The organism is Polyangium jinanense (assembly GCF_028435365.1).
The window spans coordinates 1-103,659 of sequence record NZ_JAGTJJ010000039.1 but is presented as its reverse complement, the minus strand read 5'-3'; the positions used below and the strand labels follow the sequence as shown (position 1 = coordinate 103,659).

Annotated in this window: 85 protein-coding genes and 2 tRNA genes; 41 read left to right on the top strand and 46 right to left on the bottom strand. The window is 69.2% G+C overall.

Annotated features, from left to right (window positions below; translation table 11 throughout):
* Window positions 1-180: 180 nt before the first annotated feature.
* Window positions 181-1,593: a sigma 54-interacting transcriptional regulator gene (locus KEG57_RS38955; RefSeq protein ID WP_272422294.1), complete on the top strand. Its 1,413-nt coding sequence runs from the start codon at window positions 181-183 to the stop codon at window positions 1,591-1,593.
* Between the two features lie 9 nt (window positions 1,594-1,602).
* Window positions 1,603-2,280, top strand: coding sequence for a hypothetical protein (locus KEG57_RS38950; RefSeq protein ID WP_272422293.1), 678 nt, complete (start codon window positions 1,603-1,605; stop codon window positions 2,278-2,280).
* Here KEG57_RS38950 and KEG57_RS38945 read toward each other — a convergent pair.
* Both KEG57_RS38945 and KEG57_RS38940 read right to left on the bottom strand, forming a co-directional pair.
* Window positions 2,258-3,619, bottom strand: a complete 1,362-nt coding sequence (locus tag KEG57_RS38945; RefSeq protein WP_272422292.1) for a tetratricopeptide repeat protein — start codon at window positions 3,617-3,619, stop codon at window positions 2,258-2,260. The two genes, KEG57_RS38950 and KEG57_RS38945, sit on opposite strands and share 23 nt — an antisense overlap.
* Window positions 3,620-3,621: 2 nt before the next feature.
* Complete coding sequence (locus KEG57_RS38940) at window positions 3,622-6,390, bottom strand: serine/threonine-protein kinase (RefSeq protein ID WP_272422291.1); 2,769 nt, start codon at window positions 6,388-6,390, stop codon at window positions 3,622-3,624.
* A gap of 153 nt (window positions 6,391-6,543) precedes the next feature.
* Here KEG57_RS38940 and KEG57_RS38935 point away from each other — a divergent pair, with 153 nt between their 5' ends.
* A complete protein-coding gene (locus KEG57_RS38935; RefSeq protein ID WP_272422290.1) occupies window positions 6,544-7,167 on the top strand; it encodes a hypothetical protein in 624 nt (207 codons plus the stop codon).
* On the opposite strand, the gene KEG57_RS38930 is transcribed toward KEG57_RS38935, so the two are convergent.
* On the bottom strand, window positions 7,164-7,415 hold the full coding sequence (locus tag KEG57_RS38930; protein ID WP_272422289.1) for a hypothetical protein: 252 nt from the start codon (window positions 7,413-7,415) through the stop codon (window positions 7,164-7,166). The two genes, KEG57_RS38935 and KEG57_RS38930, sit on opposite strands and share 4 nt — an antisense overlap.
* A gap of 944 nt (window positions 7,416-8,359) precedes the next feature.
* Here KEG57_RS38930 and KEG57_RS38925 point away from each other — a divergent pair.
* The 4 genes from KEG57_RS38925 to mtnC all read left to right on the top strand — a co-directional run bounded on the left by KEG57_RS38925 (window position 8,360) and on the right by mtnC (window position 11,770).
* Window positions 8,360-8,974, top strand: coding sequence for a methylthioribulose 1-phosphate dehydratase (locus tag KEG57_RS38925; RefSeq protein ID WP_272422288.1), 615 nt, complete (start codon window positions 8,360-8,362; stop codon window positions 8,972-8,974).
* A 179-nt stretch (window positions 8,975-9,153) separates the two neighbouring features.
* Window positions 9,154-10,443 (top strand): porin, encoded by a 1,290-nt coding sequence (locus tag KEG57_RS38920; RefSeq protein WP_272422287.1) that lies wholly within the window; start codon window positions 9,154-9,156, stop codon window positions 10,441-10,443.
* A 50-nt stretch (window positions 10,444-10,493) separates the two neighbouring features.
* Entirely contained in the window at window positions 10,494-11,078 is a 585-nt protein-coding gene (locus KEG57_RS38915; protein WP_272422286.1) for a 1,2-dihydroxy-3-keto-5-methylthiopentene dioxygenase, read from the top strand.
* A complete protein-coding gene (gene mtnC, locus KEG57_RS38910) occupies window positions 11,072-11,770 on the top strand; it encodes an acireductone synthase (RefSeq protein WP_272422285.1) in 699 nt (232 codons plus the stop codon). The genes KEG57_RS38915 and mtnC overlap by 7 nt, the downstream gene beginning before the upstream one ends.
* On the opposite strand, the gene KEG57_RS38905 is transcribed toward mtnC, so the two are convergent.
* Window positions 11,771-12,706 (bottom strand): alpha/beta fold hydrolase, encoded by a 936-nt coding sequence (locus tag KEG57_RS38905; RefSeq protein WP_272422284.1) that lies wholly within the window; start codon window positions 12,704-12,706, stop codon window positions 11,771-11,773. It abuts the gene before it with no gap.
* 322 nt (window positions 12,707-13,028) lie between these two features.
* Between KEG57_RS38905 and KEG57_RS38900 the strand changes: the two genes are divergently transcribed.
* The gene (locus KEG57_RS38900) at window positions 13,029-13,457 is read left to right on the top strand and encodes a hypothetical protein (protein ID WP_272422283.1); all 429 of its coding nucleotides are present in this window, start codon (window positions 13,029-13,031) and stop codon (window positions 13,455-13,457) included.
* A gap of 354 nt (window positions 13,458-13,811) precedes the next feature.
* Here the strand turns inward: KEG57_RS38900 and KEG57_RS38895 are convergent, their stop codons facing one another.
* The 4 genes from KEG57_RS38895 to KEG57_RS38880 form a co-directional block, all read right to left on the bottom strand.
* On the bottom strand, window positions 13,812-15,233 hold the full coding sequence (locus KEG57_RS38895) for a proteinase inhibitor (RefSeq protein WP_272427047.1): 1,422 nt from the start codon (window positions 15,231-15,233) through the stop codon (window positions 13,812-13,814).
* A 230-nt stretch (window positions 15,234-15,463) separates the two neighbouring features.
* A complete protein-coding gene (locus KEG57_RS38890; RefSeq protein WP_272427046.1) occupies window positions 15,464-16,900 on the bottom strand; it encodes a cytochrome P450 in 1,437 nt (478 codons plus the stop codon).
* A gap of 58 nt (window positions 16,901-16,958) precedes the next feature.
* Window positions 16,959-17,714, bottom strand: a complete 756-nt coding sequence (locus KEG57_RS38885) for an SDR family oxidoreductase (protein ID WP_272427045.1) — start codon at window positions 17,712-17,714, stop codon at window positions 16,959-16,961.
* A gap of 9 nt (window positions 17,715-17,723) precedes the next feature.
* Window positions 17,724-18,128, bottom strand: a complete 405-nt coding sequence (locus tag KEG57_RS38880) for a 6-pyruvoyl trahydropterin synthase family protein (RefSeq protein WP_272427044.1) — start codon at window positions 18,126-18,128, stop codon at window positions 17,724-17,726.
* Window positions 18,129-18,236: 108 nt separating this feature from the next.
* Here KEG57_RS38880 and KEG57_RS38875 point away from each other — a divergent pair, with 108 nt between their 5' ends.
* Together KEG57_RS38875 and KEG57_RS38870 are read left to right on the top strand one after the other, a co-directional pair.
* Window positions 18,237-18,881, top strand: coding sequence for a MarC family protein (locus KEG57_RS38875; RefSeq protein ID WP_308215661.1), 645 nt, complete (start codon window positions 18,237-18,239; stop codon window positions 18,879-18,881).
* Window positions 18,882-18,940: 59 nt separating this feature from the next.
* On the top strand, window positions 18,941-20,953 hold the full coding sequence (locus KEG57_RS38870; RefSeq protein ID WP_272427042.1) for a hypothetical protein: 2,013 nt from the start codon (window positions 18,941-18,943) through the stop codon (window positions 20,951-20,953).
* A 58-nt stretch (window positions 20,954-21,011) separates the two neighbouring features.
* Here the strand turns inward: KEG57_RS38870 and KEG57_RS38865 are convergent, their stop codons facing one another.
* The 7 genes from KEG57_RS38865 to KEG57_RS38835 all read right to left on the bottom strand — a co-directional run bounded on the left by KEG57_RS38865 (window position 21,012) and on the right by KEG57_RS38835 (window position 28,352).
* The gene (locus KEG57_RS38865; protein ID WP_272427041.1) at window positions 21,012-22,364 is read right to left on the bottom strand and encodes a pyruvate dehydrogenase complex dihydrolipoamide acetyltransferase; all 1,353 of its coding nucleotides are present in this window, start codon (window positions 22,362-22,364) and stop codon (window positions 21,012-21,014) included.
* 6 nt (window positions 22,365-22,370) lie between these two features.
* Window positions 22,371-23,357 carry a pyruvate dehydrogenase complex E1 component subunit beta gene (locus KEG57_RS38860; RefSeq protein WP_272427039.1) on the bottom strand — a complete coding sequence of 329 codons (987 nt, stop codon included), beginning with the start codon at window positions 23,355-23,357 and terminating at the stop codon, window positions 22,371-22,373.
* Entirely contained in the window at window positions 23,354-24,334 is a 981-nt protein-coding gene (gene pdhA, locus KEG57_RS38855) for a pyruvate dehydrogenase (acetyl-transferring) E1 component subunit alpha (RefSeq protein ID WP_272427038.1), read from the bottom strand. Before pdhA ends, KEG57_RS38860 begins: the two co-directional genes overlap by 4 nt.
* An 82-nt stretch (window positions 24,335-24,416) precedes the next feature.
* Window positions 24,417-24,917: a hypothetical protein gene (locus KEG57_RS38850; protein WP_272427037.1), complete on the bottom strand. Its 501-nt coding sequence runs from the start codon at window positions 24,915-24,917 to the stop codon at window positions 24,417-24,419.
* Window positions 24,914-26,188 (bottom strand): putative metal-binding motif-containing protein, encoded by a 1,275-nt coding sequence (locus KEG57_RS38845; protein ID WP_272427036.1) that lies wholly within the window; start codon window positions 26,186-26,188, stop codon window positions 24,914-24,916. The genes KEG57_RS38850 and KEG57_RS38845 overlap by 4 nt, the downstream gene beginning before the upstream one ends.
* Window positions 26,189-26,200: 12 nt before the next feature.
* A complete protein-coding gene (locus KEG57_RS38840) occupies window positions 26,201-27,610 on the bottom strand; it encodes a serine/threonine protein kinase (RefSeq protein ID WP_272427035.1) in 1,410 nt (469 codons plus the stop codon).
* Window positions 27,611-27,623: 13 nt separating this feature from the next.
* Window positions 27,624-28,352, bottom strand: coding sequence for a CPBP family intramembrane glutamic endopeptidase (locus KEG57_RS38835; protein ID WP_272427034.1), 729 nt, complete (start codon window positions 28,350-28,352; stop codon window positions 27,624-27,626).
* Between the two features lie 24 nt (window positions 28,353-28,376).
* Here KEG57_RS38835 and KEG57_RS38830 point away from each other — a divergent pair, with 24 nt between their 5' ends.
* Window positions 28,377-29,159 (top strand): prolipoprotein diacylglyceryl transferase family protein, encoded by a 783-nt coding sequence (locus KEG57_RS38830; protein WP_272427033.1) that lies wholly within the window; start codon window positions 28,377-28,379, stop codon window positions 29,157-29,159.
* Here KEG57_RS38830 and KEG57_RS38825 read toward each other — a convergent pair.
* The 3 genes from KEG57_RS38825 to KEG57_RS38815 are packed head-to-tail and all read right to left on the bottom strand — an operon-like array spanning window position 29,065 to window position 30,772.
* Window positions 29,065-29,460 carry a hypothetical protein gene (locus KEG57_RS38825; protein ID WP_272427031.1) on the bottom strand — a complete coding sequence of 132 codons (396 nt, stop codon included), beginning with the start codon at window positions 29,458-29,460 and terminating at the stop codon, window positions 29,065-29,067. The two genes, KEG57_RS38830 and KEG57_RS38825, sit on opposite strands and share 95 nt — an antisense overlap.
* 5 nt (window positions 29,461-29,465) lie before the next feature.
* A complete protein-coding gene (locus tag KEG57_RS38820) occupies window positions 29,466-30,545 on the bottom strand; it encodes a hypothetical protein (RefSeq protein WP_272427030.1) in 1,080 nt (359 codons plus the stop codon).
* A gap of 20 nt (window positions 30,546-30,565) precedes the next feature.
* Entirely contained in the window at window positions 30,566-30,772 is a 207-nt protein-coding gene (locus KEG57_RS38815; protein WP_272427029.1) for a hypothetical protein, read from the bottom strand.
* Between the two features lie 244 nt (window positions 30,773-31,016).
* On the opposite strand from KEG57_RS38815, the gene KEG57_RS38810 reads away from it, so the two are divergent.
* Complete coding sequence (locus KEG57_RS38810; RefSeq protein ID WP_272427028.1) at window positions 31,017-32,420, top strand: serine/threonine-protein kinase; 1,404 nt, start codon at window positions 31,017-31,019, stop codon at window positions 32,418-32,420.
* A 443-nt stretch (window positions 32,421-32,863) separates the two neighbouring features.
* On the opposite strand, the gene KEG57_RS38805 is transcribed toward KEG57_RS38810, so the two are convergent.
* Together KEG57_RS38805 and KEG57_RS38800 are read right to left on the bottom strand one after the other, a co-directional pair.
* Window positions 32,864-33,421 carry a hypothetical protein gene (locus tag KEG57_RS38805; RefSeq protein WP_272427027.1) on the bottom strand — a complete coding sequence of 186 codons (558 nt, stop codon included), beginning with the start codon at window positions 33,419-33,421 and terminating at the stop codon, window positions 32,864-32,866.
* Window positions 33,422-33,516: 95 nt separating this feature from the next.
* A complete protein-coding gene (locus KEG57_RS38800; RefSeq protein WP_272427026.1) occupies window positions 33,517-34,266 on the bottom strand; it encodes a hypothetical protein in 750 nt (249 codons plus the stop codon).
* A gap of 69 nt (window positions 34,267-34,335) precedes the next feature.
* Between KEG57_RS38800 and KEG57_RS38795 the strand changes: the two genes are divergently transcribed.
* Window positions 34,336-35,211, top strand: coding sequence for a hypothetical protein (locus tag KEG57_RS38795; RefSeq protein WP_272427025.1), 876 nt, complete (start codon window positions 34,336-34,338; stop codon window positions 35,209-35,211).
* A 27-nt stretch (window positions 35,212-35,238) separates the two neighbouring features.
* On the opposite strand, the gene KEG57_RS38790 is transcribed toward KEG57_RS38795, so the two are convergent.
* The 3 genes from KEG57_RS38790 to KEG57_RS38780 all read right to left on the bottom strand — a co-directional run bounded on the left by KEG57_RS38790 (window position 35,239) and on the right by KEG57_RS38780 (window position 40,756).
* On the bottom strand, window positions 35,239-36,138 hold the full coding sequence (locus KEG57_RS38790; RefSeq protein ID WP_272427024.1) for a nucleotidyl transferase AbiEii/AbiGii toxin family protein: 900 nt from the start codon (window positions 36,136-36,138) through the stop codon (window positions 35,239-35,241).
* On the bottom strand, window positions 36,135-38,186 hold the full coding sequence (locus KEG57_RS38785; RefSeq protein ID WP_272427023.1) for a DUF4365 domain-containing protein: 2,052 nt from the start codon (window positions 38,184-38,186) through the stop codon (window positions 36,135-36,137). Before KEG57_RS38785 ends, KEG57_RS38790 begins: the two co-directional genes overlap by 4 nt.
* Window positions 38,187-38,509: 323 nt before the next feature.
* On the bottom strand, window positions 38,510-40,756 hold the full coding sequence (locus tag KEG57_RS38780; protein ID WP_272459432.1) for a prolyl oligopeptidase family serine peptidase: 2,247 nt from the start codon (window positions 40,754-40,756) through the stop codon (window positions 38,510-38,512).
* Window positions 40,757-40,830: 74 nt separating this feature from the next.
* Here KEG57_RS38780 and KEG57_RS38775 point away from each other — a divergent pair, with 74 nt between their 5' ends.
* Window positions 40,831-41,529: a glutathione S-transferase N-terminal domain-containing protein gene (locus KEG57_RS38775; RefSeq protein WP_272427021.1), complete on the top strand. Its 699-nt coding sequence runs from the start codon at window positions 40,831-40,833 to the stop codon at window positions 41,527-41,529.
* A gap of 10 nt (window positions 41,530-41,539) precedes the next feature.
* Complete coding sequence (locus KEG57_RS38770) at window positions 41,540-43,078, top strand: hypothetical protein (RefSeq protein ID WP_272427020.1); 1,539 nt, start codon at window positions 41,540-41,542, stop codon at window positions 43,076-43,078.
* A gap of 336 nt (window positions 43,079-43,414) precedes the next feature.
* Here the strand turns inward: KEG57_RS38770 and KEG57_RS38765 are convergent, their stop codons facing one another.
* Window positions 43,415-44,071 carry a phosphoribosylanthranilate isomerase gene (locus tag KEG57_RS38765; RefSeq protein ID WP_272427019.1) on the bottom strand — a complete coding sequence of 219 codons (657 nt, stop codon included), beginning with the start codon at window positions 44,069-44,071 and terminating at the stop codon, window positions 43,415-43,417.
* A gap of 261 nt (window positions 44,072-44,332) precedes the next feature.
* Between KEG57_RS38765 and KEG57_RS38760 the strand changes: the two genes are divergently transcribed.
* Window positions 44,333-45,280 (top strand): M15 family metallopeptidase, encoded by a 948-nt coding sequence (locus KEG57_RS38760; RefSeq protein ID WP_272427018.1) that lies wholly within the window; start codon window positions 44,333-44,335, stop codon window positions 45,278-45,280.
* 70 nt (window positions 45,281-45,350) lie between these two features.
* Here KEG57_RS38760 and KEG57_RS38755 read toward each other — a convergent pair whose 3' ends face one another.
* Together KEG57_RS38755 and KEG57_RS38750 are read right to left on the bottom strand one after the other, a co-directional pair.
* Window positions 45,351-45,977, bottom strand: coding sequence for a hypothetical protein (locus KEG57_RS38755; protein ID WP_272427017.1), 627 nt, complete (start codon window positions 45,975-45,977; stop codon window positions 45,351-45,353).
* Between the two features lie 336 nt (window positions 45,978-46,313).
* On the bottom strand, window positions 46,314-47,936 hold the full coding sequence (locus tag KEG57_RS38750) for a PKD domain-containing protein (RefSeq protein WP_272427016.1): 1,623 nt from the start codon (window positions 47,934-47,936) through the stop codon (window positions 46,314-46,316).
* A gap of 683 nt (window positions 47,937-48,619) precedes the next feature.
* Between KEG57_RS38750 and KEG57_RS38745 the strand changes: the two genes are divergently transcribed.
* The 3 genes from KEG57_RS38745 (at window position 48,620) to KEG57_RS38735 (ending at window position 51,902) form a co-directional block, all read left to right on the top strand.
* A complete protein-coding gene (locus KEG57_RS38745) occupies window positions 48,620-49,135 on the top strand; it encodes a putative immunity protein (RefSeq protein WP_272427015.1) in 516 nt (171 codons plus the stop codon).
* Window positions 49,136-49,352: 217 nt separating this feature from the next.
* A complete protein-coding gene (locus KEG57_RS38740; RefSeq protein WP_272427014.1) occupies window positions 49,353-50,036 on the top strand; it encodes a hypothetical protein in 684 nt (227 codons plus the stop codon).
* A 675-nt stretch (window positions 50,037-50,711) separates the two neighbouring features.
* Window positions 50,712-51,902, top strand: a complete 1,191-nt coding sequence (locus KEG57_RS38735; RefSeq protein ID WP_272427013.1) for a M48 family metalloprotease — start codon at window positions 50,712-50,714, stop codon at window positions 51,900-51,902.
* 3 nt (window positions 51,903-51,905) lie between these two features.
* Here the strand turns inward: KEG57_RS38735 and KEG57_RS38730 are convergent, their stop codons facing one another.
* Complete coding sequence (locus KEG57_RS38730; protein WP_272427012.1) at window positions 51,906-53,048, bottom strand: S8 family serine peptidase; 1,143 nt, start codon at window positions 53,046-53,048, stop codon at window positions 51,906-51,908.
* On the bottom strand, window positions 53,048-54,211 hold the full coding sequence (locus KEG57_RS38725) for a Stp1/IreP family PP2C-type Ser/Thr phosphatase (RefSeq protein ID WP_272427011.1): 1,164 nt from the start codon (window positions 54,209-54,211) through the stop codon (window positions 53,048-53,050). The genes KEG57_RS38730 and KEG57_RS38725 overlap by 1 nt, the downstream gene beginning before the upstream one ends.
* A 184-nt stretch (window positions 54,212-54,395) precedes the next feature.
* On the opposite strand from KEG57_RS38725, the gene KEG57_RS38720 reads away from it, so the two are divergent.
* Entirely contained in the window at window positions 54,396-55,148 is a 753-nt protein-coding gene (locus tag KEG57_RS38720; protein WP_272427010.1) for a hypothetical protein, read from the top strand.
* A 391-nt stretch (window positions 55,149-55,539) separates the two neighbouring features.
* Entirely contained in the window at window positions 55,540-56,844 is a 1,305-nt protein-coding gene (locus KEG57_RS38715; protein ID WP_272427009.1) for an FHA and sigma-54 interaction domain-containing protein, read from the top strand.
* On the opposite strand, the gene KEG57_RS38710 is transcribed toward KEG57_RS38715, so the two are convergent.
* The 3 genes from KEG57_RS38710 to KEG57_RS38700 form a co-directional block, all read right to left on the bottom strand.
* The gene (locus tag KEG57_RS38710) at window positions 56,814-58,127 is read right to left on the bottom strand and encodes a tetratricopeptide repeat protein (RefSeq protein ID WP_272427008.1); all 1,314 of its coding nucleotides are present in this window, start codon (window positions 58,125-58,127) and stop codon (window positions 56,814-56,816) included. The two genes, KEG57_RS38715 and KEG57_RS38710, sit on opposite strands and share 31 nt — an antisense overlap.
* A 95-nt stretch (window positions 58,128-58,222) precedes the next feature.
* Window positions 58,223-59,458: a hypothetical protein gene (locus KEG57_RS38705; RefSeq protein ID WP_272427007.1), complete on the bottom strand. Its 1,236-nt coding sequence runs from the start codon at window positions 59,456-59,458 to the stop codon at window positions 58,223-58,225.
* A 78-nt stretch (window positions 59,459-59,536) separates the two neighbouring features.
* Window positions 59,537-60,052, bottom strand: coding sequence for a YbjN domain-containing protein (locus KEG57_RS38700; RefSeq protein WP_272427006.1), 516 nt, complete (start codon window positions 60,050-60,052; stop codon window positions 59,537-59,539).
* On the opposite strand from KEG57_RS38700, the gene KEG57_RS38695 reads away from it, so the two are divergent.
* Entirely contained in the window at window positions 60,039-61,976 is a 1,938-nt protein-coding gene (locus KEG57_RS38695) for an N-acetylmuramoyl-L-alanine amidase (RefSeq protein ID WP_272427005.1), read from the top strand. The two genes, KEG57_RS38700 and KEG57_RS38695, sit on opposite strands and share 14 nt — an antisense overlap.
* 10 nt (window positions 61,977-61,986) lie before the next feature.
* On the opposite strand, the gene KEG57_RS38690 is transcribed toward KEG57_RS38695, so the two are convergent.
* Both KEG57_RS38690 and KEG57_RS38685 read right to left on the bottom strand, forming a co-directional pair.
* The gene (locus tag KEG57_RS38690) at window positions 61,987-62,595 is read right to left on the bottom strand and encodes a response regulator (protein WP_272427004.1); all 609 of its coding nucleotides are present in this window, start codon (window positions 62,593-62,595) and stop codon (window positions 61,987-61,989) included.
* Between the two features lie 61 nt (window positions 62,596-62,656).
* On the bottom strand, window positions 62,657-63,610 hold the full coding sequence (locus KEG57_RS38685; RefSeq protein WP_272427003.1) for an NUDIX hydrolase: 954 nt from the start codon (window positions 63,608-63,610) through the stop codon (window positions 62,657-62,659).
* A gap of 227 nt (window positions 63,611-63,837) precedes the next feature.
* Here KEG57_RS38685 and KEG57_RS38680 point away from each other — a divergent pair, with 227 nt between their 5' ends.
* Complete coding sequence (locus KEG57_RS38680) at window positions 63,838-64,200, top strand: TraR/DksA family transcriptional regulator (protein ID WP_153817702.1); 363 nt, start codon at window positions 63,838-63,840, stop codon at window positions 64,198-64,200.
* 86 nt (window positions 64,201-64,286) lie between these two features.
* On the opposite strand, the gene uvrA is transcribed toward KEG57_RS38680, so the two are convergent.
* Window positions 64,287-67,175, bottom strand: a complete 2,889-nt coding sequence (gene uvrA / locus KEG57_RS38675) for an excinuclease ABC subunit UvrA (protein WP_272427002.1) — start codon at window positions 67,173-67,175, stop codon at window positions 64,287-64,289.
* A gap of 247 nt (window positions 67,176-67,422) precedes the next feature.
* On the opposite strand from uvrA, the gene KEG57_RS38670 reads away from it, so the two are divergent.
* The 10 genes from KEG57_RS38670 to KEG57_RS38625 all read left to right on the top strand — a co-directional run bounded on the left by KEG57_RS38670 (window position 67,423) and on the right by KEG57_RS38625 (window position 77,127).
* Entirely contained in the window at window positions 67,423-68,373 is a 951-nt protein-coding gene (locus KEG57_RS38670) for a formylglycine-generating enzyme family protein (protein ID WP_272459431.1), read from the top strand.
* The gene (locus KEG57_RS55880; RefSeq protein WP_272426999.1) at window positions 68,370-69,380 is read left to right on the top strand and encodes a formylglycine-generating enzyme family protein; all 1,011 of its coding nucleotides are present in this window, start codon (window positions 68,370-68,372) and stop codon (window positions 69,378-69,380) included. Before KEG57_RS38670 ends, KEG57_RS55880 begins: the two co-directional genes overlap by 4 nt.
* 166 nt (window positions 69,381-69,546) lie before the next feature.
* Window positions 69,547-69,620: transfer RNA gene (locus tag KEG57_RS38660), tRNA-Ile, on the top strand.
* A gap of 29 nt (window positions 69,621-69,649) precedes the next feature.
* Complete coding sequence (locus tag KEG57_RS38655; protein WP_272426998.1) at window positions 69,650-70,417, top strand: zinc ribbon domain-containing protein; 768 nt, start codon at window positions 69,650-69,652, stop codon at window positions 70,415-70,417.
* A 36-nt stretch (window positions 70,418-70,453) separates the two neighbouring features.
* Window positions 70,454-71,698 (top strand): serine/threonine-protein kinase, encoded by a 1,245-nt coding sequence (locus KEG57_RS38650; RefSeq protein ID WP_272426997.1) that lies wholly within the window; start codon window positions 70,454-70,456, stop codon window positions 71,696-71,698.
* 131 nt (window positions 71,699-71,829) lie between these two features.
* A complete protein-coding gene (locus tag KEG57_RS38645; RefSeq protein WP_272426996.1) occupies window positions 71,830-72,324 on the top strand; it encodes a hypothetical protein in 495 nt (164 codons plus the stop codon).
* A gap of 21 nt (window positions 72,325-72,345) precedes the next feature.
* On the top strand, window positions 72,346-74,700 hold the full coding sequence (locus KEG57_RS38640) for a PrkA family serine protein kinase (protein ID WP_272426995.1): 2,355 nt from the start codon (window positions 72,346-72,348) through the stop codon (window positions 74,698-74,700).
* Window positions 74,701-74,725: 25 nt separating this feature from the next.
* Window positions 74,726-75,499 (top strand): TatD family hydrolase, encoded by a 774-nt coding sequence (locus KEG57_RS38635; protein WP_272426994.1) that lies wholly within the window; start codon window positions 74,726-74,728, stop codon window positions 75,497-75,499.
* Between the two features lie 39 nt (window positions 75,500-75,538).
* Entirely contained in the window at window positions 75,539-76,861 is a 1,323-nt protein-coding gene (locus tag KEG57_RS55875; protein WP_272426993.1) for an energy transducer TonB, read from the top strand.
* 189 nt (window positions 76,862-77,050) lie between these two features.
* A tRNA-Met gene (locus KEG57_RS38625) sits at window positions 77,051-77,127 on the top strand.
* A gap of 909 nt (window positions 77,128-78,036) precedes the next feature.
* On the opposite strand, the gene KEG57_RS38620 is transcribed toward KEG57_RS38625, so the two are convergent.
* From KEG57_RS38620 to murJ, 4 genes are all read right to left on the bottom strand, one after another.
* Complete coding sequence (locus KEG57_RS38620) at window positions 78,037-79,626, bottom strand: L,D-transpeptidase (protein WP_272426992.1); 1,590 nt, start codon at window positions 79,624-79,626, stop codon at window positions 78,037-78,039.
* Between the two features lie 60 nt (window positions 79,627-79,686).
* Window positions 79,687-80,109 (bottom strand): DUF2231 domain-containing protein, encoded by a 423-nt coding sequence (locus tag KEG57_RS38615; protein WP_272426991.1) that lies wholly within the window; start codon window positions 80,107-80,109, stop codon window positions 79,687-79,689.
* A gap of 126 nt (window positions 80,110-80,235) precedes the next feature.
* Window positions 80,236-80,838, bottom strand: a complete 603-nt coding sequence (locus tag KEG57_RS38610; RefSeq protein ID WP_272426990.1) for a protein-tyrosine phosphatase family protein — start codon at window positions 80,836-80,838, stop codon at window positions 80,236-80,238.
* A 16-nt stretch (window positions 80,839-80,854) separates the two neighbouring features.
* Window positions 80,855-82,459 (bottom strand): murein biosynthesis integral membrane protein MurJ, encoded by a 1,605-nt coding sequence (gene murJ / locus KEG57_RS38605; RefSeq protein WP_272426989.1) that lies wholly within the window; start codon window positions 82,457-82,459, stop codon window positions 80,855-80,857.
* A gap of 43 nt (window positions 82,460-82,502) precedes the next feature.
* Between murJ and KEG57_RS38600 the strand changes: the two genes are divergently transcribed.
* Both KEG57_RS38600 and KEG57_RS38595 read left to right on the top strand, forming a co-directional pair.
* The gene (locus KEG57_RS38600) at window positions 82,503-84,266 is read left to right on the top strand and encodes a zinc metalloprotease (RefSeq protein ID WP_272426988.1); all 1,764 of its coding nucleotides are present in this window, start codon (window positions 82,503-82,505) and stop codon (window positions 84,264-84,266) included.
* Between the two features lie 123 nt (window positions 84,267-84,389).
* Window positions 84,390-85,337, top strand: a complete 948-nt coding sequence (locus tag KEG57_RS38595) for a type 1 glutamine amidotransferase family protein (RefSeq protein WP_272426987.1) — start codon at window positions 84,390-84,392, stop codon at window positions 85,335-85,337.
* A 376-nt stretch (window positions 85,338-85,713) separates the two neighbouring features.
* Here the strand turns inward: KEG57_RS38595 and KEG57_RS38590 are convergent, their stop codons facing one another.
* The 3 genes from KEG57_RS38590 to KEG57_RS38580 all read right to left on the bottom strand — a co-directional run bounded on the left by KEG57_RS38590 (window position 85,714) and on the right by KEG57_RS38580 (window position 91,263).
* A complete protein-coding gene (locus KEG57_RS38590; protein WP_272426023.1) occupies window positions 85,714-86,889 on the bottom strand; it encodes a hypothetical protein in 1,176 nt (391 codons plus the stop codon).
* A complete protein-coding gene (locus KEG57_RS38585; RefSeq protein ID WP_272459430.1) occupies window positions 86,886-89,636 on the bottom strand; it encodes a hypothetical protein in 2,751 nt (916 codons plus the stop codon). The genes KEG57_RS38590 and KEG57_RS38585 overlap by 4 nt, the downstream gene beginning before the upstream one ends.
* Before the next feature lie 91 nt (window positions 89,637-89,727).
* Complete coding sequence (locus KEG57_RS38580) at window positions 89,728-91,263, bottom strand: O-antigen ligase family protein (protein WP_272459429.1); 1,536 nt, start codon at window positions 91,261-91,263, stop codon at window positions 89,728-89,730.
* Between the two features lie 84 nt (window positions 91,264-91,347).
* On the opposite strand from KEG57_RS38580, the gene KEG57_RS38575 reads away from it, so the two are divergent.
* Together KEG57_RS38575 and KEG57_RS38570 are read left to right on the top strand one after the other, a co-directional pair.
* A complete protein-coding gene (locus KEG57_RS38575) occupies window positions 91,348-91,944 on the top strand; it encodes a polysaccharide biosynthesis/export family protein (RefSeq protein ID WP_272426019.1) in 597 nt (198 codons plus the stop codon).
* A gap of 237 nt (window positions 91,945-92,181) precedes the next feature.
* A complete protein-coding gene (locus KEG57_RS38570; RefSeq protein ID WP_272459428.1) occupies window positions 92,182-93,972 on the top strand; it encodes a M4 family metallopeptidase in 1,791 nt (596 codons plus the stop codon).
* Between the two features lie 52 nt (window positions 93,973-94,024).
* Here KEG57_RS38570 and def read toward each other — a convergent pair whose 3' ends face one another.
* Together def and KEG57_RS38560 are read right to left on the bottom strand one after the other, a co-directional pair.
* Window positions 94,025-94,618, bottom strand: coding sequence for a peptide deformylase (gene def, locus KEG57_RS38565; protein WP_272459427.1), 594 nt, complete (start codon window positions 94,616-94,618; stop codon window positions 94,025-94,027).
* A 20-nt stretch (window positions 94,619-94,638) separates the two neighbouring features.
* The gene (locus KEG57_RS38560; protein WP_272459426.1) at window positions 94,639-95,631 is read right to left on the bottom strand and encodes a hypothetical protein; all 993 of its coding nucleotides are present in this window, start codon (window positions 95,629-95,631) and stop codon (window positions 94,639-94,641) included.
* A gap of 50 nt (window positions 95,632-95,681) precedes the next feature.
* Between KEG57_RS38560 and KEG57_RS38555 the strand changes: the two genes are divergently transcribed.
* Window positions 95,682-96,761: a glycosyltransferase family protein gene (locus KEG57_RS38555; RefSeq protein ID WP_272459425.1), complete on the top strand. Its 1,080-nt coding sequence runs from the start codon at window positions 95,682-95,684 to the stop codon at window positions 96,759-96,761.
* Here the strand turns inward: KEG57_RS38555 and KEG57_RS38550 are convergent, their stop codons facing one another.
* Both KEG57_RS38550 and KEG57_RS38545 read right to left on the bottom strand, forming a co-directional pair.
* Window positions 96,762-97,859 carry a hypothetical protein gene (locus KEG57_RS38550; RefSeq protein WP_272459424.1) on the bottom strand — a complete coding sequence of 366 codons (1,098 nt, stop codon included), beginning with the start codon at window positions 97,857-97,859 and terminating at the stop codon, window positions 96,762-96,764.
* Window positions 97,856-98,119 (bottom strand): hypothetical protein, encoded by a 264-nt coding sequence (locus KEG57_RS38545; RefSeq protein ID WP_272426008.1) that lies wholly within the window; start codon window positions 98,117-98,119, stop codon window positions 97,856-97,858. Before KEG57_RS38545 ends, KEG57_RS38550 begins: the two co-directional genes overlap by 4 nt.
* Before the next feature lie 561 nt (window positions 98,120-98,680).
* Between KEG57_RS38545 and KEG57_RS38540 the strand changes: the two genes are divergently transcribed.
* Window positions 98,681-101,095: a DUF2169 family type VI secretion system accessory protein gene (locus KEG57_RS38540; protein ID WP_272459423.1), complete on the top strand. Its 2,415-nt coding sequence runs from the start codon at window positions 98,681-98,683 to the stop codon at window positions 101,093-101,095.
* A 77-nt stretch (window positions 101,096-101,172) separates the two neighbouring features.
* Entirely contained in the window at window positions 101,173-101,346 is a 174-nt protein-coding gene (locus tag KEG57_RS38535) for a hypothetical protein (RefSeq protein WP_272426006.1), read from the top strand.
* A 3-nt stretch (window positions 101,347-101,349) separates the two neighbouring features.
* Here KEG57_RS38535 and KEG57_RS38530 read toward each other — a convergent pair whose 3' ends face one another.
* Window positions 101,350-102,126 (bottom strand): Stp1/IreP family PP2C-type Ser/Thr phosphatase, encoded by a 777-nt coding sequence (locus KEG57_RS38530; protein ID WP_272426004.1) that lies wholly within the window; start codon window positions 102,124-102,126, stop codon window positions 101,350-101,352.
* Window positions 102,127-102,187: 61 nt separating this feature from the next.
* Between KEG57_RS38530 and KEG57_RS38525 the strand changes: the two genes are divergently transcribed.
* Complete coding sequence (locus KEG57_RS38525) at window positions 102,188-103,570, top strand: aldehyde dehydrogenase family protein (protein ID WP_272426002.1); 1,383 nt, start codon at window positions 102,188-102,190, stop codon at window positions 103,568-103,570.
* The last annotated feature ends 89 nt before the right edge of the window (window positions 103,571-103,659 follow it).

The window sequence follows — 103,659 nt, the reverse complement described above, 5'->3', positions numbered from 1 at the left end:
ACTGCGCATCGCGCAGTTCGTCCCCAAATGGTCCAGGGCTTGCCCTGGTTCGGGTCGAGGGGCGAACAGCCCCCGCGGGGTCCGGGGCAGCGCCCCGGCGCGACGCCTCTCGATGCTGACGCGCCGCTTCCTCCGGCCTTCGTTTTCTCGTAGCCTGCTTCTTCGGAGAACACGAACAGGATGGGTCAGGTGGATCGGCAGGAGCAACGAGGGACGCTCGAGCTCGTGGTGTATGCCGCGGGGGACGAGGCCGCGGCGACCGTCCTGCCGAAGATGGGCAGCGTCACCATCGGGCGTGGAGAGGGCAACGACGTGCGTATCGATGATGCGTCTGTCTCGCGCCGGCATGCTGTGCTCCACGTTGGGCCCTCGCTTCGCATCGAGGACAAGGGCAGCGCGAACGGCACGTTCGTGCGCAAGAGCGAGGACAAGGGCAGCGCCGTCGAGACCCGCCGCGTGCATCGCATGCCCGGCGAGACGTTCGCTGTCGAGCTCGGGGATTGTATCGTCCTTGGCTCCGTCATCGCCGTCGTCCGGCGCGCGCGGCACGAGGAGGGGCCGAAGGCCACGGACGAGGCGCGGCGTGGGGCCACGAGCCACGTCGTCGTCGCGGATCCTGGCATGCGCGCGCTCCATGAGGAGGCGCGCAGGGCTGCGGGATCGCCGTTCAACGTGCTTTTGCTCGGCGAGACGGGCGTCGGCAAGGAGATCCTCGCGCGGGCCATTCACGAGGCCTCGCCGCGGCGGGGCAAGCCGTTCGTGGCCGTGCACTGCGCCGCGCTCAGCGAGACCCTGCTCGAGAGCGAGCTCTTCGGGCACAAGAAGGGCTCGTTCACCGGCGCGACCGAGGACAAGAAGGGGCTTTTTGAAGCGGCTGACGGCGGCACCGTGCTCCTCGACGAGATCGGCGAGCTCTCGCCTTCGGTGCAGGTCAAGCTCCTGCGCGTGCTCGAAGATCGCGCGGTGCTCCGGATCGGCGCGGTCGCGCCGCGGCCTGTCGACGTGCGGTTCATCGCGGCCACGAACCGGGATCTCGAGGCCGAGGCCTTGCGCGGCACGTTCCGGCAGGACCTCTTCTACCGGCTGAACGGGATCACCTTCGTCGTGCCGCCGCTGCGCGAGCGGAAGACGGAGATCACCCAGCTTGCCGCGTTTTTCCTCGAGGACGCGTGGAAGAAGCTCGAGCGCAAGGGCGTGCCTTCCATCGCGAACGAGGCGCGGGAGCTGCTCGAGCGGCACGCGTTCCCGGGCAACGTGCGCGAGCTGAAGAACGCGATGGAGCGGGCCGCGGTGCTCTGCGCGGGCGACACCGTGCTCCCGGAGCACCTGCCGCCGCGGATCGCGCGGTCGTCGGGGCCGCCGTCGGGCAGGGCCGTGACGCCCGCTGCGGAGGTGCCGATGGCGACGCAGCGGATCACGGAGCTCGACGTGAGCGAGGCGCAGAAGCGGCTCGACGAGAAGCAGCGGATCCTCGACGCGCTGGAGAAATGCGCCCACAACCAGACGCGCGCGGCCGAGATGCTGGGGATCTCGCGGCGGACGCTCGTGTCCCGGCTGGAAGAGTACGATCTGCCGCGGCCGAGGAAGAGGTAAGGGGGGGCGATGGCGGAACGGGGGCGCTTCTCCCAGCGGGTGATCCTCGGGCTCCTCAGCTTGGGCGCGCTGCTCGGCGCGTATGGGGACGGCGCGGGTGGCGCTCCTGAGCCTGCGTCGCTCCGGCCGGAGACGCCCCCGGCGGGTGGGGCGGGCGGCAGCGGCGGGCTCTGCGAGGGCGAGATCCGGCGTTGCAAGAACAACCCCACGCAGCTCTGCGACTGCGGGTACATCTGCCCGGACAAGGATTGCTTGCCGGCGCCGCCGCATTGCGAAGAGGACACGGATTGTCCGAGTGGGTCGTGCAACGGCGGCAAGTGCAAGTGCAGTCGGATCCCTGGGATCGACGAGTGCAATCCGCGGCTTTCGGACGGTCATACGTATACGTGCAGCGGCGAGGGCTTCTGCGTGCAGCTCCCCGATCAATGCCAGGGGGACGGGACCGCGTGCGGCGTCGATGGGGTCTGCCGTCGTTCGCAGTGCTACGAGCGTTGCTCGTCGGATGTCGATTGCCCGGCGAGCCTCGTCTGCAAAAAGGAACGATTCTGCGGTCCCACGCTCGTGCCGGACGGCCCGCCGCAGATGTATTCGTGTGCGGCAGGGGGCGGCGAGGAGGACGGGGGAGGCGCGTGGCTGTTCGTGATCGTCGGGATGGCCGCGGCGATCAGGGCAAGAAGCCGAAGGTGAGCTGAGGGATCCAGAGCTGCATGAGGCCGTGCGCGGTCTGCAGCCCTTGCCCGGACACGTCGGCCACGGTCTCCGGCGCGCAGGCGACGCCATTGTCGCCGGCGGGCGGGCAGGACGCCTGCGCGTCGAAGGCGCGACCATTGAAGATATTTCCTTGCGCCAGGAAAAGGATGTAACCGAGGGACAAACCCACGCGGATTCCGCCGAACTTCGCCTCGATACCGACCTCCGGCATGAGGAACGTGGGCGCCGAGCGGAGGACGGTGCTCGTGCCCGTGAACATGAGCGGCGAGGCATGGCCACGATCGTCGCGGCCGACGCCGCTCACCGGATCGGAGGATTGCGCGGCGACGAGGCCGAGGGATCCGCGGAAGACGGCCTTCCACCGCGGCCCGAGGTCGAGCCGATAGCCGACCGCCGGCCCCATGAACGGGCCGCGCAGGGAGAGCCTGTGCGAGAGCGTGTACGTGACGGTCGAGATCCCGTCCGGGACCGGGACGTCCCGCGTGAGCGTGCGCTCGAACGTCGATTCGACGGAGAAGAAGCCGGTGAAGAGCTCGACGGAGACGTTGTTCGCCGTGATGTAGCCGCCGCGCGCGCCGGTGAGGAATCCGCTCGCGAAGGGGCAATGGTCCGTGCAGACGCTCTGGGCGTCGCGCTCGGCATTGCTATCCATGGAGCCGCCAAGCGTGGGGCCGCCGAAGGCCTGCGCGAACCAGCCCTGCGAGCGCGCAGGGGGCGGGGGCGGTTGCCCCGCGCCGACCACGATGCGCAGCGATTCGCCGGCCGGGAGGTCGTGATCGAGCAGCACGGCCCTTCGGTTGACGCGCACGGTGTGGCGGCCGGCGGGCAGGTACAGTGGGCATTCGCGCGGCAGGGGGCCGATTTCTCGTCCGTCGACGTAGAGGGCGCCCTCGCCGTCGACGACGTGGAGCGTGGCGACGAGGCCGCGCAGGCGCCGCACGTCGTCGATGAGCGCTTTTTGCTCCTCGGGCGTGAGCTCGCTGCGGAATCGATCGAGGACCTCTTCGTAAAGCGGGATCGCCTCCGCCGCGCGGCCGAGCTTGTCCAGGCAAACAGCGGCGTTTTTCGTGTTCGATTTGCGCGGGAGGATGTCGCGGGAGGCGAGGTAGCGGGCGAGCGCGCGTTCGAGTTTGCCCTCGCCTTCGAGCGCGCGACCCTCCTGGAAGAGCTTCTGCGCATGGGCCTTGTCCGCGGGCGAGAGTGTGCGCGGCGGCGGGTAGGGGCCGCAGGCCGACGCGGGGCGCGGGGCGAGGAGCGCGGCGGCGCCGAGGAGCATCGCGAGGCCGATTCCGAGGGCGTTTCGGGAGGCGCGCATCACTAGAATTCGTCGTCCGGTTTCGTGACGGGGCCTTTCGCGTCCGCCTTCGAGGTCGCGGGGACCGGGGCGCCGGTCGGGGTCGACGCGGTCGCGTCCGGCGCGGACGTGCTCGCCGGCGTCGGGGTCGACGTCGTGGCCGCCGGCGTGGGCGAGGCCGGCTTCGGGATCGGGCTTCCGCCCTGCGCCACGTTCGCGAGGACGGGCTGGGACGCGGGGTTCGTGGACGGGGACGTGGCGGCCTGCGGGTCGGGCTGCGTGGGCCCGGAGAGCGTCTTCTGGATGCGCTCTTCGAGGTCCTTGTTCAGCGCCGCCGTCGCGCGGACCTCTTCCAGGAGTTTTGCCTTTTCCTTGTCGTTCCGCTCGGCCTCGGCGCGCTCCATCTGCTCGCGCTCGAGTTTTTCCTGAGCAGCCCGCTCCTCCGCGCGCACCGCCCGCACGTACCCGAGCCCGCCGACGACGATCGACGCCGCGACGATCGCCCCCGCGGTCGCCGCGAGCACCCTGCCGCGCCGCGAGACGCGCACGCTCGCCTGGATGAACCGCTCGGCCGCCGCCGACAACCGGACCGTGTTCGTCCGCTGGAGCTCCTTCGCGAACTCGAGCCTTCGCCCTCGCCAGAGCGTGGCGCTCTCCGCGTCGCGGGCGAACCGCGCGGCGTCATGCTCGATCTCCTCGGCGAGCATCCGATCGCCCTTCGCCTCGGCGATCCACGACGCGAGCCGCCCCCAGCGCGAGAGGAGCGCCTCGTGCGCGAGCGTGACCGAGGCCCCGGGCCCCTCGGCCGGCACGACGAGCCGCGCCTCGCCGAGCGCTTCGATCACGCGGCGCGCCCGCGTCCCCGCGATCGCCGCGAGCTCGTCCACGCTCATCACACGCCGCGTTCCCTCGGCCGTCGTGAGCGCGAGCAAGACGGCGCGCGCCGCCTCGATCGAGCCCTCCTCGGCCTGCTCCATCGACGCGAGCACCGCCTCGGCATGCCGCTCGAGCGCGCCCTCGACGCCGCCCACGGCCGTGAGCGCCGAGCGCAAGAGCAGCTTCTTTCCCTTGTCGCGCGCGTTCCAGAGCTCGGTCAGCGCGAACTCGACGAGCGGCATCGCGCCCGCCGTCGCGTCGATCCCCGCGAAGAGCTCCTCCGCGAGCGCGGCGTCCTCGAGCGCGTAGCCGTACGACGCGAGCGCGCGCTCGACGCTGTCGCGCCAGTACGTCGGCGAGAGCGGCTCCACGCGGCAAAGGCCTCGGGCCATCGTGTTGCCGAGATCCCCCATCGCGAGGAGCAGATGCAAGAGATCACTCCGCGCCGCGACGATCGCGCGCACGCCGGGCAAGGGCTGCGTGCCGATGCGCACGAGCAGGGCCGCCGCTTCTTCGCGGCTCTCGCCCGAGGAGGTGGTGACGAGTTCTTCGAGTTGATCGACGAAGAGGACGATGCCCCGCTCCTCCTCGCTCGCGCGCCGAGCCATGGCCTCGCAGAGCGGGCCCGGCGCGAGCGTGGCGGCGTTCGGGAGGAACGGCGCGAGCGCGGCGGCGATCGCGGCGCGCGGATCACGGCCAGGCTCGGCGATGGCCGTGTCCCACACCTCGGGCCAACCCACGATCCCGCCCTCGGCGAGCGCCGGCAAGATGCCCGCGCGCGCGAGGCTGGATTTCCCACTGCCCGAGGGGCCGACCAGCGCGACGAGCCCGCGGCCGCGGCAGAGCTCGATCGCCGCCGCGACCTCGGGCGTGCGGCCGAAGAAGACGTCGCGATCGCGCGCTTCGAAGCGGCGAAGGCCCCGGAACGGGCCTTCGTCCTCGTCGGGCAGGACGCGCGCGCGGCCCGCGAGATCGCGACGGATCTGCTCGAAGTGGTGCGCGACCCACGAGGCCCGCGGAGGCCTGTCTTCGGGGCGCGGCGAGAGCAGGTGATCAATGAGCGCGGCGAGCGCGCGGGGGACGCCCTCGATGCGCGCGGCGAGCGGCAGAGGTCGCGTGTACCCCGTGAGCACGCCGGGATCGAGCGCGCCTTCGTCGCCGATGCGCTCGGCGGGCAGCGCGCCCGAGAGGCAACGATGCAGCGTGACGCCGAGCGCGTAGAGATCACTCGCGGCCGAGGGCGGCGCGCCCGCGCCGAAGACCGCGGGATCGATGTAGCCGTACGTGCCCGTGATGCGGCCCGAGATCCGCGCGGTCGCGGCGAGCGCGCGTGGCGTCATGCCACTGTCCGGCCCGGCCGGGATCACGTCCTCGACGGCGGCCGGGGTCGAGGACGCCGACGCGATGCCGAAATCGATGAGCTTGTACGCGCCGCCGGCCTCCTCGACGATGTTGCTCGGCTTGACGTCGCGGTGCACGAGGCCTGCACCGTGCACCGCGGCGAGCGCGGAGGCGATGGCCACGCCGACGCGCAGCGTCTCGTCGACGGAGAGCTTTCCTTCGGCCTCGATCCGGTCTTCCAGCGATCGCCCGGCGACATGCTCCATCGCGAGGCCCATGACCCCGGCCGCTTCGTCGACGGCGAGCGCGTAGAAGCGCACCACGTTCGGGTGCTCGACGCGGCAGAGCGCGCGCGCCTCTTCGAGGATGCGGCTCCGATCGTTCGCGTTCACGTCGAGCGAGAACAGCTTGACGGCCGCCGTGCGCAGCTCGGCCTTGCCGTAGGTCTCGCGCGCGAGCCAGACCGGCGCGTATCCGCCCGCGCCGAGCTGCTCGACGAGGACGAAGGGGCCGATGCGCCTCTGCTCCGGGGGGCGCGTGATCAGGCTCGAAAGGGCCGGGTCGAGGGTCTCCAAGGGTCTTCGTGACGAGCGCCGCGGGGTGCATCCACGGAGCGCGCCGGCCCCGAGGATGCCCGACCCGCGTCGAGGCGTAAAGGGAAGGGCCGTGAGCGAGCCAGCACGAAGCCTTTCCTTGCATGCTCGGGGCGGGTTAGCATCACGTCGCCGATGTCCTCGAAGCACCACTCTGCGATCCTCGTTCGCCTCCTCGTGCCCTTCGCGGGGGCGCTCTCGTTCGCGTGTGTCGGGTGTGTGGAGAACACCGCGGGCGACATGGCGCTCGCCGAGGTGCAGAAGCTCAAGGCCGAGACGCGCGCGACCGAGGCGCGGCTCGCGGCGCTCGAGGGGCGGCAGATGTACGTCGGGCAGCAGCTCTCCTACCTCGCGGGCGTCATCGGCGAGGTCGGGCGCGAGGCCGCGGCGAAGGCGGAGTTGGTCTCGCGCAGGCAGGACGAGGTCGCGCAGAACCTCGAGCGGCTCGAGCGGGCGGGGATCGAGCGCGAGCGCGCGCGCGCGGCAGCCGAGTCGCCGCAGACGATCGTGGCGCGGGCGCAGGCGATGATCGACGCGGGTCAGATCAAGGCGACGGTGAAGAACGGGCGGACGAAGCTCGAAGCGGTGGAGGGGGCCGCTCCGGCTTCTCCGTCGATTCCGCCGCCTTCGCCCCCTGTGGCTCCGACCCGGAGCTTGGAGCTTGAAGACCCGTGGGCCGGGCAGCGCAAGCCGACCGCGCCGGCATCGCCGCCCGTGAAGCCCACGGGCCGGCGGATGTCGGACGACCTAGGTTTCTAGGCGCTTCCGCCGGACGACGTCCACATCGTCGGCGCGGCTTCGGGCGCCTCGGTGAGGCCGCGCAGCACGCGCAGCGCGTGGGAGAGCGTGCCCCAGAGCGCCTCGTAGGCCGCGGGTTCGAGCCGGATCGAGGTCGCGCCGAGGTGGATCGAGATCACGTTGCACTGCGGGCAGTGGTCGACGCGGGCGACGGGACCGCGCGAGAGCGTCACGGGGGCGCAAGGAGAGGCCTTCGCGGGACAAGACATGGTCGTGCTCCTGGGGTCTGGGCTCGGGTGTCGGTGCTCGTTGAAAATGAAAGTGATGTTCAATATCGATACAGGGCCAAGGTCGACCTGTCAAGCGATCTCGTGCGGACGCTTGCTGATTCAGTCCTCGTCGTCGGGAGGCGCTGCTCGGCGGGCTGAGCATGGGTCTCATCTGGGAGCCGCTTCGCTGGGGCGTTGCCCCAGGCCCCACCGGGGCTATCCGCCCCTGGACCCGGGGCCTGCGCAAGCGCTGGACCCGGGGTCGATGAACTGCGCGATGCGCAGTTCATCGAACAGGCCAGGTCAAGACCAACGACGACCCTGCCCATCAAGACTGCGGCGCTGACGATTCAACGGCAACGTGCCCGTCGCCGGCGTGGAACGCACCTCCATGGTCTTGCCAGCAGCCTGTTGGAAGAACTGCGCTTCGCGCAGTTCTTCCACGAACGGTCCAGGGCTTGCCCTGGTTCGGGTCGAGGGGCGAACAGCCCCCGCGGGGCCCGGGGCAGCGCCCCGGCGCGACGCCTCGCGATGAGACCAATGCTCAGGCTCGGCGGGGGAGGGGGGAGGAGCGACGCCGGGGCCGGGGCGCTCGCCGCAGCGGAAGTGCTCGTATTCGATGCCTCGTGTCGCCGATCCACCCGTACAACAGGCCCCGCACGAGGTGGACCGGCTCGTCCATCGTCGGCGAATCGAGGTGGACACCGGCGAGGGAGATCCCGAGGAACAACGCGGCGAGCCACGGAATGCGACGCTTTGGGAGGGCTTCGAGCGTGGAAATCGGCAAGAGCGGCCGAGCGACCGGGGGCCGCCCCATTCCTGTGGAAATCTCTGCGTGGACGCAGCGAGGCCAGCAAAGTCGACCGGGATTGACAAGCGAGGAGCTCCCCGGCGCCGGGCATGCCAGGGCTTGCTCGCGTTGCCCCGGCCGGGTAGGGTCGAGCGTGCAGGAACATCGCCTCCCCGAGTCCGCTGCGGCCACCTTGCTCTCGCTCGCGAGTCGTTGCCATGCGCGAGGCTGGGCCCTGGCGACGAGCGGTAATTTTTCGGTCCGCCTCGACGCGCATCGCTTCGTCATCACGAAGAGTGGCCTCGACAAGGGCGCGCTTCGGGCCGAGGACCTGCTCGTCGTCGACCTCGAAGGAAACGCCCTCACCGAGGGCCGTCCCTCGGCCGAAACGCCGCTCCACGCGCAGATTTACCGGCGCCGCGCGCGCGTGACGGCCGTCGCGCACACGCACTCTGTCGCTGCCACCGTCCTGTCACGCGCGCTCGTCGCGGAGGGGTACGTCGTCCTCTCCGGCTTCGAGATGCTCAAGGCCCTCGTCGGCGTGAACACGCACGAGACCTCGATCCGCCTGCCCATTTTCCCGAACGATCAGGACGTCCCGCGCCTCGCCGCGCAGGTCGACGCGGAGCTCGGCGGCGACGACTGCGTCTACGGCTACCTCCTCGCGGGGCATGGACTCTACACGTGGGGCGATACGCCGACCGAGGCGGCGCGGCACGTGGAGGCGATCGAGTTCCTCCTCGAGTGCGTCCTGCACGGCAAGCGGTGAGCGCGCCTCGCCGTTCTCCCGGCGCGCCGTCTCTTTCCGTCATGGAATCTTCGCAGTTCTGTAATGGAAGCAAACGAAACGGTAACATCGTCGCGACCGAGTCGTAACGAGTTCGTCACGCGAGTCGCCTAGCGTGGAGCGCACACGAGAAAGGCCGGGACGCCCCCGGAATCCTTCCCATGTCGCTCGCACGTCTGGCCGCGCGTTCGGTCTTCGGCGCGGTTTTTTGTCTTCCTCTGCTCCCGCGTGTCGCCGCGGCGGATGTCCCCGCCGCGCCCCGATCGGAGATCGCGCTGGCCACGATCCCGCCCGCGGAGCCCGCCGCGGTCAAACCCGCGCCGAAGCCCGCGGCCAAGTCCGAAAAGCCGAAGCCCGGCGAGAGCGCGGGCAAGGCTTCGCAGCACTGGTACGACAAGATCAAGATCCGCGGCTACTCGCAGGTCCGGTACAACCAGCTCGGCGTGACGAACGAGCGGCTCGTCAACACCCAGGGCGACCGCTCGATCGGCAAGGACGGCGGCTTCTTGATCCGCCGCGCCCGCCTGATCCTGCAGGGCGACGTGCACGAGCGCGTCTTCGTGTACATCCAGCCCGATTTCGCGAGCGTCGTCTCCGACCAGTACCACGTCCCCACGCTGCGCGACTGGTACGCGGACATCGCCCTCGACAAGAAAAAAGAATTCCGCTTCCGCGTCGGGCAGTCGAAGGTGCCGTACGGCTTCGAGAACATGCAGTCGAGCCAGAACCGCGCGCCGTTCGATCGCTCGGACGCATTGAACAGCGCGGTCAAGGACGAGCGGGATCTCGGCCTCTTCTTCTACTGGGCGCCCGAGCGCATTCGCAAGCGGTTCAAGTCGCTCGTCGACGACGGGCTCAAGGGCTCGGGTGATTACGGCGTCGTCGCGCTCGGCGTCTACAATGGCCAGACCGCGAACCAGAAGGAGCGGAACGACACGCCGCACGTCGTCGGTCGTGTCACCTGGCCGTTTCAGATCGGCAAGCAGATCGTGGAGATCGGCGCCGGTGGCTATGCCGGCAAGTTCGTCGTGAAGACCTCGGACGACGTCACGGCGCCCGACGAGATCCGCGACATCCGCGCCCACGCCTCGTTCGTCCTGTATCCGCAGCCGATCGGCCTGCAGGCTGAATACAACATCGGCCGCGGGCCGGAGCTCGTGGGCGATCGCGTCGTCGAGCGGCCGCTCCACGGCGGGTACGTCATGGCCATAGCCAAGATCGGAAGCTTCCTGCCCTACGTGCGCGGCGTGCTCTACGACGGCGGACGCAAGTTCGAGACGAACGCGCCCCATTACAAGGTCCGCGAGCTGGAAATGGGCCTCGAGTGGCAGCCCATCCCGGCCGTCGAGGCCACGGCCGCCTACACGATCGCCGAGCGCACCTACCCCGAGCCGCCTTACCCGCAGGAGAGCGGGCGTCTCGTTCGCTTGCAGATTCAGGTGAATTACTGAGCGCGTGAACGGGCTTGCAGCGAGGATCGGTTTGGGTCGATCCTCCAGGGGTGAGCTCGATCCACGTTTTTCGGGAAAACGCTCCCGGAGCGCTCGTCCGCGCCTCGCAGGACCACGCCGAGATCGCGGCGATCCTGCGCGACGTGGGCGTCCGCTTCGAGGCCTGGGAGGCTTCCTTTTCGTTCACGCCCTCCGCCACCGCGGAGGAGATCCTCGCGGCCTACCGCGAGCCCATCGAAACACTCTGCCGCGAGGGCGGTTATCCTTCGGTCGACGTCGCCCGCCTCTCGCCGGCGCCGAACGATCCGAGCTCGGCCGAGAAGGCTCGGGCAGCGCGCGGAAAGTTCCTCGAGGAGCACACGCACGACGAGGACGAGGTCCGCTTCTTCGTGCACGGCGCCGGCGTGTTTTACCTGCGCCTCGCCGGGCAGGTGCTCGCGGTGCGTTGCGAGCGGGGCGATCTGATCTCGGTCCCCGCCGGCACGCGGCACTGGTTCGACATGGGCACGCAGCCCGACTTCTGCGCGATTCGTTTCTTCGGCACGCCCGCGGGCTGGATCGGAAACTTCACGGGCGACGAGATCGCGCGGCGTTTCCCCGACGCCGACACCCTCGAGCGAGGCGCGCCGTGGTGAGGCGCATCGTCACGGACATCGAGGGCACCACCACGTCGATCGCCTTCGTGACGGACACGCTCTTCGTTCACGCGCGAAGGGCGCTCCCGGCGTTCGTCCGGACGCACCTCGGCGAGGCGCGCGTCACCTCGGCGCTCGATGCGGCGCGGGCGGAGGCGGGGCAACCGGACCTGTCCGACGAAGCCGTGGTCGCGCTCTGGCTCCGGTGGATCGACGAGGATCGCAAGGCGACGTCGCTCAAGGCGATCCAGGGCATGATCTGGGAGGAAGGTTATCACGCGGGGGCGTATCGATCGCACGTGTACCCGGACGTCCCCGGCGCGCTCGCGCGGTGGAAGGCGCGCGGGATCGGGCTTTCGGTGTTCTCGTCCGGGTCGGTCCTCGCGCAGAGGCTCCTCTTCGGGCACACGATCGAGGGGGATCTTTCAGGCCTCTTCGACGGCTGGTTCGACACGACGACCGGCAAGAAGGCCGATCCCGCGTCCTACGCGCGCATCGCGGCCGCGCTCGACGCCCCACCACACGAGGTGCTCTTCCTGTCGGACGTGAAGGCCGAGCTCGACGCCGCGCGCGCCGCCGGCCTGCTCCGCGTCGGGCTCGCGCGGGACGGCGCTTCGCCTTTCGCGGATCACCCGACCGCGCGGTCCTTCGACGACATCGTGATCGAGGGGGACGCGGTGCTCGTGCGCTGACTACCGGGCGAGCTTGCGGGCGAGCCACTCCGCAGCGTCGCGGGTCACCTCGTCCCGATTCGTCTCGTTGAACAGCTCGTGACGCGCGCCCGGGTAGACGCGGTACGTCACATCGGAAAGACCCGCCTTCGCGTACGCGTCGAGCAGCCCGCGCAGGTTCTTCGTCCGCTCGTGGACCGGATCCTCCGAGCCCGCGACCACGAACACCGGCAGGTCCTTCCGGATCCGCGCGAGAGCGTCCGGGTGCGCGAGCGAGGGCATCGCGCCGAGGAGCTGCACCCATAACGTCGTGGTCGCCGGGAAGCCGCACAGCGTGTCGGCGACGTACTTGTCGACCTCGGCCGCGTCGCGCGACAGCCAGTCGTAGGGCGTGCGGTTCGGGCTGAAGGTGCGGTTCCACGCGTCGAACGACATCCCCTGGATCACCGCGCTCTTGCCGCGCTCGCCGAGCCGCGCGCGCTCGGCCTTCGCCACGAGCACGCCCGCGCGCGCCATCATGCTCGGCGGTCCGTTGGTCCCCGAAAGGATCACGGCGGCGAGCTTCTTGCCCTCCTCGGGCAGGACGCCCTGCGCGATGAGCGAGCCCATCGAATGGCCAAGCAGCGCCTGCGGAAGGCCCGCGTAGGCGGTGCGGGCGCGCGCGAGGAGGCCTCGCAGGTCCGCAACGACGCGGCCGAAGCCGTCGCCCGGGCCGAAGTAGCCGAGCTCGTCGCCGGACTTGGCGGTGCGCCCGTGGCCGCGGTGGTCGTGGGCCTCGACGACGAGGCCGCGCGTGGTGAAGGCCTCGGCGAGGCGCGTGTAGCGGGCGCCGTGCTCGCTCATGCCGTGCGACACGTGGACGACGCCCAGGGCTCGCATGCCCTCGTCGGGGGAGAAGACGTGCACGAAGATCGGCTTGCCGTCATCGGCGATCCATTCGAACGAGGAGGTACGCATCGGGCGGCGGCCGTTCTACACATGGTCCCGGGCGGATGGGAAGAACGAGTGTGTCCCGGGCGAGAAGGTCCCGTCCGTGAAAGAACACTTGCGGTGGTCAAAAATTCCCGCTAGAGGCTCGCCCGCCCGATCTTCCGAGCTCGTCCCCGTGTGGCGCTTTCGCCCCGACCCCGGGGGCTCGGATCGTGCAGAGGAGCAGGTAGACCCCGCGATGCGATCCAAATCAGCCGATCCGACCGATGGTCAACGTAAGCCCCGCCGCGGTCGTGAGAAGTGGGTACGGCGGTGGGGCCGGATCGAGCGGGACGACCTCGAGGCACTCGTGGCAGAGCTCGAAGGGGGCGGCGAAGAGGACGAGATGGCAGCCGCCTCGGCGGCATGGCTCGACGCCATCTCGAAGGTATCGGGGGCAATTCTCTGTGGCGCGACGCTCGTCACGGAGACATATCTCGTGGGGCCTTTGCCGACCGGCGAGGAACTCGCAAAGTTCGGATGCAAGAGCGTTCGTGACGGCCGGATGATCGAGGTGTTCCAGGCGTTCGACGAGGGCGGGCTCGATGACCGAGGCCCCTACGCCGTGACGCACCGGGAGCGCGATTGGTCAGCATTCGGCGCGGCGCGCGCCTTCGTGGACTCGGTCGGGCCGAAGAACGCAGTGCGCGCGCTCGAAGCGTGGCACGAAGCGAAGACCGGGCAGCGCAATGCAGCGCGCCCCCGCCCGCCGGTCGTCATCGAGGTTGTCCGGGCGTAACCCGTAGCGTAGCGCCGGGGTTTCACCCCGGACCCCGACCAGGGGTTATCCACCCCTGGACCCGGACCAGCGCAAGCGCTGGACCCGGGGTCGATGAACTGCGCGATGCGCAGTTCATCGAACAGGCCGAGTCAAGACCGGCGACGATCCCGCCAGTCAAAACCGCAGCGCTGGTGTGTCTACTCGTCTCGGCTGGCAACGCCGCTCGTGGTCTTGCCCCGGGCCCGTCGGATAAACCGCGCATCGCGCGGGTTATCCGCCCTCGGTCCAGGCCGTGCCTGGTCCGGGGTGCAGGGGGCGGACAGCCCCCTGCTGGGGTGCGGGGCAACGCCCCGCTCCGCTCCGCGCCGCGCGTCAAAGCGGGACGTTGAACAGGCACCGCGTGATCGGGATGCCGACGTCTGCCCACACGTACAGATAGTATTTCGTGCCCGGGACGAGCTTTTCTGGGCTCCCCTCTGCGGGATGGCCCTGCTTTGTATTCGGCAGGATTTCGCCGTAGGTGATACCGCTCTTCACAGGCGCGGCGGACCATGGAACGTCGAGCCGCCAGAGCGTCCCCTCGGGCAGGTCGAGGTTCGGCGGCGCGCCTGGGTTCTTCGCGTCCGCTGATAAAATGTAAACGTAACGGGCGTCCCCGCCGGTCCACGTGATCTTGCCGGCGGCGTCCACGCCCTGGCCGGCATCACAATCGCTCGGCACGTAAAGACTCTGCTCGTACAGCGGCCCGCCGAAGGGCGTTTCGCTCGCAAAATCTTCCTTCTTGAATCCGCGCCGGAGGAGCTCGCCCTCGAAGAAAGCGACCATTCGTGCCGGGTCCGTGGTCGGAAGGCCGGCGACGTCGCGGGAAAACCCGTTGTTCTCGTCCGGCGGATAGGCGCCGAGTGCGGCTGAGGAGACCCAGCCGGCGGCGAGTGCGAGGCCCGTCGGATAGAAGCTGTCGGTCCAGATCGGGCCGGCCTCGATGTACCAGTTCGACGGACCCTCCGCGGGCGCGGCCTTCTCCGAGTGGCAACACACGCAGCCGCATGCCTCCACCTGCTCCGTCACCCAGGCTAGCTCGCCGAGCCATTGCGGGTCCGAGAGACGCGGATCGTCGTCGGGGGTCTTGAAATCGGAGGGCGGGGCGGGCCAGTAGGGGCGCTGCGTGAGGACCGGCTCGCAGGACGCGTAATCGGTGAACGCGCGGCCGGGCTCGGTACAGCCCGAGATCGCGCCGAACGTGCAGACCTTGCCGCCGTTCTCACCCGCGGGCTCGCCGGCTTTCGGGTCCACACAGACCTGCGTGGGCCACTGGAAGACCGATCCTTCCGGATCGGGATTGCCTGGCTCGTCGATCACGCCTTCACATGCGTCGGGCAGGAACTTGCCGCCGCCGAAGAGCTCGCAGCCGCGCTGGGTCGAGGCGCACTGGGCTGCGTCTTCGCCGGGGAAGACGATGCTGTATTCGTCGTCCTTTCCGCCGTCGAGCACGCATCGGCCGAGCGTCTTTGGATAGGCGCAAGCTTCGGCTTTCGTGAAGGTGGAATTCGCGAGCGCCTTGCAATCGGCCTCGGCGGTCTCGGCGGACCAGCCCTTGCCGGTGTAATCGCGGCACTCCTCGGCCTGGGTGAAGGGGCTCGTGTAGATGCAACGACCGGGCGCCACGGCGGCGGGCTCCGGGGCGGGTGCGGCTTCCTCCTCGGCCTTCTGGCAAGCGCCCAGGCCTCCGAGGGACGAAACGAGGAGCGCTGCGCCCAGCATCACGTGCGGAGAACGGAGGAGCTCTTGCTTCACGGTCGGTACTCCTGAACCTGGCCTTCGAACGAAGGGTAGTTGTGTCCCTGCTCGCTATTTTGTGCAGCGAACGTTCTATGGAATATCGTTTGTTCATGTGTTGTGCAAGCTTTGTTGAAACTTTTGTGTAGACAACGTGCGCAAGGATACGTATGCATCCCGGAAGCGCGGGGCGAAAGGGGGGAGCTACAGAGGGGAGGGTGGAGGCGGGGCGGCGGGCGGAGAGGGCGTCAAGCGCTGCGGCGGCGAACTCGCGCCCAGACGCCGCCTTTCGGGCGGAGCGTGGCGAACGTCTCGGGCTCGACGTCTTGCGGCTCGACCTCGAAGGACAAACCACGCATCAACGTGGCGAGCACGACGGGCCCTTCCATCAGCGCGAAATGGTTCCCGATGCACACGCGCGGCCCCACGCCGAACGGGATCCAGGCCGATTTCGGGCGTTTCGCCTCGTTCTCCGGGGTGAAACGGTCCGGATCGAACCTCTCGGGATCGGCGAAGCAATCCTTCCGGTGGTGCATGCCGTAGACGTTCATGAAAAAGACGGTGCGCTCGGGGAAGCTGTGGCCGCCGAGCTCGACGCGCTCGAGCGAGCGCCGCGGGAGCACGATGACCGGCGGATAGAGGCGCAGCGCCTCCTTGAAGACACGCGTCGTGTAGGCGAGCTTTTCGGGGTCGTACGAGGTCGGGCCCTCGGGGCCGAATGCGTCGGCCTCGGCCTGCACCTTCGCCCGCGCGGCGGGGTCGCGCGAGAGCAGGTAAAACGACCAGGCGAGCGCGGTCGCCGTGGTCTCGTGCCCCGCGATGAACAGCGTATTCGCTTCGTCGCGGATCTGCTTGTCGCTCATGCCCTCGCCGCCGAGATCGGCGTCGCGCGCATACAGGAGCCGCGTCAGCAGGTCATTTCGATCGGCGCGACTCGCGCGGCGGTCGTCGATCATGGCCTGAATACGTTTGTCGAGGACCTCGAGCGCGCGCACGATCTTGGGATCGTTCCGGCCGGGCATGAAGATCGGCGTATCGAGCGCGGCGCGGGCGCGGACGCGGACATCCTCGAGCCACGGCGGGAGTTTTCCATCGAGGACCTCGGTCATCCCGATGGCCGAGATCTGCAGCGTCATGTACGGCCGACCCATGTGGTTGTTCACCCAGCCGAGCGCGATGGTGAGCGCCTCGCCGAGCTCGTCGGCCTCGTCGAAGGTTCGCGCGTCGAAGAGGGCGCGGCCAACGACGCTCATCGCGACCCGCGTCATCTCGGCGGCGAGATCCGTGCGCTCGCCCTCGCGGAGCCGCTCGCGGACGCGCAGGGCCTCGCCGTTCATCGCGCTGACGTAGGTCTGGAGTTGCGTCGGGTGGAAGAGCGGCGAGAGCAAGCGGCGCTGGCGTCGCCAGAGATCGCCCTCGCTCGTGAAGAGGCCCTGGCCCGCGAGATCGTGGAGCAGGATGCGGATGCCGGGGGATTTTTCGAAACTACGCGCCTTCTCCACGAGCATCTCGTGCGCGGCCTTTGGGCCGTTCACGAAATAGAAGGTGCGATGGAGCATCCGGGCCGCGACGACGTCGCCCGTGTTGGCGACGCGCCGGAAGAAGGGCAACCGGTCGCTCTGGAAATGGTGGGCATGGCCGAGCAGGTTCTCGCCGGGGGCCGTGGGGATCGCCGTCGGGGTCATGCCCCTCGATAACACAGATCGCCGGCCGCACGGCGCCCGCCGCGTGGGCCTACGCCGATCAATCCGGCGACGAATCCGACGTCGGCGTGGCCCAGCCGAGGTGCTGGCCCCCATCGACCGCGATCATCTGCCCCGTCACCGCGCGCGCCGAAAGCAGGTAACGGACCGCGTCGCAGACGTCCTCGGGCGTGGCCCCGCGGCGGAGCGGCATGCTCTCGCATTGCGCGGCGAACTGCTCGGGGGTCTGTCGCGTGCTCGGGAGCGTCGGCCCGGGGCCCACCGCGTTCACCCGGATGCGCGGCGCGAGCGCGAGCGCGAGCGATTGCGTGAGCGCCCAGAGCCCGGCCTTGCTCACGGTATACGTCGTGTAATGCGGGCTCAGGTTCCAGACACGCTGATCGAGCACGTTCACCACCGCGCCCTCCACGCCCTCGGGCAAGCCCCGCGCGAATTGCTGCGTGAGCACGAAGGGCGCCCGCAGGTTCGCCTCCATGTGCAGGTCCCACGTCTCGCGCGTGGCCGTCTCCGGCGTGTCGTACTCGAACGTCGAGGCATTGTTCACGAGGGCCACGAGCGGCCCCACGAGCAGAGCCGCACGATCCACGAGCGAGCCCGTCTCCGCCTCGTCCGCGAGGTTCGCCGGGACCGCCGCTGCGCGCCCGCCGGCCGATTCGATGGCGGCGACGAGGCTCTCCGCGTCCTCGCGGGATCGATGGTAATGGACCGCCACGGAAAAACCGTCGCGCGCGAGCATCATCGCAATCGCGCGACCGATCCGCTTGCCTGCGCCGGTGACGAGGGCTGCCTTGCTCATGGGAAAACCCTAGCGCTCTTCGTACGTCGCGACGGCCGTGTCCGTCTCGTAGAAAGACACGGCCGTGACGGGCGCGCCGTGCGCGCGGAGGTGATCAAAAATGAGCTTGGCGAAATTCTCGGCGCTCGGATTCACCGGGAGCGTGACGAAAGCCTCGCCCGCCTGCTTCAGGAAGGGAATGACGGGGTCGTCCTCCCGCAGGATGAGGCGGTGGTCGAACTGCGCGAGGATCCAATCCTTGCCGGCCTTCTCGATGTCGAAAAAGTCCGCGACGAACCCTTTGCGGTCGAGCGTGGGCGCCGAGAGCTCGATCGCGACGCGGGCGTTGTGGCCGTGGATGCGGGCGCAAGGGCCCTCGTAGTCGAGCAGGCGGTGGCCATAACAAAACCGCACTTCTTCGGTCACGCGGAACATGGGAAGGGCGAGATACCGCGGTGTCCGCCCCACGTCAACCCGCGCCGGGGGCCCGATGAGGCTGGCGCCTCGCCAGTTGCGGGTCTATAGCGAGCGCATCCGTAGGATGTGCCCTTGACCGATCTCGTGACGTTTTTCTTCGTCGCCCTTTCGGCGGTGTTCTTCGTGGTCGACCCGATCGGCGTCGTGCCGATTTTCCTCGCCATCACGTCGAACGATCCGCCCGAAAAGATCCGGCAGATGGCGCGCCGCGCCTGCTTCACGGGCTACTTCCTCCTCATGACGTTCGCGATCTTCGGCGGCGTCATTTTCAAGATCTTCGGCATCAGCCTCGGCGCCTTCCGCGTGGCGGGCGGGCTCCTGCTCATGCTCACCGCGCTCGACATGCTGCGCGCCAAGCGCCCGGGGACCCGCACCTCGCCCGAAGAGACCGAGGAGAGCGCACGCAAGGAGGACGTGGCGCTCGTGCCCCTCGCCATGCCCCTGCTCGCCGGCCCGGGCTCCATCGCCAGCGTGATGGTGCTCATGTCCCAGGGCAACACGCGGAGCCTCCTCTACGCCGTGCCCGTCCTTCTTGCCGTCACGATCACGTTTGTCGCGGCCTATTTCATCCTGCGCGCGGCCTCGCTCGTGCAACGTGTCCTCGGGCAGAGCGGCGTGGCGATCCTGGAGCGCGTGATGGGCCTCATCCTCGCGGCCATCGCCGTGCAATTCGTGGCCGACGGCGCGCGCGATTTGCTGCGCACCCCTTGACGATCACCGTTAAGCCATGTTTTCTCCCCTACGCCCTTATCCTTACAGGGAGGCATGACATGAGCGGTCGACGTGGGACTATCTTCGGGGTGGGCTTCGTAGCGTTGCTTGCGCTTGCGGGGTGCAAGGACGAGGTGACGGGCGGTGGCACCGGCGGGACCGGCGGCACGGGCGGCAGCGGAAACGGCGGCACGGGCGGCATCGGGACGGGCGGCACCGGTGGCATCGGGACGGGCGGCACCGGCGGCGAGGGCGGTGGCACGGGCGGTAGCGGAAACGGCGGCAGCGGCGGCGGCGGCCCCGCGGCGTGCGTCGCGGCCGAGAAGCTCGACCTGCTCTTCGCGATCGACAATTCGCGCAGCATGGCCGACAAGCAGAACATCCTGGCCCGCGCGATCCCGGACATCGTGCAGGGCGTCATCAACCCGCCTTGCATCGACGCGTCGGGCGTGCCCGTGCCCGCGGGGCAGCAGCCGAGCGTGCCCACGGACTCCTGTCCGCCTGGTACGTTCCGCGCCTTCGAGCCGATCTCCGACATTCACATCGGCGTCATCAGCTCCAGCATCGGCGGCCACGGCGCGGATTCGTGCCCGAACGTGGATGCGAACAGCTTCGAGTGTTCGCCGAACCCGAACACGACGAACAACGACAAGGGGCACCTGCTCTCGCGCCTGGATCAATGCGGCGGCGCGGATGTGCCGACGTACGCGAACAAGGGCTTCCTCGCCTGGGATCCCAACCAGCAGCTCAACCCGCCGGGTGAGGGCCAGGTCGACGACGGCATGGGCGGCGGCCTCGTGCCGGCGCTGCGCGACATGGTCATCGGCGTCGGGCAGATCGGCTGCGGCTACGAGTCGCAGCTCGAGAGCATCTACCGCTTCCTCGTGGATCCCGAGCCCTACGAGAGCATCTCGGTCGTGAACAACAGGGCGGTGCCCGACGGCATCGACACCGTGCTCCTGCAGCAACGCGCGGAGTTCCTGCGGCCGGATTCGCTGCTCACCGTGCTCATGCTGACCGACGAGAACGATTGCTCGACGAAGGAATACGGGCAGTTCTATTACGTCAACCAGCTCCGCGTCGGCGCGACGAACGTGCGGATGCCACGCGCGCGGCAGGAATGCGCGGTCAATCCGAACGATCCGTGCTGCAAATCGTGCGGCCAGGACCCGGGGCAGTGCCCGGCCGATCCGTCGTGCCAGGACCCGAACGGCGGCGTCGCGCTCTACACGACCCAAGAGGACGACATCAACCTGCGCTGCTGGGACCAGAAGCGCCGCTTCGGCATCGATTTCATGTATCCGATCGACCGGTACGCGCAGGCGTTCAGTCAGGCCACGATCACGAACCGGGCCGGCGAGCTCGTGCCGAACCCGCTCTTCTCGGACCTCGACCCGAACGACAACATCACGGCGATTCGCGGGCCCGAGAAGGTGCTCATCAGCGGGCTCGTGGGCGTGCCCTGGCAAGACGTGGCGCGCGACCTGAGCGACATCTCGAAGGGCTTCAAGACCGCGGCCGAGCTCGCCGCGCCGCTCGACGCGAGCGGCATGACGACCTGGGACGTGATCCTCGGCGAGCCCGCAGACCATGTGAAGCCGCTCGATCCGCACATGGTCGAGTCGAGCCTGCCGCGCGTCGGGACGAACCCGATCACCGGTGACGTGCTCGTGAACGGGTCGAACCCGGGCGGGAACCCGATCAACGGCAACGAGTGGACGATCGACAACAACGATCTGCAATACGCGTGCATCCTGCCGCTCCTGCCCGGCGAGCAGCGCGACTGCTCGAACCCGAGCGTGACGGCGTGCGATTGCTTCGAGCCGAACAACGACAACCCGCTCTGCGAGGTCGACCCCGCGACCGGCGGGCGCACGCTCCAGGTCCGCGCCAAGGCCTATCCGGGCCTCCGGCCGCTCTCGCTGTTCCGGGCGCTCGGGGATCAGGCGGTGGTCGGCTCGGTTTGTCCGGCGAACCTCGACGACCTCGCGTCGCCGGCGTTCGGCTATCGGCCGATCGTGCGGTCCGTGGTCGATTGGCTCACGCGCCGCAACTGCCAGAACCAGCCGTGATTCGATAGATGGCAAAGAGGGTGCGCCCCGCGTCGGGGGCGCACCCTCGCTCGCCTCGTCAGGAGACGAGGATCTGCATCGGGCGCTCGATGAGCGCCCGCAGCGCCTTCAGGAACGTCGCGCCCACGGCGCCGTCGATGACGCGGTGATCGCAGGAGAGCGTCATCGCGAGGCGGCGACCGGGGACCACGGCATCACCCTTCACGACGGGCTCGCGCCGCACCTGACCGACGGCGAGGATCGCGCCCTCGGGCGGGTTGATGACCGCGGAGAACTCGTCGATCCCGTACATGCCGAGGTTCGAGATGGAGAACGTGCCGTTCGCCATCTCCTCGGGCTTGAGTTTTTTCGCTTTGGCGCGCGAGGCGAGGTCGCGGATCTCCGCGGCGATGGTGGTGATGCTCTTCTTGTCGGCATCACGCACGACGGGCGTGACGAGGCCCTCGGACACGGCGACGGCGACCGAGATGTCGACGCGGCGATGCACGAGAATGGCGTCGGGCGTATATTGCGCGTTGCACTCGGGGACGCGGTGCAATGCAATGGCGCAGGCCTTGACGAGCAGATCGTTCAGCGAGATCTTCGCCGCATCCTTGCCGGGCTCCGCGGCCGCGGCGAGCTCGGCGTTGATCTGCTCGCGCAGGGCATTCAGCGGATCCGCGTCGACGTCGATCGTCAGATAAAAATGCGGGACCGTCTGCTTCGACTCGACGAGCCGCCGCGCGATGGCCTTGCGCATCATGCTGAGCGGACGCACCTCGGGCGCGAGGAGCTCGCCCGGCGCGGCGGCGACGGGCGCCGGAGCGGCGGCTGCAGGCGCGGGGGCCGGGGCAGGCGCGGCCTTCGGGAGCGCGTCGAGGTCGCGGGCGACGATGCGGCCGCCCGGACCCGAGCCCGTCACGCCGGCGAGGCTCAGGTCTCGCTCCCGAGCGAGCTTGCGGACGTACGGAGAGGCTTTTACGCGCCCAGGCTCGCCCGCAGGCGCGGGAGCGGCCGCAGGCGCGGGAGCGGGAGCGGGGGCGGGCGCCGGAGCGGCAGCGGGTGCGGGCGCGGCCGCAGGTGCGGGAGCGGGCGCAGGCGCAGGCGCGGGAGCCGCCTCGGCCTTCGGAGCCGGGGCCGGGGCCGGTGCGCCGCCGCCGCCCGCCTTCGCGACGAGCGCGGCGATGTCCTCACCCGCCGCGCCGATGATCGCCACGGGTTGTCCGAGGCGCACGACGCTGCCTGCGGGCGTCAGGATCTTGAGGATCGTGCCCTTGTCGAAGGACCGATACTCCATCGTCGCCTTGTCGGTTTCGACCTCGGCGAGCAGATCGTCGACGCCGATCGTGTCCCCTTCCTTCTTGTGCCAGACGCTGATCTGTCCCTCCTCCATCGTGGGGGACAGCTTCGGCATTTCGAGAATCTTGGCCATGACCGATCAGCCCTTTCGGTACAGCACCTGGCGGACCGCGTCGGCGATCCGATCGGGTTGCGGCAGGACGTACTGCTCGAGCTTCGCGTTGTACGGCATGGGTACGTCGCGGAACGTGACGCGCAGGATCGGCGCGTCGAGCTCGTCGAAGGCGAGCCGCTGGATGCGGTCGACGATCTCGCCGCCCACGCCGCCATACGGCCAGCCCTCGTAGGTGAGCACCGCGCGGTGCGTCTTCTGCACCGTCCGCACGAGCGCTTGCTCGTCGAGCGGACGCAGCGATCGGAGATCCACGACCTCCGCGTCGATGCCCTCCTTTTCGAGCTGCGCCGCGGCCTCGAGCGCCACGTGCACCGGGCGACCGTACGCGATGATCGACACGTCCTTGCCCTCGCGCGCGATGCGAGCCTGGCCCATCGGGACGAGGACATCCGGATCGTCCGGCACTTCGCCCTTCACGTTGTAGAGCGTCTCGCTCTCCATGAAGAGCACCGGATCTTCGTCGCGGATCGCCGTCTTGAGCAGGCCCTTCGCGTCGGCGGGCGTCGCGGGAGCCAAAACCTTCAAGCCGGGAACGTGCGCGTAAAAGTGCTCCATCGCGTGCGAGTGCTGCGAGCCCACTTGCCGCGCCGATCCGTTCGGCGCGCGCAGCACGATGGGCACGTGGAGCTGGCCGCCCGACATCTGTCGGATCTTCGCCGCGTTGTTCAGGATCTGATCAAACGCGACGGCGGAGAAGTTCCACGTCATGTACTCGACGATCGGCCGGAGTCCGACCATCGCCGCGCCGATCGAGATGCCCGTGAAGCCGCTCTCCGTGATCGGGGCGTCGATCACGCGCTTCGGGCCGAAGCGCTCGAGCATGCCCTCGCTCACCTTGTACGCGCCCTGGTACGCGCCGACCTCCTCGCCGATGAGGTAGACGCGCTCGTCGCGCTCCATTTCCTCGATCATGGCGGCGCGAACCGCCTCCCTGTAGCGCAAGACGGTCATCGCGCGAATGCTCCCTTGTAGGTGGTCGCCTCGAGCAGCTCGGGCCCCGGCTCGGGGCTCTCTTCGGCGAAACGAATGGCGTCCTCGATCTCGGCCTCGATCTCGGCCTCGATCTTCTGCAGCGCCTCTTGATGGCCTTTTCCTTCGAGCTCCGCGCGCGAGACCATGAGCGGGTCCTTGCGCTTGCGCTCTTCGAGCTCGTCCGGCGTGCGGTACTTGCCCGGATCGCTCATCGAGTGGCCGCGGAAGCGATACGTGCGCACCTCGACGAGCGTGGGCTCGCTCGTCGTGCGCGCGCGGTCGATCGCCTCGCCGATGCGGTCGTGGACCTCGAGCACGTGGTGCGCGAAGAACCGATCACGCGCCATGCCGTAGCCCACGGCCTTGAGCGAGACGTCTTCGACCGAGAGCGTGCGCGAGAGCGACGTGCCCATCGCGTACTCGTTGTTCTCGACGACGATCACGATCGGCAGCTTCCAGAGCGCCGCGAGCGACATGCCCTCGTGGAAGTCGCCGATGCTCACCGCGCCCTCGCCGAGGAAGACGATCGCGACGCGACCATCCTCACGGTACTTCGAGGCGAACGCGGTGCCGACGGCGAGCGGGACGTGGCCGCCCACGATGCCGTAGCCGCCGAGCATGTTGTGCTCGGCGTCGAAGAAGTGCATCGAGCCGCCGAGGCCCTTCGAGCAACCCGTGACCTTGCCGAAGAGCTCCGCCATCGCCGCGCGTGAAGTCATCCCGCGTGCGAGGGCGAGGCCGTGGTCCCGGTACGTGGTGATCGCGTAGTCTGTCGGCTCGAGCGATGCGACGGCGCCGACGGCCACCGCCTCCTGGCCGATGTACAGGTGGAGAAAGCCACCGATCTTGCCCTGCGCGTAAGCGCGCGCCGCTTCTTCCTCGAAGCGGCGGATCTGAAACATTTTTCGATACAGGGCGAGGTGGAGCTCGTCGGAATGTTGGCGCGTCGTGGTCATGAGGTGATCGCGGCCTCCCGCCCCGCGAGCGTGTCCTCCGCGGGCGTGCTTCTGTCAAGTCCCGGGTTTTCGCTGTGCTGCGTCATCCGCACGTTTTCCCGCAGCTCGTCCGGATACAACCTGCCAAGGATTCGAGCGCGGAGACAGCTTCGGTCGTCGCCTCCATCGGGCAGGCTTTGACGGCGCAGCCGTCGAAGTCCGACTCGGAAGGGGAGAGACAACCCGCCGTGCGCGCGCAGTTCCAGAGCGCGTCGCACGGCGTCCCTTCATCGCATGCGAGCGCCGCCGCGCAACACTGGCCGTAGACGCAGGCGTCGCACGCGGTCATGCCCGTGGTCGGATCACACGACGAACCCCCGCCCGCGCCGCCCTGGCCGCCTGCGCCGCCTTCACCGCCCGCGCCGCCCTGGCCGCCTGCGCCGCCATCGCCGCCCGCGCCGCCCTCACCGCCATCGCCGCCCGCGCCGGGGAACAACGGGCCCTCTTCCTCGGAGCCGCAGCCGTAGGGCAGGGCGACCACGAGGGCCGTCGCGAAGAAGAGCCAAGTCGTCTTGCGCATCATGTGCCTCGTTCCGGTTTTCATCGTGCCTTCCTCGCCCTTCGCGCGAGCCGCGCCGCGAGCGCCGCCACGAGCCCGAGGCCCGCGAGCGCGAACCCGCCCTGGGCCGCGGGCGCGAGCGAGCAGCCGCCGCGGTACTCGACCGTCTCGGGCGCGGCGGGCGCGCCGCCGTCGGTCGTCGGGCCCGCGTCGGGCGAGACCTCCGAGTCGCACTTGCCGGCCTGGCAAATGAGGCCCCCCGGGCACGTCGCGTCCTCGTCGATCTCGTTATTGCAGTTGTCGTCGATGCCGTTGCAGGTCTCGGGCAGGCCCGGCGCGATCTTGTCGTTCGTGTCGTCGCAGTCGGTCTCGCCGCACAGGATCGAGCGCGCCCCGTCGGCGTCGAAGTCGGTGCACTCGACGTTCTGATCGTCGAACTCGTTCGTGCCCTGATCTCCGATGCCCGTGGAACAACCCTCGGACGCCGGCCCGCCGTTCACGTCGATGACGCCCACCGGCGGCGACGACACGCTGCTCGCGTGGATGCGCACGATGCCGCCGCCGCCTGAGCCGCCGACGCCGACCGTGCCGATCCCGCCGGCGCCGCCCTTCGCCGTGATCTTCGCCTTCGTCTGCCAGTCGATGACGTAGGCGTCGAGGATCACGTGGCCGCCCGCGCCGCCGCCCGCGCCGATGTTGGAGAGCACGTTGCCGTTCGCGCCGTTCGCCGCGATCGTCCCGTTGATCTCGATGCGCGTGGCTTGCAGCCAGACCCCGCCGCCGCCGTTGCCGCCGCTCGCGCCCATGCCGGGCGTCGAGCTGCCCGAGCCGCCCGCGCTGCCGAGGTCGAGCATCGAGGGGGTGCCGTAGGACGAGCCGCCGAGGCCGAAGGGACCGCCGCACAGGGGCGCCTGGGTCGTCCCGTCGCCGCCGCCGCCGAAGTACGCGCCGCCGCCGCCCGCGCTGTTCCCGTTCACCTGACCGCCGCCCATGCCCTCGCCGGGCAGGCCCGCCTTGCCGGGATGACCCGAGCCCGTGGCGTCGATCAAGCCGTCGGACTCGATGATGATGCGGTTGGCGCGGATGTGCAGGCGTCCCGTCGAGGGCCCCGTGCCCTTGGCGAGCACGCGGAGCACGGCGCCGCTCTTGATGGTCAGGATGTTGAAGTCGTTCGTGATGTTGCCCGGGAGCGTCGCCGGTTGACCCGTGTTCTCCACGGTGAGCGACGGCGCGGCGAAGGCCGCGCTCGGGATGCTGAGCAGCAGCGCCGCGGGTAAGGCGGCTCTGATCGGAAAAGCAAAAGAACGCATGATCATGGCGAAAGGCCTCTACGGTTTGGCCGGCGCGGGTGCGGCCTGCGAAGCGGCCGGCGCCGGGGAAGCGGGAAGGGCGGAGGGCGCGCTCGTGGGGCTCGCCGACGGGGCGCTCGTGGGCGACGCAGAGGGCGCGGCCGATCCCGAAGGCGCAGGCGCGCTCGCGTCGAGGCCCGCGTCCGTCGCGAGCTCGGGCCCCGCGTCGGCCTCGGCCTCCGGGGGATCCTCGCTCGCCGCGCTCGAGGGCTCGACGCGCGGGCGCGAGGTGCGCGGCTGCGGCGTGGACACGGTCGGGCGAGGTTTGTCGGCCGAGGCGGGCGGGGGGACGTCGGTGGAGGCGCTCGCCGAGGGAAGCGCGCGCCGGTTCTGGGCTTCGCTGTCGTCGTGGAGCGCGAGCCGCACGAGCAGCGTGGCCGTGACCGCGACGACGACCATGCCGATCAGCACTTGCCCGCGCTTGCGCTCGGACGGCAGCTCTCCTGCGGCGTGCGGCATCGCCTCGTGGTGGATGGACGCGGCCGTCACGCGGCCGGGCGCGCTCGGCGCGGTGGCGCGGGGCGCGGGCGTCTCCACGGCGGGCGCGAGCGCCTCGGCGAGGGCTTCGCCGAACGCCGCGCAGCTCTCGTAGCGATCGTGCGGCGCCTTGGCCATCGCCACGGCGAAGACGTCGTCCACGGCGGCGGGCAGGCCGCGGCGCGTGGCCAAGCGGTTCGGCGGATCCCGCGCGATTCGCGCGGCCACCTCGACGGCGTCGTCGCCGGGGAACGCGCGTTCGCCGAAGAGCGCTTCGTACAGCGATGCAGCGAGAGAAAACTGATCACTCGCGGGGGAAAAGTTCTTCCCGCCGAACGTCTCGGGCGCGCTGTAGGCGGGTGTGCCCATGAGGCCGCCTGCGTGCGTGAGCGTCGAGTCGGGGATCTTGGCGATGCCGAAGTCCGCGATCTTGCCGCCGGTGCGCGAGAGGATGATGTTCTCGGGCTTGATGTCGCGGTGGAGGATGCCCTCGCCGTGCGCGAACGTGAGCGCGCTCCCGAGCTCGCGCGCGAGCCGCGCGGCCTCGCCGGCTGGCATTGCGCCGGCCTTCAGGCGTTGCTTGAGCGTCGGCCCTTCGACGTACTCGAACACGAGGTAGAGCCCGAAGCGCCCGTCCTCGCCCATGTCGTGCAGCGTGACGAGGTTCGGATGCGCGACGCGTGCGGCGGCGCGAGCCTCGTGGCGCATGCGGGCGAGCAGGCCCTCCCGCACGTCGCGCGGGATCAGGAGATCGCCGCGCAAGAGCTTCACCGCGACATCACGACCGAGCACGGGATCGTGGGCGCAGAGCACGCGGCCCATCGCGCCTTCGCCGACGAGGCGTAAGACCTCGTAACGGCCGATGATGCTGGGCAGCTCGAGATCGGGCTGGGAGGCTTGGGGCTCGGGCACGCGCTCGACGGTTTTAGCCGCCAGAGGCGAGCGAGGGAAGGGCGGATACGCTTCGAGCGACGAACAGATCGAGGCTCGCGCCGAGCGTCCAGTGAAGCAGGAAGGGCCCGAGCATCGAGCGACCCCGGAAGGCGAGGGCGCCGAAGACAAGGCCTCCCGGAACGGTCAGGAGGACCTCCAGAGCGGGCTTGCCCACGTGCACGAGGGTGAACGGCAGAAGGTGCAGCACGATCGCGGCAGGTCCGCCGAGATCCCGCGCGAGGCCCACGACGAGCAGACCTCGAAAGAAGAACTCCCAGGCGAAAAACGCGGCGCCCCACATGGCGATCCACCCGAACCACCCGAAGAGCCCGGAGATCCCCGCCGTGTGGGCTCGGTAATGCGCGGCGACGCCAGGCACACGCGCGAGGATCGCGGCGCCGATCACCACGAGGGGCAAGAGCCCGATCGTGATCGTCCCCCAGCGCCGCGCGTCGCCGAACCCGAGCCCGAGGTGCGCGGGTTTGGGAAGGCCCCCGATCCTGGCGAGGGCGAGCGGCGCGGCGAACAGCAGCACCACGTGGGCCAGGACCCAGCCGGCGTGCCTTTGCATGCGCGGGTCGAGCAGCGTCGCGATCGGCCGCACGAGCAAGCTGCCGATGGCCATGCCCTCGAACCGGAGGAGCGCGAGGAGCGCGCAGGCGACAGCAAAGACGAGCGCCGCGCGCGCCGGGGATCGCGAGCTCGTGCCTTCCTCGCGCATGCCGTGGCATCGTAGCAGTCTCGCGTGATCCCCTGGTTCAAGTTTCCCGCCTTGCCGTTCGGCCTCCACGGGTTCGGCCTCTTGCTCACGCTCTCGGTGATCGTGAACCACCTCGTGCTCGTGCGGCGCGCGCGTGCCCTCGAGCTCGGTTCGAAGGGGGCGATCGAGGCGCTCGCGATCGGCACGGTGGCGGCGGCGATCGGCGGCGCGTACGGCGTGGGGAAGCTCGTGGGCGGAGGCGGGACGCTCTCGTCGGCGGGCGGTTGCCTCGGGGCGATCGTGGGCCTCGTGGGGCTCGCGCGGGCGCTGCGGATGCCCGTGCTCGCCGCGGCCGACGCGGCCACGTACGCGTTTCCCTTCGGATGGATTTTTGCGCGCGCGGCTTGCGCGTTCGCGCATGATCATCCGGGCCGGCTCTCCTCGTCCTGGCTCGCCGTGCAGTACCCGGGCGGCGCGCGCTTCGACCTCGGCTTGCTCGAGTGGATGGCGACGCCGCTGCTCGTCGTGCTCGTCGTGCTCGCGTCGCGTCGCGCGTCGCGCCCGGGCGTGGTGACCGGCGTGCTCGCGGTCGCTTATGGAGCCCTGCGTCTGGGCTTGGATTTTTTGCGCGCGGAGGACGGGCGTTTCTCGGATCCGCGGTGGCACGGGCTCACGGCGGCGCAGTGGGTTTGCCTCGGCGTGATGATCCCGGTCGGGATCGTCTTGCTCCTGCTCAAGGCCACCCCGTCGCCGCCCGCAGCGCTTGCCCAAGCAGCGAGCTCACCGCGTTCGCCGCGATCGCCCACCCGAACGCCCTCCGCGCCGTGATCCCCGCCTTCCAGAAGTACGCCGCTTCCACCGCCACGGCGAACCCCTCCGCGAGGACCCCGTACCCGAGGTAGTACCCGAGCTCCCCCAGCACGAACCGCCGATCGGCGCTGATCGCCGCCACGTACAGCGACCTCCACAGGCTCGGCATGACGAACCACACGATCGGGTGCGTGATCGCGCTCGCGCCGAACGCGACGAGCGGCCGCACGCCGAGAGCGCGCCGGTAGATCGGGACCTCGATCGCCTGCGTCAGGACGAACGCCACGCCGTACCGGGCGATCGCCTCCCCGGCCTGCATGCCCGTCAGGCGGCGGCCTCGGGCGGCGACCAGGCGCGGCGGCCTTCGGCCCAGAGGAGAGCGCCCGCGGCGAGCTCGAGATGGCCGTGGAAGAACGCGAGCCGCAGGTAACCGTCTCGCGCGGCGCCCGGACCGAAGAACGCCCACACGATGAGCGCGACCGCGCCGATCGCCGAGAGCCAGAGGATCCACCCGCCGATGTCCCCCGTGAGCGCCCGGAAGCTCTGCCGGTAGGAGCGCGGCGTCTTGCTCGGTCGATCGTCCTCCGGCATGAGCCGGAGCCAGACGATGTAGTGTGTCGCCTGCGCGAACGCGTAGAGCACGACGAACCGCGCTGCGAATGGTCCCGTCGGCATGGGGCTCAGGGTCCACGAGAGGTAGCGCATCCCGAGCCCCGTCCAGCGCGCCTCCGCGCCCCCGCTCCACGCGAGCAAGGGCTCTGCCGCGCCGAGCAAAAGCGCCGCCGTGCCCGCCGCGAAGAGCGCGATCGGCACGAGGTGCAGGCGCGTCTTCCGTGGCCGCCAGGCCCACCAGATCACGACCGCGACGAGGTTGTGCAGGTGCGCGAACGCAAGGTCGGCGAGCCATCCGGCGCGCCGCGCGAGCAGGAACAACGCGCCCACCACGGAGAGTCCGATGAGCCTTCGTGACCACGACGTCCGCGCCACACAGAGCGCGAGCGCCGCGCCGACGAGGCCCCCGCGCACCCCGAAGCCGAGGCCCGCGGCGAGGATGCCCGCGCCGATCGCCGCGAGCACGAGCGGCCGCCGATGCAGGCCCGGCCGCGCCACGAGGTAGCGCACATCCGCGAGCACGTGCGGGATGCCCCAGACGAGCGGCCCCAGCACGAGCATCACGACGGGCCACGACGAGGCCAGGAAAAACGCGGCGACGATGAGCACCGAGCCGAGGACGGCGACACGGCGCTCGCGATCGGTGAGCAGCGAGCGCGAGAGGAAGGGGCCGAGCAGGCGCAGGCCGAGGCGGCGCAGGTGATCGAGGCCCGCGAGCGGGGCGTCGAGCGGTGGCGCCGGGATCGCGGCGACCGAACCGACCAGCTTATGAAATCGCCCTTCCCCTTCCATACGACGCCCTCGCCATGTCCTCAGATCGGGCGCACGTCGCCCGGAGTGGGGAGCGCAGGCCGCTTGCTCATGGCTCCGTCGGGTGCGTCCTCGCCGGCGTCCACGGGCGCCGGCGGATCCGGCGGCGGTCCATCGTTGCCCAGACACATGTCACGAGCGCCGAACCCCGCACCCACGAGCGCGAAAAAGCTGAGGCGCGACCCCCACTGCAAGAAAGAAGCCTTCATGAAATCCCCTCGACGGGCCAAGCCAAGAACGGGGTGCGCCGGCCCAGGCTGCACCCTCTCTGCTTATAGACGATTTCTGACCTCCGAGCCCCGTCCCGCGCGGAAGCGGCAAGAACCCCGCGCAAATCCCCCCTCTTTCGCGAGGGATCGGGGCAGGGGATGAGGACGAACCGACACGTGGGGCGGGTTGTTCTAGGCTCGCGCGGGCGGTGAGCGTAACCTTCCCGGCGAGACCCGACCGTTCATGAAAGCCGGCACCAGGATCGGTGGAAAATACCGCCTCGTGCGCCCCCTCGGGGAGGGGGGGATGGGCGTCGTATGGGCTGCAATCAACGAGCTCACCGAGCGTGAGGTCGCGCTGAAGCTCCTCCGCGGTCTCGACGCCTCGGAGGACGCGCGTCTCCGGCTCCTGCGCGAGGCGCGCGCCTGCGGCCGCATCGTCCACCGCAACGTGGTCGAGATCTACGACGTCGGACAAACCGACGCAGGCGATCCGTTCCTGGTGATGGAGATGCTGAGCGGCGAGACGGTGGGCGAGAAGCTCCAGCGCGAGCGCAAGATCGCCCCCGTCGTGGCGCTGCGCATCGCCGCCGAGACCGCGCGTGGCCTCAAGGCCGCGCACGCGGCGCGCGTCATGCACCGCGACCTGAAGCCTTCGAACCTCTTCCTCCACGAGGAGCCCGGCGGCGAGGCCCCCGTGCTCAAGATCCTCGACTTCGGCGTGAGCAAGACGCTGCAGCAAGGCGCAGACTTCACGGCCACCGGCAAGACGATGGGCTCGCCGGCGTACATGAGCCCCGAGCAAGTGCGCGGGCTGAAGACGGTCGATCACCGCACCGACCTCTGGTCCGTCGGCGTCGTGCTCGCCGAGATGCTGAGCGGCCGCCGCGTCTTCCAGGGTCTCACCCCCTACGGCGCCGCCGCCGAGGTTCTCTCCGGTCGGATCCGCGGTTTGTCGGACCTGATGCCCGACGCAGACCCGCGCATCGCCGCCGTGGTCGATCGCTGCCTGCAGCGCGACGTCGACAAGCGGTTCGCCTCCGCCGACGAGCTGCTCGACGCCCTGACGCCGCTGCTCGGCGACGACCGTCCCGGCCTGCCCCCCGCAGCGGCGATCAAGGCCGCCAGGCCCTCGTCGATCGCGCCGGCGCCGCCGCCCCTGCCGGTCATCACCGACCCGGGCATGAGCACCGAGGAGGTGACGCCGACCGACTTCACGCCGCCGCCGATGATGGACGATACGTCGCAGTACGCAGTGCCGCTCGACATGCGTGACACGGTGCGCCCAGCGCCGATCAGCATGCCTCCGTCCGGCGCGCACGGGCTGCCCATCCTCGGGCGTGACTCAGCGCCACCGGACAGCGCGGACCTGACGCACACCGACGCAGTCCCGGCCGGGCTCGCCGCGGCAGCCGAGGAGGCGGCCGCATCGCCATCGGGCGCGGTGCCCGTCGTGCTCTGGGACGAATACCTCCGCAAGAAGGCCGAGGAGGTCCCAGACGCGCCGCTCGCCGCAGACGCGGAAGGTTCTTCGCAAGACGCCGCGCTCGCAGAGGCGGCGCCAAAGAGTCGAGGCGTCATCTATGCCGCCGCTGGGCTCATGCTCGTGGCGCTCGTGGCGTTCGCGGCGGTGATGATGGCGCGGTAGCGCTGGGGCGTTGCCCCAGGCCCCACCAGGGGTTGTCCACCCCTGGACCCGGACCAGCGCAAGCGCTGGACCCGGGATCGATGAACTGCGCTTCGCGCAGTTCATCGAACAGACCCCATGGGCCAACCGGCCCACCCCCTCGCATGAAACTCGGTCACGCCGGGCGGATGAGCGGAAGGCGCTCGGGCGCGAGTTTCATGGCAGGCCAGGTCAAGACCAACGACGACCCTGCCAGCCAAGACAGCAGCGCTGACCTTTCGACGGGAGCGTTGTCCCTGGTCTTCCAACGGGCCCGTTGGAAGAACTGCGCATCGCGCAGTTCTTCCACCCCGAGTCCAGGGCTTGCCCTGGTTCGGGTCGAGGGGCGAACAGCCCCCGCGGGGTCCGGGGCAGAGCCCCGGCGCGGCGCCTCCAACACGACACCGTTGCGCCTCAAACCATCGTCAGCCTGCGCAGGCGGGGCACCTTTGGCGCACGAGGTCCTCGGCTTTGCGCACGCGATCCTTTGCGCTTGCGCATCGTGCGTCGTCCTCGCCGGCGAGGTCGCAGAGGTGGGTGGCGGCGCGGCCCATCGACTGCAGGGCGCGGCATGCGGTCATGCATGGATCGTCTGACACGGGCGTGGCCTCGTCTGCGCTGGGCGCCTCGGCGCGCTTTGCTTCGGTCTCGACCTTCCGATCGGGATGCGCGGGCGTGATGGCCGTGGGCGCGGGCGTCGGCGTGAGGGGCGGCGGTGCGGGCGGCGGTGCGGCGAAGGTAGGCTGCGTCCCGGTTGTTGCCTGCTGCGCCATGGCTTGCATGGGGGGGGTTGGGTACAGGCCGAGTGCGGAGTGCACCTCGCGCTCGGCTTGATCGAGTGCGGCTGCTGGGTCTTGGGGGGGTGCACCGGTTGCGCCTGGGGAGGGCACGCTGCCGCCGCAGCCGAGGGCGAGGAGGGGCGCGGCGAGCGAGGCCAGAACGAGAGCGACAATCCGTGTGGCGCGGCGGGGCTTGCGATTCATGCGGTCTCCACGGTGGACGTTCGGCGCGCTGGATCCGGCTCACCTGTGCGGTTGGCCTCGGCCGGACAACGCGCGGGCCCTCTGCACCTTACAGGTCAGAGTGCGCTTCGTGCGCCGGACTCGTGTAGCTCGAGCAGCTCCTTCGTCACGGCGGCGCTGCCTCGTGTGCCCTCGGAACGGACGAACCCGGTGATGGGCACGGCGGGGTGACGGAAGACTGTCTCCTTCGTCTTCACGCCGCCTTCCTCGTGCTCGGCCTCGTACACGAAGCAGCCTTGGAACAGACCGGCCGTCACCTTCGCCTCCTTGCGCTCGACCTTTGCGAAGTCCGGCGGCGGGTTCAGGATCGCGGCGAATTCCTCGACGCTTTCGGCGGCTTTTAGAATCGCGTCCCGCGGCTCGGTTTGCTCCTGCACCGGGCCGGTATCGGCCTTCGTCCGCATCTTGCGGATCGCGTTCTTGTCGAAGCCTTTGCTTGCTGCGTTCTCCACCAGGAACTGGGAGATCGTCGTGCCGGTCGGCGTGTTCGCCTCGATCTCGTACCAGAACGCCTCGCCTTCTTTGCCCACGATTCGCACGAAGACCTGGGACGGCGGCACGCCCTTCGACTCCACGGCGAACCGGATCCACTGGCCCACGGCGAGCGGCTTCAGCGCGAAAGACTCGGCTGCCGGGTACTCCTGCACGGGGCGCGCGGCCCTCTTCTCCCGTGGCTTGGTGGTCGACGGCTTCGTCTCGGGGGCTTCCTGGGCGGGCGCTTTCTCCGGGCTCTCTTGCTTGTTCTGGCAGCCGAGCGCGACGAGCGCGAAGAGCAACGAAAGCGAGTGCATCGGGATCCGCGTCATCGGGGAGGAAGGAAGCACGACGCGGAAGGAAATGGCAAGCGAGACGGGCCTACGATAGGCTCGCTGCTCATGTCCTTGCCCGATGGTTATTCGCTTCTCCGCGCCGAGGAGAAGCTCGATGCGCTCTGGGCCCGCGTGAGCTCCGATCCGTACCCGGAAGGCGCGCTCCCCACGAGCGTCCCGGGCCCCTGGGGGCGGCGCAAGCTCTTCAGCACCGCGTTCAACCGCGGCTCGTTCGAGCTCTCCGGCGACGAGCTGCCGCCGGATCGCCCGAAGCTCGTGCACACGTATGGCACGTGCGCGCGCGTGACCCTGAAGATCACGGCAGAGCTTCCGTATACCGGCGTCCTCGCGAAGGGCGGATCCGCGCTGCTCCGCTTCTCGGATGCGAAGGGCGGCGGCAGCTTTGCGCCCTCGATCGCGCTGAAATTCTTCGTGACCGGCAAGCCTTCGCTGAACTTCCTCGGGCTGCCGAACGACTATCGCGAGAAGGGCGACCTGCGCTGCTTCTCCAGCGTCTATTGCAACTCCACCGTGCCGGCGAAGGAGTTCGATACGAAGCTCGTGCAGGCCGCGTTCCAGAAGGCCGCGAACTCGCTCGGGGGCACGCGGCTTTACAGCGTGTACCTGCCGCTGCACCACCTCGCGGGCATGGGCGCGGACGGCGCGACGGCGGACAACCCCGTCGTGCCCGACCGTATCGAGTTCCACCCGACGGCGGAGGCGAAACGCGCCTGCCCGGATACGTCGGACTTCCGGCTCTCGCTCGGCCGCGTGCCCGCCGGGATCAAGCTCTTTGATGTGCACGTCGCGCCGAAGATCGACCAGCCGACCAAGCCCTTGGGCGAGCTCTGGCTCGACAGCGCGTTCGTCGCTTCCAAGTACGGCGACGAGCGGCTCTTCTTCGCGCATGACGTCGGGCCGACGACGCCTGGCCCGCATTGAGCGGAGGCGGGGAAGGAATACCCGCGTTCAGCGCGCGCGCCAGGTCCACGCGATGGGATCCCAGGTCCCGTCGTGGCCGGTGAGGATCGGATCGAGGAAGGCGCTCACGTGGGTGAAGACGGCTTCGAGCGTCGGCCACGGGAGGGCGTTTTCGCGGGCAAGTCTTGCGTACGGCGCGGGCCAGCTTGCGGGCGGAGCTGGCAGCGACGCAGGGGTCGGATGCACAGCGCGGAACGTGAATGTCGCCTCGATCGTGCGCCGGAGTGTGTCGCCATCGAAGGGGCCTGTCGTGGCGAGCAAGGCCATATCGGGCAGATCCTTGACGCGCGAGTTTTCCCGCGGCCTTGGCTGCGTGTATGCGTGCAGCTTCTCCGCGAGATGAACCTCGCGCGCGTACGCACGGATCTTCGTGGGTGGCAAGCCCGCGAATTGGAAGAAGTCGTTGCCGGTGCGCAGCTCGGGCGGCACGAGCATGCGATCCCCGAAGGCCACGTCGAGGCCGAACGGATCGCCGTAACGCTTGCCTGCGAGCCTCGTGTGGATCTGGAATCGAAGGCCCTCGTACACGATCCCTTCACCTTCGATGGTGGGATGATCGGCGTGTGGCAGCGCTTCGAAGACCAAGAAGTCGCCGAGATCGATGCGTCCTGCGGTCTGGACCTCGTCGAGCAGGTTTTCGGAGCGACCGTGCAAGGTCAGATCGACGTCTTTCGTCAAGCGAGCACGCGGAACGAGGAGCGCGAGCGCGACGCCGCCCTTCAGGATCGCGCGGTCGCCGAAGTGGCTGAGCAAGCGCGCGAGGAACCTGTCGAAGATGCAGCGCTGCCGGAAGGGCTGGACCTTGAGGCCAAGCGCCTCGGCTTCCCTTCGGATGCGGTCCTCGAGGGACTGCTTGAATGCATCCGCCGACCTGAACCTCGTGCTCATGCGGATTTGGCTCTCACGGCTTGAAGGGCCTGCGCCTCGGCCCTGCTGATCATGCCGCGCGTACGTGCCTGCGCGAGCGCTTGGTCGAGTAGATCTGGGGAGAGGTGGTCCTCGATGCAATCCAGGAGCGTCCGGTAAGGCTTCGTGAACGGGACAGGGCCCATCCAGGTGATCTCGGAGGGATCCACAGTACCGTGGTAAATGGCGACCTGGGGGCCGAGCTCCACGCCTTCGGGCATCTGGTATCCTGGTGGGAGCGTGATGTGCTGGCGGGCGGGGAGGATGTCTGAGAGCTCGTGAAGCGCGAGTGCCGTATCGTGCGAGAAGACGGCTTTCTTGTCGGTCAGGAGCCAGGTGACGACGAGGTCTTCGTGTTCGTTTGTCGGAGGGAACTGGACGAGGCGGAAGACGTTGCCGCCGCCGTAGGACTCGACGCGCTCCTCGATTTGGAGCTGGTCGGCGGAGGTGAAGCCCGCTTCGAGCGCCTGGGCGAGGGTGAAGTAGCCGGATTGGGCCGAGGCGATGTCGTAGAGGCGGTCGTGAGGCGGGGGCCAGTCGAGGAACTCAGCGACCAGTGAAACGTCATCGATGTGCAGGGGGACCGGTTTGCCCGTTGCGCGGGCTCGGGCCAGGGCGTCTCTCACCGCCGTCACCACGCGGTCGGGTTCCTGAACGACCTCCTTGACGCGACCCAGGGGTATCTCCACGCCGAGCAGGTTCATCTTGCAACCGTCGAGGTGCTGCACGACGTCAGGATTGGCTCGATCTGGTAGGGCATCGGCATCCGGTGAAACCATGAAGGACAGCCGCTTGCGCATCTGCACCCGCCCATTCCTGCATGCTTCGTAGAGAACCGCGATGCGCATCATCTCGTCGTGGGTGATTCCCTGGTCGAGATGGATGGAGTCGATTCCTTTGATGTAGGGCTCTAGGAAGGCAAGCTTTTCGAGCGTGTCGTGGAGTCCCTCGGCGACAGGATCAGCGGGAAGCGATGGGAGCGGCTGATCGAGGATCGTTTGCCCCGTTCGTTCGTCCACGACCCGGAGGCGGCTCCCCGGCTGATTGGCAGCAAAGAAAAAAGCCGCTGCCTCTCGTGCTTCCTGGATGGTCTTCCCGAAACGCGACATGCGGAAGGTGAAACTGCCGTCCGCGTCTTCGTTGCCAACCGCGATGAACGTAATGGTTCGACCCTGATGCTCGTTCGTGAGCGTCAGATGCTTGCGCCCCTGTTTCGTGGGCTTCAGTTCGATACCAGGTATCGAAGCCGTTACATTGCGAGCTCGAACCTCGACCCGCACGTTGAGGCTGACCACCCGTGTCGTCGGCGTGATCCTCACGCGCGTCGCAGGAGGGCGATCCCCATACATTCGACGGTGCCATTCCGGCATCTGGATCTGGGGCACGCCCAGCCCCTCGAAGGTCACCTCGTTGCCGCGATCCAGCGCTTCTCGGAACGCTTCGTAGGTGACCTTGTCCGTGAATCGAATGGTGCCCGTCATCTCCTCGTCGCGCACCCGGCCCGCGACGAGCGCCAGCGAATGATCCGCCACCGCCCACCGCAGCCGCCTCATTCCCTCGGCATCCGTTCCGTGCGCGGCCGGCACCTCCACCGTCACCGTCTCCTTCTTCCGCCACCCTTTTCCTTTCTTCTCCAGCGCTTCCAGGATCCGCGGCACCGTCTCCCAGTATCCCCGCCGCATCTCCACGTCCCAGATCACGAGCACCACGAGCTGCGTCTGTTTCTCCCAGTGCCGAAGATCCTTCGCATCGAGGCGGTACTTCAGCGTATCGGGCGTACGCTGCCCTTTTCGTTGCTCCGCGTCTCGCACGCTCTTGAGCTGCACGTAAAACGAGAGCCCCGTCGACTCGCCGCCGTCCCAGATCTGGACGTGAAAGTCCTCCCCGTAGTCCTTTCGCGGCCCCCACGGCTTCCAGCTCAGCTCGGCGAGGCGATCGATGAGCTGGCCGACGCTCCTCTGCTCCTGGTCGTCCGCTGCTCCCGAGCGCCGCTTCCCGGCCCCACCGCTCTCGCGCTTCCCAGTTTTCATCGGCCCGCCCACTCTACCACCACGGCGCGCCCAAGACCCGATCCCGCCGCCTGCCTCGCCGGCGAGCCCCCCGCCCTGATCCGACTCCGCCGCTTGCCTCGCCGACGAGACCCCGGTCCTGATCGGACCTGCTCCGGGGCCTCGCGGCCGAGACCCCCGCCCTGATCGGACTCCGCCGCTTGCCTCGCCGACGAGACCCCGGCCCTGATCGGACCTGCTCCGGGCCTCGCCGACGAGACCCCCGCCCTGATCGGATCTCCTCCGGGGCCTCGCCGACCACGCCCCCCGGGTGAACTTACGTCGTACCGAGATGTAGGTGCAGGTCAGCCGGGAGGCGTCACGCCGAGCTGCCAGAACAGGAACGAATACACGTCCGTCGCCTCCTCGATCTTCTTCGAGATCGGCTTGCCCGCGCCGTGCCCGGCTTTCCCTTCGACGCGCAGCAAAATCGGCTTGTCCCCGCCCGCCTCCGCCTGCAGCAGCGCCGCCATTTTGCGCGCATGCAGCGGATCCACGCGGCTGTCGCCCTCCGCCGTTGCGAAGAGCACGGCGGGGTAGGGCGTCCCGGGCTTCACGTTGTGATAAGGCGAATACGCCCGCAGCCACTCGAATTGCGTCGGATCCTCGGCCGAGCCGTATTCGGGGATCCAGAGCTTCGCGATCAAGAACTTGTGGTAGCGAATCATGTCGAGCAGCGGCACCGCGCATACCGCCGCGCGGAAGAGCTCCGGCCGCTGCGTGATCGCCGCGCCGACCAGCAATCCCCCGTTCGAGCCGCCCATCACCGCGAGCCGCTCCGAGGACGTCACCTGGTCCGCAAGGAGCTTCTCGGCGACCGCATACAGATCGTCGAACACGTTTTGCTTCGACGCGAGCATCCCCGCGCGGTGCCACGCCTCGCCGTATTCACCGCCGCCGCGCAGGTTCGCCACCGCCACCACGCCGCCCTGCTCCAGCATCACGTACCGCGAGCCCGCGAACGCCGGCATCTGCGCGATATTGAACCCGCCATACCCCGTGAGCACCGTCGGGGCCTTCCCGTCCCGGGCCACGCCTTTCTTGTGGACGAGGAAGTACGGCACCAACGTCCCGTCCTTCGAGCGCGCTTTTTCCTGCGTCACGACGAACTCGGACGCGTCCACGGGCGGCTTGATCTCGGCCCAGGTGCTCACCTTCTCCGTCGCGAGGTCGAAACGGAGCACCGTGCTCGGCACGGCGAACGAGGTGAACCCGACGAACGCTTCGTGCCCGTCCCACTCGCCACTCGCGCCGCCCGTCGTGCCGATCGTGGGTAGCGTGATCTCGCCCTTGGGCTCGCCCGTCGCCGAGAAGCGCTTCACCACCGAGTGCGCGTCGACGATGTACGTCGCGAAGATCTGCCCGCCGATCGAGGTGACCGCCTGCAGCACGTCCTTCGTCGCCGGCAGGATCTTCTTCCAGTGCTCGCGCGCGGGCTTCTGCGGGTCGACGCGATAGAGCTCGTACGTCGGCGCGCTGTCGTTCGTCCGGACGAGCAGGGAGTCGTCGTACACGTCGACGTCGTAGATCGCGTTTTCCTTCGGCACCGCGAACGGCACGAACGTGGCTTGGGGCCCGGCTTTGCGATCGAGCAGGTACGCCTCGATCCGGCTCCAGCCCATGTGCACGGTCGCCACGAGCCAGCGGCCGTTCGGCGAGATCAAGACGCTCGGCGAGTCCGTCATCGCGCGGCCCTCACCGAACACCAGCGGATCCTTCTCCCAGGGCCGACCGATCTGATGCAGGTAGATCTTGCGGTGATAATGCTCTTCGCCCGCGGGCACGTCGCCCTTCTGCGGGAAGCGCGTGTAATAGAACGATTTCCCGTCGGGCAGCCACGCGACGGAGGCGTACCGCGCGCGCGGGATCACCTCGGTCTCGGGCAGGTTTTTCCCGGTCTCCACGTCCATCACGTAGAGCGTGCTTTGCTCGTCGCCGCCCGAGGAGAGCCCGTACGCGAGCTTCTTGCCGTCCTGCGACGGCACCCAGAAATCGAGCGAGACGAGCCCGTCCTTGCCGAGCGTGTTCGGATCCACGAGCTTGCGATCCGCGCCATCCACGCCGTCGCGCACGTAGAGCACCGGCTGATCCTCGGACGGCGCCTGGCGCGTGTAGAAATAACGGCCTTTGCCTTTCTTCGAGGCATAGACCGCGGGCGTGCCGACGGACCCGATCCGCAAGAGCGACTCGATGCGGCGCGTGAGCGCGGCGCGGCCGGGCAGCGTGGCGAGGGCCTTCGCCGTGCGCTCGTTCTGCGCCGCTTGCCAGACCTTCACCTCGTCGCTCTCGCCGTCTTCGAGCCAGCGGTAAGGGTCGTGGATCTCCTTGCCGTGCAGCGTCTCGACGATGTCCTCGCGCCGCGTGGGCACGGGCGGCTCGCGGCGAGCGGGCGCGGGCGTGGGCGCGGCGACGGCGCTCGCCGTGGGGGCGAGGGAGCCTGTGAGGTGATTCGGGGGCGGATCGGCGGGCGGAGGGGGGTTTCCAGAACAGGCCATGGATACGAGCAGCGAGGGCAGGAAGAAGAGGGTCTTCGGGCGATGAACGGAGCGCACAGCGCCCGCAGCTTTACCCGCGCGCACGCCGTCGGCACTTCAATTCTGCCCCGGGATCACGTAACCAGGAGTCCATGAATCGAACCCTCGACGTCGCGACCTCGTTCGCAGCCACCCTGGCGCGTCTCGCCGGGGGCTTACGTTCCGGACACCTCGGCGAGCGTCCCGACAAGCTGCTCGAGCTCTACGAGTTCGAGGGCTGTCCGTTCTGCCGCAAGGTGCGCGAGGCCCTCACGATCCTCGACCTCGAGGCGATGATCTACCCGTGCCCGCGCGGCGGGAGCCGCTTCCGCGCTGTCGTGAAGGAGCGCGGCGGCAAGCACCAGTTCCCGTTCCTCGTCGACCCGAACACGGGCGTCTCGATGTACGAGTCGAACGACATCGTGGCCTATCTCTTCCGCGTCTACGGCGACGGCAAGGTGCCGCTCTGGCTCGGCCTCGGCCCGCTGACGAACGCCACGGCGATGATGGCGTCGGCGTTCCGGCCGGGGTTCGGCGCGTTCGCGCGGCCCTCGCGCGCGCCCGAAAAACCGCTCGAGCTCTGGAGCTTCGAGGCCTCGCCGTACTGCCGCATCACGCGGGAGGTGCTCTCCAGCCTGGAGATCCCGTACCGGCTGCACAACGTGGCGAAGTTCAGCCCGAGCCGGCAGGCCTTCATCGCGCGGAGCGGCAAGATGCAGGTGCCCTTCCTCCACGACCCGAACACGGGCGTGGACATGTTCGAGTCGGCCGACATCGCGGAGTACCTGCGGAGGACGTACGAAATCCGCTGACGAGTCTTCGATGCCGCGCGCGGCGGAGCCCCCGATCGGGCCGAAATCGACGCTGTACCTCGTGGTCTCGTACCGCCACCCGGACGGGCTCGCAGGCACGTTCGACCTCGAAGGCTACGAGAAGAAGCTCCTCGCGCGCGGCGACTTCAAGCCGAAGAAGATCGACGATCCGGCGCTCTTGCCGCACCTCAACATCCACGTGCGCGACGGGCGGCTCCTCCGCGCCTACGAGCCCACGGGCAAGCTCGCGAACCTCTTCGATCCACGCGCGACGTGGGTCTTCGAGCGCGCGCCGAAGAAGGCGAAGCCCGAGGCCGAAGCGGGCAAACCAGACAAACCGGACGCGGACAAACCCGATCACGCGTCCGCGTCGAAGGAGCCCCGCAAGGACAAGAACGGCGGGATGCCCTGCAAGATCACGACGCCGCCGCGGCTCTTCGTGATCGAGACGGGGTACGTGTTCGTCGTGGTCGGCATCAAGCCGACGGCGCTCACGTTGACCGCGTTCCAGGACCTCTACGCGGCCGTCGTGCGTCGCGGCATGACGCACCTCTTGCCGGAAAGCATGCCGCGCAAGAAGGCGGGCAAGGACGGCGAGATGAAGGCGCATCCGCTCGTGGCGATGGGCGAGGAGGCGCATCTCGACGACACGACGGTCCGGCACTGGCTCAAGCTCTTCATCCCCGACGTGATGCTCGACGCGCCGATCGGGAGCTGGCCAAACCCGATGAGCGTGAACGTGCTCTACACGGAAGGTCTGCCCGACGCCGCGGCGCGGCATCGCCTGCGGCTCGCGCACGGGAGTGATCAGCCGATCGACCCATCCGCGGCCGACTGCCGCATCGAGGGACATCCGGCGATGTGGGAGCCCTCGGCGCGCGAGCTTTGCGTGTTCTCCCCCGTCGGCGTGACCTGGATGATCTGGCCGCTCGACGCGAAGGGTCTGCTCTCGCAGTTCGAGTCCACAATGCTCGAGCGTTACCTCTACAAGTGGGTGCTCATCGAGCACGAGCGGCTGTTCTTGCTGGAGCTCTCGTCGGCGTGCGCGAGCATGTCGAACCGCCCCGACGGCCGCATCTTCGGCCGCCTGCGCCTCGCGCTGCTGCAGTACACGGCGAAGTTCAGCTTCGGCCACATCAGCTCGGAGGAGCGGCACGACCGCTTCTACTGCGGCCTGCGCAACGCGCTCGACATCGGCGGGCTCTTCGAGGAGGTGAAGGGCGAGATCACCGAGATCGACGAGTACCTGTCGGACAAACGCGCCGACCTCTTGAACCAGGTGCTCGCGTTCTTGACGCTCGTCCTCACGCCAGTCGGGCTCGTGATCGGGATCTTCGAGCGCGAGACGTTGCCCTCGTTCGATGTCGCGTGGAAGGACCTCGTCGGAGAGAACGCGTGGGCGACGTGGGCCAAGCTCGTCTTCCACGTCCCCCTGTGGCTGACCGTGCTCTCGGCCGTCGTCGGGTTCGTCCTGTTCACGCGCCTGCTCGGCATGAGCACGGTGCGCGGGCTCGTGCGGCGGATCAAGAATCCAGGCGCCGACGAGTAGAGCATCGATCGCTGGGGCGTTGCCCCAGGCCCCACCAGGGGCTATCCGCCCCTGGACCCGGACCAGCCAGGGGCTGGACCCGGGGTCGATGAACTGCGCGATGCGCAGTTCATCGAACAGGCCGAGGCAAGACCGGCGAAGGACGCTGCCAGCCAAGATCGCCGCGACTGGCAACGTCGTCCCTGGTCTTGCCACGGACCCGTTGGAAGAACTGCGCATCGCGCAGTTCTTCCACCAAAGGTCCAGGGCTTGCCCTGGTTCGGGTCGAGGGGCGAACAGCCCCCGCGGGGCCCGGGGCAGCGCCCCGGCGCGGCGGCATCAAGTAGAGACCAATGCTCAGCGTGCGGGGAGGGCCGCGAAGAAATCTTCGAGCTTGGCCGGGTCGAGCTTGCCGTTGGTGCGTACGCCGTTGCAGAGATCGACGCCGAAGGGGCGCACGGTGCGGATTGCGGTCGCGAGGTTGTCCGAACGGAGCCCGCCTGCGAGGTAGACTGGCAGCCGCACGCGCTCGCGGAGCCGCGCGCTGATCTGCCAATCGTGCGTGCGCCCTGTCCCGCCGAGCTCCTTCACGGGCAGGTTCGGGTTGCCTGAGTCGAGCAGCACCGCGTCGACCTTGCCTTCGAGCTCGATCGCCTCGTCGATTGCCTCCTCGCCCATCACGTGCACGACCTGCACGATGCCGATGCCGGGCATCGCGGCGCGCAGCTCCTCGTACGTGCCCGACAGCAGCCGATCGAGGATCTGCACGACGCTCGTGCGGCAGCGTCTTTGCTGCTCGATGATGGCGGAGGCGTCTTGGTGGCTCGTGAGGAGGAAGGTGGCGACGCCCGGCGGGACGCGCGTTGCGATGGCGGTGATCTGCTCCTCGGTGATCGCGCCTGGCCCGCTCGGGACGGGGCCGACGAGGCCGAGGGCGGAGGCGCCCGCGCGAACGGCGATCCACGCCTCTTCCTCGGAGGCGATGCAGCAGATTTTTACGCGCGTGAGGGGCATGGGCAGGGAGCGCATCGCGAGATTGCGGGCCTACCTTGCCCGCCGGCTCACCTCTACGCGGAAGCTCCGCCGGTGTGAAGTTTTTTTCGAACCCCGCCCATGCTCGCGCGATTGCGTCGACATCGAGACGAGGGGCCCGCGCGTGGATCCTTTTTCCACCTGGGGCATCGGCGATCCACCCCATTCGGGCTGCAATTCGAGACGATTGGACGACAAAAGGCCTCGGGCGCGCGCGGCACGCGGCGTGCTGTAGAGGCCGGCATGGACGCTCGCCCGACCCAATTCCGTGTTCTCGCCTTCGCCGCTGCCCTCGCCGCCATGCCCGTGTTTGCGGGCTGTATGGCCGAAGCCCCGCCCGAGGAGCTCGCCGGAGAGCCCGAAGGCGTCGAATCCCCCGAGCCGACCGATACCGTGGACGAGGCCGTGGCCGGCAGCACCGTCGCGCAGGCCGCCGCGTCGAGCTGCTCGACGTCGAGCGTGAAAGCGCTCTCGCTGCAGATCATCGCTGAGGCGCGGTGCTTGAATCCCGACGCGTACGTGCCGATCACGAAGACCTCGAACGTGACGTTCGGCAGCGCGGTCTTTGCGTACCTGGAGAAGCCCGCGGCCGACAGGCTCGTGGCGGCGCTGAAGGATAACCCCGGCAAGTCGATGACGATCAACTCGGCGCTCCGGACCGTGGCGCAGCAATACATGCTTTACAACTGGTACCAGAATGGCCGGTGCAGCATCAGCCTCGCGGCGAAGCCTGGCAACAGCAATCACGAGACGGGCCTCGCGCTCGACGTGAGCCAGTACAGCACGTGGAAGACGATTCTGACGAACAAGGGCTTCAAGTGGCTCGGGTCGAGCGACGCGGTGCATTTCGATTACGCGGGCTCGGGCGCGGTGAGCTACAAGGGCCTCGACGTGAAGGCGTTCCAGCGGCTGTGGAACCGCAACAACCCGGGCGATACGATCTCGGTCGACGGCGTGTGGGGCCCGCAGACGGAGGCGCGCATGAAGAAGTCGCCCGCGGGCGGCTTCGCGAAGGGCGCGACGTGCGGCTCGGCGATCATGTACGACGATCAAAACGGCGAGATCGAGGGCGTGGACGAGGCATTCTCGCGTGACCCGAACGATCCGGAGTTCTTCGTGCCGCTGCCGATCGACGCGGTCGAGGCGCAAGGCGAGCTCGAGCACGAGGCCTGCACGGACCACGCACACTGATTCGCGGGAACGGCGAGAAGGAGTGAAAAGGGCGCGGGACGGTCTCCCGCGCCCTTTTTCATTGAATGGCTCAGTAGGGGAGCTGCGCCGGCGGCGGGGGCGGCGGCGGCAGGGTGTCGAGGGGACAATCGTCCTTCGGCGGAGGCGGCGGCGGAGGCGGCAGAGGCTCCTGCTGCACAGGCCCCTGCTGCGGAGGCTGCTGCACAGGCCCCTGCTGCGGAGGCTGCTGCACAGGCCCCTGCTGCGGCGGCAGTGGCGGCGGCGGCGGAGGCGGAGGCGCGATCGGCGCGCAGACCTCGATGCACCCCGCGCCGTACGTCGACCCCCCACATTCGAGGCAGCGCTGCCCGCCCCCGCAGGTCGGGTCGGGGATGCATTGGGCGTCCGCCAGGCAATATCCCAGGCACGACGCGTCATTCCCCGGCTCGCAGCCGCCGGCGGGAAACACGCACGAGACCGCGCAGTCCCTGCCGTAGCTGCAGCGCCCCGGCGGAAGCTCGGAGGCGCAATGGAATCCCCGGCACCCCGTCCTGGGCGTGAACGGGTCGCTTGCAATGGGCGTCCCCCAGGCCTCGCCTACCTCATCGCTCGTGCTGCCGAGCGCTCCCTCGCCGGCCGGATCGTCAGCGTCGCAACCGATGACCATTGCCGCCAAGCTGCCGAAGATGATCCCGACAACATTCCATCGCTTGATCATGATGGACCTCCCCCATTCCCTGCTTCACGGCGGACGGTGCCGTCCGATGAGCGCACACCTTCACCCTCGGCGCCGGCACCGTCCGCCGTTTCGCGGTTCCGCCCCCGACCGTGCGCGCCTTGGGGCGACGCCTCGGCGAGGACTCTTGGGACCAGTGTAGCTGGAGGTGGGATATGGGCAAGGCAATGGAGAGGGGAGGCGCGGGGAATGAGGCGTTTCGCGGGAGGCATCCTTTTCCGCGAACGGAGCATTACGCGAGGAACGGCGTGGGACCGTCCTTGAAGAATGCGCTTTGCCGGTGACGATTTGTGCGTCGTCGACGCAGGGAGCGCTGCGTCAGTACAGCCCGAACTTCGCCGTGCCGAGCGAGCTCGTGCCCCATGTCTGCGTGCCGCGTGCGTGCTCGACCATGACGTTACGATTCTGCTCGCCCGTAGGCGGGGTGGCGCCGAGCGTGGTGGGCGGATCGTACGAGAGATAGACGTAGCTCTGGGGGCGCGTCGTATCGTAGTTCTCGTAGGCCGCGGAGCTGTCCGTGTTCGACTTGGCGGCGACGACCGCCGCGGTCGTGGTCGTCTTCCACGTCTTGTTCGGAGCTGTGCCGGCGGCGCGGTTCGGGCCGAAGCGATTGCCATTGACGTACAGGGTGATGTGCTGGGTGGAGGTCCCGCCGCCGATGTTGATCGGCATGGCGGAGCCGTCGAGGAAGTTGTTCTCGATACGCAGCCCGGACGTCGCGCACGCATTACGCGTGACCATGATCGCCGCGGTGAGGTTCGGATCATTGGTGAGATCGAGGGTGTTGCCGAGGAGCTCGACCCCGAATTGTTTTCCCGCCGCCGGCAGGCTGCACTCGACCTGGATGGCGTCGGAGTGGGTCGGATCCCCATCGGCACGGTCACTGTCCAGCAGGTAGTACTGCATGTCGTGGATCCACGAGCGCTCGATGACGACGCTCGTGTGGTTGGCACTGCCCGCGTGGATCTGCATTCCGTCGACGGAGCCGTCGATCTCCGAGCGGAGCATGTGCAGACGGGACGCTTCGAGCGCCATGCCGTGATGGAACGCCGCATTGATGTTCGCGCCGCGGCGCACGGCTTCCGGCACGCGGATTTCGATGTCCTCGAGGATCAGACCCGTCGTCGCGCTGTCGTTGCCCCTGACGATCCGGCGGCCGACGTCCACGCCGGAGGGCGCCGCGCTATCGGGCGCCTCCGGGATGCTGACGGCTTCGACCACCGAACGACGAATCGTGACGTTCGGCGCGCGCACGTTCACGTAGCCCCTCACGTGGAGCCGATCGAGGACGAATTGTCCGTTTTCGTTGTAGGCGTGCGCGGCGGGCAGCGTGACGGGATTTCCATTCCAGGTCAGCTTGTAGGTATCGCCGCTCTTGGTGATGACCACGGTCTCTTCGGCGGCGCTCGGCGTGTTTACGCTCGACTTGTTGGGCTTCTCGAGGTCGAGCAGATGCAACCGGTCGGCGACCACGTCGGGCACGCCGGTCGTCGCGTCACCCGGCGCATAGTCACCAGGGTTTCGCTGGGCGACCGTGACGGTCCGACTCGCGGACGCGGAAGCTCCGCTCGCTGTCGTGACGGTCAACGTTATCGTGTGCGTCCCAGCCGCGGCGTAGCGATGTGGTGGCGGCGTGACCCCCGTCGCCGTCGTGCCGTCACCGAAGGACCACGCGAAGGTCGTGATGGGTCCGGCGTTGTGGGTCGAGCCCGCGTCGTCCACCGAGACGGTGAGATCGCGCGGCTCGAGCTCGAACACGACGTTCGTCGATAGCAACTGGCCATTGCCGTCGCCGCTCTCGCCTATCGTGTCGGGGCCTTTATCACCCGTGCCGTCGCTCCCGCCTGCACCGAGATCCTCACCCGTCGCGCTCCCGTCCAGGCAGCCGGCCGACCCAAGCACACCAATGACCAGCAGAACACCCAGTTTGCCGACACGCATTCGTCCTCCCAAGGTAAAACGGCCGCCGACGCAGCGGCCGTGGCCAAGTCGTAGACCATCGAAAACAGCGCTGCAACAGGGAGACACGGTTGTGGAGCGCGCGTGGGAGGCACGAATGGTCGAGCTCGTCGAAATTGCTCGTGCTGTCAAAATGCGTATACACTGACGCTGGCAAATGGCGCCCGGAGAATCGCATCCGCTGTGAGCGCGACATTCCACCACCGCAATGGGCAGTGCAGGAAGCGGCTGAACGTGAAGTTCGCGAATCGAGGGAAGGGGAGCTCACTGCAAGTGCGCACCCTACGCCCCGCGCCGCTTGCGGGTGCTCTTCATCCCGGACGCGGGCGCATCGTGGCCAGCGGTCGGGGTTCGTAACGATTTCGCCAGCGTGCAACGCACCTTCCTGGTCTTGCCACCGGCCTGTTGGAAGAACTGCGCATCGCGCAGTTCTTCCACGAACGGTCCAGGGCTTGCCCTGGTTCGGGTCGAGGGGCGAACAGCCCCCGCGGGGCCCGGGGCAGCGCCCCGGCGCGGCGGCCTCAAGAAGAGACCATTGCGAGGGCTCGGGTCCGAAGGGTCGCGCGAACAGTGGCGGGGGCGCGGCGAGCGTCGAAATCTCCCCCGAGGTCTCGCCGCCGTGACCGCGCTCGAGTATATCCATGGACAGTGTAAGTAGGAGCACCATGATTCTTCCCAAAAAACGTGACCCACGGTTCATCACCATCCGCCGCGGAGGGCTCCTGGATGAAGGCACCCATCACGCGTTGGCAATCTGGGCCGCAGATTGCGCGCAGCACGTCATGGGGTTTTTCGATGAATACAGGCCAGACGATGACCGGCCGCGGAGAGCGATTGCACTGGTGCGAGCGTGGACCCGAGGCGAGGCCACAATGAAAGAGTGTCACAACGCGGCGTTCGCTTCCAACGCCGCAGGCCGCGAGGCGCCCCCCGCCGCCCGGTTGGCCGCCCTGTCGGCGGGTCAGGCGGTGGCCGTGGCGCATGTCGCCGCCCATGAGTTAGGGGCTGCGGCGTACGCCATCAGGGCTGCCAGGGAAGCCGCACCATCGGGCCAAGGGGACGCGGCTGCGCGAGCCGAACGCCAATGGCAGTGGGAACAACTGCCTGGCGAAATACGAGACCTCGTTCTTGACGATCAAAAACTGCGAAACGCACTCTGTTGGAACGTGTTCCTCGACTGAGCCGACGGCACTGCGCCGTGCGGGTGGAGGTGAGCGCCGTGGTCCTGGACGTCGTGCCCACGTCGGCGGCATCGTCCGGGAGCTCGTCGCGGCCCTGCGCCGCGGGGTCGAGGGGGCGTTCGTCGCCGAGAGCGGGGCCGGCAAGAAGTGGGCATTCCATACCGACTGTAAAGCAAGGCGGTGTAGACATCACCCCAGCGGTTGATATTCATCAGAAATGCGCATCACCACATGCACCGTAGGCCTCTTCTTCATCCTCCTCACCTGCGCCGCTCCGGCCTGCACCGAGAGCTCAGGAGCTTCCCCCTCATCCACCTCGACCGGGGCCTCCAGCGGGGGCGGCGGCGAGGGGGGCGGCGAGGGGGGCGCCGCCGGCGAGGGGGCGGGCGGCGGCAGCGCGTCGTCGTCCTCCTCGGGCGGGCAAGGGGGAGCCGGGGGCCCGAAGTCCTGCGACGGCACGTTCGCGACGTGGTGCGGCAACGGCGTGTATTGCGATGCCCCGGAGGGCACCTGTCCGGGCGGCGGCGTGCTCGGAACCTGCACGCCGAAGCCCAAGGATTGCGCCGGTGAGTCGATGGCGATCACGTGCGGCTGCAACGGCCAAGTCTACATCAACGCGTGTGAGGCGTACCGGTCGGGCGTCGACGTGGGCTTGCAGGACGCCTGTCAGGCGCCCGCGGAGCCCTTCGCATGTGGTCCGGTCCTCTGCGAGAACGGAACCGAGTATTGCGAGAGGCTCAATTCCTCTTACCGGTGCAAGCCGCTCCCTGCGGCCTGCCAGTCGCCGGACGCGATGTGCGGATGTCTGAACGATGTGCTCTGCGTGGCCGCGCCAGGGCTGCCGGAATGCCTGAAGGACGCGGACGGCCACTTCTTCGTCACGTGCATCGTAACGGAGTGAACGAGGCGCTTTCGCGCTGCCTCGTGGTGGGGGTCGAGCGGTGCCGAGCAAGCCTCTTGCAACGTGAGAAGGTTGCGCCAGGTGATGTCCCCAATCATGACGAACTGCGGAATCGGGCACGGACGATTGCGGGCCGCACAATTGCACAAGGGCCCTTGCATCGGCTTATCCGTGCCGTGCTCCGATGCTTCTACGGAGGCGCCGATGACTGGCATTGCCTGAACGACAACCACGACTTGCGCGACATCGAGATCAAGGCCGACGATCCGCCGCTGTCGTCGGGACCGATCTCCGGGGGCAGGCGTCCGGGCCCGTCTCGGCTCCGCCACCCACCGATCGCAGCGATCCGCCCGTCCCCTCGTCCACGCGTCGCCCGTCGCGGTGAGCCAGACCGGACACGGCCCCCCTCGGAGTCACCGACCGCAAGCGGCGCGTCGAGAGCCGCCCGGACGGCCGCGGTAGCCTGCTCGCCGGTGGGGCCGTCGTGTCCGTCGCCGGGGTTTCTGTCAGCCCTCCGGGTTTCTGTCGCGTATCTGTCAGCCGACCAGGAATCGCGGGGGTAGCCTCCGCGATCGGACCCCCGGGGAGCCCTTCGATCGGTTGCAAACGTGCCTCCTTTGGCTCGTTTGGCTCGATGTCCGTCCATGGATTATGCTCGTCCGTATGCCTTCGTTCGTGTCGCGACCCCGCGGCCCTCTCCCGTTCCTGACGCTCTGCGCCTCGGCGATCGCCCTGTCCTCGGCGCTCGTCGCAGGTTGCCAGCGCGAGTCCCGGCCGACCTACGCCCAGACGCAGCCCCCGCCGCAGCAAGGGTATCCGCAGCAAGGCTACCCGCAGCAGGGGTACCCGCAGCAGGGCTATCCGCAGCAAGGTTATCCGCAGCAGGGCTACCCGCAGCAAGGCTATCCGCAGCAGCCGCAGCAGACGACCCCGCAGCAGCCCGCGCCCCAGCCCACGAGCCCATTCCCCGGTTTTCCCTGGCCGTTCCCCACGACCGGGACGCCGACGACCGGGACGCCGACGACGGGCGGGCTGCCGACCACGCCGCTGAACGATCCGATCAACAACGTCGACATCAACTTCCTGCGCAGTCAGGCCGGCGTCGTGATGGGCGAGCTCATCGCCGCGCTACCCGCGAACAAGCAGTCCATCGTGCGCGACATCCCGTTCGTCGCCGATCCCACGCCCGGCGAGGTGAACGCATTCGCCGCGTGTGACGATCAGGGCCTGCCGCTCATGGCGATCACCGACGGCCTGCTCGAGATCGAGGCGTACATCGCGCAGTACAAGGCGAACGACGAGGTGTTCGGCACGCGCAAGCTCGACGAGTACCTCCGGCTGCTCGCGCAGAAGGGCGCGATGGTGAAGCCGCCCGTGGGCTTCGTGGATCCGATGCAGCAGATCGACGGGCGCAAGATCCAGCGCCAGCACCAGCTCTTCGACGAGCAGGTGGGCTTCGTGCTCGGGCACGAGCTCGGGCACCATCACCTCGGCCACCTCGGTTGCACGGCAAACCAGGGCGGCAGCCGCGGCGTGAACCCCGCCGATCTCGGCAGGTTGCTCTCGCGCACGTTGCCCGCATTCAACCAGCCGAACGAGATCGCCGCCGACGTGGCCGGGACGAACAACGTGCTCTCCGCGGGCGCGCGTCGCAACGGCGGCTATCGGCTCACCGAGGGCGGCGCGGTGCTGACCCTGAACTTCTTCGCGAACCTCGATCAGCTCACGCCGGCGACGATCGTCTTCAACTTCGAGCGCACGCACCCGCACCCGATGGTGCGTCTGCCGATCGTGCAGCAGACAGCGAACTCGTGGCGCATGACCGGCGGCGCGCCGAACCCGTTCGGCGGTCTCTTCGGTCAGTAAGAACTAGCCCACGCTCACGCCGCGCGCGGCTTCCACCGCGGCGCGCGGCTGCACCACACCCCAGCCCTGCCGTTCGAGCGCGATCCCCGGCGTGCCGCGCGCCGTCGTCATGAGGATGCGCCGCACCTGATGCGGGCGCAGCGCGGGGTTCGCTTCGAGCATCTGCGCGACCACGCTCGCCACGATCGGCGCCGCGAAGCTCGTTCCGTCGACGTGCTTGTAGTGGCCCGAGAGGACCTTGCGATCGCGCAGCTTCGCCGCGACGATCTGGCGCACGAGGTACGGCTCGCGGCGGCCCGCGATCGCGTCGAGATCGGCGTTGGAGCCGGCGTGCGCGGCGAGCAGATCGAAGAGTTTGTCGTCCGGGGCATCGTCGAGCCGCTCGAGCAAGCGCGCCTCGGTCGCGGTGGACGTGCCCGGGAGGATCGGCGCGGCGACCCAGATCGCAGGCGCGATGATCTCGGGCTTCTGCAGGCCGTCGATGGTGAGGCCGTACGACGAGTGGTAGTGCTGCGACTGCAGCCCCGCGCCGCCGTCGTCGAGCCCACCCACGGCGATCACACTCGGCGCGCTGGCAGGCGGCAAGACCTGATGATCGGCGAGGTGCCCCGCGTTGCCAGCCGCCGCGACGACGACGATGCCTTGTCGCGAAGCCTCGTCGGCCGCGCGCGAGAGCGGATCGGTGAGGAACGACTCTTCGTAGTCACCGCCGCACGAGATGTTGAGGACGCGGATGCCATAACGCTCACGGTTCGCGAGGACCCAGTCGAGGCCACGGCGGATGTCGTCGTGCACGATGCGGTGCGCAGAGCCGACCTTCACGAGCACGACGTTCGCTTCCCAGGCGAGGCCGCGAAACTGCCCCGCCGAGAGCGCGCCGTTCCCCGCCGCGACGACGCTCGTCATCATGCCGTGCCACGACGAGACGTCCGATCGCTCGAGCGCCTCGAGCCCCGCATGCGGCGCGAAGAGGTCGTGGTAGGCGGCGATGCGATTGTACGGCGTCGTAAGATCGGGATGCGCGTAAAAGCCCGAGTCGAGGAACGCGATGGTGACGCCGCGCCCGGCATAACGCGTGTCGGCGTCGAGGCGCTCCGCGATCGGCAGGACACGTGTGCGTGGGCTCGAAGGGCCGCTCCCCGGCATCAGTCGCTTTCGATCTTCATGCCGCACTCGGTGCAGAAGGCGTTGCCGACGTAGAGCTCGTGATCGCAGCGCATGCAACGCGCCACGCGGATCTCGTCGATCGAGCGCGGGCCATCCATCTCGATGTCACCGCCGGCCGCGAGCATCGCGAGGTCGTCCGGGGTCATCACCTCGCGCAGCCCGTCGAGCTCGGCCCCGACGACCATCTCTTCGATGGGATCGCCAGGGGGCGGGCGATACGAGCGCACGCGCTCCGTGTCCTGGATGTCGCGGTACCGCTGCGAGAACGGGATCGACGCGGCGACCTCTTCCACGGCAAGCTCGGGCGCGTCGACCTCCATCGCGGAGATATGCGCCTCCGAGGCCGGCGGCGCGTCGTCCGCACGAACGAGCAGCGCCGAGATGTTGTCGACGCCGCCAGCCTCGTTCGCCATCGCGATGAGGAGCTCGCACGCCTCCGACAGATCCCCCGTCAGGTCGAAGACCTCGAGAATCTGTTCGTTGGAGATCATACCACTCAGACCATCCGAGCAGAGCAGGAAGGTGTCGCCCGGCTCGATCTTAACGGTCTGCACGTCGACCTTCACCGCGTCCTTCATGCCGAGCGCGCGGGTGATCACGTTCTTCGGCAAACGCGCGAGCTCGTCTTCGGTGAGGTCGGGCTTGAGCGCGAGCGCGTCGTTGATGAGCGAGTGATCACGCGTGAGCTGTTCGATCCCGCCGCCGCGGATGCGGTAGCAACGGCTGTCGCCGACGTGCGCGATGTGCAAGCTCTCGTCGCCGTCGTAGTGGATCGCGACGATCGTCGAGCCCATGCCGCGGTGCTCTTTGTGCGTCGACGAGATCTCGTAGACGTCGCGGTTGGCCTTGCGCACGGCCTGCGCGAGGCGTTCGGCAGGGCGCGGCAGATCGACTTCGTCGTTCGGCGTGGGCAAGGGGAGTTCCCCTTGCGCCGTGGCCTCGAAGAAGTTCTGCATCGATGTCGCCGTGAGGGCGCTGGCGACGTGTCCCGTGGAATGTCCGCCCATGCCGTCGGCCACCACGAAGAGGTCGAGGCTCTGCGCCACGAGCACGTTGTCTTCGTTGTGCCTGCGCTGGCGGCCTACGTCGGTCATGCCCGCGGCCACGAGGCGAAGGGTGTGGCGCGGCTGGGTCTTGGACATGCGACACGCGATTATAGCGGCCGCTCCCTGGTCCTCGGCTAGTTCCTCGTAAGGTCTGCCGCGCAGTCCACCCCCCATGACCCCTCCGTCGTGGGCGCGCTCATACGCGGCGGTCGAACAAGGTTCCCAAGGGCCGTGCGCTTTGCGCTTTGCGCGCGGGCCGTGGTCGTTCTAGAGCCCTGCCGTGACGCTCCCCCGCTCCCTTCGCGCGTTCGTCGCCGCCGCGCTCGTCGTGGCCCCCTTGCCCGCCCTCGCGCAGACGCCCGATCCGGCCCAGGACGACGCCGCCGAGGTCGAGGAGCCGCCGGAGCCAGGCGCCGGAACCCCAAGGGCCTACGCGCCCGACTGGCGCAAAGGAGCCTTCCTCCTGTCCGTGGGGGGCGGCTACGTCGTGCCCCTCGGCAGCATCGCCTCGGGCGTGACCGCCGCCGACCTCGTCTCCGGCGGGCCCGGCGTCTCCGCCGGGCTCGGCTTCGGTCTGAGCCGGCACGTATCCTTCGAGCTGGAAGGGAACTACGGCCTGCTCAGCGGCGGCGAGACCTGCACAACGTGCTCAGGGAGCACGCTCGGCGTGGGAATGCGCCTCGTCTACCACCTCGCGCAAGGCATCGCCTTCGATCCCTGGGCGAGCTACGGTGTAGGTTTCCGCACCTCGCTCGTGGAAGCGCCCGAGACCGGCGCCGCCCCGGCGTTCGGGATCGGCCGCTCGCAGGGCATCGATTTCGCGCGGATCACCCTCGGCGGCACGTTCTACCCGCACCCGGTCTTCGGCTTCGGGCCGTTCCTGGAGGGGACGGTCGGCTCGTACCGTCTGCGCCCGGATCCGGGGACGTCGCCAAGCGTGTACGGGTTTTTCCAGGTGGGCCTGCGCGTCACGTTCGACCCGCTCCGCGGCGGAAAGGTGCGCGCTCCGTCCACGGTCGCCGCGGCGTTCTGAGAGCGCGGGGCTTTGCCCCGCACCCCCAGCAGGGGGCTGTCCGCCCCCTGCACCCCGGACCAGGCACGGCCTGGACCGAGGGCGGATAAACCGCGCGATGCGCGGTTTATCCGACGGGCCCGGGGCAAGACCACGAGCGGCGTTGCCAGCCGAGACGGTGGCGCTGCACCTGCGCTGCGGTCTTGACTGGCAAGGGCGTCGCTGCTCTTGCCTCGGCCTGTTCGCTGAACTGCGCATCGCGCAGTTCAGCGACCCCGGGTCCAGCGCTTGCGCTGGTCCGGGTCCAGGGGTGGACAACCCCTGGTCGGGGTCCGGGGTGAAACCCCGGCGCGGCGCTACGCTTCGAAACTTTTCTCGCAACTGCTGACGACTGCGCGTCGATGGAGCGTTCGTGAAGAACGAACGTTCGCGGGACACGACGGTGGAGATTGGCGGAGGCGAGGCGGCGCTTGGCGCTGTGTGGATCCGCGTGGATGACGGCGGGAATGAGCGCGTTTGGCGGCTCGGGCCCGGCGAGGAGATCGTCCTCGGCTCGGGCGAGGGGGTGAACGTGCAGCTCGTCGATCGGACGGTGAGCGCGCGCCACGCGGCGCTCGTGCATCGCGGCAGCGTGATCGAGGTGCTCGATCTTGGATCACGCAACGGCATGCGCGTGGCGGGCACGCGCGTCGCGCGGGCCTTTTTGTCGATGGGGAGCATGGTCGAGCTTGGACATGCCGTGGTGCGCGTCGACGGAAGTGCGCTCGCGGGGGAGACGCACCAGGGCGCGCCGCTTTCGCTCCTCGTGGGGCGGAGTGCGCCGATGCGAAGGCTCGGCGGCGCGGTGCGCAGGCTTGCGCCGCTCAGACTGCCTGTGATGATCCGCGGCGAGTCGGGGACGGGCAAGGACCTGGTGGCGCGTGCGCTGCACGAGGAGAGTCCGCGCAAGGGAAAACCGTTCGTTGCGCTGAATGCTGCGACCATCTCGCGTGAGCTTGCGGAGTCGGAGCTCTTCGGCCATCAGCGCGGCGCGTTCACGGGCGCGCTGCGTGATCGACGTGGCGCATTTCGGGAGGCGCACCAGGGCACGCTCTTCCTCGACGAGATCGCGGCGCTCCCGCTCGATGTGCAAGCAAAGCTTTTGCGCGTCGTGGAGGAGGGGATCGTGCGACCGCTCGGAGCGGAGACGACTACGCATGTCGATGTGCGGCTCGTGGTGGCGACGTGCGAGCCGCTCGAACAGATGGTCGCGGTGCGGCGGTTTCGGGCGGATCTGTACGAGCGGCTCGCGGTTTGTCTCGTACGCGTGCCGCCGCTGCGCGAGCGCACGGAGGACATTGCGGCGCTTTGCATGCACCTCTTCGCGACCTCGGAGATCGGCCCGCGTGAGCTCTCGCCTGGCGCGCTTGCGGCGCTGCGTGCGGAGAAGTGGCCGGGCAACGTGCGCGAGCTTCGGAACGTGATCGTGCAGGCGGCCGTACGTGCGCCGGGCGTGATTCAGGCAGAGCACGTCACGTCGGTGCTCGCGGAGCGCGGCGGACGGCGCGTCAAGCTTTGTCCCGACGATGCGCGACGGTTGTTCGAGGAAGCGGGTGGCAATACGAGTGAAGCGGCGCGGCGCGCGGCGGTCCCGCGATCGACGATGCGGGACCTCCTGCGCGCCGCGGGAGCGACGGCGAGGTTGTCTCAGAACGTGCCGACGACGCCGAGCCCTTGATAGGTCGACGACACGCTCGGCGTGACGGCGAGGACACGCGGGCCGTCGTTCGAACCCGTGGTCGAGCTCTTCTTCGGCAGGTACCAGTCGAGCAGCGCGTAGACGCCCGTGCCGATCGCGCCGACGCCGAAGAGCACCCAGCCCGTCGTGGCCACGGCGACGTTCGTGTCGTAGTCGGAGAGATCCTTGCGCAGCACGCCGCAGGCCTGGTCGTAGCCCGGTAGATCGCTGCCGGCCTCCTCGGTCGATCCGCAGGGCGGGTTCTTGCCGAAGTTCGTGCTCGGATCGGTCGAGGCGTACGTGCGGATCTCGGCGGCGTGCTGATCGGCCTTCCCGCTCGCGACGCTCGCGCCGATCGAGAAGCCGATGCCGAGACCGAGGCCGATCACCGCGACGCCCGAGCCGACCCACGCGAGGGGCTTGTGCGTGTACCACTTCAGGAACGGCTCACGCGTGCCCGTCGTCGTGTCGGGCTCCTGGGGCGTGGGCCCGCCCGCGTCGATCGGCGGAAGACCCGAGCTCGCGGTCGTCGCGCCTGCGGGCGGCGTGCCCGTGCTCGCCTGCGACCCGTACGGGTTCGCGGCGGGCGTCGTCGTCGTGGTCGTCGTCGCGGGCGGGGGCGCCGCGGCCGGAGGCGGCGGCGGGGGCGGCGGCGGAGGCGGCGGAGGCGGCGGAGTCGCAGCGCCGCCGACGCCGAGCACGAGGTTTGCCGCGGTGGCCGAGCCTTGCTTCGCGTCGACCTTCGTGGTCGTCGTCTTGCCGCCGTACGTCGCGGTGACTGTGTGCGCGCCTGGCTTGACGAAGATCACGTTGAGCAGCGGCGACCTGCCGTAGCTCGTTCCATCGACGGACACGTCGGCGCCGTTCGCGTCGACGATCACCACGATGTGGCCGGTCTTCTTCTTCGCCTCGGCGATGCCCTTTTCGGCGACGGCTTTCTGATCGGGCGAGGCCGAGGGCATGTCGCGGAGGAACTGCTGCAGGTGCATGCCTGCGTCCTCGGGGTGGTTCGAGCGCAGCTCGCTCTGGCCGAGGTTGAGCAGCACGGCGGGGTGACGCTTCAGCGCGTAGGCTTGCAGGAACGCGGAGCGCGCGTCCTCGAAGCGACCGGCGTCGAACGCCTTCACGCCGTCCTCGTAGCGTTGACGAGCGACCTCGGTGACGGCGTCGGCCTGCGCGAACGCGCGTGCTTCCATGAGGTCGGGAGCGATCCCGGCCTCGCCGAGGAGGGCAGGGACCGTGAGCGAAAGGAACAAGGCGGTGGCGCAAGCGCGTGTCTTCATCGAACCCTCGGTGCATCGCGGCGGCCGGCGATGCGGTCTTCGTTGCGGCATTCTTCGCACCCCGAGGAGGGCACGGGCAAGCGATTAGCGAGCGCTCAGAACGGCGTCTCGCGGATGATGCCGCCACCGGGCTTCGGGGCTGTCGTAGCGGGAGGTTTGGGGGCCGCAGTTTTTGCGGTCGTCGGTGCAGATGCAGCGGGTTTTTTCGTGGTGGCTGCAGCCGTTTCGACGGGCTTCGGCGGCTCGACCTTCGGCGGTTCGACCTTCGGAGGTTCGACCTTCGGCGGTTCGACCTTCGGTGTTGTCGCGGCGGCGGCGGGCTCGCTGGTGGGGGCCGTCGTTGCGGTGGCCGTCGGCGTCGGGGGAGGGGGCTCCGGCGTGGGAGGCGTGACGACGGTCTCGACGGGACGCGCTTCCATCGTCGGCGAAGGGACCGGCGCTGCGTTTTGCGTGGGGCTCGGCGCGGGCTTCGGCGCCTCGGTTGCACTCGTCGTGACGGGCGGCGGCGTGGGTTTGTCCGAGCCGCCGAGGATGCCCTTCGCGGCGAACGCGAGCCCGGCGAGGCCCACGAGCGCGACTGCGACCTTCACGAAAATCCCCTTCGGCGGGCCGCTCACGGGGATCTCGGGCGGCTCGTCGGCCATCGCGGCGTCCATGCGCGAGAGGCTCGCTTCGTCCACGGGAGGCGGCGCGGGCGCGGGCGCGGGTGCAGCTTCGGCCTTCTCCGCGTCGGGCTGCGCTTCGTCGACCTTCGCTTCGTCGGCGTTTGTCTCGTCCGCCTTCGGCTCTTCTGCTTTGGCTTCGTCGGCTTTCGGCGCGTCGACCTTCGCTTCATCGACCTTCGGCGCGTCGACCATCGGCGCCTCGGCCTTGGCATCGTCGACCTTCGGCGCGTCGACCTTCGGCGCCTCGGCCTTGGCATCGTCGATCTTCGGCGCGTCGACCTTCGGCGCCTCGGCCTTGGCATCGTCGATCTTCGGCGCGTCGACCTTCGGCGCCTCGGCCTTGGCTTCGTCGACCTTCGGCGCCTCGGCCTTCGGCGCCTCGGCCTTTGCTTCATCGACCTTCGGCGCGTCGACCTTCGCGGCGCCGTTCACGTGGGCCGCGGCCGCCCCGTTCGTCTTCGCCGCACCATTCTCCGCGGGCGGAGCGGGCGCCTCGGCGCGCGCCGGCGCCGGCGGCGGGGCCACGACCGGACTCGCCGCGATCTCGGGCGCGGGCGCCGCCTTCGGATCGTCTTGCTCCCAGGACGGCTTGTACTGCAGCGCGAGCCGATCCAGCTCGTCCGGCGTGGGGACTCGCGGCTTCGCTTGGGGTTCTTGGACAGTCATGACCAGACGAGAACGTATCACCCGTCGCGTGCGAGCGGCAACGCAGCGGCGTCGATCGTGAAGGCTGGGCCGATGGCGTCAGTCGCCGAACGCGGAGGCCGGCTTTTCGTTCCCCCCGAACTCGGCGACGAGCTTGTTCTGCCATTCGTCCGCCACGTCCCCCACGGTCGTCACGATGTCCTCGAACTCCTCGTAGTCGAGCGCGGACAGGCGCCGCAGGCACCGCACCACCACGTCGTCGCGCGCCGCGTCGATCGCGAACGCCGCGTCGCTCGTGCGCACGAACGAGAGCTCCAGGAGCTTCCGGTAGAAGCCCTCCCGCCCCCGCGTCGGCACCGCCATGATGGGCGCGAAAATCATCAGAACGCCCTGCCGTTCGAGCACGTTGATCCCGATCGTGACCACCCCGCGTTGCACGTGGGCATATCCGCCGTCGTCGAGCACGTGCCCCTCGTGACCCGCTTCGCTCGCCGGGAGGTATTTCGCGACGTAGCGGCGGAGATACGCGTTGACCATCGCAGTCGCGTCGGCAAAGTTCTCGCCGGAGAGCCGGTCGGCGTAGATAGGGATCGAGGTGGGCGTGGAGTCGGACACGGGGATCCTCCGGAAGATGTGCTCGGGCCCCGCGACGCGTGGGGTCGCCGCGGGCGCTGCCCCGTCGTTCGCGGTCCACCGGCGTACCGCGGTGCAGCGCTCCCATGGTATCTCCGCCCTCCGCGCCGCGGCGATTCTTTTTGCGTGCGGAGCGCCCCTCCTCAGCTGCGGCTCGGGTACGTCGGGCACACCCGCGCCGCCCCCGAGCGACGAACAGCGCGCCCAGGCCCTCCTCGACCCCGCCGCCGCGCTTCCGCCCCGCGCCGAGGTCGTGGCCCTCGCCGACGCCGTCGCCATCGCCTCCTCCCGCGCTGGCCGCACCGAACGTGGCGCCGCCCTCGCCATGCTCGCCGCCGACCTCCGCGCCCGCTCCTTCCGCCTCGACCAGGCCGAAGCCGACGCCCGCGAGGCCCTCGAGCTCTACGCCGCCGCCGCGAGCGCCGTCGCTGGCACCCTCCAGGGCTGCGAGGCCGATCGCCGCCGCGCCCTGCTTGCCGGCGACCTCGCCCGCGACGCCGCCGTCTCCTACCGCGAGACCTACCTCGCCTCGCGCCGCCAGGCCGTCCTTGCCCCGCGCACGCCTTGCCACGCCGCGCTCGAACGCACCCTCGCGATGTCGTCCGCGTATCGCCCCCGCGCCGATGCGCTCCGCGCCCTCGAACGGGAAGGTGACCTCGCCTCGGAGGCCGCCTCGCGCGGCGCACCGTCCCCGTCGGCCTTCGCCGCCTCCCCGCCGCCCTCGGGCGCCGTCTCCCCGGAGTCCGCCCCTCCATCGTCCACCTCGACCCAGGCTGCGTCCGAGGGGCAGGTCGTCGTGACCCCGCGTGACGCGGCCGCGGCCAAGGAGCCGGTGAAGCTCGTCTCGCTCGAACCCTTCGGCTCCGAGAAGGGCGGCCGCGTGGTCATTCACCTGAGCGGCCCGACCACCTTTCAGGTCGGCACCCTCGGCGCCGACGCCGCCGCGGGCAAGGACGCGCGTGTCTTCGTGGACATCGCCCGCGCGAGCGCCAAGGGCGTCCCGCGCGAAACCGAGGTCGGCGGCGTCGTGCGTCGCGTCCGCCTCGGCGCCCAGGAGGGCGGCGGCACCCGCGTCGTCCTCGACCTCGCCGCCTCCCTCTATCGCCGCGTCTTCTACCTACCCGACCCGTTCCGCATCGTCATCGACGTGAGCACGCGCCCGCCGGTTCGGAAGGACGAACAGGACGCCTCGGGCAAACGCGAGGTGCGTCGTGTCGTCCTCGATCCCGGCCACGGCGGCAACGACACCGGCGCCGTCGGACCCACGGGCCTCAAGGAGAAGGACGTCACGCTGGACATCGCGCACCGCGCCGCGACCATCGTCTCGCGCGAACTCGGCATCGAGACCTTGCTCACGCGCGACGACGACACGTACGTCGCCCTCGACCTCCGCACCGCGCGGGCCAATGCGTTCCACGCGGACCTCTTCGTCTCCGTCCACTGCAACGCGTCCGAGAACGGCCAGGCGCGCGGGCCCATGACGTTCTCGCTCGATCGCGTGCGGGATCCCGAGGGCCTCGCGATGCGCGTGGCGGCCCGGGAAAACGCCTCCCGTCCGCGCAAGAACGGAGGCGAGGGCGACGCGCGCTCCATCGACGAGGAGATGGCGCTCATCGCGTCGAACCTCGACGTCGGCGACCTCATGGCCCGGTCGCGCCACGTCGCCGATCTGGTCCAGCGCTCCGCGCTCGCGTCGCTCGGCGTGCGCTGGCCGGACACGAAGGATCAGGGCACGAAGACCGCGGGCTTCTTCGTGCTCGTCGGCGCGGACATGCCCGCCGTCCTGTTCGAGACGTCGTTCATCTCGAACCCGGACGACGAGGCCCGCCTCGCCACGGCCGACTATCGGCAGAAGCTCGCCGATGCCGTGGCGAACGCGATCCGCGCCTACCGCGAAGGTAAATGATCCGCCCGCCTCACTCCCGTTCGAGGCCCATCAGCCGCTCCAGCGAGTCGCGCAGCTCCGCGGCCTCGCCCTTCTTGATGAAGTCGTAGGCCCCGGCCTCCGTCGCGTTCTTCTTCATCTCCTCGGCGTCCGAGTAGACGATGCAGCGGATGTGGGAGGTCGTGTCGATCGACCGCAGCCGTTCGAGACACTTCACGCCGTCGAGCCCGGGCATCCGGACGTCGAAGACCATGGCGTCGGGCTGGATGCTGCCGACGGCCACGAGCGCGTCGAACGGATCCTGGAACGTGGTCAGCTCGAAGCGCTTGCTCAGCGCCTTGCGGAGCGAGGCAAGGACAACCGGATCGTCGTCGACGGCCACGACCTTCGGTTTGCCGAGGCGGAGCACCTCCGGGATCGGGTAGCCGTACTTCCGCAGGAAATCGAGGACGTCGAGCCTCCGGAAGCGCAGGTGCCTACCCGGCGTCCGGAAGTGCCGGATCTCCCCCTTGTCCGCCCAGTTGTGGATGGTCTTCAGATCCACCTGGCAAAACCGCGCCACGTCGCTCGCGGTGAACAGCTCCGGCTGGTTCGTCGTCGTCGTGGTCGTGGTCGGCGTCGTGTTTTCTTTGGCTTCCATGACTTCCGGCCTCCTCGGCCCAGTCCACTCTCTCGGGGGCGTTAGCTCCGACAAAAGGGAGCTAAGTCCCCGAACCCCCATCGTCCACCGAAGTCGCAACGTCCCGCTCGTCGAGGCTCGTCTCGACCCCCGGCACATCGGGAGAAGCGAATCCTTTGCCGAACTCGGGCGCGTCCTCGGCAGCAAAACGGCCATCACGCAGGACGTAGCGGCTGGGCCCGGCGACCCGTCGCTCCCTCACAGAGTGTGCAGGATCACCGGGCAAAGCGATGAAAGGCGGAGCGTCGCCCTCGCCCGGGACGAACACCGGGCAGATCGGCAGGAGCGACTGGCGACTGGCGAGGGCAAGCGCACCGTGCACGTCTCGCTCGCCCGCGAGCAATTCCAGGGTGCGCGACGTGGGCGGCGCGAGAAAGAAACGCCCTTCCGCCGCGGCGTCGAGGACATCCGAAGGCCGCGCCCAGAGGCTCATCGTGGTCTCGTGATCGTCGTGCCGTCCCTCCTGTCCCTCGGGCAAAGGGAGCAGGAAAAAACGAGCATCAAACCGACGGGACTCTGCCTCGGGCGTCACCCACCGCGCGAACGGCACGAGCGTGTCGACCAAAAGACGCCTTCCGCGCCGGACGAGCGCGTCGAAGAGCCGCGTCCCGGCCACGAGCTCGGCCGCCATCGCGTCGAGCTCCGGCCCCAGGGCCGCGGGTGTGACCGGAAGGATCCGCCCCTCTTCGAGCGTCTCCCGGCACGCCGCGACGCAGAGCCCGAGGGCGCTCGTCTGCTCGGTGGCCATCGAGAGGACCCGCGCGTCCGCGGCGCTCGCCGCGGTTTCCCAGGCTGGATCGAGATCCGACGGATCGACCTTTCCGCCGGGAAAGACGAGCGCCCCGCCCATGAACGCGGACTTCGCGTGGCGCCGCACACAGAAGACCTCGAGTCCCTGGGCCCCGTCGCGAATGACGACGACGGTGGCGGCATCACGGGGTTGGCTCGTATTTCGGTTGATGTCGAATTCCAGCAAGGTGGAAGGTTTTGTCCCACGTCGAGAGGACGTCGTCAAACACGCATCTCGACCGGTCTCGACCGTGGTTGACGTCAGGGAATCCGTCGCCTAGCCTTCCGCGCCCTCCTTCACGGGAGGGCCGGAAATGGACGGTATTCATCCGTCTCTAGCCGTACTTCGTCGAGGTGCCCGGATTGCATGAGGCGGGGGGCACCCGAAGGGCGACACGTCGAGGGAATTGCACAATGAACAAGGCCCAGCTCAAGAAGTTCAAGGCTTTGCTCGAGGCGAAGCGGGACGAGATCGTCAAGAAAGCAAAGCAGACGCTGAGTGAGGACATGGCCCTCGACGCGAGCGATCTCCCCGACGAGATGGATCTTGCGTCGAGCGAGTATCTGCAATCCTTCACGTTCCGGCTCCGCGGCCGCGAGAAGTCGTTCCTCGACAAGATCGAGAAGGCCCTCATCAAGATCGAGGACGGAACGTTCGGTCAGTGCGAGGAATGCGAGGAAGAGATCGCGCAAAAGCGCCTCGAAGCCCGCCCCGAGACGAGCCTCTGCATCCGCTGCAAAGAGGATCAGGAGCGCGCCGAGAAGGACTACGGCTGATCCTTTTGTGGAGGGGGTTGGGCCGGGCCCAACCCCCTACGCGCCCCGCGCGGGCGGGGCGCTCCCCAGGTCCGTCGCTGCTGTCTTTACTTCGAGCGCTTCCCCGGCCGCTTGCGCCCCGATTCGAGGACCTCGCGCAGGTAGCGCCCGGTATGCGATTCCGGGACGCCGGCCACGTGCTCCGGCGGCCCGCACGCCACGACGAATCCGCCGCGCTCGCCTCCCTCTGGGCCCATGTCGATGACCCAGTCGCTACACGCGACGACGTCCAGGTTGTGCTCGATCACCACGACCGTGTTGCCCGCGTCGCGCAAGCTCGACAGCGCGCCGATGAGCACCTCGATGTCCGAGAAATGCAGGCCCGTCGTGGGTTCGTCGAGGACGTACAGCGTGCGGCCCGTGGCCTTGCGCGCGAGCTCACGCGCGAGCTTGACGCGTTGCGCCTCGCCGCCGGAGATGGTCGTCGCGGGTTGTCCGAGCCGGATGTAGCCGAGCCCGACGCGCGCGAGGGCGAGGAGCCGCTCGCGCACACGCGGGATCGCCTCGAACTGCTCGATCGCCTGATCCACCGTGAGCTCGAGCGCGTCGGCGATCGACATGCCGCGGTAGAGCACCTCCAGCGTCTCGCGGTTGTACCGCTTGCCGCCGCACGTCTCGCACGTGACGAACACGTCCGGCAGGAAGTGCATCTCGACGCGGAGGACGCCATCGCCTTGACACGCCTCACAGCGCCCGCCCTTCACGTTGAACGAGAAGCGCCCGGCCTTGTAGCCACGCGCGCGTGACTCCGGCAAACCAGCGTAGATCTCGCGCAGCAAGCTGAAGACGCCGGTGTACGTGGCCGGGTTCGAGCGCGGCGTTCGCCCGATGGGCGCCTGATCGATGGAGATGACCTTGTCGATGTGCGAGAGGCCTTCGATGCCGTCGCACTCGCCGATCGGCGCGCTCGTGCGGTAGAGCGCGGCGCGCGCCGCGGGCAGGAGCGTGTCCACGATGAGGCTCGACTTGCCCGAGCCCGAGACGCCCGTGACCGCGCAGAGCACGCCGACCGGGATCTCCACGTTGACGCCGGTGAGGTTGTGCGCGCGCGCGCCGACGAGTTTGATCACGCGCCCGTCGCCCTTGCGACGCTTCGTCGGGATCGGCAGGTGTTTGTCGCCCGAGAGCCAGGGCCCGGTGACCGAGTGCGGGTTCTTCGCGATCTCCGCGGGCGTGCCCTCGGCCACGATCTTGCCGCCGTGCACGCCAGCCCCGGGCCCCATGTCGACCACGTGATCGGCCGCGAGGATCGCGTCCCGGTCGTGCTCGACCACGACCACGCTGTTGCCGAGATCCACGAGCCTGCGCAGCGCTTCGAGCAGGCGCGCGTTGTCCCGCGCGTGCAGGCCCACGCTCGGCTCGTCGAGCACGTACAGCACGCCCACGAGCGCCGCGCCGATCTGTGTGGCCAGCCGGATGCGCTGTCCCTCGCCGCCGGAGAGCGTCTGCGCCGATCGATCGAGCGTGAGGTAGTCGATGCCCACGTCGATGAGGAAGCCGAGCCGCGCGATCACCGCGCGGAGGAGAGGCTCCGCGATCGCCCGTTCGCGCGGCTGGAGCGGACCGTCCTTGTGCGCGATCGTCTCGAGGAACGAGCGCACCGTGCGGAGGGCCATCGTGCCGATGTCGGCGATGTTCTTGTCCGCGATCTTCACGGCGAGCGCCTCGGCCCGCAGGCGCTTGCCCTTGCAGACGTCGCACACGCGCGTGACGGCGTACCGGCCGATGTCCTCGGAGCCCGCGACGTCGTCGTCGAGATCGTCGTCGTCCTCGCCCGAGATCACGCCGTCGCCTTGTTCGAGCTGCCGCTCGAGCCGCGGCACGATCCCCTCGTAGCCTTCCTTCGCCTTCTTCCGCCCCTTCGCTGCGGTCGCTTCCGCGCCGAAGAGCAGCGCTTTCCGATCGACCTCCGGCAGATCGCGGAACGGCACGTCGGGGTTCACGCCGAGCGCGCTCACCGCACGCTCGGTCTCCGTCGAGAGCGCGAGCGAGCCGCGCCGCCCCCACGCGACGATCGCCCCCTCGCGCAGCGTGCGCTTCGGATCGGGCACGACGCGCTCCGGATCGATCCGCGTGCGGAACCCGATGCCGTCACACGCCGGACACGCGCCGTGCGGGCCGTTGAACGAGAACATCCGCGGCTCGATCGGCGGCAGCGAGATGCCGCAGGCGATGCAGGCGAAGCGCTCGCTCATCCAGATCGGCTCCGCGCGCGAGCGCTCGGTCGAAGGATCCGCGAGCAGCCGCCCTTCGCCGAGCTTCAGCGCGAGCTCGACCGAATCCGTAACCCGGCCCTTCACGCCCTCCTTCACCACGATGCGGTCGATCACCACGTCGAGGTCGTGCGCCTTCGTCCGATCGAGGACGATCTCGTCGCCGAGATCCACGACCTCTCCATCGATCCGCGCGCGAACAAAACCTTCGCGGCGGAGGCGATCGAGCTCCAGCTTCAGCTCGCCGCGGCGGGCGCGGGCGATCGGGGCGAGCACGGTGACGCGCGCGCCTTCGCCGAGGCCGAGGATGCGGTCGACGATCTGCTGCACCGTCTGCGCCTCGATGCGCGCGCCACAGCTCGGGCAGTGCGGCGTGCCGACGCGAGCGAAGAGCAGGCGCAGGTAGTCCGAGATTTCCGTGACGGTCCCGACCGTGGAGCGCGGGCTCTTCGCGAGCGCCCGTTGCTCGATCGCGATCGCGGGCGAGAGCCCCTCGATCGACTCCACATCCGGCTTGGCGAGCTGTTCGAGGAACTGCCGCGCGTACGCCGAGAGGGACTCTACGTAACGTCGCTGTCCCTCGGCGTAGATCGTGTCGAACGCGAGCGACGACTTCCCCGAGCCGCTCGGGCCGGTGATGACGACCAGGCGGTCCCGCGGGAGGGAGAGGCTGACGTCCTTGAGGTTGTGCTGGCGAGCGCCGCGAATGACCAGGCGATCCATGGACTCGCGACACCTAGCACGCTCATCGTGCGGGGGCTCCCGTGTTGTCCATGGCCTCCCGGCTCTCCCAAAGGCCGACGAGGACGAACCGCTTCCCTGGGCGACCCCCGCGTTTTCACGACATCGGGGCCGCCGCGCCGCGCTTGCTCGCTCGAAATTTTTCCCCCTCGCGGTTCCTCGGTTCTACTTGCATGACGGGCGACGATCGAGAAGCCCTGCAGAGCTCGTGGGTACGACGACGAGGAGCGTGATCATCTCGGTAGGCGTCGGCGTCGTGGTCGGCGGCCTCGCTTTGGTCGCGCGCACCTCGGCCGTGTCCTTCCGTTCGGCCGCGCGTGCCGCATCCGAGCCCGCGCCGTCTTCGCCGAAGGCACCGTCCCCGCGCGCGCCCGAAACGTCCATGCCCGCGGATCCCGCGGCGCCCGCGTTCACGCCGGTCGATCGTTTTTCCGCCGATCCGGCCGTTCGCGCGGCGTGCCCGGCCGACATGGCGCTCGTCGAGGGCGACTTCTGCCCCAAGCTCGAGTACCGCTGCGGCCGTCGATCGAGCGAGCTCGGCCACGGCTGCGCCGAGTACGTGCGCGGCGTGCCGTGCGGCGGCGAGCCAGACCCGCGCCGGTACTGCATCGATCGTCACGAGTGGCCGAACCGCGTCGGCGAGACTCCGCGCGTCTACGTGAACTGGTTTGAGGCCAAAGAACTCTGTCAGTCCGTGGGCAAACGTCTGTGCCGTCGCTCCGAGTGGACCCTCGCTTGCGAAGGACCGAAGCGCCTGCCGTACCCGTGGGGCTTCGTGCGCCAGCCGAGCCCGTGCAACGTCGATCGCGCGGCCATCCCCTTCGACGTGAACGCGATGATCGACGAGCGCACGCGCGAGGCCGAGATCGCGCGCCTCTGGCAAGCCGATCCGATCGGATCGCACCCCGCGTGCATCAGCGCGTTCGGCGCGTACGACATGTCCGGCAACGTCGATGAGTGGACCGACAACCTCGCCGACGATCCCGAGACGAACCAGCCCTCGACGCTGAACGGCGGCTACTGGGGCCCGGTGCGCAACACCTGTCGGCTCTCGACGAAGACGCACGGCCCGAAGTTCGCGTTTTACCAGGTGGGCTTCCGCTGCTGCGCGGACACGATCGACGGCGTGGAGGTACCGCCGCCGAAGCCGTGGATCGATCGCGAGCGTGAGGACGGGTGAAGCCCCGCGAGGTCGTCGTTTTTCCGCTCGTGCTCGCGGGATCGCTCGGGCTCGCGGCGCTCCTCCTCGCGCCTCGCGCGGCCGAGCGACGCGAGGCGCAGGCGTCTGCCTCCGCGCCTGCTTCGATCGAAGAGCCTCTGCCGCCAGCTCCTCCGCCCGCGCCCACGCCCAAGGAAAAACCGCCGCCGCCTTCGTACGTGCAGGTGAGCCCGGAGAGCGCGACGGCGTGTGGACCGGGCATGGTGCTCGTCGACGGCATCTACTGCCCGTTCGTCGGGCATCGATGCTTGAAGTATCGCGAAGACGTGAAGGACGTGTGCGAGCGTTTCGGACCCGAGGTCCTCTGCGAGGGCCGGCTCGAGCGCCGTCGGTTCTGCGTCGACGTCTACGAGTACCCCAACATGGAAGGCGTCAAGCCCGCGGTCATGGCCGACTGGAACGAGGCGCGGCGCGCCTGCGAGGTCGAGGGCAAGCGCCTCTGCACGGTCGAGGAGTGGGAGTTCGCCTGCGAAGGCCCAGGCATGTGGCCCTACCCGTACGGTGCCGAGCGCGACGCCGAGGCCTGCAACATCGACCGGCCCGTCGAGCCGCCGGACTTCGACGCCTTCTCGGATCCCAGACGCATCGCCGACGAGGTCGACCGGCTCGATCGCCGTGTCGCGTCGGGCGAGATGCACCGCTGCGTCAGCCCCTTCGGCGTGCACGACATGACGGGCAACGTCGACGAGTGGGTCGACAACACCCAGGGCAAGCGCCTCGAAGCGCCTTACCGATCGTCCTTGAAAGGCGGCTCCTGGGGGCCGATCCGCGCGCGTTGCCGGCCGATCACCTCGACCCACAACGAGTGGTTCAGCTTCTACCAGGTCGGCTTCCGCTGCTGCGCCGACCCGAAGGACGGGGGGCGGGCGGGCCCTGCGCCCACGGGCAAGCGGCCGAGGCTCGGCCGGATGAACCTTCCGCCACGGAAGGTCCCGGAGCGTTCGAAGCCTGCGCCGGAAAGTCCTTGAAAGTTCGATGCTTCGAGGTTTGGTCCGGCGGGACGCACGAGGGGACCGCACGGCTTTTTCCGGGGGGCAAGCTCAAAGTGAACGATGACGCGGCCCTCCCCTTCCAACGGCCTCGATGTTGGACTAGCTTGTCCCCCGGGTCGCTGCAGGGCGATCCGGCGAACACGGGCCCATAGCTCAATCGGTCAGAGCCCCCGGCTCATAACCGGGCTGTTCCTGGTTCGAGTCCAGGTGGGCCTATCCCTTTTCGCAAGGAGCAGAGCATCCACGTGAGTATCCGCGACCAGATCGCACCCCTCGAAGAGCTCGCGACCATCGACGACGATCTGCGGAGGCTCGAGGAGCAGATCGGCAAGCAGCGGGGAAGCCTGGAGGGGATGCGGGCGGAGGCGAAAGTTCTTGAGGACCGCCTCCGGGTGGACCGAGAGATGCTCTCGCAGATGGAGAAGACGCGGAGCGAGCTCAGCGTCGAGCTGCGCCAGATGACGCAGCAGATCGAGCGATCGCGCGAGAAGCTCGCGCGATCGAGGAACGAGCGCGAGAGCAACGCCGCGCAACGCGAGATCGAGGAGCTGCGCAAGCTGCACCGCGACCGCGAGGAAGAGATCGAGCGCCTCAACACCGCGACCGAGGCGGCGAAGAAGTCGATCGACGCGACGGACGGGAAGTACCGCACCCTCGTGCAGCAGATCGAGGGCACGGCCGAGGGCACGACGCGGCAGCTCGACGCTGCCGAGTCGCAACGCGCGACGCGGGTGAAGGAGCGCGAGCTCGCGGTGAAGAAGTTGCCGACGACGCTCTACCGTCGGTACGAATCGGTTCGCACGCGGCGCCCGCACCCGATCGCGGCCACGCACGACGGCACGTGCCTCGGCTGCCACCTGACCATCCCGCCGATGATGTTCCAGAAGATGCTGCGGCAGGCCGAGTTCGAGCAGTGCCCGCACTGCCGCCGCATCCTCTACTACACGCCCGCGCCGGTGCGCGCCCCGGAGGGCGACGCCGCCGAGGGCAGCTCGACGTCTTCACGCGCCTGATCCTCGGATTCGTCTCGTCCGATCTCCTCGCGGCGCGTGAAAGCCTGCACCACCTGCCATCGCCTCTACGAAGACGACGCGGACTTCTGCCCGCTCGAAGGGCAGAAGCTCGCGGGGATCGACGAGGTCGCGCCGAAGCCGGATCCTAGCGATCCGCGCGTCGGCGGCGCGGTGTGCGGCGGGCGCTACCAGATCTTTCGCGTCATCGCCGAGGGCGGCATGGGCCGCGTGTACCAGGCGCTCGACCGCGAGGAGAAGCGCTCGGTCGCGCTCAAGATCCTGCACGAGGAGGTCGCGCAGGATCCGGTGGCGCTCGAGCGGTTCAAGCGCGAGTTCGAGGTGAGCGCGGTCCTGCCGCACGAGCACGTCGTGCGTGTGCACGCGTTCGAGCACGACGCCGAGAACAACTACGTGATCGTGATGGAGTACCTCGAAGGCGAGGAGCTCCGTGTGCTCATGCGCCGCGAGAACGTACTGCCGCCCGAGCGTGTCGTGCGGTTCGTCTCGCAGGTCGCGCTCGGCCTCGAAGGCGCGCACGAACGCAAGATCGTCCACCGCGATCTCAAGCCCGACAACGTCTTCTTGTGCGGCGGTGACGAGGTCAAACTCCTCGACTTCGGCAGCGTCCGCGACAACAGCGTGGGCGCGAAGAAGATCACCGCGGTCGGCACGACGATCGGCTCGCCGTTCTACATGTCGCCCGAGCAAGCGCAGGGGCTCGCCTCGCTCGATCATCGCGCCGACGTCTGGTCGCTCGCGGCGATCACGTACGAGTGCCTCACGGGCAAGGTCCCGTACGAGGGCAAATCCGGCCCGCAGATCCTGCTCAGCATCATGACGCGTCCGCACCGTCCGCCGAGCGAAGTGGGCCGCGCGCACGGCGTGCCGCGCTCGCTCGACGCGGTGATGGATCACGCGTTCGCGAAGGATCCCGCGCAGCGCATCCCCACGGTCGGCGCGCTTGCGGATCGGATCGGCCACGCGTACGGGCTCGAGGGGAGCCACGTGGCGTGGGCGCGGATGCCGCAGGCCGAGCTTGGCGAGCGCATCCGCGCGGGTCTTCCCGGCGTGCTCGCGCGGCTCGAAGAGGAGCAGGGCACGGCCGGCGATCTGAGCGCGCTGGACGCCGCCTTCGCGGGCGCGGCGGTGGCATCGGAGCAAGGCGCGTTCCCGGAGGACGACGTCGCCGCCATCCCGACCACACGACCACGCTGGCTTTTTCCCGCCATTGTGTTCGTCGTCCTCGTCGCCTTGGCGATCGTGGCGCTCGGCGCGCGCTGAACACCGGGCTCGTGCATGGCTTGGGTGGCCCTTCCGTCGAACCCGTGCTGCTTGCGCCGTTTCGTCGACCCTCCGCCCGTGGTCAGGAGCAAACCGCCGTGGTATTTCGAGTCCTCATGAAGAAGCCTCCGATGCGCCAACGTCCTCTCTCCACCCTCGCGTGCCTCGTGGTCCTCTCGGGCCTGACGTTCGTGCTGGCCTCTGGATGTGGCCGGAGCGAAGCCGCCACGCAGCGCGGCGAGGAGAAGACCGTCGTCGCCAAGGGCCCCAAGGCCGAGAGCGATTCGTACGCGGTCGAAATGAAGGCGACGGGTCCGTACGCGGCGGGCAAGGAAGGGACGCTCGAGATCTCGATCGTGCCGAAGGGCGCGTATCACATGAACGATCAGTACCCGTACAAGTTCAAGCTCGTCGATCCCGCGCCCGAAGGCGTCACGTATCCGAAACCCTTGCTCAAGCGCGAGGACGGGACGTTCGACGAGAAGAAGGGATCGTTCAAGGTGCCGTTCGTGGCGTCCCGGGCGGGCAAAGCGAAGATCGCCGGCACGCTCTCGATGAGCGTGTGCAGCGCGGCGAACTGCTTGATGGAGAAGCTGGACCTCGAGGTCGACGTCGACGTGAAGTGAGCCGGGGGCTAAACTCCCGGGGTGAAAGAGTCCGACGCCCGGGCAAGCCGAAGGTCCGAGCTCGCGCTGGCCGAGCTTTCCAACCTGGTCACCTCGATGCAGCGTCGCTTCCAGACGGGGCGGCGCTTGCTCTCATTCCAGGAGTACCTGGAGCTCTTCGCGTCTGATCCCGCGCGCCACGGGCGTGATGCCGCCCGGTACGTGCGTGACATGTTCGACCACTTCGGGACGTACCCGGTCAAGCGCCCGTGGGGCGAGTGCACGCGGTACCGCCTCTTCGATCTGCCCTGGGAGCCCGAGCCGATGCGAGCGTCGGGCGCGAATGGGCGTCGGGCCCCGTATCACGGGCGCGACGCGGCGCTCATCGGGCACGAGGAGCTGCAGGGCGAGATTTACCGCGCGCTCTCGAACTTCGTGCAGGAGGGTCGCGCCAATCGGCTCGTCTTGATGCACGGCCCGAATGGATCGGCCAAGAGCACGATCGCCGGCTGTGTCCTGCGCGCGCTCGAGCATTACTCGACGCTCGACGAGGGCGCGCTCTACCGGTTTCACTGGGTGTTCCCGAGCCGCAAGACGACACGCGGCGCGATCGGGTTTGGCGGCGAAGGGGCCGCGGCGCCGATCGGCGGGAGTTTCGCGCACCTCGAGGACACGCAGATCGACGCGCGCCTCGTGAGCGAGCTCCGGGATCATCCGCTCTTCTTGCTCCCGGTGCCGGAGCGTCGCGAGCTCTTGAAGAAGCTCTACGAGGAAGCCGGCATCGCCGACGCGCCGCCCGACTGGCTCATGAGCGGCAAACTCTCGCACAAGAACCAGCAGATCATGGAGGCGCTGCTCGTCTCCTACGAGGGCTCGCTCGCCGATGTGTTGCGGCACGTCCAGGTCGAGCGCTGGTTCATCTCGCGGAGGTATCGGACGGGCGCGGTCACGATCGGGCCCGAGCTCAGCGTCGACGCAGGCGAACGGCAGATCACGGCCGATCGTTCTCTCGCCGCGCTGCCCACGGCGCTCCAGGCGCGGACACTTTTCGAGGCGCACGGCGATCTCGTCGAGGCCTCAGGCGGCGTGCTCGAGTTCAGCGATCTCCTGAAGAGGCCACTCGACGCCTTCCGCTACCTGCAGCTCACGCTCGAAACCGGGGAGGTGAGCCTGCCGCAGCAGACGATCCAGACGAACGTGGTCATGATCGGCAGCGCGAACGACATTCACCTGAACGCCTTCCGCGAGCACCCCGAATTCCCGAGCTTCCGCGGTCGTTTCGAGTTGCTCCGCGCGCCGTACCTCCGGAGCTACCTCGACGAGCAGCGCATCTACGACGCGCAGATCGCGCCGTTCGTCACGCGACACGTCGCGCCGCACGCGACACGCGTGGCCGCGCAGTTCGCCGTGCTCACGCGCATGCGGCAGCCGGAGGCGAAGCGGTATCCCGAGGCGCTCGCGCCGATCGTCTCGTCGCTGACCGCGGCCGAGAAGATGGAGGCGTATGCGACGGGGACGCCGCCGGAGCGGCTCGACGGCGACTCGCAGAAGCTGCTCCGCGCGAACATCCGCGCGCTCTACCAGGAGACCGACGCGACCGTCGACTTCGAGGGACGCTCGGGCGTCTCGCCACGCGAGATCCGCTCGCTGCTCCTCGACGCCGCGCAGAGCCGTGATCACGGCTGCTTGTCGCCGTTCTCCGTCCTCACCGAGCTCGACGAGCTTTGCAAGCGGACCTCGGAGTACGACTGGCTCAAGGAGCGCCCGCTCGCGGGCGGCTACCATGATCACAAGCTCTTCCGCGACGTCGTGCGCGCGCGGCTGCTCGACACGCTCGAAGAGGAGATGCGCTCGGCGAGCGGGCTCGTCGACGAGACGCGGTACGGCGAGCTCTTCGATCGGTACGTGCAGCACGTCGGCGCTTGGGTGAAGGGCGAGAAGATCCGAAACCCGCACACCGGCGACTTCGAGGGCGCCGACGAGCGCATGATGCGCGAGATCGAGGGCCTGCTCGGCGTGCGCGGCAAGCACGACGATCACCGCCGCGGGCTCATCGCGATGATCGCGGCCTGGGCCATCGATCATCCCGGCGAGAGGGTCGTCAACGCCGTCGTCTTCCCGCAGCAGATCCGCAAGCTGCGCGAAGCCGTGTTCACCGAGCGCCGCAAGGCCGTGGCGCTGCTCTGCCGGGATCTCGTGGCCATGCTGCGGGATCGGGCGAACCACGCGGCCCAGGGCGTGCGCGACGAGCCCCTCGTCGGCAGCCTGCGGGAAGAGCAACGCAAGCACGCGCTCGCCGCGCTCGATCGGCTCAAGGCGATGGGGTATTGCGAGAGCTGCGCCCTCGACGCGGGCAGCGCGCTCCTCCGCGCGCGGTTCGCCGAGCTCGTCACCTGACGGGCACGTCGTTGGTCCACGAACGATGTTGATCGACACCCACTGCCACCTCGACCCCAACTACTTTCCCGAAGGAGAAGACGCCGTCCTCGAGCGAGCGCGCGAGGCTGGCGTCGAGGCGTTCGTCGTGATCGGGGTCGGCGAAGACCTCGGTCCAGCGCGCTTCGCCGCGGGCCTCGCCGCGCGCCGTCCCGACGTGTGGGCCTCCGTCGGCCTGCACCCGCACGACGCGCGTGTCCTCGACGGACCCATGGAAGACGAGCTCGAGCGACTCGCCCGCGAATCGCGCGTCCGCGCCGTGGGCGAGATCGGGCTCGACTACCACTACATGCACTCGCCGCGCGAGACGCAAAAGGAGGTCTTCCGGCGCATGATCGCGCTCGCCCGGCGCGTCCAGAAGCCCATCGTCGTGCATACGCGCGAGGCGGCCGAGGACACGATCACCGTGCTCGAAGAGGAAGGCGCGCGTGAGGTCGGCGGCATCATCCACTGCTTCTCCGAGGATCGGCCCTTCGCCGAGCGGGCGCTCGCGCTCGGCTTTGATCTCTCGTTCTCGGGGATCGTGACGTTCAAGAACGCGCGCGCCATCCACGAGGTCGCCGCGTGGGCGCCGCCCGAGCGGATCCTCGTCGAGACGGACAGCCCGTACCTCGCGCCCATCCCGCTGCGTGGAAAGCGCTGCGAGCCCGCCTATGTGGTGCACACGGCGCGTCGCGTCGCGGAGCTCCGCGGCGAGCGTTTCGACGAGCTCGCGGCGCGCACGACGGAGAACGCGCGCCGGCGCTTCGGCCTCGCGTGAGGCGCACGCAAGAGCGCGGAGACGAGGCATACTGGAGGCGTGAGGGGCGAAGGCGGACGTAGGCTCGTCTCCGCGAGTTTTTTCTCGCTCGCGGTGCACCTCGCCCTGCTCGCGACCGGCGGCGCCCTCCTTGCGCGCGCGACGCGCGCGGAGCCGGGTATCGCGCTGCGAGGGCTCGAAGCGCCGCTCCGTGACGAGGTCGTCGAGATCGAGCTGCCGACGCTGAGCGAAGGATCGATCGCCGGCGAGCTCATCGAGTTGCCAGCGGTCGCCGTTCCGCGCGGGGGAGGGGAGGCCGAGCCGCGTCCCGATACGGGCACGAAAGGGCGCGGCGGTACGGATACGGCCACGGCGCGCGCGACGAACCTCGCCGATCGGCAGGACGATCGCGCGCTCGTCACGGATGTGCCTTCGCGGATCGATCGCACGCAAGTTCCGCGCATCGACGCGGGCGAGGCGCGCGCATCGCGCGAGGACCGACGCGCGAGCCGTGAGCCGATGGAGCTCACCTTCCTCGCGAGTGGTCGTTCCGGCAGTCGTCCCGAGCGGCGCACGTACGCCGTGCACGATCCGTCCTCGGGCGGATTGCGCGCCGGCCGCGCCACGCGGCGTGGAGGCGCGCTCGGCGCGGCCGCGCTCCCGCCCGACGGCATCGAGGCGGCGCGGCCTGTGGGCGGCGCGGAGGAGGGCGTGATGGCGCCTTCCGAGGGCATCGGCGCGCGTGATGGGGCGCCGGGCAAGGACGCGCGTGCGAGCGCCGAGGTGCCCCTCGCGCGGCCCTTCGTCACGGCGGGGACGCCCTCGGTGCCCGCGGATCGAGAAGGGCGACCTACGGACAAGGTCGACAGCGAGCAAGAGGTCGCGCTCGCGCTCCAGTCGATCGTGCACGCGAGCACCGCCGGTGGCGCGCCGGGCGAGGGGACCGGTGGGCAAAACGGGCCCACGGCGCCGGGATCGGGCGGCAGCGCGGGCCGCGGCTCCGTCGCCGATCCGCTCGGCACGGGGCAGGGCACAGGCCTCGACGCGAATGCGCTCGACAAGCGCCGCATGGACTACCTGCGTCGCGTGCTCGCGCGGATTCATCCGCTCTGGAAGGACGCGTTCCCGCGCTGGGCGATCGCGGAGGGGCGCGGCGGTACCGTCGTTGTGGCGTTCGTGATCCGCGCCGATGGCAGCGTCGCGAGCGCGCGTGTGGCGCGGCCGAGCGGCATCCCCGAGTTCGACGAGAACTGCCGGCAGGCGGTCCTGCGCGGCGCTCCCTTCGAGCCGCTCCCCCGTGAGCTCGGTCCGACGTTCGCCTGGTCGATGCCATTCGTCGCGAAAAACCCCGCGGTGCGTCCCCCGGATCCTGCGCGCCCCTGACGCGCGGAAAAATGTAGAGCTTTCGGGACACTTCGCGGGGTGGACCGGCGGGCCGAAGGACAGCGCCTTCGGCCTCCTCCTCACCGGCCTTCGCGTGGGTTTGCCCACGCTCTCGCGAGAAAGACGCCCCCGGGACGGTTAGCCCGCTTGACAGGTCCGTCGTCCCTCGACATAGTGCGCGCCGCTTCCGCCGAAGTAGCTCAGTTGGCTAGAGCAGGCGTTTCATACGCGCCGGGTCGGGGGTTCGATTCCCTCCTTCGGCACCAGGTTCAATCGCTCGACGACACGGGGGCCGCAGCGCTCCCGCGTCGGGCTTGGCTCGCACCCGAGCGAGCGCCCGTTGTGCGGGTGCTGCTCGTGCGGGTCCGGGTTCCCGTCGCCGACTTGCGCGCTGGTGTGGCGCTCTTTCGGGGCGAACGCGCCGGAGCCGCCTTGGACGCCGTCGTGCGCTGTCCGGCGGCGCTGCGCGTCGCCTTCTTCGCGGCCGGGCGCTTCGAGGCGGCGGCCTTGCGCGTCGTCGTGCGCGCGGCCGTTTCCGTTCGGGCTCCTGCCTTGGAGGCCGCCGCGCGCTTGCCGGCGCTCTTCGTCCTCTTCGTCGCGCCCTTCGCCGCCTCGGAGGCTTTACGCGCCGTTGTCGCTCCGCGCTTGGCTGCGCTCTTCGTGCGCGTCGTCGTCGTCTTGGAAGCCATGGTTCGTCCCTCTGCCACCGCGGTCTCGAGGCGCGACCCGATCGTCGGACCACGCGTTTCCCCCGCCATCGCCTCTTTTGCTCGCGAAGGTCGCGGTGACGTGCGTGGTCGTCGGCAAGGGTCGTGCCGAGCGCTACGAAGCGCGCTCGCTCTCGCTCCGGCGCGCCGTGACGCACGGGGTTTCGCGCGAGGGAATGCGCGTTTCCCGCGGCTTGTTCGGGAGAATCGCGCCTCTCGGGGTGCTTCGTCGGGAGCGTCGCAGAGCCGCGCGGGGCGACGCGAGACGCGGCGCGGCGCGCGAGGTCCGGTGTCACGGGCGGGGGCAATGTCGATCCGCGCGCATCGTGTGCGAGCAGGGAACGCACAGCCTGCTCGGTGGCCTGTCACGCTGCGGGACAGTCGTAGCTCGGCTTGTCTGAGCGGAGCCCCCGAACGCTCGGGGGTTTGGGGGCGTAGCTCGGCTTGTCCGAGCGGAGCCCCCGAACGCTAAGGCCGCACGACGACCGTCGTCCCTTCGCCCATTGCGTCGGTCACGCCGTGCCAGCCCTCTGGCAGTTCGGGCCCGACCCAGTGGAAGAGCCTGCGCGCGTCGACGGGCGAGAGCGCGACAGCATGGAAAGTCTGCGCCTCCCCCAGCCCATCGCCCCAGTACGTGCCCGTGAGCGCGTATCCCGGTTCGAACTCCATCACCCAGGGCGCGTCGGCGACGTCGAAGTCGCCGTGCACCTCGCGGCTGTCGAGCGGTGCAGTTACCAGTTTCTTACGAATCCGGAATGTCCCGCGCGCCGTCGATGCGCTCTCGGCCGCTTCCTTCAGCACGTCGCGTCCCGACGAGATCAGCGTCGCGTAGACCGGCTTCTGCCCCTCGTAGGCCGTGAGCGTCTGGTTGGCCAGGCTCACGTCCAGCCACCTTTGATCGCCCTTCGCGAAATCCGGGAACTTCGTCCGGCGGACGATCACCACGAGGTCCTGCGCGCGCAGCCAGTAGCCCTCGCGCGATTGCTCGAAGCGCACGCCGTTCACCGTCCGGAACTTCCCGCTGAGCGGCACCGCCGTGCGCCGCTCGAGCTCCTCGTCCTCGATCGGCTCGGCCTCGCCCTTCTTGAGGTTCCACGCCGTCACGCCGCCCTTGTGCACGAAGGCCACGGGCAGCCCCACCTTCTCCACGTCGAGCCCGTGCCACGTCGTTCCGAGCGCGGGCTTCAGCCGGTCGATCGGCACCACCTGCCCGGACGGCGTCACGCCGAAGCGCCGGCCCTCGCCGGGGTTCGGCGCGACGGACGCCACGAACGACCCCGCGAGCGCCACGCCGCTGCCCTTGCGCAGCACGCCGCCCTTCAGGTCCGCCACGCGTGATGCGAGCGGCGCGAGGGGCGCGACGGCGGGCGCCGGGAACGCGAAGAACGAGCCCACCGTGCGCTTGCCGACCGCGTCCGCGCCGTCGACGCCGGGCATCAGCACGGGCGGGCCTGCGGGCACGCCGCGCGGATCGAGGGGCACGTCGTTCGCGGCCGCGCCGAGCACCTCGCTGTCGAGGGAGCCGCGCTTCGTGAGGTAGCGCTTCAGATCCGGCTCCTCGGTGGATTGCTCCGCCGGCATCGGCAAGCGCGTGTAGACCGGCACGCCTTCGGTCCGGGCTCGGCCGTAGCGGTAGGGCAGGGCGCGCGAGAGATCCGGGCCGGACGGGAGCGCCGCGGCGAGGGACGGATCCGTCGTCGCGGCCTCGCCTGCGCACACGAAGCCACGCGGGCGGACGACGTACCAGCCGCCTGGGCATTCCCTTCGCGTGAACGCGTCCGAGGAGCGTGCGATCGCGGCCCCTGCGCGGAGCTCGCCCAGCGGACGGCCTTTCGTCGAGGGCCGGTCGTACACGATGGTGCCGCTCTGCAGGACGATGAGCTTCGGGCCATCGGCGGGCGGCGACGGCACGTCCGGCGGGGGCTCCTCCGTCGGCTCGCCCTTGGCGAGCGCGGGGGCGCTGCTGCCCTTGCAGCCGAGGGGCGCGAGTGCGAGCGCGGCGAGGAGCGGGAGCCCGAGGCGCGTGGATCGGTTCGGGCCGGGGCGATCGTCTTGCATCGAGGCGACGCATGCCAAAGGTCGCGTCGATGGGCCAAGTTTGGTCGAAAGAGCTCGCCCTTACCCCCGTTCGCGGGCCGCTTCGTCGCCGAGCCAACCTGCCAGCGTCGAAAGGCCGAGGGCCATGATGGAGAGCGCCACGCTGGCCGGCGGCGTCGGACCTTGGGGGTGCACGGCGCGCAGGACGAGGCTCAGCACGAAGGGGAGGAGCGCGCAGATCGAGAGCCAGAGAAACAGGAAGCTCAGGTCCCGCGCCCGGGATCCCGGCCGATACGTGTCGTGCACCCGGGCGAAATACACGGACGACAGGGAACCGCTGACGAGCCCTGCCGCGAGGTTCACGGCGGCCGCGACGCCCCAGACGTGCGCGCCCGACAGCATCGCGACGACGTCGAAGCCGAGGGAGATCGCGAAGAAGACGAGCGGGAGCACGATGAGCAGCGTGTACACGTCCCCGCGGACAGCGTGCGCGATCGTTCTCATGGGGGCTCCAGGCGGAGGCGCTCGCGCCTCCCAGAGCCCTCGATTGGAAGGGGCGTGCCAGCGCGTGGTGCTTCGCGCTCGACGCGCCCGTGTTCTCCGTGTTCCCTGGTCTACGCGTTCCTCGGACTACGCGTTCTCCGCGCTCACCCGGCCCCCGCGCGCCGACACGTAGTCGTTCACGAACCGCCGCTGCCCTTCGCGCATCGCCACGCGCCTCCGCGCGCTGATCCAGGCGATCGCCTCCTCGACGCTCATCCCGCGGTGAAGCGCCAGATAACACACGACGAGCGTCACGCTCCGGCCCACGCCGCTCGCGCAGTGCACGTAGACCCGGTGCCCCGCCTTGATGTGCGTGGCGACGAAGGCGATCGCTCGGTCCGCGTCCTCGGGGCTCGGCGCGTTCATGTCCCAGCAGGGGATTTGCAGGTAGTCCATGCCCGCGGCGCGCAGCGTCCCGATCGGCTCCACGAGCTCGCTCGTCGCGTTCACCACGGCGCGCACGCCGAGCCGCTCGAGCTCGGCGACGTCGCTCGGCACGAGGAAGCCGCCGAGCAGGATCTCCGGCGTGATCCACGTCCGCCAGCCTCGATCCGGCGACAGCTCGACCAGGGTGCGGCGCGCGGCGAGGAAGACGTAGAAGGCGGCGCGATAAGGGTGGAAGAGCGCGGGGTGCAGGGTCTTGCCAGGCGTCACCTCGCGTTCTTGAAGCGCCCGGCGCTCCTGCGCCATCGCCCTTTGCAGGAGGTCAGCGCCGCGCGCGCCGGAGAAGCGAACGCGGGTCGAAGAGCCCGAGCAGCGGGCAGAGCACGACGAACGCCGCGCCGAACGTCCCGAGCGACAACATCGCGCCGATCGTCGTCCCCGCGAGCGCCGTGGGCAGGATCGACCGCACGAGGACGCCCGCGCCCACGGAGAGCGCGGCGAGCACCCCGATCCGCCCTGCGCGAATCGCCCCGAGCCCGAGCCCTCCGATTGCTCGGGACAGCCGGATCCCCATCGCGCACGTCTCCACCCAGCCCGCGGTCACCGCGCCGAGCACCACGCCGAGCACGCCGAGCGGCCGCATCAAGACGAGCGCGAGCGCCGTGCTCACGACGACCCGGAGCACCGCGAACCGCGCCGGCGTGCGCGTGTCGCCGAGCGCGTACGCCGTCGTCGTCAGCACACGCCCCGCCGCGTTGCCGAGCAGCGCGAACCCATACGCCGCGAGGAGCGGTTTTACCCGCGCCGTTGCTTCCTGATCGAACGTCCCCGTCTGGAGCAAGAGCGCCACGAGGTCCCCGCCGAGCAGCACGAACACGAGCGTCGCCGGCACGGTCAGCACGGCGATGCGCGCGAGCGACGCGCCGAGCCGCGCGCGGACGGCCGCGTTCCGCTTGTCCACGTCGGCCTCCGCCGTGTCGCGGGAAAACTCGGGCAACGCTGCCGCGGCCTCGCCCGTCCCGAGCACGCTCATCGGCAAGAGGTAGATCGTCTGCGCGTAGCCGAACGTCGCGTTCGCGCCCGTGCCCAAAAAGCTCACGAGCAGCGTGTCGACGAGCCCCGAGATCTGGATGATCCCCCGGCCCACGAGCGCGCCGGGCAGCCGCGCCGCGGCCTCCCGCACGTGCGGATCCTTCGCATCGAACCTCGGCGCAATTCCCCCGAGCAGCCTCCGCGCCGCCGGCAAGAGCACCACGAGCTGCAAGAACGCCCCTGCGAACGCGCCCCACGCGAGCGCCGTGGCGAGCGCGCCGCCCCGCTGCCCGAGGAACGTCCCTGCCACGACGAGCGCGGCGATCTGCGCGAGGCTCCACACCACGGGCGCCGCGTACGGCAAGAAGAAGCGCCGGTGCGCATTCAGCACGCCGAGCCCCCACGCCGACAGCACGAGCAGGCCCGTCATCGGGAAGACGATGCGCACGATGGTCGCCGTCCCCGCGAGCTTCTCCTCGTCGAACCCCGCCGCCACGAGCCACGACAGCCACGGCGCGAACAGCACGCCGAGCGCCGACGCCGCCACCACCACCACGAGGAGCAGCCCGAGCGCCGACCGCGCGAACCGCGCCGCCTCCTCGCCTTTGCCTTCGCCGCGCAGCCGCGCGTAGAGCGGGATGAACGTCGCGGACAACGTCCCTTCGCCCATCAGGTTCTGCGTGATGTTGCCGACGCGGAACGCGGCCGCGATCATGTCCGCCCAGGCCGATGTCCCGAAGTAGTGGGCCATGACGCGCTGCCGCACGAGCCCCACGAGCCGCGACAGCACGATCCCCGCGGTCACGAGCGCCGCCGAGCGCGCGCCGCCTCCCGCCTTCGGAGGAGCTTCCTCGCGGCCTTTCGTCCCCGTCGCCGCCGGATCGACGCTCTGCACGCGCCCGCTTCTACCCCAAGGAGGCGCAAGCTAGAATCGCAAGATGCTTGCCCCTACCGCCTTCCGTTCGCTCTCGGCTTCCCTTCGAGCCTCGTCTGCCGGCCTTGTCCGGTCCTCCTTTTTCGCCGCGATCGCGCTCGTCACGCTCGCCGCGTGCGGCGCGACGACCCGCACGGAGACCCAAGGCACCGGCGGCGAAGGCGGCGAGACCTGGAGCGCAGGCCCCGGCGTGGGCGGCGCGGGCGCGGGTGGCGCGGGTGGCGCGGGCGGCACGGGCGCGGGCGGCTCGGGCGTGGGCGCGGGGCCGAGCGAGCTCCAGTCGCTCGAGCACATCGACGTCGGCGACATCGCGCTGAACTCGCTCCAGCCCTTCGAGGTCCCCGACCGCGCGCTCGGCCTCACGGTCGTGGTCGGCACGGCGAACGTGAACGACGTCGTCGGCATCAACCGCCTCCGTCCTCCCTCGGGCGAGTCGGTCATCTTCAACTACGCGATGCCGAACAAGTCGACCCTCGCGTTCGCGAACTACGGCTGGGTCGGCGGCGGAAGCCCGCAGTCCGACGCGGCGAACGCCTGGCCCATGCAGCAAGGCCAGTGGCGCATCGCGCTCGGCGACGACGACGGCTCGGTCACGAGCGCGCACGTCGACGTGTGGATCCGCCGCACGAAGGACGGCCTCTTCCACGGCGGCGTCGTCGACGTGAACGTCTTCCTCGCGCCGAACTCGACCACGCAGAACTACGTGAACCAGGTCCTCTCCGACATGTTCGTCGACTACGCGGGCCTCGGCCTCGGCAAGGTCACCTTCTTGCCGCTCGACGCGAGCTTCACGAGCGTCGACAACTACGACGAGTACCGGAACCTGCTCGCCTCCTCGGCGGGCGCCGGCGACGCGCCGGCCTTGAACCTCTTCGTCATCGGCAGCTTCGGCTCCGAGTTCGGCCAGGCCATCGGCGTCGCGGGCGGCATCCCGGGCAGCACCACGCTCCACGGGACCACCATGAGCGGCGTCGCGTACATGCCCTCGGGCAACCCGGAGTACGACGCGACCGTCCTCCGCCACGAGGTCGGTCACCTCTCGGGCCTCTTCCACACGACCGAGTTCTCCATCGAGGAGACCGATCCGCTCAGCGACACCGTCGAGTGCCCGACGTCCGTGATGCAGTCGAACCCCGACAACTGCCCGGACGTCACGAACACGATGTTCCCGATCGCCTACGGCGCGACCGATCTGACCGAAGCGCAGAAGCGTGTCCTCCACGGCAGCGCGCTCTACCGCGGCATCCTCGAAGAAGGCGGTCAGCCTGCGCCTCCGCTCCCGCCCTCCAGCAAGAAGGTCGCCGCGCCTCCGTCGCCCCTCGCGCCCGAGCCCCCCTTCGCCCTCGCGGCCACACGCCGCCCGAACAAGCCCCTCCCGGCGAAGCCCGGTGCCCTCGAACGTGTCCTCGGCGCAGTCTGGTGCGCGCACGGCAAAGGCGACTACGAGGCCCTCGCCATCCGCATCGCCGGCGCCACCGCGCCCAGCAAGCTCCGCGCGCTCGTCATCGACGAGACGGCTTCCGAGCTGATCCGCGCCCGCGCACTCGGCGCCTACGTCCGCGTCGCGCAGGGCGGCGAACGAGCCCGCGCCATCACCCTCGCGGAGACCCTGGCGACCCAGGAAAACGCGAGCACCGATCTACGCGTCTCCGCGCTCCGCTCGCTCGCTCGCTTCGCCCCGTCTCAGGCACGCCAATCCGCTGTAACTGCAGCGCAATCCGGAGATCCGGTCGTGCGGTCGGTCGCTTGGAGTCTGCGTGGAAAGTGACAGAAATGCTGTCTTTTCGGCGCTCAGCCTTCGTGCTACGACAATCACGACGCAGGGGGAAGATGCTGAGGTCACGCGCGTGATGGGTCGTATCGCAATTCCCCAGGCCGGAGGTTGGTGCACGTGAGCGGAGAGCCCCGACTGCTCCCCTTGCGGATCTGCCTGGTCGACATGAACAACGGGCATGTCAACCAGGCGATGCGGTGCCTGCGAGGCATCGTGTCCACATTCTTCGACCGCGTCCGCCGTCACAACCCGGGCCTCGAGTGCGTGCTCGGCGAAGTCTCGCCGCGCGACACACAAAACCCCGTCCCGCGCGACTACGACCTGTACATCTCGACCGGCGGCCCCGGATCCCCCTACGACGGCGACGGGATGCCCTGGGTCACAGACTATTCAGGCTTCCTGGACCACGTGGTCGACTCGGCCATCCGCGGAGGCGAGACCCAGAGCGCGCTCTTCGCCATCTGTTACTCGTTCGAGATGGTCGTGCGGCACTTTCGTCTGGCCGCCGTCGTGCCCCGCACCGAGCGCAAGTTCGGCGTGATGCCCATCTACACGACGCCCGAAGGCCAAGCCCACCCGCTCCTCCGCCCCTTCGGCGACCGTCTCTTCGCCTTCGAGCACCGAAGCTGGGAAGCCGTCGACCTCGACGAGCGCCTGCTCGAATCCCTCGGCGGCTCCCTCCTCGCCCGCGAGAGCCGCGACGGCATGTCCAAAGGTCGCGCCATCCTCGGTCTGGACGTGACCGCCGGCGTCGAGTCGGTCCAGTTCCACCCCGAAGCCGATCGTCCCGGCGTGATGAACTGGGTTTCCCGTCCCGAACAAGCCGCGGCCTTCAAAGCCGCCTACGGCGAGGTGACCTACCAGGCGATGCTGCGGACACTCGACGACCCGCGCCGTCTCGCCCGCACCTACGCCCTCGTGATCCCCGGCTGGATGTCCCGCCGTTTCAACATGCTCGCCCAGTTCCGCGGCTACGTGGAGCTTCCGCCGCCGAGCGAGAGCCAGGCAGACATCTTCGCATCCCCGCCCATCCAGGATCGTCCAGCGCAAGCTGCGTCGGCCTGAGGGGAGAGATTGGGGCGTTGCCCCAAACCCCAGCGGGGGCTGTCCGCCCCCTGCACCCCGGACCAGGCACGGCCTGGACCGGGGGTGGAAGAACTGCGCGATGCGCAGTTCTTCCAGCGGGCCCTGGGCAAGACCACGAGCGGCGTTGCCAACCAAGACGGCAGCGCTGCTCGCCTCGAGTCGACACGCCCCCGCTGCGGTCTTGACGGGCAACGTCGTCGCTGGTCTTGCCACGGGCCTGTTCGATGAACTGCGCGTTGCGCAGTTCATCGACCCCGGGTCCAGCGCTTGCGCTGGTCCGGGTCCAGGGGTGGACAACCCCTGGTCGGGGTCCGGGGTGAAACCCCGGCGCGACGCCGCTGCCGAACACCCTCTCTCAGGCCTGACAGGCGCGCGCTGCTGGCGGGATCTCGTAATCGTGGAATTCGAACGGGTCGCCGAGGCGGCCATCCATGGCGGCGCGGGCGATGTTGTACATTTCCCGCGCGGTCACGTAATGCACCCGGAAACCTTCCCGCTTTGCTAGCCAGGCCAGCGCCTCGTGAAAGCGACGCTGCGGGGCTCCGAGCAGACTGTCCGCCTCGTGCTCGGGTGCGCCGTGCGTCGAGAGCTTTACGAATGCCCATTCGGGTTTGCCTCGTACGGACACGCCCTGGTCGATCCAGCTTTCGAGTCGCGGCAGCGTTGCTGGATCCCGCGCCGTCAGGGCGCCTGCGTCGATTCTGAGTGGCAGCCCTGGTCCTTGCCGGAACGACAGCGCGAGTGGCCCCTGCATGCAGAGCACCCGCTCCATGCGACCGTCGCCTACGCTTGCTGGCCGCCCGCGCTCGTGTGCTTTGCGCCGCTTCACGTCGCCGGACGGATAATAGATGCTGTTCACGATGCGTGGCTGCGTCCGGTCTGGCGCTGATGGGAACGTGAAATCGGCGTAACAGCCGAGCTCGTGCAGCAGGTCGAGCTCGTCGTCCACGCCGCAATGGGCGCCGTCGGCGCGCGAATTTGCCAGACACCAGTTCCCGTGGATGAAGGCCCATCGATCCACGCCGCGCACCCGCGGCACCAGGCCGTGGCGGCTGAGCGATGCGAGTGTCCCCTCGAATTTTTCCCGCAGCGTGCTCCGCGTGTCCCGGTCGTGGTGCAGGTGCACCTCCACCTCGCCGAGGCCCATCGCTACGAGCTCGGCGATGGGCTCGACGAGCGCCGGATCGTACTGGTCGCCCGGATAAAAAAAGGTGTGCCGCGGGGGCCTGCCGTTCGAATCGCGGAATGACGCGGCGAGCGCGGGATATCCGCGCCGCCATGTCGCGACCCGGGCGAGACCGCGCGAGAGGGGCGCCGCGCCCGGGGCTTTCGCTTCGCCGGTCCAGAGAGGCTCGAAGTGATCGCAGATGGCCACGAGCACGTGCTTGGGCCGCGTCACCTCGCCGAAGACGAGCCGCTCGACGCCGCGGACGAGCCGCGCCTCGGCCCAGCTCCCCATCCATGGCGCGAGCTTCTCGGTCCACGGCGCGATCCGCCCCGCCACGGCTCTCTGCGCGGCCTCCACCTTCATGCGCTCGCCCTCCCCTTCCGCGCTCCGCCCTCCGTCCGCACGTCGTTCAGCACGACCCCGAACATGCGCCGGTCGCCGAGCTGCTTCGCGGCGCGCGAAAGCTCGCTGCCCTTCGTCATTCCCGCGCGCGCGAGGAGCAGACAGACGTCGCTCACGTCTTCGAGCACGTTCGCGTCGCCCGAGCCGAGCACTGCGCATCCGTCGATGACCACGTAATCGTAGCTCTCCTTCAGCGCATGCACGGCGCCCTCGAACCACGTCGAATGCAGCGCCGTCGGGAAGGCCGCCTCCGTCGCCGGCTCGGCGAGCACGTACAGCGAGGCGCCGATACGGAGCACGCTCCACGGCTCCCAGCGGCCGCTCATGTGCCGCCGAAGCTGGGCCGAGAAGCCCATTTCCTCGGGCACGTGCAGACCCAGCATCGAGGCGAGATGCGGCCGACCGAGGTTGCCCTCGACCAGCACGACCCGCGCGCGCTCGGCTTCGGCCAGGGTCATGGCGAGCCGCGCCGCGACGGCGCTCTTGCCCTCACCGATCCCTGGGCTCAGCACGCTCACCACGAGCGGGCCCTCGCCGCGTTTCTGCTCCAGCCTGTGCCGGAGCACGCGGAGCGCGCCGAGCACCGCGGGAGGCGCGCCGCGCACGAGCTCGAGCGCTCCTTCGTTTTCCGGGTCGAAGGGCGTCCCCACGACCTCGACCTCCGGCGCGAGCATCATCCCCGCGTTCGGATCCCGCAGCGAGAGCGCGGTAGGCGGTTCGTCTGCCGGCGGCTCGTATGCGGCTTCGTCGAGGAGCTCGGCCGGAAGCTCCTCGGCCGGCGGCTCCTCGGCCGGAGGCTCCTCGATCGGCGGCGCTTCGCTCTTCGCCTTTGCGAGGTAATCCGCGAGCGTCGCGCCGTAGGGCAGCGTTTGCATGCGGATCCGCTTGGGCGGCAGAGGATCCTCCTCGGGCTCCGGGGCGGACGGCGGCGCGCCGAGCGGCATGACGCAGGGTTCGTCGGAGAGGGGCGCTTCCGCCTCCTCCATTCGAACTTCGATCGATCCGCTGTCCGGCGGCCGGCTCTTTGGCCCTGTGTCTTCGGGTTTTCGAGACGATGGCGGCGGCGGCCCCCACGAATCCCGCGTGGTGAGCGCGGTGCTCGTCTTCGGCTCCGGGATATGGGGCACCGATACGAGCAGCGGCGGCTCGCCGAGCGCTTCGACGTCACCTTCGTCGAGGATCGTCTCGCACAGGAGCACGCGCGAGCCCGCATACCCGAGCGCGAGGAACATCGCGAGGAACGATCCCGCGAAAAACACGCGGCCGCGACCGCGATCCGGCCTCACCGGCAGGTAGGCCGGATCCGCAATGACGAGCGCCGCTTCGGCCTCCTCTTCCGCGGCCGTCGCGGTCAGGCTCGCGCCGCGCTCCTTCTCCTGCACCTTGCGGAAATTTTCTCGCGCCCGCTCCAGATCGAGCCGCAGCTTGTGCCATTCGGTCTCGAGCTCCACGATTTCGGGATCACTCGGGACCTCGGGGGCCGCCTGCGTCCCCACGCTCGTGCCCGTCGTCGTCCCCGTGTTCGGCGCCGGATTCGTGGTCGTGGTTCTCCCACGCGGCGCGGCCGTCTTGCTGCGCGCCGAGATCTGCGCGGTAATCGCGCGGCGCTCCTCCTCAAGCGCCGCGCGGCGGCCCGGCTCGATTCCTTCCCCATCGACCGGCGGCGGCGGGGCCCCGCCCGTGCGCAGGAGATCGAGCGTCTTTTCCGCCGTGGCGAGCGCGGTCCGCGCCCGCGCCACCTTCGATTGCGCGGAGATCGCGTCCGGGTGCACGGGCGTGACCTTCTGCAATTTCGTGGCGAGATCCGTCTCCGCCGCCGCGAGCGCCGCTGCGGCTGCGTCCCTTTGCTTCTGCGCGTCGGTCACGTTCACCGGCAGCGGCGGCGGCGCGCCCGGCTTGCCGGGACCGGCGAGCTCGGCGTCGATCTGCGCGAGCCTTTGGAACAGCCGCGCGAGCACCGGATCCACGGGCGTTCGTTCCCGGCTCGCCTGGCCCGCCTGGGGCGTGCGATTCGCGGGATTCGGCTGTGCGAACGGGGCCGCCGCGCCCGGCTGCGGCGCTGTCGGGGCGTAAGGCGAATCGTTGATGCCCCAGGTGAATTGCGGGTGCTTGGCGAGGAAGCGCGCGAGCGCCCGGCTCGCGTCCTCGACCGTGCGATTGGCCTCGTCGAGCTCACGACGCAAAACATCGTGGTTCAGCGCGGCCGTCGTGAGGTTGTCTTTGCTGTAGTCCTCGATCATCACCTCGGCGAGCCGTTTCGTGACGGCTTGCGCCGTGGCCGGATCGTGGTGCGAGAAGGACAGCGCGAACGTGTCCTGGGTGCGGGCGCGGAAGGAGACGTTCTTCTGCATCTCCGCCACGGCCTCGAGCATCGACTTTTCGGCGAGCTCGGGATAAAGATCGAATTCCTGGATGATCGAGGAGATCGTGCCACGCGCGAGGACGATCTCCTTCAATCGCGGGCCGAGCCGCGCCGCGCGTTGCGCCGCGCTCTCGCCTTCCCTGCCCGCCCGGACGACCTCGCGGTACACGACGGTCGTCTCGCTCCGGTAAATGCGCTTCGTGGAGAGCGCGAGCAAGAGCGACGCGAGGACGAGCGCCGCTGCAATGGCGATCGTGCTCCGCGCATACCTGCGCGTTCGTTTCATGAGGACGACGATCCGCGCGAGTCGCTCGCGCGGTGTGCTCTCGGTGCTCAGGCGGACCATCGGCTCCCTCCGCGCTCGGGCGCGAGGAGCCCTCCGGCAATGACCATGCTCGGCGCCTCCTCGCTCCACTTGTTTGTCGAGAACATTCAATTCAGCCAATCACGTGCAGCACGATCCACACGATCGGGAAGAGCAAGAGGCAAGCCGCGCAGACGGTCGCGGCTTCGCGCAGGTCGATGCGCACGGAGAACCGCGGATCCTCTGCGCGCGCGGCCTGGTAGAGCGCCGCGGAGGCGCCGAGCAGCATGTAAAGAAACTCCTTGTACGACCACGACAGGAAAAAGATCCCGACGTATGCACCGACGAGCGAGATCGCGATGGCCGGTGCGATGCGACGGAGCTCCGCGTCCACGTCGTACGAGCCGAACCACAATTTCACCGGCACTTTGATTGCGCCGTAGAGCACGAGCGAGAAGAGGCAAGCCCCGATGATTCCCGTCTCCGCCGCGGCGAGCAGGTAGCTGTTGTGCGCCGTGAGCCCGCGCGTCGATTCGTCGGCGAATTGACCGACCCCGAAGCCGATCCCCTTCGATCGACGGATCATCGTGAGCGCCTCGGCCACGAGATCGAGACGTTCGTCCGCGGACGCCTCCGCTTCCGCCCCGCTCCGACCGCCGAGCAGGAGCACGGGCGGAAACGCGATGCAACCAATGACGACGCCGAAGACGCCTGCGCGCCTTATGAAGGCGAGGCCCATCACGACGAGGAAAACGAGGACGCCCATGCGTGACTGGGAAAGGACGATCATCACCGCGAATGCGAGCGCGAGGAGGAGCGCCGGGACGACGCGGAGGAACGAACCGATGCTGGCGAGCAGTCTGTCGGTGAGCAGGATCGGGAGCCCGAGCGACGCGGCGCTCGGCTTCTGGCTCGGATCACGTGACGAACGTTTTCGTTCGGCGAACGCGAGCGCGAAGGGCAAGGCCATCACGGCGGCGAGCGAGAGCTCGTTCGGATCGGCAAGCGTGCCGCGATAACGTACACGCCCGCCGATCGTGGCCGTGCCGAACGGCCCGACCCGCTCGCAACGGTAATTCACGTCCGGCAGCCCGTCCTTGCGACAATCGAGCGCGGTCTCGCAGCCGCGCCCGTCGTACTGGAGCTCGCCTTTGCCCTCCCAGTCGCCCTTTTCCGCGATCATGCAGCCATAAGGACTCTGGGACTGGACGAGCGCGACCGTCGTGGCGAACATCATGCAAACGAGCAGTGTCCAGCAAAAACGCCGGAGCCCCTTCGTCGTGCCCAGGCCGAGCGCGATCACGCCGAAGATGCAGAGCACGATGGCGAGGTCGATTCCCTCTTTTTGCAGGACCGCCGGCCTGCGCACGAGCGTGACGAGCGCCCCCCACAGAAAAAATGCGAGGACGAAGGGCGCATGCGGCGGGAGATCGACCCGGGCGCGACCGCGCAGGACGTCCGCGGCGAATGCCACGGTGAAGAGCGCGAACACGATGTAAAGGAGCGGCAGCCCGGCGAGGGCCGGCACGAACTCCTGGGGCTTCAAGACGACGAGCGCGCAGAGCACGCACACGATGATCGCGGCCATGTCCCCCGAAGGCGCGCGTTCGAGATGGCTCTCCGCGGCGCGCGTGGCCTCTTTCGTAGCAGGGGATGGCGCTCCGAGCATTCGGGATCACCCTTTGCCACGGGTGAACGTGCTCGTCGGAGGAAAGCCATGGATGTGCACCAAAAGAAGAGAATCGCCCGGGGCGTGAAAGGACGATTCGCGCGGGGATGCCTGCTCCTCCTTGGGCTCGCAGCCTCGGCGAGCTGCGGCGGCGCGCGCCCGAACTACGATTACACGACGGAATTACGCGTCATGCGGACGTACACCGTCGGCGCCGGGGACGTGCTCGAGGTGCGCGTCTGGCACAACGATCAATTGAGCCGCAGGGTCACGGTGCGTCCCGACGGATTCGTCACGCTACCGCTCGTCGGCGACATCGTCTGCGGCGGAAAGACCGTGGAGCAGATCGGCAAGGAGATCACCGAAAAGGGCCAGCAGTTCTACACGGAGCCGCTGGTCGTGTCCGTCGAGGTCGCGGAGCTCCACAGCTATCGCATTTACGTGCTCGGCGAGGTCACGCGTCCGGGCGAGTTCACGCCGACGGGGCAGGTCACGGTGCTGCAGGCGATCGCGCTCGCCGGTGGATTCACGCGTTTTGCCGCGCCGAACGAGATCGTCATCGTGCGCAAGGACGCGCACGGCGAGCGGCGGATCCCGTTCGCGTTCTCGGCCGTGGTGAAAGGCGGAGATCTACGCGAGAATTTGCCGCTCCTGACGAATGACACCGTGGTCGTTCCATAGGGCACACCTGGTAACTCCGGAGTGCACCCTGGGCGTTCCAGTTGGGATGCACGATTCCCACAAAATAGCAGATGCAAAGCCGTTGCACTGATTCGTAGTAAAATTCACCCATTACGGATGAATTTCGGCTGCGACGCAGATCGGTATTGACATCAATCGAGAAAAAAAGGAAGGTCCGCATTCTCCGGACCATCGGATCCGTCCGCTCCCACCTTTTTCTCGTCGAGGTGTCAGCCCATGCGTAATCGTCGCCTTGCCACGCTCGCTCCCCTGACGTTTCTCCTCGCGGCCTGCGCCGTCGACGGCCAGGACGTCGACAATCAGGCCGCTTCTCAGGACGTCTTCGCCAGTCGCGACGATCAGGCGATGAAGCTCGCCGGCGACATCGGCATCGAGAAGGTCGCCGGGCGCGAGATCGCCCGGGGCGCAGGGGACCTCAACGTCGAGCGCGTGCACATCGACGACGGCAACGAGGCCGTCACGCGCGTCGCCCAGTCGATCAACGGGATCCCGGTCTTCGGCGCCCAGGCCGTCGTCGAGCTCGATACGCGCGGTGACGTGAAGCAGGTGCACGATTACCTCGAGCGCAACCTGCGCGTCGAGCCGGCCACGATCTCCGAGGCCGAGGCGATCAAGATCGCCTACGCGTCCGTGGACGGCGTGGTCTCGCGGACGCGCAAGGCGGACATGCAGATCCTCGCGCGCAAGCAGCTCGGCGCGGTGGCGACGCACCGGATCCAGCTCGAGGCGACGAACCACGACGGCTCGCCCTCGATGCCCGTGGTCTTCGTCGACGCCCGGACGGGTGAGATCGTCAATAGCTACGACAACCTCCAGACCGCGAGGAACCGCAAGACGTACACGGCGGGCAACAAGACGACCCTGCCCGGCACGCTCGTGCGCTCCGAGGGCCAGACGTCGGTCGCTGACGCCATCGTCAACGCGGCGCACGACAACGCCGGCATCACGTACGACTTCTACTTCAACAACTTCGGCCGCGACAGCTACAACGGTTCGGGCGCGACGCTCACGTCGAGCGTCCACTACAGCACCAGCTACGTGAACGCCTACTGGGACGGCACGCAGATGGTGTACGGCGACGGCAACGGCACCGACTCGTCGGCGCTCACGGTGCTCGACGTCGTGGGCCACGAGCTCACGCACGCGGTCACGGAGTACGGCTCGGGCCTCGTCTACCAGAACGAGTCCGGCGCGCTGAACGAGGCCATGTCCGACATCTTCGGCGCCTCGATCGAGGCCTACCGCGACGGCGCGGTCTCCGGCAACACCTGGAAGATCGGCGAGGAGTGCTGGACGCCGGGCACGGCGGGCGACGCGCTTCGCTACATGAACGACCCGGCGATCGCGGGCGATTACGACTACTACCCGACGCGCTACACGGGCACGTCGGACAACGGCGGCGTGCACTGGAACTCGGGCATCGCGAACCTCGCGTTCTACCTCGCGGTCGCGGGCGGCTCGCACCCGCGCGGCAAGACGAGCAACGTCGTCGCCCCGCTCGCGTCGAACGCCGTGGAGAGCATCCAGAAGGGCGCGGCGATCTTCTACAAGGCCAACACGTCCTGCCTCGGCCCGAACGCCAAGTTCAGCGACGCGCGCTCCTGCACGGTCGACGCGGCGAACACGCTCTACGGCGCGGCCGCGGCGCAGACGATCGCCGACGCCTGGACCGCCGTCGGCGTGGGCGCCGCTCCGACGTACGCGCTGATCGGCCAGGTGAACAGCATCTCGGTCGGCTCGAAGAAGTGGAGCACGTCGTACACGCAGGCGACGCCGGCCGGCTCCAAGGCGCTGAAGATCGAGATCTCCGGCGGCACGGGCGACGCCGATCTTTACGTGCGCTTCGGCAGCGCGCCCACCACGGCGAGCTACACCTGCCGTCCGTACCTCGAGGGCAACAACGAGGTCTGCGAGTTCGTCCCGCCGCAGAGCGGCACGTACTACATCAAGCTCTACGGCTACGCGGCGTCCTCGGGCATCACGCTCAAGACCTACTCCGCCCAGTGATCCCGGACGGGCGCGTGTTCCTCGGGTCAAACCAAGGCCCGCGCGCCCTCCCTCACTCCACGCCAAACACCTTCTTCACCTCGTCGACGGGCGTCTCCAGCCAGCGCGCGCCCATCTCGTCGTTGCACGAGAGCGTCCGCGAGATCATGCGATCCACGTAGAGCACGCCGCGCAGGTGATCCACCTCGTGCTGCAGGATGCGCGCGGGCCAGCCCCGCGCCTCCCAGCGCAGCGGCTCGCCTTTTTCGTCGAAGCCCGTCACCTCCACGGCAAAGTGCCGCTCGACGAGCGCCATGTAGCCCGCGACGGACAGGCAACCCTCGAAGTACGTCGCCGTCTCCTCGCCGATCACGCGTAGCTCGGGGTTGATGATGACCGTGAGCGGGAACGGGGCGCGGCCGCGCTCATCGCGTTGCTCTTTCGTGAGGCGCGCCATGCGGCTGTTGTCGTCCTCGAGCACGATCACCTGCAGGCCCACGCCGATCTGCGGGGCGGCGAGGCCCACGCCGGGCGCCTGGCGCATCGTTTCGACCATTTTCTTCACGAGCAGGCGCATGTCCCGGCTCTTGATCTGATCCCTCGCGACGGGCGCGGCAGCGGCGCGGAGGACGGGGCTTCCGGCTTGTACGATCTTGGGCTTCGACATCGGGACGCGGGATCGTGCCCTCACCCGCGCGTCCGGCGCAAGGAACCGGCCACGCCGAGCAAGCGCGACGCCCCGCGGCCGAGCTTTTCCGTCGCGCGGCTCTTCCACGTCGCTTCGGGCAAACGTGGCGCGGGCTCGGTCCAGGCGAACGCGTCGAGCCACGCCTCCCAGGGCGGCCGGCGGAGCACGCCGCCGAGGTCGAAGAGCGTGAGATGTTCGAGGCCCGCCGCGCGCGCGATGGCCACGTCGTCGGCGAGCTCGGAGGCCGAGCGATACGTCGCCTCGTCCCCGAGCGCCCCCTTCCCCACCGCGCCGAGCGACACGCCCGCCCGCGCCCCGAAGCGCGCCGCGGCGAGGAGACACGAGGACGCGAGCAGCGGCCGGACATCGTTGCGGGTCAAAAGGCCCCGCGAATAACCTTCGATCAGCGTGGTGTAGACCATCACGCTCGCGTGATCCCAGCCGATGGATCCGACCGGCGTGCCGAGCCATCGTTCGAATCCCAATGTTTCGTCGTCAAAAAGAATGAGCGGGATGACCGCGGCCGAGACACGGATCGACGTGGGGACACGCGCGCCGAGGTCCCGCACGAGGGCGCCGAGGATCGCCGCACCGTCCTCCGGATGCGGCGCGCTTCTCGCGGGTGGGTCGAGCCCGAGGAGGCGGCGGAGGCGGTCGATCGGTGGTTCGAGATCGAGGGCGATTTCCTCGGGCAGGGCACAGGCGGCGTCGAGCTCGTCGACGAGCGTCCGGACGTACGCGGCGAAGCGGGCCGCGTTGTCCACGCTCGCCCAGCGCCCGGCCGCGTCCGCGAGCATCGGCCAGACGGCGAACGAGAGCCCCGCGTCCCTCGCGGCCTGGGCGAGCCGCACGAGATCGGCGCGCGGGCCCGGCTGCGCCGCGACGATGAGGCCGATCTTCCGCTCGGCGAGGGCCCGGAGCACGGCGGGCGCCGCGATCTCGGCGTGCGTGACCATCTCGCACCAGATGCGAAGGCCGCGCGGGGCCGTCATGCGCGCCGGATCCTCGACCCCCACCGTGCGGATCGATAAACTCTTCGCCCATGAAGATCCTCTACGGGGTGGTGGGCGAGGGCATGGGGCACGCGATGCGCTCGCGCGTGGTGCTCGAGCACCTGGTCGGCCAGGGGCACGAGATCGAGATCATGGCCTCCGGGCGGGCCGCCGAGTTCCTCACGAAGCGATTCGAGGGCGTCAACAAGATTCACGGCTTCCACATGATCTACGAGGAGAACCGCGTCCGTCGGGGCAAGACGTTGTTCTCGAACGTGACGCAGGGCGCGGCCGGGCTGCCCAAGAACATCGCGGCGTACTTCGAGCTCATCCAGGCGTTCCGCCCCGAGGTCGTGATCAGCGATTTCGAGTCGTGGACCTACCTGTTCGCCAAGACGCATGGATTGCCCATCCTGTCCATCGACAACATGCAGATCATCAACCGGTGCACGCACGGGCCCGACATCATCCGCGGGGACGAGGCGGACTTTACCGTGACGCGCCTGTTCATCAAAGGAAAACTCCCGTTCTGCGACCATTACCTCGTCACGAGCTTTTTCCGCCCCCCGATCCGCAAGCCCCGCACGACGCTCTACCCGCCGATCCTGCGCCCCGAGATCCTCCGCGCGAACCGGCGCGACGGCGAGCACCTGCTCGTCTACCAGACCGCCGAAGGAAACGACGCGCTCGCCGATACGCTGCAGAAGACGGGCCTCGAATGCCGCATCTACGGCATGCGCCGCGGGATTCAGGAGGAGCAGGTCGAGGGGAACCTGCGGTATCGGCCCTTCAGCGAGGACGGGTTCATCGATGACCTCGCCTCGGCCCGCGCCGTCATCGCGGGCGGCGGTTTTACGCTCATGGGGGAGGCGGTTTTCCTCCACAAACCCATGCTCGCCGTCCCCATCCGCCACCAGTTCGAGCAGGTCCTGAACGCGCGATACTTGGAGCGCGAAGGGTTTGGCCGGTCCGCGGCCTCGCTCGCGGATCCCGCCACGATCCTCGATTTCGTGAAGGTCGTCCCCGCATGCGCGGAGAAGCTCGCCGCGTATTCCCAGAATGGGAACCAGGATCTCTTCGACGGCATCGACGGGCTGCTCGATCAGGCCGCGGCGGGCGTGCTGTCCTGATCAGAAGAAGTAGCGGAGGGCCAGGCGTCCGCCGAGCGCGCGGGTCGGCGGGCCAGGCGAGATCGTGTCTCCGGCGGCGCGCCTCGCCTGCGTAAAACCGTACGTCCCGACGAACCCCAGTGTGAGCGCGTCGCGCCCCGTGTAATACACGCCCGCCGCGACGCGCTCGGTCGTGTAGGCCATGGGCGCGCCGCCGAGGAGCTCGGCATTGCGGCGATCGAGGCCTCGGTTTTCGCCGCGCTCGAGCCCCGCTTCGAACATCGCTCCGAGCGGCGCGAGGGGCGCGAGGTCGACCGAGGCGGCGACGGACGCCGCATACGAGCGCGGTGACATGTGGGAATCGAGGCCCGGGCCGCCGTGCAGCCGTGTATCGAGGCCCTCGCCGCCGAACGAAGCCTGAAGGCCCACGTGCCGGCCGAATGATTTCGCCGCGCTCGCGTACGCGTGCACGCCGAACGATCGCTCGTCCACGCGCATCGCCCCGGCCCCGTCGAAATTCTTGAACGCGCAGCCGAGGTCCCCGGCGACCAGGCAGATGACACGCGCCCGATCCCGCATCGCCGCGTCCGCCTCGCGCATCATGGCGTCCACGAGCCCGGAGGGACGCGCACGCACCCCGCCGGCCATGATCAGGCCCGCGCGCAGGCCGACCGAGAGGCCGAGCGATTCACTGTGCAGAGCCTCGAAGCCGAGGTGCGGGCGGACCTCGTAGCCCGTGCGGCCCCCATAATAATAGGTTGACGCCGCGTCGCCACCGATGCCCAATTGAAAGACTGCGCGCGCCCCGATCTCCGCGCCGCGCACCGGCGCGATTCCCACGGCGAGCCGCTCCTCGAACAGGAAAAGCTTCTGGCCGTCGCGGGCGGGGAGCGGCAGGCGCATCGGGCCCGTGGGCGGGGCGCCCGCGCCGTCCTGGACGCGCATGCCCATCGAGGTGTCGATTCCGACGTGGGTGGTGGTGAACGGGCCTTCGAGCAGCACGGGCGGCTGGAATGTGTGGCCCTCGAGGGTACGCGCCGCGGCCGCTCCGTATCCCACCTCGGCGCGCCCGGATGGAGCGACGAGGAGCGCGGCGAGGGCCGCGGCGCAGGCGATCACTTGAGCCGGCAGGCCTTGGTGCTGGTGCCGGTCACGCCGTTGCAGGATTCGCTCGCGGCGCAATCCGTGTCTTGTGTGCAGACCTTGAGGCACTGCGGCTCCGTGGCCGTATCGCTCGGCTTTCCGCAGATCGCGTCGTCGACACATTCGTCCGCCGCACCCTCGGTTTCGCATGGCTCCCCCACCTCTGCCGCGGAACATGCAAGCAGAACGGTGGTGAAGGAAGCGAGCGCCAGCGCGACGAGGCTATTTTTGAGCATGAATGTCTCCTTTCGACAGGGGCGTCAGACTATCGTTCGGGCCGCCGTATACGCTCTCCTTTTCTGTCGAGAACGTGCATTTTTTTTCTGGTCACGCCGGTGACCACGACGGAGGCCCCGCCATCGAAACGAAACACGCGGTCGTCACGGAAATGATTCAATGGCCGGCGCGCCCGTGCGTCGGCCCGCATGCGCGGGCAATGGTCGCGCGGGGGTACGCATCGCCCCTAGGGCGTTCCCTTCCGGCGCGACGGATCGTGGGACGCCGGGCGTGTTCGGGGTGGGACGGGAGAAACGGAGAAGTCGGGCAGTATGGACGGACCGCTCTCCCGCCAATGGGTTGTCGCACGCGCGGCGGTCGGTCGCGGCTGCATTCGGCCCGACGCACCGCAGCGTCTCGCGCCGTACTTGCGTCCGCTGGATCGGGCAAATCCCACGTTGCGCCGCATGTGTGACAATTGTCACACTCGATGGAGCGGAAGAGCTCGAGGGCACGAAAGATTCGGGGATCCCGCGAGGAAATCTTTCCCAACCTGCTCGCGTTAAGCTACCCTCCCCGCATTGGAGATCGTCCGACTCTGCCCATTCAGCGTCGCCACCGTGGTGTGGGAAGAGCGCCCCGGCGGCTATCGCCTCACGATCGGGGTGAAGGCGACGTTCACGCTGGTCCACGGCGAGACGGCCCTGCTCGCGCCGAAGCAGGACACGGCGCACGGCGATATCTCCTGGGATCACAACCCGCAAGCGGCGCTCTTCGCGCCGAGTGACTTCGTCCCGTACAAGCCGAAGCTCGACGTCGCGTTCTCGGGCCGCGCGTTCGCCCCCGGCGGCGTGCCGACCGAGATCGTCGTGCCGCGCCTGCGCGTGGGGCATTTCGAGAAGTCACTGCGCGTCTGCGGGCCACGCGTGTGGATGCCCGGGCACACGGGCAGCCTGCGTCCGAGCGCCCCCGAGCGCTTCTCCGCGATCCCGCTCCGTTACGAGCTCGCCGCGATGCAAGGCGAGAACATGAGCGGCATCCCCACCGGCGCCGGAAGCGCGGGCTGGCCCTTGCCGCGCATCGAGACGAGCGAAACGTGCCCGCCCAACGCGACGCCAGGCTTCGGTCCGCTGCCGATCCGCTGGCGCGCCGAGCACCGCGGCGCCCCGGACGATGCCGTGACGTTCGCGCGCCGCATCCGCTCCGAGCACGCGACGGCCCCCGACTCGCTCCCCTTCTCGCTCTTCAATTGCGCCCCGATCGAGCAACAGATCGACGAGCTCGAACCCGCGCCGGTGATCGTGCTCGAACACCTGACCCGCAAGGCCTCGCGCTTCGAGTCGAAGCTGCCGAACATCCGCCCGCGCGTGTTTTACGCGCACAAGGGTTCGCTCCGGCCATTCGAGGTCGACCTGCGTCTCGACACGGTCTGGATCGACGGCGTGCGCCTCGTGGCCGTCGTGTCCTGGCGTGGATCGACGCCGGTGCCCGAGCCCGAGGAGCACGCGCTCGGCCGGATCATCGTGGCCTCCGAGAGCCCCGAGATGACCGTGAGCCTCGAAGACGTGGAGTCACCCCCCGTCCCGCCCGAGGACTCGAGCCCGAGGCCCATCCTGCCCCGCCCCTTCGAGGGCGAGATCGCCGAGGACGAGGGATACACGCTCCTGCCGAGCGCGCCCGTGCAGCACACGCCGGAAGAGTCGGCACAGCTCCCGGTCGAGCCGCTCGCGCTCAGCAGCGGGGGCGGCCTTCCCGCGCGCCCGCGCGACAGCTCGGTGCCGATCCCGCCGTCGGGAGAGCGCCTCATCGAGGATCGCGCGTCGTCGAGGTTCGTCGTGGACGCGGCCTTCCCTGGACCGACCCAGCTCGTCGAGCGCGCCACGCGCGCAGAGGTCGCGCACGTCGAGACGTCGTGGGAGACGGACGTCTGGCCGGGCGACGCGGCCTCGATGCGGCTTTCGCCTCCCCCCACGCCGACGAGCGTTTCGCAGGGCGAGCACACGCCGGGCGAAGAGGAAGAAGATCCGGCCGACCGCGCGCCCGCAACCGCACGCACGGGAACGACAAGCCCGCCGCCGGCGGAGAGCTTCGGTGTGATCACGGAGCGCGACACGCTCGCGCCGCCGACGCTGGTGCCGAGCACGCGAAAGACGGGGACACTCGCGCCGCCTCCCACGTTGCCCGGCGGCGCCGTCGCCGCGAGTGGTCGTCTGCTCGACGCGCCGCCCACGACCCAGCGCGCCCCCGCGCTTCTCGCGTGGACCGATTCGAAGGGTCCGTCGGTCGCGGCGCCCGTGAGCGCAGCGCCCGTCTCGCCAGTGGAGAACGCAGCCTTCTTCGCGGCGTCGCCCGTGGCCTCGTCCGGCCCCGCCCTGCCCTCCGCGCCGATCACGCCGTCGCCGAAGCCTTCGGTCGTCTCGGTCGAGACGCCGCGCCCGTCGGGCGATCGTCGCCGTCCCTCGACGGCGAGCATGGCCGCGCCGCTGCTCATGGCCGCGGACCTGCCACTCGAGCAATGCGCGACCGTGGCCGCTCGCATCGATCGCCGTCCCGAGGAGCGCGCCCGCATCCTGTCGGAGATGGGTTTGTCCGAGCAGCGCTGGGTGTCGACCGAGCGGACGTGGATAGGCGCGATCCGCGCCGAGACCGAACAAGGTCGGTGCGAGCTGCGGCTCGCCTACGATCGAGCGTACGTGCAACAGCTCGAGATCGAGCGAGGCGCGCTGGAGATCGCCGACTACGCGCGGCTGATGTTCTCGGTCGAGCACAGCGACGCCGACGTGGTGCTCGCGGAGCTCGGCCTCGCGCGCATCTGTCTCGTCCGGATCGAGCGTGTCTGGCAGGAGCGCATGGAGGCCGATCCGGCCTTCCGGGTGCGCGTGCGGGAGGCGCTCGCCTCGGCGCGCCGGGCCTACGCGCGGGTGCACCCCGACGGCCGCGGCGCGACGTACGCCGAGGCCGCCACGCCCTCGCGGCCACGGTCGAGTGATCGATGACGTGATCGATGACGTGACCGCGCCGTGAAGAATTGACGCCTTTCCCGCCGGCCCAACGTGAGCGGTGGGAGGCGAAGATGAACGCACCGACCGCGATCCTCGCCGCCGCGAACGTGTTCGCGGCGCAGATGGAAGAAACGAGCGAGGCCGCCAGGACCCGATCGCCGTGGTTCTGGGTGGTGCTCTTGGTGATCGCCGTGCTCGCGCTCGCCTGGTATTTCCGGGCCGGGACGATCAGCCGGAGGCCGTAGTCCTCAGGCGCGCGCGAAGTTCGCGCGGCGGCCGGCCCAGGGCGGATCGTCTGGCTCGATGCGGATGAGCACGACCGTGATGTTGTCGCGTCCGCCGTTCGCGTTCGCCGTCTCGACGAGGCGTGCACACGCCTCGGTGAGGATCGCGTTGTCGCGCACGATGGCGGCGATCTCCTCGTCGGACACGAGCCCGTGCAGGCCGTCGGAGCAGAGGACGAAGACGTCGTGCGGCTCGACGCGCTCGGCGCGCAGGTCGACGTCGACCGTCGGGCTGATGCCGAGCGCGCGCGTGATGACGTTCTTCGGCAGGTACTTGAGATCGAGCTCGGTGAGGTCGGGCCGCTCGAGCAGCGCGTCCGAGATGAGCGAGTGGTCGCGCGTGAGCTGCTTGATCTCGTCGCCGCGCAGTCGGTAGCAACGGCTGTCGCCCGCGTGGGCCACGAAGAAGGTGCGATCGTCCGGCGCGTACGCGCCCGCGACGACGGTCGTGCCCATGCCGCGGTGCAGGCGTGAGTCGTCGGCGCGGGCGTAGATCTTCGCGTTCGCCTCGAGCACGGCGGCGCGGAGGCGCTGGCCGACGGTCACGTCGTGCTTGCACTCGTTGCGGAAGTACTTGGCGATGGAGCTCGCGGCCATGCGGCTCGCTACCTCTCCGGACTGATGTCCACCCATGCCGTCCGCGACGACGAACACGTTGAACTCAGGCAGAAGGATGAAGCGATCCTCGTTGTGGTGCCGCTGTCTGCCCACGTCGGATAGGCCTGCCGCGACTGCTCGCATCCGCCGCGTATTGTACGAACATTTCCTGGCCGACGAACAGGCCCTAAGTCCAAGCTTCCCCATGCTGGAGCTCGTCGTCGACAATCCCTACACCCTCGACGTGGCCTTCAGGCGGCCCCTCGCCGAAGCCGGCGAGGTCGACCAGGCCCTCGACGCCGCCCGGGCCGCCGCCCGGGCCTTTGGCCTTACGCCGGTGAAAGACCGCGTGGCCCTGTGCCTCGCGGCCGTTTCGCGCATGGAAGGGCGGGCCGACGCCATCGCGGCCGACATCACGGCCATGATGGGCAAGCCCCTGCGTCAGGCGCGTGGCGAGGTGAGCGGGATGGCCAAGCGCGCCCGGTACATGGCGAGCATCGCGGAGGCGTCGCTCGCGGACACGGTTTTGCCGCCCCAGGAGGGCTTCGAGCGGCGGATCACGCGGGCCCCGCTCGGGGTGGTGTTCAACCTGCCTGCATGGAACTATCCGCTGCTCACGGCCGTGAACGTGGTGATCCCGGCCGTGCTCGCAGGGAACGCGGTGATCCTGAAGCACTCGCCGCGGTCGCCGCTTTGTGGGGAGCACTTCGCCGACGCACTGCGTGATGCGGGGGCGCCGGCCGGGCTTGTTCAGGCGCTGCACTGCGATCACGAGATGGCGGGGCGCATCGTGGCCGATCCGCGGGTGGATCACGTGGCGTTCACGGGCTCGGTGGCGGGCGGGCACAAGGTGTACGCCGCGGCCGCGGCTGCGCGTTTCGTCGACGTGGGGCTCGAGCTCGGCGGCAAGGACGCGGCGTACGTGGCGGCGGATGCCGATCTCGACAAGGCGATCGAGAACATCGTCGACGGTGCTTGTTACAACGCGGGCCAGAGCTGTTGCGCGGTCGAGCGCGCATACGTGCACCGGAGCCTCTACGAGAAGTTCGTCGAGGGGTGTCTCGCGCTCATGAAGACCTACCGTCTCGGCGATCCGATGGCGGCCGAGACGAACATGGGCCCGATCGCGCAGCCGCATCACCCGGCGTTCATCCAGGGGCAAATCGATCGCGCGGTCGCCGCGGGCGCGAAGGTTCTCTTGGGAGGCAAACGAACGCAGGTGGACGGGCGCGGGCGTTTCTTCGAGCCCACGCTGCTCGTGAACGTCGAGCATCGGATGGACGTGATGCGCATCGAGACGTTCGGCCCCGTGCTGCCGATCATGCCCGTCGACTCGGACGAGGAGGCAGTGCGGCTGGCAAACGACAGCGATCTCGGCCTGACGGCGAGCGTCTGGACACGTGATCGGGAGCGAGCCGAACGGCTCGCGCAGCAACTCGAGGTGGGCACGGTCTACATGAACCAGTGCGACACACTCGACCCGGCCCTGCCGTGGACCGGCGTGAAGGACAGCGGCAAGGGCTCGACCCTGTCCGCACTCGGCTTCCTGCACCTCACGCGGCCGAAGGCGCTGAACTTCAAGCTGTGAGCGGGGCGTTGCCCCGCACCCCAGCAGGGGGCTGTCCGCCCCCTGCACCCCGGACCAGGCACGGCCTGGACCGAGGTCGGAAAAACCGC

Bases quoted from the DNA above. Each gene is read 5' to 3' on its own strand.
- KEG57_RS38955 (WP_272422294.1), top strand. From the start codon at position 181: ATGGGTCAGGTGGATCGGCAGGAGCAACGAGGGACGCTCGAGCTCGTG.
- KEG57_RS38950 (WP_272422293.1), top strand. From the start codon at position 1,603: ATGGCGGAACGGGGGCGCTTCTCCCAGCGGGTGATCCTCGGGCTCCTC.
- KEG57_RS38945 (WP_272422292.1), bottom strand. From the start codon at position 3,619: ATGCGCGCCTCCCGAAACGCCCTCGGAATCGGCCTCGCGATGCTCCTC.
- KEG57_RS38935 (WP_272422290.1), top strand. From the start codon at position 6,544: ATGTCCTCGAAGCACCACTCTGCGATCCTCGTTCGCCTCCTCGTGCCC.
- KEG57_RS38930 (WP_272422289.1), bottom strand. From the start codon at position 7,415: ATGTCTTGTCCCGCGAAGGCCTCTCCTTGCGCCCCCGTGACGCTCTCG.
- KEG57_RS38920 (WP_272422287.1), top strand. From the start codon at position 9,154: ATGTCGCTCGCACGTCTGGCCGCGCGTTCGGTCTTCGGCGCGGTTTTT.
- KEG57_RS38905 (WP_272422284.1), bottom strand. From the start codon at position 12,706: ATGCGTACCTCCTCGTTCGAATGGATCGCCGATGACGGCAAGCCGATC.
- KEG57_RS38890 (WP_272427046.1), bottom strand. From the start codon at position 16,900: ATGACCCCGACGGCGATCCCCACGGCCCCCGGCGAGAACCTGCTCGGC.
- KEG57_RS38885 (WP_272427045.1), bottom strand. From the start codon at position 17,714: ATGAGCAAGGCAGCCCTCGTCACCGGCGCAGGCAAGCGGATCGGTCGC.
- KEG57_RS38880 (WP_272427044.1), bottom strand. From the start codon at position 18,128: ATGTTCCGCGTGACCGAAGAAGTGCGGTTTTGTTATGGCCACCGCCTG.
- KEG57_RS38870 (WP_272427042.1), top strand. From the start codon at position 18,941: ATGAGCGGTCGACGTGGGACTATCTTCGGGGTGGGCTTCGTAGCGTTG.
- KEG57_RS38865 (WP_272427041.1), bottom strand. From the start codon at position 22,364: ATGGCCAAGATTCTCGAAATGCCGAAGCTGTCCCCCACGATGGAGGAG.
- KEG57_RS38860 (WP_272427039.1), bottom strand. From the start codon at position 23,357: ATGACCGTCTTGCGCTACAGGGAGGCGGTTCGCGCCGCCATGATCGAG.
- pdhA (WP_272427038.1), bottom strand. From the start codon at position 24,334: ATGACCACGACGCGCCAACATTCCGACGAGCTCCACCTCGCCCTGTAT.
- KEG57_RS38850 (WP_272427037.1), bottom strand. From the start codon at position 24,917: ATGAAAACCGGAACGAGGCACATGATGCGCAAGACGACTTGGCTCTTC.
- KEG57_RS38845 (WP_272427036.1), bottom strand. From the start codon at position 26,188: ATGATCATGCGTTCTTTTGCTTTTCCGATCAGAGCCGCCTTACCCGCG.
- KEG57_RS38835 (WP_272427034.1), bottom strand. From the start codon at position 28,352: ATGCGCGAGGAAGGCACGAGCTCGCGATCCCCGGCGCGCGCGGCGCTC.
- KEG57_RS38825 (WP_272427031.1), bottom strand. From the start codon at position 29,460: ATGCAGGCCGGGGAGGCGATCGCCCGGTACGGCGTGGCGTTCGTCCTG.
- KEG57_RS38820 (WP_272427030.1), bottom strand. From the start codon at position 30,545: ATGGAAGGGGAAGGGCGATTTCATAAGCTGGTCGGTTCGGTCGCCGCG.
- KEG57_RS38815 (WP_272427029.1), bottom strand. From the start codon at position 30,772: ATGAAGGCTTCTTTCTTGCAGTGGGGGTCGCGCCTCAGCTTTTTCGCG.
- KEG57_RS38810 (WP_272427028.1), top strand. From the start codon at position 31,017: ATGAAAGCCGGCACCAGGATCGGTGGAAAATACCGCCTCGTGCGCCCC.
- KEG57_RS38805 (WP_272427027.1), bottom strand. From the start codon at position 33,421: ATGAATCGCAAGCCCCGCCGCGCCACACGGATTGTCGCTCTCGTTCTG.
- KEG57_RS38800 (WP_272427026.1), bottom strand. From the start codon at position 34,266: ATGACGCGGATCCCGATGCACTCGCTTTCGTTGCTCTTCGCGCTCGTC.
- KEG57_RS38795 (WP_272427025.1), top strand. From the start codon at position 34,336: ATGTCCTTGCCCGATGGTTATTCGCTTCTCCGCGCCGAGGAGAAGCTC.
- KEG57_RS38790 (WP_272427024.1), bottom strand. From the start codon at position 36,138: ATGAGCACGAGGTTCAGGTCGGCGGATGCATTCAAGCAGTCCCTCGAG.
- KEG57_RS38785 (WP_272427023.1), bottom strand. From the start codon at position 38,186: ATGAAAACTGGGAAGCGCGAGAGCGGTGGGGCCGGGAAGCGGCGCTCG.
- KEG57_RS38775 (WP_272427021.1), top strand. From the start codon at position 40,831: ATGAATCGAACCCTCGACGTCGCGACCTCGTTCGCAGCCACCCTGGCG.
- KEG57_RS38770 (WP_272427020.1), top strand. From the start codon at position 41,540: ATGCCGCGCGCGGCGGAGCCCCCGATCGGGCCGAAATCGACGCTGTAC.
- KEG57_RS38765 (WP_272427019.1), bottom strand. From the start codon at position 44,071: ATGCCCCTCACGCGCGTAAAAATCTGCTGCATCGCCTCCGAGGAAGAG.
- KEG57_RS38760 (WP_272427018.1), top strand. From the start codon at position 44,333: ATGGACGCTCGCCCGACCCAATTCCGTGTTCTCGCCTTCGCCGCTGCC.
- KEG57_RS38755 (WP_272427017.1), bottom strand. From the start codon at position 45,977: ATGATCAAGCGATGGAATGTTGTCGGGATCATCTTCGGCAGCTTGGCG.
- KEG57_RS38750 (WP_272427016.1), bottom strand. From the start codon at position 47,936: ATGCGTGTCGGCAAACTGGGTGTTCTGCTGGTCATTGGTGTGCTTGGG.
- KEG57_RS38745 (WP_272427015.1), top strand. From the start codon at position 48,620: ATGATTCTTCCCAAAAAACGTGACCCACGGTTCATCACCATCCGCCGC.
- KEG57_RS38740 (WP_272427014.1), top strand. From the start codon at position 49,353: ATGCGCATCACCACATGCACCGTAGGCCTCTTCTTCATCCTCCTCACC.
- KEG57_RS38730 (WP_272427012.1), bottom strand. From the start codon at position 53,048: ATGCCGGGGAGCGGCCCTTCGAGCCCACGCACACGTGTCCTGCCGATC.
- KEG57_RS38725 (WP_272427011.1), bottom strand. From the start codon at position 54,211: ATGTCCAAGACCCAGCCGCGCCACACCCTTCGCCTCGTGGCCGCGGGC.
- KEG57_RS38710 (WP_272427008.1), bottom strand. From the start codon at position 58,127: ATGAAGACACGCGCTTGCGCCACCGCCTTGTTCCTTTCGCTCACGGTC.
- KEG57_RS38705 (WP_272427007.1), bottom strand. From the start codon at position 59,458: ATGACTGTCCAAGAACCCCAAGCGAAGCCGCGAGTCCCCACGCCGGAC.
- KEG57_RS38690 (WP_272427004.1), bottom strand. From the start codon at position 62,595: ATGGAAGCCAAAGAAAACACGACGCCGACCACGACCACGACGACGACG.
- KEG57_RS38680 (WP_153817702.1), top strand. From the start codon at position 63,838: ATGAACAAGGCCCAGCTCAAGAAGTTCAAGGCTTTGCTCGAGGCGAAG.
- uvrA (WP_272427002.1), bottom strand. From the start codon at position 67,175: ATGGATCGCCTGGTCATTCGCGGCGCTCGCCAGCACAACCTCAAGGAC.
- KEG57_RS38645 (WP_272426996.1), top strand. From the start codon at position 71,830: ATGCGCCAACGTCCTCTCTCCACCCTCGCGTGCCTCGTGGTCCTCTCG.
- KEG57_RS38635 (WP_272426994.1), top strand. From the start codon at position 74,726: ATGTTGATCGACACCCACTGCCACCTCGACCCCAACTACTTTCCCGAA.
- KEG57_RS38620 (WP_272426992.1), bottom strand. From the start codon at position 79,626: ATGCAAGACGATCGCCCCGGCCCGAACCGATCCACGCGCCTCGGGCTC.
- KEG57_RS38615 (WP_272426991.1), bottom strand. From the start codon at position 80,109: ATGAGAACGATCGCGCACGCTGTCCGCGGGGACGTGTACACGCTGCTC.
- KEG57_RS38610 (WP_272426990.1), bottom strand. From the start codon at position 80,838: ATGGCGCAGGAGCGCCGGGCGCTTCAAGAACGCGAGGTGACGCCTGGC.
- KEG57_RS38600 (WP_272426988.1), top strand. From the start codon at position 82,503: ATGCTTGCCCCTACCGCCTTCCGTTCGCTCTCGGCTTCCCTTCGAGCC.
- KEG57_RS38590 (WP_272426023.1), bottom strand. From the start codon at position 86,889: ATGAAGGTGGAGGCCGCGCAGAGAGCCGTGGCGGGGCGGATCGCGCCG.
- KEG57_RS38585 (WP_272459430.1), bottom strand. From the start codon at position 89,636: ATGGTCCGCCTGAGCACCGAGAGCACACCGCGCGAGCGACTCGCGCGG.
- KEG57_RS38580 (WP_272459429.1), bottom strand. From the start codon at position 91,263: ATGCTCGGAGCGCCATCCCCTGCTACGAAAGAGGCCACGCGCGCCGCG.
- KEG57_RS38570 (WP_272459428.1), top strand. From the start codon at position 92,182: ATGCGTAATCGTCGCCTTGCCACGCTCGCTCCCCTGACGTTTCTCCTC.
- def (WP_272459427.1), bottom strand. From the start codon at position 94,618: ATGTCGAAGCCCAAGATCGTACAAGCCGGAAGCCCCGTCCTCCGCGCC.
- KEG57_RS38560 (WP_272459426.1), bottom strand. From the start codon at position 95,631: ATGACGGCCCCGCGCGGCCTTCGCATCTGGTGCGAGATGGTCACGCAC.
- KEG57_RS38555 (WP_272459425.1), top strand. From the start codon at position 95,682: ATGAAGATCCTCTACGGGGTGGTGGGCGAGGGCATGGGGCACGCGATG.
- KEG57_RS38545 (WP_272426008.1), bottom strand. From the start codon at position 98,119: ATGCTCAAAAATAGCCTCGTCGCGCTGGCGCTCGCTTCCTTCACCACC.
- KEG57_RS38535 (WP_272426006.1), top strand. From the start codon at position 101,173: ATGAACGCACCGACCGCGATCCTCGCCGCCGCGAACGTGTTCGCGGCG.
- KEG57_RS38530 (WP_272426004.1), bottom strand. From the start codon at position 102,126: ATGCGAGCAGTCGCGGCAGGCCTATCCGACGTGGGCAGACAGCGGCAC.
- KEG57_RS38525 (WP_272426002.1), top strand. From the start codon at position 102,188: ATGCTGGAGCTCGTCGTCGACAATCCCTACACCCTCGACGTGGCCTTC.